63 protein-coding genes and 2 pseudogenes (1 of these 65 cut by a window edge) are annotated in these 115,343 nt (G+C 47.6%); 36 read left to right on the forward strand and 29 right to left on the reverse strand.

Translation table 11 applies throughout. The features are described 5' to 3' along the window. Positions 1-1,434 carry the 5' portion of a hypothetical protein gene (locus T500_RS0102150; RefSeq protein WP_028906752.1) on the reverse strand. The gene continues 891 nt to the left of window position 1, outside the view, so the window shows 1,434 of its 2,325 coding nt (coding positions 1-1,434); it begins with the start codon at positions 1,432-1,434; its stop codon lies off the left edge, out of view. 170 nt (positions 1,435-1,604) lie between these two features. Between T500_RS0102150 and T500_RS0102155 the strand changes: the two genes are divergently transcribed. Further along, positions 1,605-2,933 carry an LruC domain-containing protein gene (locus tag T500_RS0102155; RefSeq protein WP_028906753.1) on the forward strand — a complete coding sequence of 443 codons (1,329 nt, stop codon included), beginning with the start codon at positions 1,605-1,607 and terminating at the stop codon, positions 2,931-2,933. A 93-nt stretch (positions 2,934-3,026) separates the two neighbouring features. On the opposite strand, the gene T500_RS0102160 is transcribed toward T500_RS0102155, so the two are convergent. Further along, positions 3,027-5,363, reverse strand: a complete 2,337-nt coding sequence (locus T500_RS0102160; RefSeq protein ID WP_155267396.1) for a DUF4842 domain-containing protein — start codon at positions 5,361-5,363, stop codon at positions 3,027-3,029. A 296-nt stretch (positions 5,364-5,659) separates the two neighbouring features. On the opposite strand from T500_RS0102160, the gene T500_RS0102165 reads away from it, so the two are divergent. Genes T500_RS0102165 through T500_RS0102175 form a run of 3 tightly spaced genes read left to right on the forward strand, consistent with a single transcriptional unit; the run spans position 5,660 to position 10,365 of the window. Then, positions 5,660-8,002: a beta-glucosidase gene (locus T500_RS0102165; protein WP_036908238.1), complete on the forward strand. Its 2,343-nt coding sequence runs from the start codon at positions 5,660-5,662 to the stop codon at positions 8,000-8,002. Beyond that, a complete protein-coding gene (locus T500_RS0102170; RefSeq protein ID WP_028906756.1) occupies positions 8,002-9,108 on the forward strand; it encodes an alpha/beta hydrolase in 1,107 nt (368 codons plus the stop codon). The genes T500_RS0102165 and T500_RS0102170 overlap by 1 nt, the downstream gene beginning before the upstream one ends. A 15-nt stretch (positions 9,109-9,123) precedes the next feature. Then, positions 9,124-10,365 (forward strand): esterase, encoded by a 1,242-nt coding sequence (locus T500_RS0102175; protein ID WP_028906757.1) that lies wholly within the window; start codon positions 9,124-9,126, stop codon positions 10,363-10,365. A gap of 39 nt (positions 10,366-10,404) precedes the next feature. Here the strand turns inward: T500_RS0102175 and T500_RS0102180 are convergent, their stop codons facing one another. From T500_RS0102180 to T500_RS0102190, 3 genes are read right to left on the reverse strand one after another with little or no spacing between them, the layout of a single operon-like run. Further along, positions 10,405-10,854: an MgtC/SapB family protein gene (locus T500_RS0102180; RefSeq protein WP_028906758.1), complete on the reverse strand. Its 450-nt coding sequence runs from the start codon at positions 10,852-10,854 to the stop codon at positions 10,405-10,407. Between the two features lie 2 nt (positions 10,855-10,856). Further along, positions 10,857-11,987 (reverse strand): hypothetical protein, encoded by a 1,131-nt coding sequence (locus T500_RS0102185; protein WP_028906759.1) that lies wholly within the window; start codon positions 11,985-11,987, stop codon positions 10,857-10,859. A 52-nt stretch (positions 11,988-12,039) separates the two neighbouring features. Further along, the gene (locus T500_RS0102190; protein WP_028906760.1) at positions 12,040-13,932 is read right to left on the reverse strand and encodes an AAA domain-containing protein; all 1,893 of its coding nucleotides are present in this window, start codon (positions 13,930-13,932) and stop codon (positions 12,040-12,042) included. A 76-nt stretch (positions 13,933-14,008) separates the two neighbouring features. Here T500_RS0102190 and T500_RS0102195 point away from each other — a divergent pair, with 76 nt between their 5' ends. The 15 genes and pseudogenes from T500_RS0102195 to T500_RS0102265 all read left to right on the forward strand — a co-directional run bounded on the left by T500_RS0102195 (position 14,009) and on the right by T500_RS0102265 (position 41,298). After that, complete coding sequence (locus T500_RS0102195) at positions 14,009-14,821, forward strand: bifunctional hydroxymethylpyrimidine kinase/phosphomethylpyrimidine kinase (RefSeq protein WP_013064698.1); 813 nt, start codon at positions 14,009-14,011, stop codon at positions 14,819-14,821. Next, positions 14,818-16,182, forward strand: coding sequence for an RluA family pseudouridine synthase (locus T500_RS0102200; RefSeq protein WP_080694754.1), 1,365 nt, complete (start codon positions 14,818-14,820; stop codon positions 16,180-16,182). The genes T500_RS0102195 and T500_RS0102200 overlap by 4 nt, the downstream gene beginning before the upstream one ends. An 84-nt stretch (positions 16,183-16,266) precedes the next feature. Next, positions 16,267-18,732 (forward strand): M1 family aminopeptidase, encoded by a 2,466-nt coding sequence (locus T500_RS0102205; RefSeq protein ID WP_028906762.1) that lies wholly within the window; start codon positions 16,267-16,269, stop codon positions 18,730-18,732. Positions 18,733-18,862: 130 nt separating this feature from the next. Then, entirely contained in the window at positions 18,863-22,573 is a 3,711-nt protein-coding gene (gene purL, locus T500_RS0102210) for a phosphoribosylformylglycinamidine synthase (protein ID WP_028906763.1), read from the forward strand. After that, entirely contained in the window at positions 22,573-23,121 is a 549-nt protein-coding gene (locus T500_RS0102215; RefSeq protein WP_028906764.1) for a chromate transporter, read from the forward strand. Before purL ends, T500_RS0102215 begins: the two co-directional genes overlap by 1 nt. 16 nt (positions 23,122-23,137) lie before the next feature. Further along, positions 23,138-23,713 (forward strand): chromate transporter, encoded by a 576-nt coding sequence (locus tag T500_RS0102220; RefSeq protein WP_028906765.1) that lies wholly within the window; start codon positions 23,138-23,140, stop codon positions 23,711-23,713. Between the two features lie 72 nt (positions 23,714-23,785). Further along, entirely contained in the window at positions 23,786-24,811 is a 1,026-nt protein-coding gene (locus T500_RS0102225; protein WP_028906766.1) for a LacI family DNA-binding transcriptional regulator, read from the forward strand. A gap of 23 nt (positions 24,812-24,834) precedes the next feature. Next, a complete protein-coding gene (locus T500_RS0102230) occupies positions 24,835-26,136 on the forward strand; it encodes an MFS transporter (protein ID WP_028906767.1) in 1,302 nt (433 codons plus the stop codon). Next, on the forward strand, positions 26,133-29,054 hold the full coding sequence (locus T500_RS0102235) for a two-component regulator propeller domain-containing protein (RefSeq protein ID WP_028906768.1): 2,922 nt from the start codon (positions 26,133-26,135) through the stop codon (positions 29,052-29,054). Before T500_RS0102230 ends, T500_RS0102235 begins: the two co-directional genes overlap by 4 nt. A gap of 184 nt (positions 29,055-29,238) precedes the next feature. Then, positions 29,239-32,454 (forward strand): SusC/RagA family TonB-linked outer membrane protein, encoded by a 3,216-nt coding sequence (locus tag T500_RS0102240; RefSeq protein WP_051611831.1) that lies wholly within the window; start codon positions 29,239-29,241, stop codon positions 32,452-32,454. 37 nt (positions 32,455-32,491) lie between these two features. Beyond that, positions 32,492-34,237, forward strand: a complete 1,746-nt coding sequence (locus T500_RS14950; RefSeq protein ID WP_036908290.1) for a RagB/SusD family nutrient uptake outer membrane protein — start codon at positions 32,492-32,494, stop codon at positions 34,235-34,237. A gap of 45 nt (positions 34,238-34,282) precedes the next feature. After that, positions 34,283-35,737: pseudogene (locus T500_RS14955) on the forward strand (hypothetical protein); the annotation flags it as partial. Positions 35,738-36,272: 535 nt separating this feature from the next. After that, a complete protein-coding gene (locus T500_RS14960; protein ID WP_080694756.1) occupies positions 36,273-38,090 on the forward strand; it encodes a glycoside hydrolase family 43 protein in 1,818 nt (605 codons plus the stop codon). 4 nt (positions 38,091-38,094) lie between these two features. Continuing rightward, positions 38,095-39,144: a family 43 glycosylhydrolase gene (locus T500_RS0102260; RefSeq protein WP_028906770.1), complete on the forward strand. Its 1,050-nt coding sequence runs from the start codon at positions 38,095-38,097 to the stop codon at positions 39,142-39,144. 102 nt (positions 39,145-39,246) lie between these two features. Further along, on the forward strand, positions 39,247-41,298 hold the full coding sequence (locus tag T500_RS0102265; protein WP_051611833.1) for a glycoside hydrolase 43 family protein: 2,052 nt from the start codon (positions 39,247-39,249) through the stop codon (positions 41,296-41,298). Positions 41,299-41,616: 318 nt separating this feature from the next. Here the strand turns inward: T500_RS0102265 and T500_RS0102270 are convergent, their stop codons facing one another. Beyond that, positions 41,617-42,477: a hypothetical protein gene (locus tag T500_RS0102270; protein ID WP_028906772.1), complete on the reverse strand. Its 861-nt coding sequence runs from the start codon at positions 42,475-42,477 to the stop codon at positions 41,617-41,619. Between the two features lie 138 nt (positions 42,478-42,615). Here T500_RS0102270 and T500_RS0102275 point away from each other — a divergent pair, with 138 nt between their 5' ends. Next, on the forward strand, positions 42,616-43,638 hold the full coding sequence (locus T500_RS0102275) for an arabinogalactan endo-beta-1,4-galactanase (protein ID WP_028906773.1): 1,023 nt from the start codon (positions 42,616-42,618) through the stop codon (positions 43,636-43,638). A gap of 10 nt (positions 43,639-43,648) precedes the next feature. On the opposite strand, the gene T500_RS0102280 is transcribed toward T500_RS0102275, so the two are convergent. The 5 genes from T500_RS0102280 to T500_RS0102305 form a co-directional block, all read right to left on the reverse strand. Beyond that, on the reverse strand, positions 43,649-45,169 hold the full coding sequence (locus T500_RS0102280) for a glycoside hydrolase family 30 protein (protein WP_028906774.1): 1,521 nt from the start codon (positions 45,167-45,169) through the stop codon (positions 43,649-43,651). 78 nt (positions 45,170-45,247) lie between these two features. Beyond that, positions 45,248-47,785, reverse strand: a complete 2,538-nt coding sequence (locus tag T500_RS0102290) for a glycosyl hydrolase family 95 catalytic domain-containing protein (RefSeq protein ID WP_028906775.1) — start codon at positions 47,783-47,785, stop codon at positions 45,248-45,250. Between the two features lie 22 nt (positions 47,786-47,807). After that, entirely contained in the window at positions 47,808-49,400 is a 1,593-nt protein-coding gene (locus T500_RS0102295) for a DUF5123 domain-containing protein (protein ID WP_051611834.1), read from the reverse strand. A gap of 22 nt (positions 49,401-49,422) precedes the next feature. Next, on the reverse strand, positions 49,423-51,492 hold the full coding sequence (locus tag T500_RS0102300) for a RagB/SusD family nutrient uptake outer membrane protein (protein WP_028906777.1): 2,070 nt from the start codon (positions 51,490-51,492) through the stop codon (positions 49,423-49,425). 30 nt (positions 51,493-51,522) lie between these two features. Further along, on the reverse strand, positions 51,523-54,732 hold the full coding sequence (locus tag T500_RS0102305) for a SusC/RagA family TonB-linked outer membrane protein (RefSeq protein ID WP_028906778.1): 3,210 nt from the start codon (positions 54,730-54,732) through the stop codon (positions 51,523-51,525). Positions 54,733-55,477: 745 nt separating this feature from the next. On the opposite strand from T500_RS0102305, the gene T500_RS0102310 reads away from it, so the two are divergent. From T500_RS0102310 to T500_RS0102360, 11 genes are all read left to right on the forward strand, one after another. Beyond that, positions 55,478-57,328: a two-component regulator propeller domain-containing protein gene (locus T500_RS0102310; protein WP_196243454.1), complete on the forward strand. Its 1,851-nt coding sequence runs from the start codon at positions 55,478-55,480 to the stop codon at positions 57,326-57,328. A 109-nt stretch (positions 57,329-57,437) separates the two neighbouring features. Next, on the forward strand, positions 57,438-58,736 hold the full coding sequence (locus tag T500_RS0102315; RefSeq protein ID WP_028906780.1) for a pectinesterase family protein: 1,299 nt from the start codon (positions 57,438-57,440) through the stop codon (positions 58,734-58,736). 219 nt (positions 58,737-58,955) lie between these two features. Beyond that, positions 58,956-60,032 (forward strand): sialidase family protein, encoded by a 1,077-nt coding sequence (locus T500_RS0102320; protein ID WP_051611835.1) that lies wholly within the window; start codon positions 58,956-58,958, stop codon positions 60,030-60,032. A 66-nt stretch (positions 60,033-60,098) separates the two neighbouring features. Continuing rightward, entirely contained in the window at positions 60,099-61,418 is a 1,320-nt protein-coding gene (axe7A, locus tag T500_RS0102325) for an acetyl esterase Axe7A (protein WP_316930766.1), read from the forward strand. Then, on the forward strand, positions 61,394-62,548 hold the full coding sequence (locus T500_RS0102330; protein WP_080694759.1) for a dienelactone hydrolase family protein: 1,155 nt from the start codon (positions 61,394-61,396) through the stop codon (positions 62,546-62,548). Before axe7A ends, T500_RS0102330 begins: the two co-directional genes overlap by 25 nt. Before the next feature lie 18 nt (positions 62,549-62,566). After that, positions 62,567-64,210 carry a glycoside hydrolase 43 family protein gene (locus tag T500_RS0102335; protein WP_036908244.1) on the forward strand — a complete coding sequence of 548 codons (1,644 nt, stop codon included), beginning with the start codon at positions 62,567-62,569 and terminating at the stop codon, positions 64,208-64,210. A 219-nt stretch (positions 64,211-64,429) separates the two neighbouring features. Then, positions 64,430-67,459 carry a SusC/RagA family TonB-linked outer membrane protein gene (locus T500_RS0102340; protein WP_028906785.1) on the forward strand — a complete coding sequence of 1,010 codons (3,030 nt, stop codon included), beginning with the start codon at positions 64,430-64,432 and terminating at the stop codon, positions 67,457-67,459. 19 nt (positions 67,460-67,478) lie between these two features. Beyond that, entirely contained in the window at positions 67,479-69,068 is a 1,590-nt protein-coding gene (locus tag T500_RS0102345; protein ID WP_028906786.1) for a RagB/SusD family nutrient uptake outer membrane protein, read from the forward strand. Positions 69,069-69,102: 34 nt separating this feature from the next. Then, positions 69,103-70,161: a SusE domain-containing protein gene (locus T500_RS16250; RefSeq protein WP_080694760.1), complete on the forward strand. Its 1,059-nt coding sequence runs from the start codon at positions 69,103-69,105 to the stop codon at positions 70,159-70,161. A 20-nt stretch (positions 70,162-70,181) separates the two neighbouring features. Beyond that, positions 70,182-71,555 carry a DUF5115 domain-containing protein gene (locus tag T500_RS14970; RefSeq protein ID WP_080694761.1) on the forward strand — a complete coding sequence of 458 codons (1,374 nt, stop codon included), beginning with the start codon at positions 70,182-70,184 and terminating at the stop codon, positions 71,553-71,555. A gap of 122 nt (positions 71,556-71,677) precedes the next feature. Beyond that, on the forward strand, positions 71,678-73,717 hold the full coding sequence (locus T500_RS0102360; protein ID WP_316930767.1) for an alpha-amylase family glycosyl hydrolase: 2,040 nt from the start codon (positions 71,678-71,680) through the stop codon (positions 73,715-73,717). Positions 73,718-73,721: 4 nt separating this feature from the next. Here the strand turns inward: T500_RS0102360 and T500_RS0102365 are convergent, their stop codons facing one another. The 12 genes from T500_RS0102365 to T500_RS0102420 form a co-directional block, all read right to left on the reverse strand. After that, positions 73,722-74,504, reverse strand: a complete 783-nt coding sequence (locus tag T500_RS0102365; RefSeq protein ID WP_028906788.1) for a glycosyltransferase family 2 protein — start codon at positions 74,502-74,504, stop codon at positions 73,722-73,724. A gap of 1 nt (position 74,505) precedes the next feature. Continuing rightward, entirely contained in the window at positions 74,506-75,084 is a 579-nt protein-coding gene (locus T500_RS0102370; RefSeq protein WP_028906789.1) for a serine acetyltransferase, read from the reverse strand. Next, entirely contained in the window at positions 75,081-76,355 is a 1,275-nt protein-coding gene (locus T500_RS0102375; protein ID WP_028906790.1) for a glycosyltransferase family 4 protein, read from the reverse strand. The genes T500_RS0102370 and T500_RS0102375 overlap by 4 nt, the downstream gene beginning before the upstream one ends. 424 nt (positions 76,356-76,779) lie before the next feature. Beyond that, a complete protein-coding gene (gene ispF, locus T500_RS0102380; RefSeq protein ID WP_028906791.1) occupies positions 76,780-77,259 on the reverse strand; it encodes a 2-C-methyl-D-erythritol 2,4-cyclodiphosphate synthase in 480 nt (159 codons plus the stop codon). 30 nt (positions 77,260-77,289) lie between these two features. Beyond that, positions 77,290-78,441 carry a type IX secretion system outer membrane channel protein PorV gene (gene porV / locus T500_RS0102385; RefSeq protein WP_028906792.1) on the reverse strand — a complete coding sequence of 384 codons (1,152 nt, stop codon included), beginning with the start codon at positions 78,439-78,441 and terminating at the stop codon, positions 77,290-77,292. Between the two features lie 4 nt (positions 78,442-78,445). Beyond that, a complete protein-coding gene (gene porU / locus T500_RS14975) occupies positions 78,446-81,586 on the reverse strand; it encodes a type IX secretion system sortase PorU (protein ID WP_036908247.1) in 3,141 nt (1,046 codons plus the stop codon). 36 nt (positions 81,587-81,622) lie between these two features. Next, positions 81,623-82,240 carry a fumarylacetoacetate hydrolase family protein gene (locus T500_RS0102395; protein ID WP_028906793.1) on the reverse strand — a complete coding sequence of 206 codons (618 nt, stop codon included), beginning with the start codon at positions 82,238-82,240 and terminating at the stop codon, positions 81,623-81,625. A gap of 210 nt (positions 82,241-82,450) precedes the next feature. Continuing rightward, positions 82,451-84,817 carry a beta-glucosidase family protein gene (locus tag T500_RS0102400; protein ID WP_028906794.1) on the reverse strand — a complete coding sequence of 789 codons (2,367 nt, stop codon included), beginning with the start codon at positions 84,815-84,817 and terminating at the stop codon, positions 82,451-82,453. 3 nt (positions 84,818-84,820) lie between these two features. Continuing rightward, positions 84,821-86,029 (reverse strand): esterase, encoded by a 1,209-nt coding sequence (locus T500_RS0102405; protein WP_028906795.1) that lies wholly within the window; start codon positions 86,027-86,029, stop codon positions 84,821-84,823. A 49-nt stretch (positions 86,030-86,078) separates the two neighbouring features. After that, the gene (locus tag T500_RS0102410) at positions 86,079-86,993 is read right to left on the reverse strand and encodes a hypothetical protein (RefSeq protein WP_028906796.1); all 915 of its coding nucleotides are present in this window, start codon (positions 86,991-86,993) and stop codon (positions 86,079-86,081) included. A gap of 49 nt (positions 86,994-87,042) precedes the next feature. Beyond that, positions 87,043-88,608: a RagB/SusD family nutrient uptake outer membrane protein gene (locus T500_RS0102415; protein ID WP_028906797.1), complete on the reverse strand. Its 1,566-nt coding sequence runs from the start codon at positions 88,606-88,608 to the stop codon at positions 87,043-87,045. 40 nt (positions 88,609-88,648) lie between these two features. Continuing rightward, positions 88,649-91,678 (reverse strand): SusC/RagA family TonB-linked outer membrane protein, encoded by a 3,030-nt coding sequence (locus T500_RS0102420; protein WP_028906798.1) that lies wholly within the window; start codon positions 91,676-91,678, stop codon positions 88,649-88,651. Positions 91,679-91,947: 269 nt separating this feature from the next. Between T500_RS0102420 and T500_RS14980 the strand changes: the two genes are divergently transcribed. From T500_RS14980 to T500_RS0102435, 3 genes are all read left to right on the forward strand, one after another. After that, the gene (locus T500_RS14980; protein WP_013063153.1) at positions 91,948-93,027 is read left to right on the forward strand and encodes a haloacid dehalogenase-like hydrolase; all 1,080 of its coding nucleotides are present in this window, start codon (positions 91,948-91,950) and stop codon (positions 93,025-93,027) included. 158 nt (positions 93,028-93,185) lie between these two features. Next, positions 93,186-97,199, forward strand: a complete 4,014-nt coding sequence (locus T500_RS0102430) for a two-component regulator propeller domain-containing protein (RefSeq protein ID WP_051611838.1) — start codon at positions 93,186-93,188, stop codon at positions 97,197-97,199. Between the two features lie 110 nt (positions 97,200-97,309). Beyond that, positions 97,310-99,241, forward strand: a complete 1,932-nt coding sequence (locus T500_RS0102435; protein WP_028906800.1) for an alpha-amylase family glycosyl hydrolase — start codon at positions 97,310-97,312, stop codon at positions 99,239-99,241. Between the two features lie 45 nt (positions 99,242-99,286). Here the strand turns inward: T500_RS0102435 and T500_RS0102440 are convergent, their stop codons facing one another. The 6 genes and pseudogenes from T500_RS0102440 to T500_RS0102460 form a co-directional block, all read right to left on the reverse strand. Next, entirely contained in the window at positions 99,287-100,738 is a 1,452-nt protein-coding gene (locus T500_RS0102440) for a family 43 glycosylhydrolase (protein WP_028906801.1), read from the reverse strand. A gap of 2 nt (positions 100,739-100,740) precedes the next feature. Next, a complete protein-coding gene (locus tag T500_RS17415; RefSeq protein ID WP_410543870.1) occupies positions 100,741-101,439 on the reverse strand; it encodes an acetylxylan esterase in 699 nt (232 codons plus the stop codon). Between the two features lie 471 nt (positions 101,440-101,910). Then, positions 101,911-102,837 (reverse strand): annotated as a pseudogene (locus tag T500_RS17420) (family 43 glycosylhydrolase); the annotation flags it as partial. 562 nt (positions 102,838-103,399) lie between these two features. Continuing rightward, positions 103,400-105,154, reverse strand: a complete 1,755-nt coding sequence (locus T500_RS0102450; protein WP_028906802.1) for a RagB/SusD family nutrient uptake outer membrane protein — start codon at positions 105,152-105,154, stop codon at positions 103,400-103,402. Between the two features lie 28 nt (positions 105,155-105,182). Next, entirely contained in the window at positions 105,183-108,290 is a 3,108-nt protein-coding gene (locus T500_RS0102455; protein WP_230580822.1) for a SusC/RagA family TonB-linked outer membrane protein, read from the reverse strand. 328 nt (positions 108,291-108,618) lie between these two features. Then, on the reverse strand, positions 108,619-110,886 hold the full coding sequence (locus tag T500_RS0102460; protein ID WP_028906804.1) for a SpoIIE family protein phosphatase: 2,268 nt from the start codon (positions 110,884-110,886) through the stop codon (positions 108,619-108,621). A gap of 187 nt (positions 110,887-111,073) precedes the next feature. On the opposite strand from T500_RS0102460, the gene T500_RS14990 reads away from it, so the two are divergent. Both T500_RS14990 and T500_RS0102470 read left to right on the forward strand, forming a co-directional pair. Then, complete coding sequence (locus tag T500_RS14990; RefSeq protein ID WP_080694762.1) at positions 111,074-113,251, forward strand: cellulase family glycosylhydrolase; 2,178 nt, start codon at positions 111,074-111,076, stop codon at positions 113,249-113,251. Positions 113,252-113,275: 24 nt separating this feature from the next. Next, entirely contained in the window at positions 113,276-115,291 is a 2,016-nt protein-coding gene (locus T500_RS0102470) for a bifunctional carbohydrate acetyl esterase/feruloyl esterase (protein ID WP_028906805.1), read from the forward strand. The last annotated feature ends 52 nt before the right edge of the window (positions 115,292-115,343 follow it).

The raw sequence follows: 115,343 nt of genomic DNA on the forward strand, positions 1-115,343 counted from the left end.
AAAGCCGCTATAGGCTTCTGTAATATCTGTGCGCTCGTAAGGCCAACGGGTTCCGGGGGGCACACAAATCTTATGAGGTGCTTCGCCCGTATTGGCAGTAAGCTCGTAAGTGGCTGTAGATGAGCGCACAAAAATGTTAATTTTGCTAAGGCTTGCCTCGCTTCTAGAGTTAAATGTGTAAATGATGGTTTGTGCTGCAAGACCCTCGGTGTGCGGAGTGGCATAGTCGAGACTGGAATTGCAGGTATTAATCAGCACATTATTTGCTGTACTTGGCACAAACAGACTGTGAATAGGCTGATTGCTTTGGTTGAACCACACTTCGTATTCGCCTCCTGCTGCAAGTGGTGTAAGCTTTGCATAGTAGCGGTGGGTGGGGTCGGCCGAGTATGCGCTTTCTGTGCCATCGGCATTCTTTATAATCTTATATTCGTCAACAATTCTTGCATCGAATACCAAGTCGTTATAGTCGAAGTCTCTTCTGTTTGATGAGCTACCTAAGTCCTCGCAGAATACCCACTTGTGCACTAATACATGCTGTTTGGTGTAAACCTCGGTACTGCTTGTATTTTGATTAATGTTGCCGCCAGTAGAGCTGCCAGAACCAACAGCAGTAGCAGGGCTGATTCTTACAATCCAATCGTTATATATCCAGTCGCGGGCAACGTCCATGTTTTTATTAGCCTCTTGTCCGGCTGGGTGCGATGCACAGAAGTCGAAGCCTACGTAATAGTATCCGGCCAGCGATGCATCTATATCTGCTCCAGCAATGATAAAGTATTCAAAGTGGTCTTTGCTATCTAAGGTGTTATGATATCCAAACTGGTTGTTGGCCGATGCGCTGGTACCCATATTAAGCATCAGGGTAGTACCAATATATTGCTGATGGGTTTCATCATCGGTAGAAACAGTGGTGTTGGTGCCATTGTTAAAGTTGTTTACATGCTCGTAATAATTACTATTACCACTGGTGTTATAGGCAATAATTTTGTTCATCTTTGTATGTATATCACCAGTGTTCTGGCCGTAGCCATCATAGTACGAGTTGTTGCTCTGGTGTACTTGGTGTACCCAGTAGTTGTTCCAATTAATGGTAATAGCATTTGTTTGGTTTTCGCGTTTTACGCTAAATGCTGTCAATACTTTCGCTGCTTCGTCGGAAGTAACATTAACGGGACGTTGCCAGTTTTGATACCACAAGTTTCCATTAACGCTGGCAGCACGCGTAGTGGCTGTTACGCTTGCAAGACTTGCTTCGGCAAATCCCCAGTCCTGGTTGGGATTGGGAGTTCCGTAGAATTTTTCAAAATTCTCGGCAAATATAGCCTTCTTTGCTTCTTCCGGGCTGCTGTAGTTTTCCATGTCGTTTTGGCAACTGGTATTAAATACCATGCCAACCAGAGCCAATGCTCCTGTTATCAAATACTTCTTCATATCGCAGACTTTAATAAATTGTTACGTAACTGTTTCGATTTTCGGTGCAAAGATACCATTTTTTTCGATTGTTTGTATCTGTTTGATGGTTAAAATCTGTAAATATTACAGAAATATGCACTGTTGATAGAGATATTTTTGTAATTTTGGCCACAAAAACAGATAGTATTATGCGTAAAAGTCTGATTATTACACTTATAGCAGGTGCGATGGCAATGCTTGGAGTAGCCTCATGCAGCAAGAATGTTTACGATGAGGAAACCCATCGCCAGCTGATAAAATATTTCTCGGCAGTGGATAGTGTCGACCAGCAGCATATGTGGATGCTTTCTGAGTTTAAAAGCTATCGCTACCAGGTGCCGTCGGGCAACTACCAGCAGCTGCGTATCTATTCGGCCAACCCACTCACCAGTAGTAAGGCCGAACTGATGCACCAGATATTCGTTTCGGGCAATCAGTCGGGTGTGCTCTCGGTTGATGTGCCTTACCAGATTACTACGCTTTATGCAGCAATTGTTGATGCCAGCGGCAATCTTACGGTTACATCGTTCCCCGCATCGCAGGCATCTACTGAAACATTTGATTTTACAAGTGCAACTACGGGTAAGGCTGTAACATCTGCCCTTCAAACCTATACTTATTTGTTTGAAGAGAATTACCCAGAGCCGGGCGATTATGATTACAACGATGTGGTTTTGCGTGTGTCGCAGCAGCGTACCGCTGTTAACCAGATAACAGTAACTGTAACACTCTCGGCTGTTGGCGCTGCTAAGCAGATTGCCGGCTGTATCCGACTGGTGGGTTATTCGTACGATACTGTCGATTCGGTTTATACCACCACGGGTGTAACATTTAATGATGGCATTAACGACCAGACACTCTATCCGTTTGGCGACATTTTTAGCGATAAAACGGTGGCTCACTCGCTGCTGATGAAGGGACGCAACCAGGAGGCTGTGCTTAACCTGTTTTGCGATGCCCACTGGGCTATGGCGTTTAACCTCGACGCCGATTATGGACTATTTACCCGTAAGAAATATAACGTCATAGATCCTAATAGCGATAGCTATAATACCGATATTTATCAAACCCGTGCTACCCGTACACTTAGCTATGTGGTAACGTTTAAGAACGATGATTATACCATAAGTCGCCTGGATAACTTTACGCTTAACGATATCGACCCATTTATTATTACATATTATAATGGTGGCAACTGGGAAACGCATGTTGAGCAGTTTAAGTCGGCTAAGGTGCTTGCCAATTATTCGGTAGCATCATTTAAGGATCTGCCTTGGGCATTGATGGTGCCTACTGGCGATTTCCGTTACCCCCTTGAAGGCAATGAGATGGGCTATAGAAAGCGTGTGGAATCGGGTGCAGTAGCCATGATAGGTGCTTACACTACCACAGGGCATAGTTTTGGCGAGTGGGCCGAGGACCACACACGGTTCCTCGATTGGTATCTCTATCTTACCAATGCATCAATGGTATATTGATTATCTCATACAAATGACAAAAAGGTGGAGGGGCGTTCACATCGCGTGGACACCCCTCCTTTTTCAATTTGACTTATAATAGAGTTTGAAAAATTATTCGCCGTAAACCGTGCCCGAATTGGGGGTCTGGTACCAACCGCTCTGGCCTGCTTTAAGCGTAAGGTCTGACTGCTTTCCCCAGGCGGTAAAACCTGAATATGCATTGTTTACTACTACGCGCTCTTTTGGCCACTTCCATTTGGCGGGGATGGCGATACCCAGAGGTACTTTGCCTAACCCCTCGGAGTTACTTGATGTAACCACGGTAATATAATCGTTAACAGCGTTTGTGCTAACTGTCGGGTCGGAGTTAACCTTAAATGGACAAATCTTGAAATCTGCTGTCTGGAAATCGAATCCGGATGGCTTGTCGATAGTAGTTTCTACTGCGTTCATATCTACACCGCGACTGGTATTTACCATCACGCCGTGAGTTGCTCCGAAAGCCTCGTGTACCTCGGCTTTATTGTTCCACGACAATTGGGTGTTGCCCAACCATACGTAGTTGTCGTATTCGCAACCAGCAGCCACCAACGTTACAATCAACTTGCTTGAGTTGGTCTCACTCTCTCTAACCTGAATAACCACGTCGTTCAGGTCAAAGTCGCATCTGGTCTTATTATCCTCAAAGGCATAAGTCCAAGTCTGGTTTTCTGTAACAGGCGTTACAACTGGAGGATTGGAAGTCCATGAAGCACCACAATTGGTAGAATTATAGGTAGGATTCAGCTGGCTGAAATTAACTTTTGTAGTACCCTCGTTAAACTGATAAGTTGGCTGTACACCACTATTGCCCGCACCAAGGTCAACAATGTTGTTGTAGGCTAAAGTGATGTTACCTGTAGTTTCAAGCGATTTGAGATGTCCAGCTACAGTAGTTGTGCCACCTAAGCGAACGTAGTTATTTGTACCAGTGGCCTTGAATCCCTGGAATGTGCCATCGCCCTGAGCCGCCCAATCACTGCCATCCTTTACATTGAATCCTGCATTTCCATTCATATTGACTATAAAGTTGTCAAAGTCGGCAGTGTTGGTCTCAGTGTAACTACCATTCATCAGGTTAAACTCGCCATCGTACATATGGGCATTACCCTTAACCAGCAGCTGGCAGTAGTTGTAGAATGTAGTATTCTTGGCGCTGAAAGTCATCGAACCGGTGGTGTAATGACCATTGTTAATCCAATAGATTTTTTGTTGTGTAACTTTTGTTTCTCCAGATACAGTTACTTTGCCGCTGTTGTAGAAGTGGCACGACGAGTTCATTGTCATCGATGGTGCGGTTATTTCTGCATTGTCGCCCATATTAATAAAGTATGAGGTGTTGGCATCACCAGGCGAATAAGTCATGGCTCCGCTAAAGTTAAACTTACCCTCGTTGTAAACTGTGCAGAAATTACCTATGTCGTATTTCTCTGTATTGGTGGCATTGATGGTACCGCGATTGAATATTTTTATGCCCTGATTGGCGGCAATACTGTTACGCTGGTCGTTAAGAGTTGCACCAGCGGCTACAGATATAGAGCCTGCCTGCTCACCATAGTTGCTCTCCAAAGTTACATTTCCTTTAAGGATATATAGGTTAAAATGGGTGGCACCAACGCGTCGGATGGTAACGTCACCATTAACGTTAACATACACATTATAAGGATATGCTACATTTGCAGAACCATTCCATCCTGCATTCTGGTAGTTTCCGCCTAACTCTACAACGCCGGTTCGGGTTACTTTCAAATTGTAACCCTCTACAATCTTATTGGCATAAATGGCATATAAATCCCACATGGTTGTTCCTCCATATGTTTGGCCTTTGTAAAGCGTTTCAAGGTCGGCAACCTCATCAGCATTTGTTGGGACAGATGTGGGGAAAGCCGCAGTTAAATCCGAACTGCTTGGGAAAGTAAAAGCACTGTATGTGTCACCATTAACGGTAATGCTTCTTGTGCGGGCATTGGCAGTGGTGCTGTAGTTGTAATTGGCATTTATCTGGCCGTTCTCTACGTCAACATACTTATAAATCATATTGCCATTGCTCTCTTTCACACCAACAAACACCGACTCCAGGTGTGCGGGAATGCTAAACTCGCTAAGTGTGGTAGTTGTACCAGTTGTCTGGCCGCTTGCCAAAACACTTCCATAACCATCGGATTGGGGGTTGTTTGAGAATACGTATACAGTTGCTTCGTCGCTGAGGCCCTGAATATTAAAGGTGGCTGTAGCTGTGGATGTCATCACCCAGTCCTGATTTTCGGGGATGTAGAAACCAAGCGTTTGCTGGGCATTGTCGAGTGATACTTGCTGCTCCTGTACTTCAACGTTGAACTCCTGCATGCACGAGGTCATAGCGAAGCCCATAGTTAGGGCTGCAAGGCCATTCAAAAGGTACTTTTTCATACTCTACTATTAGCTAAATTCTAAGTCAAATAAATTTTCCGGCTGCAAAGGTACATACTTTATTTGTAGCAGCCAAATATTTTTGCGAATATTATACATTTTGAACAAATCAGAACGGTTTTGAACAAATAAGAAAACACCGTAACTGATTTGAACATAGGTGAAAAACAAAAGTACGCAATCGAAAGCAACATTCTGAAAGATTGTTTACCTTTGCACTCGCAAGTTTCAAAATAACTTCGTATATTTGCACCCAGAAACCAAATTCATAATAACTAAAAAATATAATTTAAACAATGAAAATTTCGTTTCATAACATTTGTTTGGTTGTAATGGCTGTGGCTGCCATGTGCGGCTACAGCCTTGATGCAACAGCCCAGCAGTTAAAGGCTGAAAACATTGATGAGATTGTAAAAGCAATGACCCTCGAAGAAAAGTGCCACATGGTACTGGGGCGCGGCATGCATTTTAACGATGAGGCCAAATTTCCTGGTACAGCCGGTAGTACATTCTCGGTGGCTCGTCTGGGTATCCCTGAAACCTATTGTGCCGACTCTCAGCAAGGTTTGCGTATGAATGCCACCCGTGCTTGGGATCATAACGATTACTATCCAACTGATTTTGTAGCTTCGATGACGCTGGCCTCTACCTGGGACCGCGAGGCTGCCTTTAAGGTTGGTCAGGGCATCGGTAACGAGGTGCGCGAGTTCGGACTCGACTGGATTCTGTCGCCTGCCATGAATCTTATCCGTAACCCACTGTGCGGACGTAACCATGAGTATTACTCAGAGGATCCTTATCTCTCAGGCACCATCGCTGCAGGCTATGTACGTGGTGTGCAGAGCGAGGGAACTGCAGCTTGTCCTAAGCATTTTGTGGCCAACAACCAGGAAACTAACCGCAATAACAATATTTCGCAGGTGTCGCAGCGTGCGCTCCGTGAGATTTATTTGAAGGCTTTTGAAATAATGGTTAAGGAGAGTAATCCTTGGACTATTATGACCTCTTATAATAAACTGAATGGTCCATACGCCGTACAGAACCGTGAACTGCTGACAACCATTGTTCGCGACGAGTGGGGCTGGAAAGGTATGTTTGTGAGCGACTGGAATGCGGGCGACGATGCCGTAGCTGCCATGCTGGCTGGTAACGATATGCTGCAGCCTGGTCAGGACAAGCAGTATCAGGCTATCCTTGAGGCTGCTAAGAGTGGAAAACTGCCTATGGAGGTGCTCGATGCCAATGTAAAGCGCATTCTGGAATATGTAATAAAGACCCATAACTTCAAAGGTTACAAGTATAATAATGAGCCCGATCTGAAAGCACATGCCCAAACGGTTCGCCAGGTCGGTGCCGATGGTATAGTGCTGCTTAAGAATAGTGGCATTCTGCCATTGATGGGCAAACGTGTGGCCTTGTTCGGTTGCACATCTTACGATTGGATTTCGGGTGGTTCTGGTTTTGGTGGTACCTCTGTAGGTCACTACACTGTATCGCTCGTAGAGGGTATGCGTTCGGCAGGCTACGAGGTTTACAAACCGCTGATTCGTACCTATACCCAGCATATTGCAGCTGAGGAGAAGCGTTTGTTCCCCAACGGTCGCCCACCATTCTCGCTTATGCCACCTGCACGTGCCGATGAAAAGCAGTTTACTGCCGATGAACTTAATGCTGCCATCGAAGGTTCGGATGTAGCCATCATCTCTTTGGGTCGTAAGAGTGGTGAGGCTGCCGATCGCAGCGAGGCCGACTTCTACCTAAAAGAGGGCGAGGCCAAGCTTATCAAGGCTGTTAGCGAGGCTTATCATGCAAAGGGCAAGCAGGTAGTTGTATTGCTCGATATCTGTAGCCCTATCGATGTAGCCTCTTGGCAGAGTCAGGTTGATGCATTGGTTTGCACCTGGCAGGGCGGTCAGGAGAGTGGATTTGCTGTGGCCGATGTACTGAGCGGTACAGTGAATCCCAGCGGTAAGCTGCCTATGACTTTCCAGATTAAATATGGCGATGCTTATGCCGATAAGAATTTCCCCAGTAATGTTGATGATAAAACCTTAGGAGCTATGTTTATGTGGGGTTATAATAAGGATCAAGCTCCTAAGGAGCGTAAGCCACAGGCCAATATTGATTATACCAACTACGAGGAGGATATCTACGTAGGCTATCGTTACTTTGATAGCTTTGGTAAGCCTGTGGCTTATCCCTTCGGATTCGGACTGAGCTACACCACCTTTGCTTATGAGAATATGAGTGTAAGCGAGGCAAATGGCGTTTACACCGTTAAGGTTGATGTAAAGAACACTGGTAAGAAGGCTGGACGCAATGTGGTGGAGCTCTTTGTGGCAGCGCCAAACAGCAAGAAACTTAACAAGCCCGAAAAGGAACTGCGCAACTATGCCAAGACAGGTTTGTTGCAGCCAGGACAGACTGAGACTATTACCATGCAGGTAAAGGTTGAGGACTTAGCCTCGTTCAACGAGAAAGCTTCTGCCTGGAAAACCGATGCTGGTCGATACTATTTCCTGATTTGTTCTTCGGCTAATGATGTTGAGGCAAAGGCATCTGCAAATGTAAAGGCTTGGACTAAGAAAGTAAACAACGTGATGAAACCCAATGTAAAACTTAACTTGTTAAAACGATAATGAAACATTTCTTTTCAATAATGACGCTGACATTCTGCGCTGTGCCTATGATGGCACAGTGGCAGATGCAGCCAACACCTAACGATACACTACAACCTGTTCGCAACTTGGGTAACGGTAATGTGGCTTTCAGTATCTATGCTCCTAACGCCAAGCAGGTTGGTTTTGGCGGTGATGCCATGCCTTGGGGCAAACCCTTGCAGTTTACTAAGGCCGATAATGGCGTTTGGACGGCAGTTGTAAGCGATTTGAAGGATGGTGTATATCGCTATAATTTTACCGTCGATGGCGTGAAAGTGCAGGATCCTAAAGGCGTACTTTCTGCAGAGACTTCAGCTTTGGCGAATATTGGCGATGGCAAGCAGTTCTATGATATGCGTACCGACATTCCTCATGGTGCCATTGCCCAGCGCTATTATTATAGTAAGGTATTAAAAACTATGCGTCGACTGCATGTGTGGACACCAGCTGGTTACGAAAAGAGTGCTGAAAAGTTACCTGTGCTTTATCTGATTCATGGCGGTGGCGATAATGATGCCTCGTGGCCAGGTGTTGGTTGTGCAGGTAATATTCTCGACAACCTGATGGCCGAGGGTAAGATGAAGCCTATGTTGGTAGTAATGCCCAACGGCTCTATCCCAGTAAAGAACATGATGGACGAGGTGCCCTTGTTTGAGCAGGACCTTGTTGGTAGCATCATTCCTTTTATCGAAGATAACTATCGTGTAGTTGCCGATAAGGGCCACCGTGCGATGGCCGGTCTGTCGATGGGTGGCATGGAAACGATGGAAACCATTCTTAACGATAACGATAAGTTTGCATATTTCTGGGTGTTGAGCGCAGGTTGGTTCCCTGCCCAGAAAGAGCAGTTCGATGGTTATCGCCAGCGTCTTAACAAGGCAGCCGATGGTATCAGAAAAAATGTGTGCCAGCTTGTGTTTACACAGGGCGATCCAGAGGATATCGCCTATCAGAATGGTCTTGCCACACTTAAACTTTTCGACGCTGCCAACGTCAAATACGAGTACTATACCGCTCCTGGTGGTCATACTTGGTACACATGGCGCAAAAACTTACACCAATTAGCACAACGTATTTTTAAATAGCATTATAACAATCGTATGAACAAAAAAATCATGACTTTAGCGCTGGCAGCCATGTGCTGTGTTGGCGCCCAGGCACAGGAGAAACTCTTTAACAGTGCCAGTGTTCAATCACCCGTCGTAAACAAAGACGGAACCGTAACATTCAATCTCTTTGCACCTAAAGCCGTAAAGGTTGAGGTAACAGGCGACTTCCTGCCAACTCAGCAGATCGACATCCCTGGCTATGGCAAGTACGATGCCCCAGGTGTAGCCGAACTGAAGGAGGGCAAGAATGGGGTGTGGAGCTTTACCACCGATAAGCTGGCTCCTGAGATGTACAGCTATACCTTTAATATCGATGGTATGACTGGTGTGAAGGATCCTGCTAATATCTACGTAAATCGCGACATCGTATCGTTTACAAATATCTTTATTGTAAGCGACCAGAAAGGCGATAAGGGCGATTTGTATAAGGTAAACGAGGTGCCTCACGGAAACCTGAGCAAGGTTTGGTATAACAGTCCTACGCTGAAGATGCAGCGCCGTATGACTATCTATACCCCTGCAGGCTATGATAAGGGTGGTAAGTATCCTGTGTTGTATCTGTTGCATGGTGCAGGTGGCGATGAGAATGCCTGGAGCGAGCTCGGTCGTGCCGCACAGATTCTCGATAACCTGATTGCTACAGGTAAGGCTAAGCCAATGATTGTAGTTATGCCTAATGGTAATCCTAACTGTCAGGCTGCTCCTGGTGAGTGGTCGTGGGGTATGTACACACCAGGTTTTCGCGACGGAGGTACAGGTCCTACAGCTCCTGCCGCAGCATCAATCCCTGAGAGTTTTATGGATATCGTAAACTATGTTGATGCCAACTATCGCACTCTGAAGGATCGTTCTCACCGAGCTATTTGTGGTCTGTCGATGGGTGGTGGTCACACTTTCCACGTAAGTTTGCTCTATCCTAACAAGTTCGATTACTTCGGACTCTTCTCTGCAGGTCTGCACTTGGAGAATGGCACATACGAGGCATCGTTTGCTAAGCAGATTGAGAATAGTAAAACCTTCGCACAGCAGAGTGCTAAGCTGTTCGGTAGCAAGCCGAAACTCTACTGGATGGGTATGGGTAAGACTGATTTCCTGTATCAGAGCACAGTCGACCTGCGTAACTACTGGGATAGCAAGGGCTACAAGTATGAGTATGTTGAGACCGATGGTGGTCATATCTGGCGCAACTGGCGTATCTATCTCACCATGTTCGCCCAGAAGATTTTCAAGTAATAGCAAAAAGAACCCTCACCGATTGGCGAGGGTTCTTCTTTATTTCTTATGCTTATCTATTTTTCGAAGTACAAAGTTAAAGGCCTCTAAACCAACCAGTACTAAAACGGTGGATGCTATGGAGAGTACATACATACCGCCTCCACAAGCCAGACCGATGGCGGCTGTAACCCACAAACCTGCTGCGGTGGTTAAACCACGAACCACATTCTCGCTTTTATGGAAGATGATGGTGCCGGCACCAATAAAACCGATACCCGATACAACCTGGGCAGCTACACGCGATACATCCCAACGGTGTTCAGGCGTAGTCATAACACCATCGAATCCGTAAGCCGATACTATCATAAATACTGCCGAGCCTAATGCCACTAAGAAGTGGGTGCGCAAACCTGCCTCTTTGGCTCGGTATTCGCGTTCCAGTCCGATAGCACCTCCAAGGAGTGCGGCTACGAATATACGTAATATAAACTCCCAAGTCATGTCCATAACTATATCTTTTTACGATAACAACGATGTCGTCTGTGAATAGTGGTATCTAGATACTGCCACTGCGAGAGTACACCCTCGTTGGTCTCCATCTGTGGACCTGTTTCTGCCCATTTAAAGCCATAGCGCTGGAACTGGCGAATCAGGTCGTCGAAAATCAGGGCGTTGGCACCTTTGCCGCGATACTCGGGTAGTACGCCTATCAGTAGTAGGTCGACAGTATCGGTGTTATGCCATTTCAGTGTTTTCAGCAATTCCCACCAGCCAAAGGGCAGGAATCGACCATCGCGAGTGCGCTGGAGGGTACGTGAGAATGAGGGGAAGGTTACACCAAATCCCACCATTTTATCGCCGTCCATAATTCCTGTAACCAGGTTCAGATCGGCAATCTTAATGTAATCGTTCACCAGTTTGTCTATCTGGTGTTGTGAAAGTTCCGAGAATCCGTACAAATCCTTGTAGGTTGCGTTCAACAGATGGAATACCTCGCGGCCCCAGCCATCGCTTACCAGTTCCTTGCGGGTAAACTTGTGCACCCTCAAGCCATAGCGATTACGTACCATATCAGTAATCTTGGCAAACTTGACAGGCACCACTTCGGGTACTTTTACCTTGCATTCTACATAGTCGTTGTCCTTGATAAATCCCCCCTTCTGTTCCATGTGCTGAGGATAGTAGGGGTAGTTGTAATTAACGTACATGGTAGATAACTGGTCGAATCCATCTATAAGCATGCCCTCACGGTCGGTATCGATAAAGCCTAACGGACCGGCTATCTCTGTCATGCTTTTAGCTTTGCCCCAGTCTTCTACTGCTTTCAGGAGTGCTGTGCTCACTTCGGGGTCGTCAATAAAATCAAACCAGCCGAAGCGTACCTGGCGGCATCCCCAGCGCTCATTGGCGCGATGGTTAATGATGGCAGCCACGCGTCCTGCAATCTCACCATTCTTGTATGCTAAAAAATATTCTGCTTCACAGCATTCAAATGATGGGTTCTTATCGCGGCGAAGCGTTGACATCTCATCGGCATAGAGATAGGGTACGGCACTGTCGCATCCCCTGTACAGGTCGTAATAGAACTGTACGAACTGCTTAAGCTCACGCTTGGTTTCAACCCTTTTTATCTTTATCATAGGTGCAAAAGTAATACAAAAAAACGAAACTCGCAAACATTTATGAAGTTTTTTACAGTGCCTCTATGTAATCGTAGAGCTTCTTGTAGAAAGGATGACGGGTCAGTGTCGAGGCGTCGCCAAGTATGATTAATTTCATTCTAGCGCGAGTGATGGCCACGTTCATACGGCGCAAATCGCGCAGGAAACCTATCTGTCCTTCGTCGTTGGCACGTACCAGCGAAATCATAATAATGTCGCGTTCCTGTCCTTGGAATCCATCTACAGTATTCATACTGATAAGACCTTTGAAAGGTTTGAAGAATTCGCGTTTTTTCAGTTGCTGGCGCAGATACTGTACTTGGGCGCGATAGGGCGAAATTACACCCACATCTATGCGCTCTTCAAGTATGCGTTCCTTGCCAATCTTTTCAAAATACTGTTGCAAGGCCAGCATGGTTAATTCTGCCTCAGCCTTATTGATACGTCCGAAAGTTTCGCCCACAAACTCTTCTTTGAAAGTGATGCCGCTCTCTTCGGGGAAATCAAATTGTGAGGTGTCTATCCAGGTCATCGGTATATCCAGGTCCAGAATGCTGCGGTATTTAACATCTGGTGCACTTTCCACCTGGTTGTTGTAAAACCAGTCGCTCGAGAATCGCATAATCTCTTCGTTCATGCGGTATTGCATTTTCAGCAGCGTCACCACTTCAGGCTTGTTCTCAGCAATGCGCTCCATCAGCGTTTTTCCTAATCCTGCCTTTAAGGCTTCGTAGCATTTAACGGTGGGTGGAAGCTGACAGTGGTCGCCAGCCAGTATTACTCTCGATACACGTCGCATAGGTATCCAGCAGGCGGCTTCGAGCGCTTGGGCTGCTTCGTCAATAAATAAGGTGCCGAATTTCTGACCATCAAGCACTTTATTGGCCGAGCCTACCAAGGTGCAGGCGATAACACGTGCCTCGCTGAACAGATCGTTCTTGATACGCATTTCCAGTTCGGTGGCACGCTCTTTCAGGCGCTCCACCTTTTGGTGAAATTTCTGGTCGCCTCTTTTGCGATTGGCTCGAACCTCGCGGATGGCCTTTCTTAATGCCCAAAGCATCTCGTAGTCGGGGTGGGCCTCAAAACGGCGCTCATAGGTAAACGATAGCATCTTATCGTTCACGCGGGTGGGATTACCTATTCTCAATACGTTTACGCCGCGATCGACCAATTTCTCTGATATCCAGTCGACTGCCATATTGCTCTGTGCACAAACCAAAACCTGGTTCTCACGCATCAGGGTTTCGTAAATGGCTTCTACCAGCGTGGTGGTCTTACCTGTGCCTGGAGGTCCGTGTACTATGGCTACATCCTTGGCTCTAAGAACCTTGTTTACAGCATCCTCCTGTGTGGCATTCAGGTATGTGAAGTGTAGTGGACTGAAGTTGAATGTCTCTGCCTTCTGCCTGTTATAAAAAAGGTCGCGTAGATAACCTAATCGTCCTTTGGCGCTCATTACTCTGTCAAGCGCATCAAACATCATCTTATAGCTGGTCTCGTCGAAGAAGAGTTGTATACCTAACTTTTCGGCATTCTGTATCTCCACCAGTCCCATACCGTCGGGCACAGCCACAACCATTCTGTCGCCATCTACATAGCTCACACAGGCTGTCATCTTAAAATAGCTGATTTTTCCCTCGGTATCCACGCTAAAGAATACTACGGGCTTACCATATTCAAAATTATGTTCTATCTCTTCGTCGGCTTGTCTTAAGACCTCTATTACGCGTTGGTTCAGCGAGTTGTAATAAGTTTTGCTAACGGTGAGTGGAAACCAAACGTCACCACGTTTTATCTTCCGCTGCAGGCCCATTTGTTCTGTCTGCTGGCGGAATTCTTCTTTCTCGGCCTCATACTCCATTTGTAGCAGTTGCCGTTGTTTCTGTAGTGCCAATATCGGCGAATCAAGTTGTTTTTCCATAAACGTGTGCAAAGTTAGCAAAAAAATAGGAAAGTATTATCGACTTATCTTAAAAAATAGTAACTTTGCAGCCGAAATGAAACAGATATTGCTTATTAACGATGTTGTGGGCTATGGAAAGGTTGGCATGGGAGCCATGTTACCTATCCTCTCTTACTTAGGCATCCCTACGTATAGCTTGCCTACTGCCCTTGTGTCTAATACACTCGACTACGGAAAGTTTAATATCCAGGATACCACCGATTACATCCGTGGTACTCTGCCTGTGTGGAAAGAACTTGGCTTTGGTTTTGATGCCATCTGTACAGGACTGATGTTCAGCGATGAGCAGGCCAAACTGGTGGCTGGCTACTGCAAAGAGCAGGGCGAACAAGGCACAACGGTATTCGTTGACCCGATTCTGGGTGATGGTGGACGATTGTATAATGGCATGACGGAACGTCAGGTGGAGCTGATGCGCGAGATGGTATCGGTTGCGCATCTCTGTTTTCCTAACTATACCGAGGCTTGCTACCTGACCAATACACCAATCAAAATGGAAGGTATTAGCTGGGAAGAGGCTGGCGATTTGTTGGACGAGTTGCGCAAGATAGGCACCAAGTCGGCTCTGATAACAAGCTGTAAGGTAGACGGACGCAATGCGGTGGTGGGCTATAATCACTACGATGATAGCTACTTCCACCTAGAGTATCACGAAATTCCTGGTTTGTTCCATGGTACTGGCGATATCTTCTCGGCTGTATTGATTGGTCATCTACTGAATGGCGAGAGCTTGAAGACAAGTACCCGTACAGCGATGGATACTGTATTCCGAATGATTGAGCGTTACAAGGATACCGATGATAAAAATCGTGGTATTCCAGTAGAGAAATGTCTCGATCTCTTATGATCATCCATCCTCTTCATACTAACATTCCCAAACCAGAACGGTTCACTTGGCCTTTCTGCTATGAACCTCATCCGCTGTGTTTATTGGCATGCGACGAGGTGAAGCAGGAGATTGAAAGGATAGGTCCGAAAGAGGGTAAGATGTTTGGGGTCCTGGTTGTGGAAGTTAATGGCAGCTTAGGTTTCCTAGCTGCTTATTCTGGATTGTTAGAAGGGCGGAACGACTGGCCCTATTTTGTGCCGCCGGTTTTTGATGCCCAGCAGCCTGATGGCTATTTTAAGCAGAAAGAGCGCGAGATATCTGCGCTTAACCAACACTCATCATCTGAAACTCAAAACCTGCACAAAGAGATGTCGCAGAATTTACAACTGTGGCTATTTCAACAATACAGAATCTTAAACGCCCATGGCGAAATTAAAGATCTGGTGGAGATATGGCGCGACTATCACCAGAACCCCAAAATACAAAAGAAATTTCCCTTACCACCAGGTGGCACAGGTGATTGCTGTGCACCAAAACTGATGCAGTATGCTTATCTGCAACATTTAAAACCCGTATGCATGGCAGAATTCTGGTGGGGACCTTCGCCTAAAAGCGAAGTGCGTTACCATGGTGAGTTTTATCCTGCCTGCAGAGGTAAGTGTAAACCTGTGCTTACTTGGATGTTGCAAGGTTTGGAAGTGGATCCCGATCCGGAAACCTCAGGCTTTTTGCATCAAGGCATCGAAATCGTCTATGAGGACGAGGCGATTGCGGCTGTTTATAAGCCATCAGGTATGCTGAGTGTACCAGGTAAGACTGATGATTACTCGGTCGCTACATGGGCTAAGGAACGATGGGCTGCATCTATGTTGCCTCACCGTCTGGATTTGATGACCTCTGGCATTATGTTGGTTGCCAAAACAACCGTGTCTTATCATCATTTGCAGGATCAGTTTGCTGCTCGTACTATTAAAAAGAAATACTTGGCTGTTGTTGAGGGCGAAATACAACAACCTCATGGTGTGATCGATCTGCCACTGAGTAGTGATCCAATGAATCGCCCTTGTCAGATAGTTGACTATGAGCACGGCAAACGTGCCATTACCGAATATCGTGTATTAGACCGTCTGCAATCCCCTACCACTCATCATCCAATAACCCTTCTTGCCCTTTATCCTCATACGGGGCGTACGCATCAATTGAGAATGCACTGTGCGCATCAAGAAGGGTTAGGGTGTCCGATTTTGGGTGATGAACTCTATGGTCATAAGGCAGATCGACTTTATCTTCAGGCAGAATCGATAGCTTTTGTGCATCCGACTACTGGTAAGCGTTTGCATCTTTTTTGCCCGCAAGACAAAAAAATATGGCCAATATGACAGATGTTTGCGGATAATTAGCTATTTTTGCAGGCAAATTAAAAAATTAAATGTATGAAAGCGATAAAATTTATATGTTTGTGCATGCTAAGTTTCTTTACACTTGGTGTGTATGCTCAGGCGGATAGTCGCGTGGGTAATATCAGCGGTATCCTGTACCAGCTGACGTTTAATGTGTCAGAGAATCCTCAGGTAAAGGTAACAGGTAAGGCTACAATTACCTTCGATACCAGAACCAAGCAGGACGTGGTACTCGATTTTCAGGGAACACCAGGTAATGTAATTGTATATAAAGCCAACAAAGGTAAAGGTAAGCAGGCCAGCGTAAAGGTTCAGAATAACCAGATTATTATTCCAGGTAAGCTGTTTAAGCCAGGAACTAATAAGGTGTCACTCGACTTTACCAGTCAGGATAAAGCCTTTGTTCGTAGTGGTAGTGTGCTGTATACTCAGGTGCAGGCCGACGAAGGCCGTGCCCTTTTTCCCTGTTTCGATGTAGAGGGCTTGCGTGCTCAGTATCAGACTACCATCAATGCCCCTGCTGGTTGGAAAGCTATTACTGTGGATATGTCAGAGAAGATGGCACCATCGCACTACGCTTTTGCAGTTGGTAAATTCAACGAGAAATCGTCTACAGTAGATGGTCGTACTTTACGCGTGTTCTACACAGAGACCGATCCTGCCAAGGTGGCCCAGATAGATGATGTATTTAAAGAGGTTACTAAGGCCATGAAGTGGATGGAGGGTTACACTGGTATAGCTAACCCTTATGATAAAGAAGGTGTGGTTTATATCCTGCCCAGTTTCCAGTTGGGCGGTTTGGAGCGTCGTGGTGCAGTAGCCCTGAGCGAGAAGACCATCTTTTTAGGTAAGAAGCCTTCGAAGGAGGATTTGATGAAACGTACCGAATTGATTGCCCACGAAACGTCTCATATATGGTTCGGTAATATCACTGCTATCGATGAGCCTTGGGCTAAGGAGGTGCTGGCCAACTTTATGGCATCGAAGATTACCAGCAGTCAGTATAAGAAGAATGAGTTTGAGATAAACTTCATGAATACCTATATGCGCAATGCGATGAATTTGGATAGGACTGAAGTTTCTCATCCCATTGCTGGTGAGTATGGCGATCCGCATGACCCTGTATGGATGTACGACCATATCAACTATTGCAAGGCACCAGTAATGATGCGTATGCTTGAAGATGAGATGGGAGCCGAGGCCATGCAGAAAGGTCTGCAACAGTGCATTAAGGATCACTATCTGGGACATATCAGCTGGAATCAGATTGTCGAAACACTCGACAAGCAGGCTCCTGGTGCTGGCGTACGTCAATTCTGTGATGTATGGGTAAATCAGAAAGGAATGCCAATTATCACAACCTCTTTTAAGAATGGTGATGTGATTGTATCGCAGACCGATCCTTATGGACGAGGATTGTGCTGGCGCCAGAAGTTTGAGCTGAAGGTGATTAGCAACTTAGGACAGTCGCAGACTATCAAGGTTGATATGCAGCAGCCAACCATGACCTTCAAGCAGAAGAGTGGTGCAGCTCCTGGTTATATTATTCCTAACCAGGATGGTCGCGGTTATGGTCGCTTTACACTCGATGATAACTATGTGAAGATTCTGCCCATGCGTCTCATCACAACACGCAATGACTTGCACCGCTATACCTTGCTGAATCTGATTCACGATAATTACCTGCAGGGTAAGTTGGCGCCATCGCACTTTGGCGAGCTGTTCCGTTTCTTGGGGCGTGAGAAGAATCCGATGATTATGGAAACAGCCATCGACCAGATGCATAAGATTGCTTCAGACTTGACCATGCAGCAGCGTTATACACTCGAGTTGGTAATTATGGATCTGCTGGGTGAGAATAAAACCAAGGAGTGCCGCCAGTTGGTATGGCGTAAGTTGGGCACCAGTGCTATCTCGCCTGAGGTACTGAATAAGTTACAGACTATTCTGGATCGCCATAACGAAAGCGTTTTGGATGAACACGACTATATGGAGATTGCCTATCGCTTGGCTATCACCCGTCCAGATCGTCGTCAGCAGATTCTGGAAAAGGAGCGCGCTCGCCTCACTACCGATGAATTGCGACAGGAGTTCGATTTCGTAAGTCGTGCTACCGATCCTATTGCCAGCAATCGTGTAGAAGTATTCAAGAGTCTGCTGAAGCCCGAGAACCGTCAGAATGAGGCTTGGGTACTAAATACCCTGCGATTGTTGAACTCGGATGTGTATGAGCCACAGAGCAATGTTTACATTGTTGAGGGTTTGAAAGCACTGCCTGAGATACAGAAGACTACCAGTTTGCCTTTCCCAAGTCGCTGGACCAAAACGCTGATAGCATCGCATAAGAGTGCTGAGGCTAAGACAGAGGTTCAGAAGTTCTTGAATAGCTCTGCCGACTTCCCTGCCAATCTGAAGAACTATGTATATGAGTCGGCCTGGGTGCTGATGAATCAGATCCCATACGTGGATAAGACAGTAAAGGTAGCGCCTGCTTCGGCTAAGAAGACTGCCACCAAGAAAAGAAAGTAATAATAGAAAGAGCCCCTCCTGATTGAATGGAGGGGCTTTTAATTTAAGTTTTAGGTAAATATATTTGTGATTTCAAATTAAAAATAGTACCTTTGCACGCAAATTAAAATATATATAAAATAAGTAAGGTATGATACGCTTCTTTCAGACCCCACAGAAATCGGTGATTGCCACGGAGGTTGATCACGTACTGAGTGAACAGGAAATCAAGGAATTAAACTGGCTTTATGGCGGTGCCACGCTATTAGATGCAGAGCAGCTTGAGGGCTACTATGTTGGTCCACGCCGTGAGATGGTAACACCATGGAGTACAAATGCCGTTGAGATTACACAGAATATGGGCCTCAGCGGCATTTCTCGTATAGAGGAATATATTGTCGTAGACTCTAAAGATGCCGAGCACGACGAGATGTTGCAGCGTATGTATAATGGCCTGAACCAGGACATTTTTACTATTAATATTAAGCCGGAGCCAATTAAGTATGTGGATAATCTGGAGGAATATAACGAGCAGGAAGGTCTGGCTCTTAGCCCTGAGGAGATTGAATATCTGCACGGACTGGAGAAGAAGAACGGACGTCCATTGACCGATTCTGAGATCTTTGGTTTTGCACAGATCAACTCCGAGCACTGCCGTCATAAGATCTTTGGCGGTACCTTTATCATTGATGGTAAGGAAATGGAGTCTAGCCTATTCGCAATGATTAAGAAGACTACACAGGAGAATCCTAACAAGATTCTTTCGGCTTATAAGGATAATGTGGCTTTTGCACAGGGTCCTGTAGTAGAGCAGTTTGCTCCAAAGGATCAGAGCACCAGCGACTACTTCCAGGTAAAAGACATCGAGAGTGTTATCTCGCTGAAGGCAGAGACACACAACTTCCCTACAACAGTAGAGCCATTCAATGGTGCCGCTACAGGTACTGGTGGTGAAATCCGCGACCGTATGGGTGGTGGTGTTGGTTCATGGCCTATCGCTGGTACAGCTGTTTACATGACAGCTTATCCTCGTCTGACTGATGATGACAAGCTGACTCGCGATTGGGAGAGCATTCTGCCCGTTCGCCAGTGGCTGTATCAGACTCCTGAGCAGATTCTAATCAAGGCTTCTAATGGTGCTTCTGACTTCGGAAATAAGTTCGGTCAACCACTGATTTGTGGTTCTGTACTTACCTTCGAGCACCAGGAGGCAAATGATACTAAGTATGCTTACGATAAGGTTATCATGCTGGCTGGTGGTGTTGGTTATGGCACTAAGCGCGACTGCTTGAAGAAAGAACCTCAGAAGGGTAATAAAGTTGTAGTCGTAGGTGGTGATAACTACCGTATCGGTCTTGGTGGTGGTTCTGTATCATCAGTTGATACAGGTCGCTATAGCAACGGTATCGAGTTGAACGCCGTTCAGCGTGCTAACCCTGAGATGCAGAAGCGTGCCTACAATCTGGTTCGTGCCCTTTGTGAGGAGGATGTGAACCCCGTTGTTTCAATACACGACCATGGTTCAGCCGGTCACCTCAACTGTCTTTCTGAGCTCGTTGAGGAGTGCGGTGGTGAGATTGATATGACCAAGTTGCCTATCGGCGATAAGACTCTGAGTTCTAAGGAGATCATTGCTAACGAGAGTCAGGAGCGTATGGGACTGCTCATTGACGAGAAGCATATCGAACATGTACGTAAGATTGCTGAGCGCGAGCGTGCTCCGCTGTATGTAGTAGGTGAGACTACCGGCGATGCTCACTTCTCGTTCAAGCAGGGCGATGGTGTGAAGCCATTCGATTTGGATGTGGCTCAGATGTTCGGTCACTCACCAAAGACTATTATGAAGGATAATACTGTAGAGCGTCACTATGCTGACGTAACCTACAGTCAGGATAAGATTAACGAGTATCTCGACCGCGTGCTCCAGCTTGAGGCTGTGGCTTGTAAGGACTGGTTGACTAACAAGGTCGATCGCTCGGTAACAGGTAAGATTGCACGTCAGCAGTGTCAGGGCGAGATTCAGTTGCCTCTGAGCGATTGTGGTGTTGTAGCCCTCGACTATCGTGGTGTTAAGGGTATCGCCACAGCACTTGGTCATGCACCTCAGGCTGGTCTGGCTGATCCTGCTGCTGGTTCTGTACTCTCTGTAGCTGAGGCTCTTACAAATATTGTTTGGGCTCCATTGGCCGAGGGTATGGATTCACTCTCACTCTCAGCTAACTGGATGTGGCCTTGCCGCTCTCAGGAGGGTGAGGATGCCCGTCTGTATGCTGGTGTAAAGGCTCTGAGCGACTTCTGTTGCGACCTGCACATCAACGTACCAACAGGTAAGGACTCGCTGTCACTCTCTCAGCAGTATCCTAATGGCGAGAAGATTATCTCTCCTGGAACAGTGATTGTATCAGCTGGTGGTGAGGTTTCTGACATTAAGAAAGTTGTATCGCCTGTATTGGTTAACGATAAGAATGCATCACTCTATCATATCGACTTCTCGTTCGACGAGCAGCGCCTTGGTGGTTCGGCCTTTGCCCAGAGCTTAGGTAAGGTAGGCGACGATGTTCCTACTGTTAAGAATGCCGAGTACTTTGCCGATGCCTTCATGGCCGTTCAGGAGATGATTAATCGTGGTTGGATTCTTGCTGGTCACGATATCTCTGCCGGTGGTTTGATTACCACTCTGCTTGAGATGTGCTTTGCCAACACTAAGGGTGGTATGCACATCAACCTGCACGACATTTGTGCCGATGGCGATGTTGTTAAGACTCTCTTCGCTGAGAACCCAGGTGTAGTTATCGAGGTAAGCGATGACTACAAGCAGGAGTTCAAGGATTTCATGGAGGAGCAGGGCGTTGGTTATGCTAAGATTGGTTATCCTGTTGAGGATGTCCGCACCATCGTTGTGAAGGCTGGTGATGTAGAGCAGACATTCGACATTGATGCTCTCCGTGATACATGGTATAAGACTTCTTACTTACTCGATCGCAAGCAGAGTTTCAATGGTAAGGCTGCTGAGCGTTTCGCTAACTATAAGAAGCAGCCTATCGAAATGCAGTTTAATAAGGACTTCACTGGTAAGTTGGATCAGTATGGTATCTCAGCCGATCGTCGTCAGGCTTCAGGCATTAAGGCTGCCATCATCCGTGAGAAGGGTACCAACGGTGAACGTGAGATGGCTTACTGCTTGTATCTGGCTGGTTTTGATGTAAAGGATGTGATGATGACCGACCTGATTTCTGGGCGCGAGACACTCGAGGACATCAATATGATTGTATTCTGTGGTGGTTTCTCTAACTCCGATGTACTTGGTTCGGCTAAGGGTTGGGCTGGTGCCTTCCTCTTCAATCCTAAGGCTAAGGAGGCACTCGATAAGTTCTATGCCCGTGAGGATACCCTTTCATTAGGTATCTGTAACGGTTGTCAGCTGATGGTTGAACTCGGTCTGACGGGTGCAAAGGGTGCTAAGATGCTGCACAACGACTCTCATAAGTTCGAGAGTGAGTTCATCTCATTGAGCATTCCTCAGAACAATAGCGTGATGTTCGGCTCATTGAGTGGCAACAAGCTCGGTTTGTGGGTTGCTCATGGCGAGGGTAAGTTCTCATTGCCCGAGGCTGAGAGTGCTTACAACGTGATTGCCAAGTACAACTATGCTGGCTATCCCGCTAATCCTAACGGATCCGACTATAATGTAGCTGGTATCTGCTCAGCCGATGGTCGTCATCTCTGCATGATGCCTCACTTGGAGCGAGCCGTATTCCCATGGCAGAACGCTTGGTATCCTGCCGATCGTCGTCAGGACGAGGTTACTCCATGGATTGAGGCCTTCGTCAATGCACGTAAATGGGTGGAGGCTCACAAGTAATGAATATATATTGGGATTCTTTTAAGACCTTCTTTCACATTGGCATATTCACCCTCGGTGGTGGATATGCCATGATACCTTTGATAGAGGAAGAGGTTGTGAACAAGAAGCAGTGGGTGACCAAGGACGAGATGCTTGACTTGATAGCTATCGCCCAGAGTTGTCCTGGCGTGTTTGCCATCAACATAGCAACCTTTATTGGTTATAAGCTGCGCAAAACACGTGGTGCCATCTGTACCACGCTTGGTACGGCTTTGCCTTCGTTCCTGATTATTCTGGCGATTGCCATGTTCTTCAGCCAGTTTAAGGATAATAAGGTGGTGGCAGCCATGTTTCGTGGCATCCGTCCGGCTGTGGTGGCTCTGATAGCTGTACCTACATTTAATTTGGGTAAACGTGCTAAACTCAACTGGTACACCATCTGGATTCCTATCGTCTGCGCCCTGGCCATCTGGGCTTTAGGTGTTTCACCTATTTATATTATTATGATAGCTGCTGTTGGAGGCTATATCTACGGCAGAATAAATAAGACATCGTGTAATTCGTGAAATTCGTGCTTGAAATATGATTTTCGTTAGTTTATTTATCACATTTTTCGAGATAGGTCTTTTTGGCTTTGGTGGAGGTTATGGTATGCTTTCACTCATTCAGCACGAAACGGTCGAGGCACATCATTGGCTCTCAACATCAGAATTTACCGATATCGTCGCCATCTCTCAGATGACGCCTGGTCCAATTGGTATTAACTCGGCCACTTACTGTGGCTATACCGCCATCCATAATGCGGGGTATGGTCATCTAGTTTCTATTCTGGGGTCTGCTACAGCAACCTTTGCTTTGGTGTTGCCATCGCTTATCCTGATGATACTTATCAGTAAGATGTTTATGAAGTACATGAACACACCGCTGGTACAGTCGATATTTACAGGTTTACGCCCTGCTGTTGTTGGTTTGCTGGCTGCTGCCACCCTGTTGCTTTGCAACACCGAGAACTTCTCTACGCCTATTGAGAATCCTTGGCAGTTTGGTATCAGTTGTGCCCTTTTTGTAGCTACTGCTTTTGGTACAGGCTATCTTAAAATCAATCCTATCCGCATGATCTGCTATGCTGCATTCGCGGGGTTATTGTTGCTGTACTAATATTTTTTTTGATAATTTTGGATGCTTTTCGCAAAGATTTATTATCTTTGCACGCGGAATAATTGGAAACCGATGGAAGAAAAGGCGCCAATGACAATGAAGGATATTGCACGGGAGTTTGGTATTTCCGTGGCTACCGTGTCGCGTGCACTCAAGGATTCGCCCCGTATCAGCGAAGAACGTCGCAGGGCTATCCAACAGTTTGCACGCGAACATAACTTCTATCCCAATGCCATTGGCGAGGCTCTTCGCCATAGTCGTGTTATGCCCCAGCGTGTTATTGGTGTAATCGTACCAGAGTTCACGCATTATTATTTTTCATCTATCCTTACAGGTATCGAGGAGGCTGCTGCAGCCCGTGGCTATCGCATTATGGTGGCTCTCAGTGGTGAGCAGTATGAGCGCGAGGCACAGATATGTGATAACTTCCATCGCTTTAAGGTGTGCGGTGTTATTGTGTCGCAAGCTAAAGATACTAAGAACTACGACCACTATCAGAAGTTGATTGATGCTGGTGTGCCCATTGTGTTCTACGATAGAATATGTACGGGTGTAAACGCCAGTCGTGTGGTGGTAGATGACTATATGGGTGCCATGAACGCCGTTAATTACCTGATAGAGTCGGGCTGCAAGCGTATTGCTTTCTATGGTGGTCCGTTACAGCTCGAGATATCCAAGAATCGTTTTAATGGTTATAAGGATGCCTTGTTGAGTCATGGTATACAGATAGATGAGAGTATTGTTCAGGTTTGCGATAACCGTGCAGAAGCTGAGGAGCTTACGCCTAAACTGATGGCGATGGTAAATCCCCCGGATGGCTATTTTGCAGTAAATGACGATACGGCCATCGGAGTACTCTATACTGTAAAACATGCAGGATTCAGAGTGCCCGAGGATGTGCAGATATGTGGCTTTACTAATGGCCAGCGTGCTGTGGCTTGCGACCCGATGCTGACTACTGTCGAACAGCGCGGTCATCGTGTGGGCGAGGAGGCGGCTACCATTCTGATGGATAAGGTCGAAGGCCTGTCGCCGCTCGAGAAGATTGAGAAACGCGTGGTTAAAACCCGTCTCGTTGTACGAGGAACAACCAAATAATTGAGAACTAAGAATTAAGAGATATGAAACAAAAACCTGATTTGTCTTTTTGGAAATTGTGGAATCTGAGTTTCGGATTCTTTGGCGTGCAGATTGCTTATGCCCTGCAGAGTGCTAATATTTCACGTATCTTCCGCACGTTAGGTGCCGATCCTCACTCTCTGAGTTTCTTCTGGATATTACCCCCACTGATGGGTATTCTGGTGCAGCCTATCGTGGGTACGCTGAGTGATAGAACCTGGACTCGTTTCGGCCGTCGTATACCTTATCTGTTTATTGGTGCCCTGACGGCTGTGGCTGTGATGTGCCTGCTGCCAAATGCTGGTTCGCTAGGTCTTAGCATCTCGATGGTAATGATATTTGGTTTGCTCATGCTGATGTTGCTCGATACTAGTATCAATATGGCCATGCAGCCATTTAAGATGATGGTGGGCGATATGGTAAACGAAGAGCAAAAGGGTAAAGCTTACTCTATCCAGTCGTTCCTGTGTAATGCGGGTAGTGTAGTGGGCTTCCTGTTCCCGTTTGTATTTGCCTGGATTGGCCTGAAGAATGTGGCTCCCGAAGGCGTTGTGCCCGATACGGTTATCTGGTCGTTCTATATTGGTGCAGCTATCCTTATCCTGTGCGTTATTTATACTACGCTCAAAGTTAAGGAGTGGTCGCCCGAGGAGTATGCCGAATACAATCCTGTATCTACCGAGAAAGAAGACTCGGGCAACTGGTTCGTATTGCTCAAGAATGCACCCTCTGCATTCTGGCGTATCGGCCTGGTTCAGTTCTTCAGTTGGGCTGCTTTCCTTTATATGTGGACATATGTGGTTGATGCTGTGTCGCTTACGGTGTGGAATACTGCCGATTCTGCCAGCGAAGCCTATCAGGTGGCTGGTAACTGGACGGGTGTGCTCTATGCCATTCAGGCCATGGGCTCGGTAGCTTGGGCTGCTCTCATTCCACGCTTCAAGAGTATTAAATTGGCTTATGCTGTCAGCATGGCGCTGGGAGGTTTAGGCTTTGCACTTATTCCATTCTGTCCTGGTCAATACCTGCAGATTATACCATTCCTGCTTATCGGTTGTGCTTGGGCAGCCCAGCTGGCATGTCCGTTCACATTGGTTACCAATGCTCTGCAGGGCTATGGTCATATGGGTGCTTATCTCGGACTCTTCAACGGAACCATTTGTGTGCCTCAGATTGTAGCAGCCTTGTTGGGTGGCTCTATCCTCACACTTGTTGGTAGCAACCAGGCCTATATGATGATAGTATCAGGTGTCCTGTTGTTTGCCGGAGCCTGTGCCGTGTTCAATATTAAGACTAAAAAGTGAATCGATTAACGGCGATTATACTTTCTTGTATGTTGTCGCTGACCATGTTGGCCAGCGGCAACATATTAACTGAGCGATATAATCTGTCGTATATCAACCTCGAGAATGGGTTGCCGCACAACAATGTCAGTTCGCTCTATACCGATTCTAATGGTTTTTTGTGGATTGCAACGTATGGTGGCGGATTAGTGCGTTATGATGGTTATGGTATGATGTCGCCGATGCTCGGTCTGAAGAGTTTGTCGTGCAAATCGATTGCCGAAGACCGCTTTAAACGCTTATGGGTTACTTTCGACGAAGGAACCAATGTCATCGATCTGCGTACCATGCTTACCACCGTTCCAAAATCTCCTAAGGCCGATATAGCTGCATTATTGTCCCAATCGGGTGTGAAATCCTATTGCGATGCTCTTGGACGTATATGGCTGATAACCGATAAGCGTGTCAATCTCATTACTTTTGCCGAAGATGGTAGTGTAAATCATATTGCCTCATATCAGTATCGAGGTAATACCCCCGAGATATGCATTTGTGATGTTGAGGGTAATGGTAAACCTTGGGTAGGTATCGATTATGGTATCTATCGAATGGTTGAGAAGGATGGCAAATTGGTAAGAGAAGAGATATCCACCTTGCTCCATCCCTTGTATGGTCTTTATATTACCGATATCCTGAAGCGAGGTAATACTGTTTGGCTCACCACTAACCATGGTCTCTTCCGCTACGATCCATATCTGCAGCGATTGGATCAGACGCCCATTCAGCATCTCTCGCACGAGTTCCTGTCGAGTCTCGCTCTGATGCCAGATAATACGCTGTTGGTGGGTTCGCTATGCGGTGTGAACATCTACGACGATAAGTCGGGCACCTTTACGGCTTGGACACAGGCTAGCACACCGCCATTAAAGAACGATTTTGTTCATTGTCTGTTGGTAAACGATGGTCTGATATACGTTGGTACCGAGGCTGGTGGGGTTATTCGATTGGTTCCCAGACAGTTGCTGCTGCAGAATAGTGTGCATTCGCAGGATCCAGGTTCGCTATCACCCAATCCGGTTAATGCTATGTATGCTGCCCCTGATGGTACGCTGTGGGTGGGTACTGTTGAAGGTGGACTGAACCGCAGGGTCAAGGGCGAGCGTAGTTTTATTCATTATACCAAGACCAACTCGGCCTTGCCACATAATAGTGTATCAACATTAACTGCCGATGCTTACGGTCGATTATGGATTGGTACTTGGGGTGGGGGCGTTTGTTGGATTGATATGAAGAATCCTCAAACCATTGTCCGTCTTGAGCTGCCTGCCGAACAGGCTCGGTTAACGAATTATATCGGCGCCATGGCTTACGATGCCATAAACGGTGGCATGTGGATTGGTAGTAACGATGGATTGTTCTTCTATAGTTTTAAAAACAAACAGTTGATAGAACCATTTGAAGAGTGCCAATTGGTGCGAGGTTGTATTGGGTCGATCGTAACGCGCGATGGTCACTTGTGGATGGGTTGTATGCAAGGTGTTGTAATCGTTGATTTGAAGTCAGAGAAGAACGGGCAGTTTGCAACCCGTAATATCCGCCATCTGTTGGCCGATCCTACATCAAAAATCGTTGATAAGATATCCTCGTTCTGCGAAACCAGCGATGGTACGCTGTGGTTGGGCAGTAACGGTTACGGACTCTATAAACGTGTACAGGATGAGAATGGTGATGAGCGTTTTGAAGTGCTGACCCAGGAAAATGGTCTGGTGTATAATGGTGTTAAAGGTATTGTTGAGGATCGTAATGGGCGCCTGTGGATTACCACCCAGAATGGTTTGTCGGTTTATGATCCTAAATTGCAGGCATTTACCAACTACTCACAGTACGACGGTCTTATTAGTCCGCATTTCTATTGGAACTCTGCTGTGAAGGATGCTGCAGGTAATATTTGTCTGGGTAGTGAGGCTGGTTTGATTGAGATGTTGGATGATAATTCCGATACACATTACCATGGTCATCTTACGTTTACGCATCTGATGGTTGATAATCAGGAAGCTATCGCAGGTAGCGATTATCTTTCAGAGGATATCTCGGTGGCTAACACCATATGGCTGAAAGAGGGCCATCGCTCCTTCTCTATCGATTTCTCGGCACTCGACTATGGGTATGAGATGCAGGGCGTGTATAGTTACCGTATGAAAGGACTCGATAACGATTGGGAAGTATTGAAACCTGGCCAGCATTCTGTGCGATATAGTGCTTTGCCTGCAGGTAATTATACCTTTGAAGTAAAATACAAGTCGGTACAGATGGCAGGCGAGGGCGACACTATCTCAATCGAGGTGGTGGTGAAACCCTACTTCTGGCGCAGCTGGTGGTTCCGTTTGCTTTTAAGCATTCAGGTTGTAGTACTCATGGTGTACTTATATAATAGGTGGGCTACTATTGTCAAGCGTCGTGAGGCCGAGCAGCTCATTACTCCTATCCGTAAGGTGTTGGAAGAATCCGACGACCCGCGTCAGTTGCAGTCACGTATTCAGAATATCTTAGATAATCAGGAACGCTACAAGCAGAGTGTTACAAAGAGCGTTGAGGCTGATAAGGAAGAACAACTTAAGAGCACACGCCCCTTTATGGAGCGAGTGATGGAAATTATGGAAACACACTATATGGACTCGGAATTTGGCGTGCAGGAATTTTGCGATGCTCTGGGCATGAGTCGAAGTGTGGCTAGTAAACATCTTAACGCCGAAGCCGGACTGCCTGTCGGACAGTTCATCCGTAATTATCGCTTGAATATGGCTAAGGAGATGTTGTCGTCTAAAACTACAAACCGTAACATTACCGAGATAGCCTATGCTGTAGGCTTTAATGATCCCAAATACTTTACTCGTTGCTTCACCAAGATGTATGGTGTCAACCCCAGTTCTTGGTCTTGATTTAGCTCAAGGATAGGCCTTGACATATCTCAAGAAGTGGAAAATATGTATGCTGGAGGACAAAAATCGTTTTGTCCACCTTATTAATCGTTTTGTCCACCATCGCATTGTTATATATCAGTATCTTTGCGCCAGATTATTTCAAATTTTAACTAATTCAAATTAAAACTTAAAACAATTAGCAATGAGAAAACATGTATTATTCTCTGCGATGCTTGCGTTAGGTATGCTGGGCGGCCTGTCGGCTTATCCGGTGCCTGCCATGGCATTAGTGGCACAGCAAACTATTAAGGTTAGCGGCCAGGTTGTAGACCAAGAGGGAGAACCACTCATTGGTGCTACAGTGAAGTTGAAGGGGGCACAGAATGGTGTCATTACTGACTTCGACGGAAAGTTTACCATCGACGCACCCGCCAATGGTACACTCGTGGTAAGCTACGTAGGTTACAAAGATCGTGAAATAGCTGTACGCGGACGCGCGATCATTGAAACTATTGAAATGGAAAGCGACGCTATGTTGCTCGATCAGGTGGTAGTGGTAGGTTATGGTGTACAGAAAAAAGCCGACCTTACTGGTTCTGTATCAATTGTGAATGCCGACGAGTTGAAGCGAGTTTCACACTCTAACATTTCTTCAATGCTCGAGGGTAAGGTTGCTGGTGTACAGATTACCTCCGATGGTCAGCCTGGTGCCGACCCAACGGTGCGTATTCGTGGTATCGGTAGCTTTGGTAGCACTGCACCTCTGTACGTTGTCGATGGTGTGCCTGTAGGTACCAGTATTCGTGATTTCTCTCCAAATGATATCGAGACCATTCAGGTACTCAAGGATGCTTCTGCTGGTGCTATCTATGGTAGCCGTGCTGCTAACGGTGTGGTAATCATCACCACTAAAGGCGGTAAGAAGGAGCAGCCATTGAAGGTTGACTATAAGGGCTACTTCGGTGTAGATAAGATTCAGACTGGTGTTTACGATCTGACCAATGCCGAACAGTATAGCCGCTATTTGGGTATTGCTGCCGAGAATGCAGGTATTCCTGTTCCCGGTGGTTACAGTTTGGGCGCCGATGGTTACTATCACTTCCGCGATAATACCGATACCGACTGGCTGGCTGAGGCTTTCAAGACTGGTATCCGTCAGAATCATAGTGTGAACCTGAGCGGTGGTGGCGTTAATAATACCTATAATATAAGTCTTGATTACTATAATCAAAAGGGTACCCTCGAGGGTGCCGGACCAAACTTCGAGCGTTATACCGCCCGCGTTAACAATACCATGGATACCAAGTTCGTGAAGTTCCGCACCAGTTTGGTTTACTCTCATTCCGATCAGGATAATCTGGCAGTATCAAATGCCAACGAGTATGTACAGGGCTTGTATGGTAACTTAGGTAACGTACTTGGTGGTGTGCTTAACATGCAGCCAACCATCAAAGCTTACGATGCTTCTACATGGGTACTCGACGATGTGGTAGGCTCTGCAAGTGGCTATAAGTACGATGCTTACGGCTATGGTGTTTACTACGATACCGTACATGGTGATATCTCGGCCATGAACCCACTGCTGGTAAATAAGATGCTCACACGTAATACCATCGTTGATCGTTTTGTAGGTACTGCATCTGCTGATGTTGATCTCCTGTCGATGATTGGTATTAAGAGCAAGAACCATCAGCTTACCTATAAGATCAACCTGTCATATAGCACCACATCTTGCAATGATAAGACCTGGATTCCTGCATGGATTCAGAGTAACCGTGTATATCTGGCAAAGGAGAACGAGCGTCTTACCAAGGCTCATCGCAAGTACACCGATGCCCTGATTGAGAATACACTTACTTACGATGGTACCATCGGTCTGCACCATGCCAATATCGTAGTAGGTCAGACCTATCAGGAGGAGAATACCCAGACACAGTCGGCTACTGGTGTTAACTTGTCGCAGCCTTACTTCCTGCAGCTGCAGAATGCCAGCTCTTGGAGTGCTGAAAGCTATGAGTACAAGCATACTTTGGCTTCTTATCTGGCTCGTTTGAACTACGACTTCGATGGCAAGTACCTCATTTCTGGTATCGTACGTCGCGATGGTAGCTCTCGTTTGTCAAAGGATATCCGTTGGGACACCTTTACATCAGTATCTCTCGGTTGGCGTTTCGATAAGGAAAAGTTCTTCCCCATCAATCGCGACATCGTGAATATGTTCAAGCTCCGTGCCAGCTATGGTGAACTGGGTTACGAGGCTGCTGTAGGCGACTATGCTATCGAGGCAACCATGGCCCGTAACAACATGACCTATAGCTTCGGCAACCAGCCTGTTACTGGTTCGGCTGTTTCTACTTTCGTAAACGAGAACCTGACATGGGAGAAGAGAAAGACCATGAACGTAGGTCTTGATCTGGCTTTCTTCAACAACCGCATCGAGTTCACTGCCGAGTGGTACAAGAATAAGTCAGAGGATCTGCTTTATAACGTGCCTGTTCCTGCCAATGCAGGTGTGGCTAACACTTCAGTAACCATGAATGCCGCTTCAATGGAGAACAGCGGATTCGAGTTCTCACTCACCTATCGTAACCGCGATCATGCTCTGAAGCACGAAATCAGTGCTAACCTGAGCACCTTGAAGAATAAGGTTACATCACTTGGTTTCGGTACTGAGAAGTATATCACTGGTTCTTATATCACCGAGGTTGGTCAGGAAGTTGGTAAGTTCTATGGTTGGGATTACCAGGGTATTATCCGTACCCAAGAGCAGCTCGATCAGCTGAACGCACTTGCACAGGCTCAGGGTCTGGAAGAGTATCAGCCAGGTGCCCATGTAGGTGATTGCTACTATCGCGATGTAAATGGCGACGGCCAGATTAATGCCGACGACCAGACTGTTCTGGGTAGCGGTCTGCCAAAGGTTAACTTTGGTCTGAGTGCACACCTCGAGTACAAGATTTTCGATTTGAGTATCTCAACTTATGGTGCCCTTGGTTACCATGTAACCGATTATCTCTATAACACGCTGAATTCAAGCTACGGCTACGGTAATAAGAGTGTTGATATTCTTGCTGCTAACCAGTGGGATGGTGGTACCTACGTATCAAATATCCCCCGCACTTACCTCTCTAACAGTGCAACCTTGGCTTGGAACGACCTGTTCAGCTGCCGCCAGATTCAGAATGCCGCTTACTGGAAGATTGCTAACGTAGAGCTTGGCTGCAACCTGCCTAACAAGTGGTTCGCCAACTACGTAACTGGTGTACGTGTATATGTTTCGGCCCAGAACCTCTTCACCTTCACAGGTTATAAGGGTTACAATGTCGATTATGCCGGTGGTACCTTCACTCCTGGATACAACTACTGTTCGTACCCAACTGCCAGAAGCTTTATGGCTGGTTTGAATTTCACTTTCTAAGATGAGCATTGATATAATAATTGATAAATTGAAGTATATGAAACTACATAAAATTTCATTGGCTGTACTGGTAGGTCTTGGCACTCTCGCTTCGTGCGATAGCAAGTTGGATGTGTCGAACCCTAACCAGCAAACCACAGCCACATTCGGCAACGATGTCGAATCATTAGAGGAGAATGTGATTGCTGCCTACAACCACATCCGTATGGAGGGCACCTATGCCCGTGTGGGCTATACACTCGACGTTTGTCGTGGTGACGAAGTTTGGAACTCATCGCAGGTATGGTACATGCCTTTCGATGACCTGAATGCTCCGTTCACCGACGAGATTGGTCAGTGGTCATGGCGTGACTGGTATTACACCATCAACGTATGTAACTACACTATCACTCGTTGTGGCGAGGATAACTCAGTTCTTTCTGAGACTATGAAGCGTATCAAGGGACAGATGCTGTTCCTGCGCGGTCTGGCTTACTATAACCTGACTGGTTACTATCAGAATCCTATTCTGATTACCGATTATAATACCTATTCTACACTCGATGGTCTTTATGGTACTAACAGCACCTACGATGAGGCTTGGGATCAGGTAGAGAAGGACTTTGCCGAGGCTATGACCCTGCTGCCCAGTCGCGATGCAGGTGGTCAGTGGGCACTGGGTCGTGCTACCAACGGTGCTGCTGCCGGCTATTATGCACGTGCACTGATGATGCGTCATAAGTACAGCGAGGCTCTTGCCGTACTGAAAGATATCATTGGCGGAAAGTATGGCCACTATGAGCTGATGAAGAACTATGGTGATAACTTCCGCGAGGGCTCTGCTTATGAGAACAATGCTGAGAGCCTGTTCGAGATTCAGTATCTGGATTACGGCTCACAGGGTACCGACGACGAGTGGACACCTGTAAACACCAGTCCTAACGCTACTCAGGGTCATGCCGTTGAGAGTAACTTTGGTCCTGGCGACATGGGTGGATGGGCCGACCTTTCTGCCTCTCCATGGCTCTATCAGCTCTTTAAGTCTGAGAAGACCACCAGTGGCTCGCTCGATCCACGCCTGTATTGGACTATCGGTACTTACGAGCCCGAGTGGGATGGCTTTGAGTATGGTAACGTTTGCTATACCGTGCCTATGACTGCCGATGCCCCCGTGGTAACCAATAACAACAATGGTGGACTGCCTATTGCTAAGAATACCAACCTGCGTACAGGTCTTTACGATAAGGTGGTAACAGGTCTGCACTGCGGTATCAACCTGCGCATGATGCGTTACTCTGATGTACTGCTGCGTGCTGCAGAGTGCGAAAACGAGGTAAATGGTCCTACACAGCAAGCTATCGACTGGATTAATCAGGTTCGTAACCGTGCCGGTCTGGCCGATCTGAAACTTGCCGATTTCTCAGGGAATGCTGATAAGTTGTTCGAGCAGATTGCCAACGTGGAGCGTCCAAAGGAGTTTGGTTGTGAGTTCGGCCGTGGTTTCGACCTTGTTCGTTGGGGCTTCTTCTATAGCGCTGATCGCCTCCAGCAGATTAAGGAACATGGTACCTTCCGTCGTACTAACGACAAGACTCGTGTGAAGGAGGCTGTTAGCTACTCAGAAGTAGGTGTCGATCCTGAACTCAAGAGTTCGTACGACAGCTGGATTCAGGGTCATGAGTTCTTCCCTATCTATCAGGGAACACTGAACGATAACCCAAATCTGCAGGGTAACTCGGCCAATAAGAGCGAGAGCAATGCCGATAAGCTCTATGGTCCTGTTCATCCAGTAGTGAAACTCTAGTGAAAGGTAAAAGTAAAAAGGTAAAAAAGTAAAAACTATAAGATTATGAAATACAATAAAATAGCAACAGTCATCTGTTCGGCTGCCTTGAGTTTGCTCACGCTGACAGGTTGCGAAGGTGGTGATTTATTCAGCATCAATGCACCAGATTGGCTTTCGTCGAAGGCTGACTCTATTGCTGCCGAAAAGGCCAAGAATCAGGGCGATGACGTGATCGAAGGTATGGAGGAAGATGTGTACACCATTGGTGCTACAGACTACTCTACAGGCTGGTGGGCCCAGTTCTCAAAGTACTACCAGATACCCGAAGGCGGTAAGTGGATTGCCCAGTTCAACTTGAACATCAATCCCAGTGCCTCTAACACCTATAAGAACTTTGCCATGATTATCACCAACGACGAGGATCGTGGTGCTGCCAACTATAAGGAATACGGTGCTATCCGTTACGACTATCAGCCAAGCGGAAACTCTGAGTGGGGTGATTATATCGACCGTAGTCTGGCATCGAGCGACTTGGAGTTTGCTACCGATACCGACACAGGTGTTGATAAGTTAGGTGGTAAGGTAACGCTCACCATCGACCGTACCAATGGCGGTTTGGTGGTTACCATGACCAATGGTGTGGTTACAAAGACCTATAACCAAACCTCAGCGCTGACTAACCTGAATGCTGATGCTTCTAATGGTACCATCCGTGCATTCTTAGTTCCCGAGGGTTCTTATATCAGCTTCCTTGGTTCTACCATCGAGCCTATCGGTGGTTTCACCTCAAAGGAGGATAAGCAGCCACTCTCGATGACACTGAATGGTGTGCCCAAGAAGGTGCTGCAGGGTACTGAGGCTGCCGATGCATTTGCTAATGTTACTGCTACAGTTCAGTTCGAGCAGGGTGTTTCTAAGGAGGTTTCTGCCAAGGATATTACTTTCCAGGCTATTCCTGACATGAACACATTGGGTAAGAAGACACTTGTAGCAGTATTTGCAAAGACTTATAAGGGCGAGTCTGCTACACCTGTTATCGCTACTGCCGAGTTCAATGTGGTCGATAAGATGTACACCTCTCTTGGTGCTACCGATAACTCTACCGCATGGTGGGGCGCACACTCTGAGAATATCAAGGTTGGTCCTAAGGAAACATTCGTTAGTACCTTCACCAACTACACCAGTGGTGCCAACAACTGGAATAACTTTGTGGTTGTGCTCTGCAAGGCCGACAACACCGAGTATGCTGTTGTACGTGCCGACAACTATGGTTGGGGTGATGGTTATGCTGCAAGCACACAGGTATGCGACAATGGCGGCGACTGGAGTGCTTGGCTTGCTGCTATGGATGGTGCTAAGGTAACTACATACGTTACCAATAATGGCGACGGAACGGCTGATGTGAAAGCCGTGATAGAGGGTAACGATGGTAATACCTATAAGCAGGAGTACAATGGCATCAATACCGTTGATCCTAACGACTTCTACTTCCGTTTCACTGTGGATGGCTGTCACCTCGAGTTTGATGAGGTTGTTGGCGAGGAGGATAACTCTACTGCATGGTGGGCAGCTCACTCTGCCAACTGGACAGTACCTGTAGGAAAGACCTATTCGGTACGCTTCAAGCACTTTACCAATGGCGCAGCCAACTGGAATACGGTAGATGTGGTTCTCACCCGTCAGGACAATACAGAGTATGCTGTGCTCCGTTCCGACAACTATGGTTGGGGTGATAGCTATGCTGCTTGCACACCAAGTGGTGGTCAGACCGACTGGGCTGCTTGGCTTGCCGCTGTTGACGATGCTTACGTTACAGCATCAGTAACCAATAATGGTTCAACAGCCGATGTGAAGTTGGTATTTGAGGGTAACGATGGCGAGACCTATCGTCAAAGCTATACCGGACTGCCTATCGAGGGCAGCAACTTCCGCTTCCGCTTCACCATCGAAGGTGGACATATTGTATTTGAGTAACAGCTGATTCTATCAGCAAATAAAGAGCCGGCTCTGCCGATGATCAGGGCCGGCTCTATATCATTTAAAACCAAAGATAATGAAGAGATTGTTTCTTTACATCATAGCTGTTTTGCTGCCGATGACATCGTTTGCCTACCAGTTGAGCCGTGTGAGTGTTCACGACCCTAGTGTGGTATGGGATCCCGCCAGCAAGTACTACTACATTTTTGGCTCACATCGTGCTGTGGCCAAGAGTGCCGACCTGATGAAATGGGTTGAAGTGAAGAAGGGTAAACTTGACGACAATAGCTTGGTAGGTGTTCCTTGGAAGACGGCCTCGAGTGATAACGACTACAGTAAGAACGCCTTTACCACCCCTCAGGTAACCAAGGTTAAGAAAGGTGGGGTAGAGGTGGCTCTCCCTAATTTCGACGCTCAGGCCTGGGCAAAGCGCGGAAATAACAGTTATAACATCAGTGGCAATCTTTGGGCGCCCGATGTTATCTGGAATCCAGCCATGCAGAAGTGGTGTATGTACATGAGCGTTAATGGCGATGGCTGGTTCTCCAGCATCGTACTGCTTACAGCCGACGACATCGAGGGGCCTTATCAGTATCAGGCACCTGTAGTTATCAGTGGTTTTAAAAGTGGCACTTCGTATAAGGATACCGATCTGGAACTGGTTATTGGCGAGCAGAGTTCCTTGCCCGATCGCTACAATGTAGGTAGTAGTTGGGGCAACCGCTGGCCAAATAATATCGATCCTTGTGTGTTCTACGACGAGGATGGCAAGCTATGGATGAGCTATGGTTCATGGAGCGGTGGCATCTGGATGTTGGAACTTGATGAAAACACCGGTCTTCGCGACTATGACGTAACCTATACCCTTACGGGTTCGGGCGATGGTATCACACAGGATCCCTACTTTGGTAAGAAGATTGCTGGTGGTTATTACGTGTCGGGCGAGGCAAGCTATATCGAGTATATCGGTGGCTATTATTTCCTTTTTGTAACCTATGGCGGATTGGCTGCTGGAGGCAATGCAAACGACTACAATAATGGTGGCTACCAGATGCGTGTGTTCCGTTCAGAAACACCCGATGGTCCTTATAAGGATTCAAACAATGTCAATGCCGTGTATAACAGCTATCAACTTAACTTTGGTCCAAAGGCAGCCAGCAATCGAGGTGTTAATATCTTTGGGGCATATACCGATTGGGGTAATCAAGCCAAGGGCAACTACGGCGAACGCAGCCAAGGTCACAACAGTATCATTGCTGCCGAGGATGGTCGTACCTATCTGGTTTACCATACCCGTTTCCAGAACTGGGGCGAGAGTCATCAGGTGCGTGTTCATCAGGTGTTCCAGAATAAGGATGGCTGGTTGGTGGTTGCACCTTTCGAGTATACTGGCGAAACGGTGACAAGTGCCGATATTGCCACTACCCAGCAGGTGAGCACCGACAAGATCCCTGGTACCTATAAACTGCTTGTTCATAAGTACAAGCTCGATCATACGAGCAAGGAAGCAGCTGAACCTGTTGAGGTAACACTTACTGCCGACAAGAAGATAACGGGCGGCCTTACTGGTACATGGGCTGTTACCGAGGGAACATCGTACATGAATATGGTTATTGGCGGTATTGCCTATAGAGGTGTGCTGGTGGAGCAGACACTTGAGTCGTCAGATACCAAGACTATAGCTTTTACAGGCCTGGCCTATAAGGCAAATGGTACTGATGGTGTCACGGTGTGGGCTTATCAAACCGAGGCTTCTTCTACAGGCATTGCCCACATTGAAGTAGACAGCAATCCTATCACAGCGCCCACCTACGACCTGAGCGGTCGCCGATTAAACAATCCACAACGTAAAGGAATCTATATCCGCAACGGTAAAAAATACATAGTAAAATAAGAATATGAGAAAAACAGTTGTCTCGTTGATGCTGTTAGTCCTGAGTGCAAACCTGGCGGTTTACGGACAGCAGCACCCCAAGCAGCGTATGCCTTTTGTTACAGACACACCCATGGTGCACGACCCTGTGATGGCCTACGAGAATGGTACTTATTATATCTTTGCCACAGGCATGGGCATCCAGAAAATGACATCCGCCGACCGTAAGAACTGGACGGTGCATACAGAGCCGGTGATGTCGGTTATCCCTAAGTGGACACACGATTCTGTGCCAGGTTTCCAGCAGCATGTCTGGGCACCCGATGTTATCAAATGGCATGGCAAATGGTGGTTGGCTTATAGTTGCTCTACCTTTGGCAAGAACGGCTCGACCATCGGATTGCTTTCTACCCAGAAGTTGGCTTCTGGCTTATGGAACGACGAAGGCTGTATCGTAACCTCGCGCGAAGGTCGCGACAAATGGAACGCCATCGATCCTAACTTCGTGATCGACGACCAGGATCAGCCTTGGCTGGTATGGGGCTCTTTCTGGGACGGTATTCAGCTGGCGCGTCTCGATACCACCATGCATATTGCTAAGGGCGTAAAACCTCGTACCATCGCCCGTAGGTTTAACTTGGATAGTAAGGCCAGCAAGAATGCACTGCCCATCAATCCCAATCCGCCTAAGAATCCAACGTCCGACTTTGCCGGACCAAATGCCATCGAAGCTCCATTTATCTTCAAACATGCAGGATATTATTATCTGTTTGTGTCGTGGGATTATTGTTGTCAGGGTAGCAAGAGTAATTATCGTGTAGCGGTAGGTCGTAGCAAAACCATCGATGGTCCGTATCTCGACCGTAATGGCATTGATATGCGCTATGGTGGCGGCAACCTCTTTATCGAGGGTGATAAAAAGGCATTCGAGGCTGCAGGTCATTGTGCAGCTTACCATATCGATGGTCAGGATATCTTCATCTGTCATGGCTATAGCATTGCGCATCAGGGTGCATCCATTCTTATTCAGCGTCCTATCAGTTGGACGTCAGACGGATGGCCGACTTTGAATTAAAAAAGAAAAGTGATAAAGCGGAAAGTTATGTTCACCATAGTTAGTTATAAGTTAGTTAGAAATATTGTTTTTTGCAGTAATGTTTGGTTAAAGGCGATACTGATGCTTTTCGCTTTTCACTTTTCGTTTAGTCCTGCATTCGCCCAGTCGTGGACGGCCGATAACGGTAACGGCACATTTACCAACCCGCTTTTCTACGATGAGTTTTCCGACCCCGACATTCTGCGTGTGGGCGACGACTACTATCTGGCAGGCACCACCATGCATACCGTGCCAGGCTTGGTAATTCTGCACTCTAAGGATTTGGTTAACTGGGAGAATATCTCGTATTGCTTTGATCGTTTCGACTTCGCCGACGATGCATTCTCTCTTAAAAACCACAAGGAGATTTACGGTCAGGGTGTATGGGCGCCTGCCATCCGTTATGCCAACGGGCAGTTTTATGTGTTTACCAACATCAACGGTAAAGGTTTGCAGTGTTACACCTCGAAGGATATCCGTGGACCTTGGCAGCATCATAACATGCAGGGCAACATCTACGATCTCTCCGTGCTCTTCGACGACGACGGTAAGATCTATGCCATCCATAAATATGGCGAAGTACACTGTACTGAATTGAAGCCCGATATGAGTGGTCCTGTTGAGGGAACCGATCGTGTGATTATCCCCGAGGGCAATGCCATCGGCGAAGGGCATCATGTGTATAAGATTAATGGTATGTATTATATCATATCTACCGATTATATGCCTAATGGCCGTACCCTCTGTAGTCGTTCCAAAAGCATCTGGGGACCTTACGAAACCGTTACTATTACCGCCGACGAAACCTTTGGCTATCATGCCGCCCCCCTTACACAGGTGCCGCAAGGTGTAAAGTATCGCATTGGCGAGGATGGCACCAAGTTCGGCATTCCTCAGGTTGATAAAGATGCTACTGCCTGTACTAACATCCACCAGGGTGGTATTGTGCAGGATCAGAGCGGCCAGTGGTGGGCGCTGTTAATGATGGACTTTCATAGTATTGGTCGCACCGTTTGCCTCTCGCCTATCACCTGGAAGGATGGCTGGCCCATGATAGGTCTCGAAGGCAACCTAGGTCGTGCTCCCCGTACCTGGTTCAAACCCAACATAAATACCGATATAAAGCCCCACGCTCCATATCAGCGAAACGAAGATTTTAATGCCGCATCGCTTGGCCGCGTATGGCAGTGGAACCATAACCCCGATGATAGTAAGTGGAGCTTGAAGAAGGGCCGCTTGCGCCTGCAGTCGATGCCTGCCGAACAACTGATGTGGGCACGAAACACACTCACTCAGCGTGTCATCGGTCCAACATCTGTCGCCACCGTCGAGCTCTTTACCAAGGGTATGAAAGATGGCGATGTGGCTGGTCTTGGCAATATCAACGTGCCCTGCTCGTGGATCGGTGTCGTAAAAGGTGGTAACACCCTTACGCTCCGTTGCTTCGAACAAGCTACCAACGATACTATCAATCAAGAGCTGAAAGCTGAAAAGTTATGGCTCCGCATGGTGGGCGATTATGATAACAATCAGGCCCATTACGAGTATTCGCTCGATGGTAACACCTATCAGCAGTTGGGCCGCGAAATGCCCCTTAGCTATCAGCTTATCTCGTTTCAGGGCTCGCGTCATGCTCTTTTTGCCTTTAATCATAAAGGTAAACAGGGTGGTTATGCCGAGTTCGACAACTTTAAGGTGGTAGAGCCACAGGCCGATCGCAGTCAGAATATCCCATACGGCAAGTTGTTCCGTATCATCAACTTAGCCACAGGCAAGCCTGCCATCGCCCAGAAACATGGTTTGCTTTACGATACCAACGAGTCCGACCAGAGTATGCAAACGCGTTTCCGTATCATCGATAAAGGACAGGGAAAGGTTATTTTGCAATGCCAAGACGGTCGCTATGTATGGTGTTCGGGTTTTGGTATCCCAGGCGATGTGCGCCTGACTACCGATGAATCGAAAGCCGAGGTGTTCCTTTGGCAGGACTATCTCAACCACGAGTTTATGCTCCTTTCCATGCGTACCCACCGCTATATCGGTAAAAGTCCCACCACAGGCAGTCCTTATTCGATGGACTACGCAGGTGCCGACCCTGCCCGTCGAAATGGTGCCGTATTTCGTTGGGAGTAGTTTTATGTTCTTCGACAAGCGAAGCGGCAAGCCGATTACCCATAATGGGAACGCCATATTCCCAGGTTGGGAACAAAACATTCCCAGGTTGGGAATGAAACGTTCCCAAGTTGGGAAAATATAATGTGCTTTTGGTGGCGAAGGCTGAAGCCTTTGCTGCCATTTTTTTTAAACTTTTGCGAAAAAATCTCTCATCTCTCCCTCAATCTCTCAAAACCCGTATAAACACAGGGCTTTTGAACGATGAGAGATTTTTCGCATCCCTCCCTCATCTCTCATGAATCTCTCCCTGCAACATGAGAGTTTTTTCGAAAAAAACTATTCTGTGATGAGTGCTTGCACCTGGGCGGGGGTTAGTTTGCCTGAGCTGATAAACTCCTGCATGATGTCGTTGAGCTTGTTTTCAACCTCTTTGGTGATGGTGTAATCCCATGTCAAAGCCTCTTCGATGCTAACACGTACACCGCCCTTATTCTGGCTGTTGTCCAAGCAATAGAGCGTGATGTCGGGATGCTCTTTCAGCAGATAGGCAATACGCCCCTTAAAGAGGGGATAACAATACACATAGTAATAACGACTCATGGCACGGTTCGATCTGATGAGTCGGTTAATCATGTTTGTGAATCCTGTTATAGGATCGTTATGCACAAACACGATGCTGGCTTTAAAACCGCGGTCTTGTACCATTTTTAAGCGCGATTCGAACGATGGAATGCTGATAAAAGCACCATCGTACACCAGTCCTGCACTGTTAACCAACTCCTTTAGTTGGGGATTGTTTCTCAAAGCAGTAGATTTGCCTGCTGCTGTAGAACCCATCATAAAAAAGATGGTTTTGTTGCCTTCGGTCTCGGCACGGTCGAGCAGTCTGGCGAGTACCAGACTATCAATCTGTCGGCTGGCCATGATATAATCGGTAACATTCAGTCCGTTGTAACCAATGTGTTTCAACTCCTCGCGAACAATGTCGGGGTCGAGAATATTACCACTCTTATTCAGGTACGAGTTTGCCAACGAATCGAGATGACTGCCCACCCATTTGTAAGCCGCATCGCCTGTGATAACCAGCTGTGTTGAGTCGGCTTTCTCGTTGGTATTGCTAATAAGGTTTGCCGCTAATGTCGCTGTCTGCCAGAGCATCAGCAGGGCAATAAAAAATGTTCTATAGATAGCTCGCATAGTGAATATTCTATTTTTCCCGGCTGCAAATATACAACATTATTTTAAAACAATGAATAATTATGTTTATTTTTGCAGTAAAAGCTTGGTTTTATATCGAAAAAGTTATATTTTTGCAAAGAATAAATAAACTAAAAGATGAAACTACTACTTGTATCGATGGTTATGGCACTTGTTTCGCAAAGTGCTTTTGCTCAGAATGATTTTGTGAAAGGAGCCGATGTGGGATTTCTCACTGGTCAGGAAAAGCATGGCGTGAAATTTCACGACCGTGAAGGTAAGGAACGCGAATGTCTGGAACTGCTGAAGAACGACTATCAGATGAAGGCCATCCGCATGCGAGTGTGGGTGAGCCCACGTGGCGGCATGAACGATAAGCACGAGTTGCTGGCTATGGCCAAGCGTGCCAAAGCTCTTGGTATGGACCTGATGGTAGACTTTCATTACAGCGACTCGTGGGCTGACCCTGCCAAGCAGCCTATCCCCGAGGCTTGGAAAAACCATAACTACAAGCAGATGAAGAAGGATGTGCGCGAACATACCATCGATGTGCTCTCGCTGCTCAAGGCCAATGGTATTGAGCCACGTTGGGTGCAGGTGGGTAACGAAACAGCCAACGGACTACTTTGGCCTATGGGGCATATCGAGCAGAATCCCAAGCGGTATGCGGGCTTTATCCGTGCTGGTTACGATGCTGTAAAGAAGGTATTTCCTCGTGCCATCGTCATCGTGCATCTGGACCGCGGCCATCTGCAGAGTCTCTATGATTATAATCTCGACATCGTAAAGAAGTATGGTGGCAAGTTCGATATGATAGGCATGTCGCTCTATCCCTACTGGGCCATGCAGGATCATCCTGAACTTAATCCCGATGGCATCATTACCGACTGTATGGCTAACATCCGCCATTGCAGCGAAAAATACGGCTGCGATGTGATGATAGTTGAAACAGGTTTTGAGGTTGATGAGCAGCATCCTGAAAAGATGGACGAGGGTCGCCGCCAGCTAACCCGTGTGATTCGCGAGGCACGCACCCAAACCAATGGTCGTTGCCGTGGTGTGTTCTACTGGGAACCCCAGTGCCTGCCTGGTGGCTATAAGCTCGGCGCCTTTAACAGTAACGCCGCGCCTACAGCCATCATGGAGGCATTTGTAGAATAAAAACGTAAAGTTATTCGGCTACAAAAGTGGTGATACTACGGGGAGGCAATGATTGCTTCCCTGTTGTTTTGCCTACAGGTTTCAGCGTTTCGCCCGATACATCCGAGGTGCGATACATCTGCCACTGGGTAGACTGCTGGGTTGACAGGTGCAGATTAAAGTCCTGCATCTGATTGCTGTAATTGATAACAACAGCTACCCACTTACCATCGGTATTGCGATAAGCCGAACACATCACACCATATGGATTGAACTCGGCTGATGAGCTAACCTCGTAGCGTGTAGCACCAGGACGAATAAATCGGCTGTAGTTGCCCAATGCCCACATCAGTCGCGAATCTACGGCATAGCCGCTCTTCATGTGGTCGGCAGTGTAAACACGAATCAGTCCGTCTTTGTAATCCTCACCTACCGAACGCCACCACGACCAGCTCTCGGCATCGGCAAACACCAGGTCGTGATGTATCACGCGAGCCACGTAAAGGGCTGTTTTCATTGTAAAGTCGTAGCCACCGCCACCACCGATCTCTTCATCGTTGCCCATGATGCAAAGCTCTGTTTGCCAGAACTTCAAACCGTATTTGGCGATGGTGTCGCGTAGCTGTTCGCGTATCTCTCGCATATAAGGCACAGGAGTGTTGGTCCAATAGCTGTGTCCTACTATCTGGCGGGGCACGTTAGGCAGATTACCTAAGTAGGTATTGGTGCTGTCTTTAGTAAAGAATGTGCGTATCTGGTAGCCACGCTCCCAGTTGGTTTGGTGGGTAGCCAACAGGCAACGCAGGTCGCTCGATTCATCCATAATAATCTGTGTGTTCAGCTTCTGCTGCTTGAAAACCTTGCTGGTTTCGCGAACCAGTCGAGCTATCTCGCGATTGGTGGCTGGTGAACCTTCCTGCTTGGGCCCCAGCCAGTTCCAATGACCATCGGGCTCGTTAACAGGACATAGGTAATCAAAATGGATACCATCGTGTGCCTCAACTCCCTTAACTGCCGTAGCCATAAAGCGCGCAAAGTCGTCGTAACAGTCGTCCTTCAGGTTAATGGTGCCGCCACGCCCCGTATTGGTAGCCAGACCATTCTTGGTGAAATAAACAGGGGCCGAATTAAGGAATGCTAGGAAGTAGGGCACGCCACGCTGCTTGGCCATCTTCAGAAACTTGCGCTGACCGGCCTGCTTAGTCCAGTCGTAAGTGCCATCCTTGGTCAGGAAACACTCCGTACGGGTGCCAGGCTGTATCTGCGAGGCCTCGCCTTGTTCGGCGCTGCCTGCACCTAAGTTAAAACGCCAGATCGACAGGCCGATGCCCTTGGGCTTGCCCTGTGCATCGTTTTCGAGCGAAAAAAGCCAGTCGGCTATCTTCTCCTGCTCGGTTTGGTTCTCCCATAGGCCGATGAATTGCATCGACCAAGCATCAGAGGCGCCAAAGTGGCGGATTGTCTGACGCTTCTGGCTGACCTCAATCGTAAAGTCAGCCCCACAACACATTGTAGTAGCTGTTGCGAATAATAGTAGTAAGTAGTATCTCATCATGTGTGCAAAGATACAACTTTTTGTGGAAATCCGCCAAAAAGTTGTATCTAAAAAAGGTGAAAAACTAATATTGAATTAACGTGATAGAGTATATACGTTATCAGCCTGGGTGCTGATATCGTACAGATATGTTGATAGAAGTTTGTTTTTCAGCAGTTTCGAGGCATCTTTTACCAGTGGTGTGGGCATGTCGTATACCTGCATGAGCTGGTTGGTGTTGGCGCCCTTTGATTTCTTTAATCCCTTACCTTTGAGTGGAGCAGCTGAGCGTATGCGCAGATTGCCACCCAGTGTAGAACGGATGGTAAGTGATACCACGCGACCCTTTTCCCACTTCATGTGCTCGATGATAAAACCACCACGCGTTTTCAATCCTGAAACCTCGCCGTCAGACCAAACATCAGGTAATGCCGGCAATAGGTTAATGGCACCGTCGTGGCTCTGTACCAGCATTTCGGCAATGCCGGCGCAGCAGCCAAAATTGCCATCAATCTGGAAAGGAGGATGCGCATCGAACATATTTGCATAGGTACCGCCGTCCTGATCCTTGATGGTTACTTTGGGCGATTTCAACTTCAGCTGATTCTGAATCAGTTTGTAAGCGTGGTTACCATCCAAAAGTCGGGCCCACAAACAAACTTTCCATCCCATTGACCAGCCTCGCGAAGCATCGCCACGCCCAATGAGCGACTTCTGAACGGCAGCTGTGGCAACAGGGTTGTTATAAGGAGATACCTGACGACCTGGGTAGAGGCACCAAAGGTGCGACACATGACGATGGTTACTCACCTCGCGGTCCCAGTCTTCGAGCCACTCTTGCAATTGTCCGTATTTGCCTACCATCATGGGGGGTAGTTGGCTTCGAACCTGGTCCAGACTATCTGCGAAACTCTGATCGATACCTAATGTATGAGCTGCTAAACGGGTGTTATACAGCAGGTCGTAAATCATCTGATTATCCATGGATACGCCTGCAAAAACAGAGGGCGACTGGTCGTTGTTGAATATCGGGTCGTGATATTTACCCAAACCAGGATTATTCTCAGGAGAGTGTGAGGGCGAGGCTATCAAATATCCTGTCTTGGGGTCGCGTACCAAGAAGTCGAGATAGAACCGACAAGCCTCAGCCATCACTGGATATGCTTCATGTTTTAAGTAATTCTTGTCGCCCGTATACAGATAGTGCTCCCAGAGATGCGAGCAGAACCATGCGTTACATGTGGGCCAGATGGAGCACGAATGGTAATCTACGGCTCCAGTAGAGCGCCACAAGTCGGTGTTATGATGTAGCGTCCAGCCGCGGGCACCATACATCTCGCTAGCCGAACGGCGTCCTGTAACACTTACATCCTTAACCATCTGCAAAAATGGCTCATGACATTCTGAAAGGTTCGTTACCTCAGCGGGCCAATAGTTCATTTCTACATTAATATTAGTAGTGTACTTCGAGTCCCAGGCAGGATACTGGTCGGCATCAGGATTCCAGATACCCTGCAGATTGGCTGGCTGACTACCCTGTTGCGATGAAGCGATGAGCAGATAACGACCAAACTGGAAATAAGTTGCTACCAAGCTGAGATCGTTTGTAGTTGAGAACTCGCTGATTCGTACATCAGTGGGTTTCTTCTCCTGCTCAGGATTGTGCCCCAAATCAAGACTAACACGGTTGAACTGCTCCTGATAGCGAGCCACATGATGAGCCAACGACTTCTCAAATGGCTCGTGTTTATCAAGATAGCTGTTCAGAATAGTCATTGCTTTTGCATCGGCATCGGCCGTGATGTTGTCGTATCGAACAAAGTTCGTAGCCGAACTAACTACTACCAGTGCTTCGGTAGCACCATTTACCATAATAGTACCATTGGTACCTACCACTTTTCCACCAACTGGAATCACTTTGATATATGATACACAGTGGAGACCATTGGGAACGTTCTCTTCTTTTGGTGCAGTGGGATGACTGAAGATGCGTAGCATGTCGTTACCTACCTGACTGACATCGGCCAAGGCACGCTGCTTCTTTAACGGACCAACAAACGATGCACTGAACTGCAGTTTACCAGCATGGGTAGCTTTCAGTCTGATGAGTGTTACATTATCGGTTAATGAGGTGATGACCTGACGCTCGTAACCAATGCCGTCGGCCTGATAGGTAGTAGTTGCTACTGCCTCGTTCAGGCTAAGCTCTCGACGATAGGCGTTAACCTTTTGCTGAGGGAAAGTAAGAACTAGATTACCTACCGACTCGTAGATCATGCCATGACCAGTGATGCTTCTATCTGCTGTGATATTGTGCATTGACAAGTACTGGGCTTGCTGATAATCGCCACGATTAAGTGCTGCTCGGATGTCGGAAAGCACTCCAAGCGCTTTAGGATTAACATTGTTATAGGGCGAACCACTCCAGAAGGTGTCTTCGTTCAGCTGGATAGTATCGCTCTCAACACCACCATAAACCATAGCGCCTAAACGTCCATTTCCCAATGGCAAAGCCTCAACCCAATGCTTGGCTGGGAGATTGTACCACAATACGTGTTTTTTTGAAAAGGATGGCAGTGCCCATAATGCCATGAGCACTACCACCGTCATCCTGAATAACAAACCTTTTTTCATATAATTAACAATTAACTAACGCTTACCACCAACGAGGATCGCCGGCTACCTTTTTACCTTTGAAGATTACACCTTTCTTAAGGTGGAAGTTACCATTCTGTGGGTCTTCAAACAGATCTTCGGTCGATAGCTCCAAACGGATAGCGTTTGTGAACTTCTTGCTATTCTCTGGGAAATCGGCTGTGAGATAACAACCTGAGAAATCGAGCCAGCCAGAATAGTCGCCATAACCAGAGTTCATCTTCTGTTCACCATTAGGTCCACAGAATATCATATTGGTAACCTGAGCCTCTTTTGGTGTTTTTGTTGCCAGAATCCACTTTTGCAGTTTGGTGGTATAGTTGCAGAAGATGCAACGGTCAACCTTAAACATGCCTGCTTGTGCACGCAGGTCCATCATCTGGTCGCCAATCTCCATAAGTGTTGAGTTGGTGATAGATATGGTGCCGATGCTTTTTGCACTACCAATATTAATCATGCCATAGCCCGATGTACCCACGTTATTTATAACACAATTGTTGATGTTGATACTATTAACCTCAGCACTACCATTGCTTACAAACACAAGTGAGCGTGGAATGTTACGAATGATACAGCCTTCGAAGTTGATATTGCCGAAGCCATCGGCACGACGCATGTCGAACCAGAAAGCATTCTTCATTTCATCATCGATATCAACATACTGGAAGTTGATATTCTCAGTTCTGCTGTTGATACTAAATGCTGGCATCTTTAATTCTGGTCGAACACCGTTAACCATCTTACCCGAGAAGTAGATGTTCTTGATGGTCTCAGGAAGTGATACTTTTCCAACCTCGTATGTATTTCCACCATTAAATACCAGTGTTACGGTCTCATCGGTAGCGGCTGCAAGCAACTCGTTAACATCATCGCCAACTGCCACATCAATGGTCTGACCTGTTGCAGAACCCAGCGTCTTGAACTTATAGGTGCCGCGTAAGAATGTGTCGTTGTATATCTGTGCGATATAGTTAGTGCCCGGATTCAGACCGTCAATCATACTGTTACCTGCTTTCTGCATGTCGGCAGTAATATTCAGGCTTGATATCCATGTGGTATCCTTTTCACCAATGGTACCCAACTTAATGTTTGTAGCTGTCTTTTCAGGATCCCAGTTCAACTGCACATCCTTGATACCTGGTGTAACTGTGGTAAAGATTTGTTCGGCAGGTGTCTTGAAGCTTACACCATACCACCCCGACTCATCGCCAGTTGTCTCGTCTATAGCCTTTAAACGGACTGAATAGGTAGTTGTACCATACAAGTCTTCTATCAGCTTGTGGTACTCGTTCTGTACCATTACCTTACCTGTACTATAGGGTGTTAAGGTGTCGGCCTTGATAACCTCGGTCCTGACGATTTCGTTAAACTCCAGACTATCGAGACTAAATTCCAATACGTATTGGGTAGCACTGGTAACACCATTAAAGCTTAGTACCACCGAGGTTGGTTCGGTTTCAACCAACGATAGGTTGGTGGTACGGAACAGGTGACTGTAGCTCTCATCTACAGGCCACTGGTTTGCATCTTCGCTGCACGCAGCAAGGCCAATAGCAGCACATGCTATGCAGGCAATCTTATTAATTGTTCTCATATAACAGTTTTTTTTGAGTGGATTAGTTAATACTGTGGTCGTAACCATAAGAATTCTTAAGATATCCGTTCGACTTATAGATGTCGTCGTAGTAGATAGAGTACAGATGTCGATAGTTACATACACCATTTCCCATGGTGTAGGTCTGCAGTTTTTCCTGAATCTGCGAACCATACTGCAACTGGCTGAGCAGGGCGCTATAGTCGTAGTTGGCGCGCAAACCAGAGGCACAAAGCAGAATTCTAACCGAGCGGTTCACAACATCAGTCTCGCTGTTATCCTTACGCAGCCAGTTAAGCTCCTTGTAAAGGTCGGGATTGGGATTGGCATTGAGTTGACGATAGAAATTGATGCTCGAAATATCAACCTCAGGATAGCCACTGATGCCCTTCGAAATCATCTTATAATAAACCTTCTCAGGGAAGTCCTTAGGCTCGTATGTTTTATCAAAGATCTTTACCGTCTGAGTGCCATCGTACATCTTAACAAGAGCCTCTTTCATCTCCTCAATCTTCTGGTCGAGTAATCCCCAACGAACCAGATCGAGTTTACGAATGCCTTCGCAGCCAAACTCCCAGGCACGCTCGTTTACAATGGCATTAAAGAAATCGCTATCGTAGTTTTTGATTTCTGCCGATCCTGCACCGAAGGCACGTTCACGAACCAGCTCCAGAGCTTCGCGAGCCGACATCTTGGCAATCGTGTTCTTTGTGTCTTCGCCCTCTCCTAACTGATAACGTGCTTCGGCAAACATCAGCAGTACATCGGGATAACGCATCAGAATCCAGTTAATACCAGTGCTGGGACGGCCGCTGGCTGTTTGAGCCAGAGCCTTATAGGCATCGTTTGTCCAGAAATAGCTCCATTTACCAAAGTGAACGTTTAGCATATCGTTACGTCCACTCATGGTTTCGGTCAGTTTGTTGTTCTCCTTGGTAAACTTGGGGAAGTAGCATGCATAGTCACGACGGGTGTCGGATGGGGTGAATGAGTAGAAGTAATAGCCGTTAGAGTTTACATACGATGAACCCCAACCAGTGGCACCAAACAAGTTTCCATCCATCTCACGTCCCATCAAAGTACCAATATCACCACTATAACCCATACCATTGGCTACCTCGAACATGTTTTCGTTATAGGCATTGTAATCCAGATGACAAACCGTTTTCCAGATGTCGCCATAATCAGGATCGAGATGATGAGGATTCTGTTCGTCGCCGATAATCTCAGCACACTGCTGCTCGGCAATGGCATAGTAGTCGCGCCAGTTCTTAGGACGTCCTACATAGAAACCGTTCATCTCGCCCATACCTGGAACCGTTGAAGGATAGTGCTCTACATTCGAGTCGTCGGCAAACTGATTACCGTCGCGTACACTCCAACCACCTGCAAATAAGGCGATACGTGCCAACAAACCTTTGGCAAAGCCTTTGGTAATACGTTCGCAGTTGTAGTCAGACACCTCACCAAGCCAAGGCAAATAGTCGATGGCCTCCTGCATGTCGCGTACCAGATATGAATAGATTTCGTCGCGGTCGGTCTTGCCGGCATATACATTCGAGAGGTCACTGGCCGATGTTCCCTCCTTGTAAGGAATGTCGCCCCAGCGGCGTACGAGTTCAAAATAGCTAAGTGAACGCAAAACAAGAGCTTCGCCCAAGTAGCGTTGCATGGCTTTATTGCCACTCTTGAAAGCCTCAGAGTTGCGGATTCCCTCAACGGCAGTTGAGGCACGCTCGGCCATCTTGAAGATATACTGCCACTGGATGGTGTGGTTATACCAATCGCTATAAAAATTGGCTGCACCAGTATCGGATGTCAACTCCTTCGAGGGGTCGTTGTTATAACCGCTGGCCAACTCGATATCGCTGACACCCTGCCAGTTTACCGACATTTTCTGTCCATATACGTAAGTTCCTGCCAAATCGCTGTAAACACCCATGATGGCAGCACGAGCCATACCCTCGTTCTCATAGATCACCTGACTGGTTTGCTGCGAAGGTGATTCGGTGTCTAGGTAGTCGGAGCAACCAGTAGTAAGAGCACAGAGTGCGCCTGCAGCGAGCATATATTTTAATGTTCTGTATTTCATAATCATTATTCTTTGTTTGATATTACATTTTTAGAATGTTACATTAAGACCGAACACCCAAGAGCGTGACTTAGGATAGGCCGAACGGTCGTAACCCATCACCATATTGTTTGATGAGATGTTTACCTCAGGGTCCTGTCCGCTATATTTTGTCCAGCAGAAAAGGTTGGTGCCTGTGGCATAAACTCTCAGACGCTTGATACCTGCATGCTTCAGCAACTGCTGAGGCAGTGAATAGCCAAGTGTGAGTGTACCCAGACGCAGGAACGAACCATCCTCAACAGCCCAGTCGGTAGTAATACTGTTGTTCATCAGTGGGTGCCACATGGTCTTGCCCTGATTCAACTCCTGTAATTTTGCAGGATCGGCATGTTCGCCATTATAGATGTTAAAGCCTGTAACAGGGTCGATAACGGTGAATCGGTTGGCCAACGACATCTCGGTACTCATATTCTGATAACGTTTTGAGAGATCGTAAGAGGTGTTATCAATCTTGTTCACATTCAGTACATCGTTACCATACGACCAGTTGAAGAGTGCTGTGAGGTCTAAACCCTTCCAACCCATGTTGATACCAAAACCACCTGTGTGCTTGGGCTGTGCGCGACCAATCACCTTTCGGTCGTGGTCGGCATCTACCTTGCCATCACCATCCAGGTCTTTTAACTTCAAATGGCCAGGACCGAACCAAGCGCCTGAACGCGACAATACACCTGTTACATCTACAACGCCTTCGTTAAGCACCCAGCGCTGAGTGGTTTCGTTGAAGGTGAAGTCGTCGAAACTATAATAGCCATCACAAACATAGCCATACATCAGTCCTACCTCATCGCCCACAAACACACGATAGTTATCGCTACCAGTGCTAGGGAACGAACCGCCCGAAAGTATCATCTCGTCATTCTCGGTTCCATACAAGTGGTCAACTTTGTTCTTGTTGAACGAGATGTTGAAGTTGGCGCCCAGGTAGAAGTCCTTGGTGTCGATGATATTTGCATTAACAGTGAACTCGATACCGCGGTTGGTGGTCTGACCTAAGTTCTGATACTGGGTGTTGTAACCAGAGTTTGAGGGCAGCTGTACCGACATAATCAGGTCTTTAGTTACATCGTTGTACCAATCAACCGATACGTCGAGTTTCTTCTTAAGTATAGTAAAGTCGATACCTACGTTAGTAGAGTGCTTGGTTTCCCAAGTAAGTTTGTCGTTACGCAACACGGTTGAGGGCTGCAGACTGCTCTGACCGGTCTCATTCTGGAAATACAGGTTGCGAACAGCTGTTACAGGGCTGTAGGTCTGGCGCCAGTAGCTACCAACACGGGCATTACCCGATACACCATGGCTCAAGCGGAGCTTCAGATTGTCGAGCCAATCACGTGTTCCTGCCATAAATTTCTCGTCGGTAATGCGCCAAGCAGCTGCCACTGCAGGGAATACACCCCATTTATTTCCAGGCGAGAATACGTTGGTACCATCGGCACGCAGTGTAAAGGTAAAGTAGTACTTGCCTCCATACACATAGTTAGCACGGCCAAAGTACGACAACGTACGACCAGGCTCGTTGATAGTGGTATAGGTGGGTTCCGATGTACCATTGTTCCACATCGCAAGGATATTATCCACGGTATAGTCGAGTGGGAAGTAGTCGGCTTCGATATTCATGCGGTCCGACTCAGAGTTGTTACCTTCGAAACCAACCATGGCATCAGTGTGGTGTTTGCCAAAATCCTTTTTGAAGTTCAGCATGGTACGGAAAGTCCAGTTGTTGCCCTCCTGATACTGGCGCTTAGCCACAGGCATACCTGAACGGCCGTTTGCCTCACCAGTATTGGCCAAGAAGATGTTGTCCTGACGGTTGTAGCTAAAGCCGTACGTACCTTCTGTGCGCCACTGCAACCACTTGGTAATATCCCATGTAAGTGCCAGGTTGTACGAGTTATTAAAGTTCTTCTGCTTTTTGTACTCGTTGGCAATATTATAGAATGGATCCTGCAGATAGCTGATATTTTCGTACGAGAGGTCGTCGCCGCCTAAGTCGTCGATGCCAAGGTCAATCAAGGTCTTAACAGGTGGATATTTCACACAGTCGCGCAGTTTGTTGCCATACGATACACTCGGACCATCAATAATACGATAGGTCATCTTGGCATTAAAGTCAAGACGTAATTTATCCGAGAACTTCTTGCTTATCTTAGTGTTCAGTGCATCGCGCTTGAACTTAGAGCCTTCCATAATATAACTCTCATCATCGCGTGTATAGCTGAGGCTGTAGATAAGATCTTTGGAGCCACCATTGATATTCACATTGTAGGTCTGCTTGATACCTGTACGGTCGAACAGTTTCTTCTGCCAGTCGGTTCCCTGGCGAGATTTGTATATGTCGATGTCTTCCCAACGGCCGTATCGGTCAAAGAAACTGGCCTTATCGGCATTGTCAAGCTCGCGCTGTAGGTACACATACTCGTATGGCGACAGCACCTCGGTCTCGTTATAGAAGTTGTTCAAACCCATCGAAGCATTAAAGGTTACCTCGGTTTTACCTGCACGACCACTCTTGGTGGTAACCAGTACAACACCATTGGCACCCTTGGCACCGTAGATTGCCGTAGATGAGGCATCCTTCAAAACGTCGATACTTTCGATATCTGTTACAGGGATATCACTGATGCTACCAGCTTGGAAACCATCTATAATATAAAGAGGTTCGTTATTCTGGGTGATTGAACCACCACCACGTACGCGGATGGTAACATCGGCATCGGGCGATCCCTGAGTTGTTACAACGTTAACACCTGCCACACGACCTGTAATTGCCGAAGCAGCATTGGTAGTCTGGATATTCTTGAGCGTTTTTTCGCCTACCGACGATATTGAACCTGTTAAGTCACGGCGTCGAGCCATTCCATAACCTACAGCTACCACTTCTACTTCGCTCAACGTAGTGGCATCTTCTTCGAGTGTAACATTAATAGGTTTACCTGCTGTTACACGTAAGGTCTTCGTCTTCATTCCTATATAGGAAATCACAATCTGACGTCCTTTGGGCGACAGTTTCAACGTAAAGTTACCTTCGTAATTAGTTACAGTTGCATTCCTGGAATTACCAGCCTCGGTAATGGTAGCACCGATAACAGGTTCGCCATTGGAATCTTTTACAATACCTTTTACCTGTCCGCCCTGGGCAAAAGCCATCAATTGGGCTAACAGTAAAATCACAGAAAAGAGAGTTCGTTTAAACATACTTTTTTTGAATTAGTTATTAAAATTTGATTGATTTGAAAATATCTTAGTAGTCATAATTGGCGGCAAAATTATACATAATATGTATGCAATAGGATGAAGGAAGTACGTTTTACGGTTAAAAAAGTCCTATTTCGGCAGATTTAGAACTAAAATACACTTTTCTGATTTATTTTTCGTACTTTTGTATCGGCAAAATAACAGTTTTAACATGAGAAGATACATTATACTACTAACGACATGCTGCTTGGTGGCTGTATCGTCTTTTGCAGCCCAAGGCCATAAAACCAAGATTCAACACTTTGGTGAGGAAGATGGCTTTTCGGAAGCACTTGTCGTACACATGATACAAGATAGCAACGGTTATATATGGTTGGCTACTTGGGATGGTTTGCGCCGATACGATGGGTATCGGTTCGAAACCTTCAAAGCACGTCCAGGCGACTCTTCGCCACTGGAGTCTAATCGTTTTAATTATATAGAGGAGACGTCAGATCATCAAATTATATGTTGGTCGAACGATAAATATTATCTTTTCAATCCAGCGATGTCGCAATTCACCTTATATAATAAAAAGGTGAAACCTCATCTGTTTCATCCTACAGCCCAAGTTAAAGCAAAGATACAAAGCTTGAAAGAATATCAGAATATAGAATTCAATATATTGTTGGAAGACCAGCAAAATGGCATCTGGGTAAACTCTCATCGTGGTTTAGAGCGTATCTCGGATATACCAGCACCCATTATGACTTTAAAAGATAGTCCGCATGAAGAAGTGGTTAGTGCTATTTATGCTGACGAAAAAGGCTATTTGTGGGTGGCTGATAAGAGTGGCTATATTCGCATCATTAACAAGAATAAGCAAACACAATATCTTGCGTCGAATGGTGTTCTTTCAAGTCGTCGTACACCTTTCGGGCATGCTGCCTATAGCATTTTTAAAGATAGTAAGGGGAAGATATGGATAGGCACCAAACCTGATGGACTTTTTAAACTTACCCCTAATCAAGTAGGATATCATGTGGAGCATTTCTTTACTGATCCCAAGGATCCTTTCTCTATCAACTGTAATTCGGTATATGACATAGCTGAGGATGTACAGAGCAGAATAGTTATTGCAACCTATGGTGGCGGATTGAACATTGCCGAACAGCTGCCAAACGGACAAACCCGTTTCGTGCATTGTGGTAATTTATTAAAACAGTTTCCTCAGAAGGAGCTTAGGAGTAGATGCTTGAGTGTGTTGCCTGATGGTACACTGTTGTTAGGTACTAACGACGGACTGTACACGGCATCATTGAACAATCCCTACGAAAAAATGGCATTTTATATCAACAACCGTCGACCTAGCGATGCACATAGTATCAGTAATAATTATGTTACCGAAATATTAAAAACAAAATCTGGTCGAATCTATATCACTACCTCTGGTGGTGGTACCGATGCGGTCCTTTCTCGTCAACTTCTCTGTGACACGATACACTTTCAGCATTTTTCTGTTGCTGAGGGTATATCTTCGGACATGAATCAGACTTTGACCGAAGACAAAAACGGGAATGTTTGGATTGTGTCAGCAGGGTCGTTAAGCATGTTAAACCCCCAAACAGGATTAGCCACTAACTATTGGAATCTGTTTCCGGATGCTGGCGAGTTGTTTACTGAGGCAACACCTGCAGTTCTGCCAAATGGAACGCTCGTATTCAGTACCACTTTAGGTATATTACCCATCAATCCTAACGAAATGAAGAAAAGTAATTTCGTACCTCGAATTGTGTTTAATTGTGCTCAAGAAGTATTTCTGTCGCCCGATGAGAAAGATTTTAGTATCCGCTTTGCTGCATTAGATTACAATAAAAACGAAGAGATTGTATATGCATATAAACTGGATGGCATTGACAGCGAATGGCGATATACCCGAAGTAATGAACTGAATTATGTACGATTGGCACCTGGCGATTACACACTCCATATTAAATCAACCAATGGCGATGGCGTATGGACTGATAACGAGCAGACGATTATTCTGCACCGTTCTGCATATTTTAATGAGACACCTTGGGCCTGGATGTTATATGGGTTACTCATTACATGCTTTGTAATTGGTGGATTATCGGCCATCAGATACGTACGAAGATTAAAGCGTGAGCTGAAAAATGTACAACTTACCAGCAAGGAACAGATAGAATTGTTGGGTGAACGCATCAAAGAGTTGCTCCCTATCACCGAAGAGGTAAAGGAGATAACCGAGGAGAGTGAAACGTTGAGTCCAGATGACCGTATGTTTGCTTCGCGTGTCAAGGAGTATGTGGAGAAAAATATCGATAATGCTGATCTATCAGTAATCGATATTGCACAGGCCATGTATGTGAGCCGTACTGTGCTGTTTGTACGTATGAAGCACATATTCAATAGTTCGCCTAATAACTATGTGCTTAATACCCGTATTAACTATGCTAAGAAACTGTTACTTACTACCGATATGCGTGTGTCGGATGTTGCCTATAAGAGTGGTTTTTCCGACCCCAAATACTTTAGTCGCTGCTTTAAGAAACTAACAGGAGTTTTACCGAAGGATTTTTCCGAGGGTAAAAAATAATCCCGAAAACGAGGAAAAATATACGCCATGCAGTTTTTAGGACTTTTGTCGACCTAAAATATTGTATGGCTTTCTATCTTTGCGCCATCAAAATCTTTAAAAACAAAAAATGAAACGTACTAAAACAATTTTATTATCGCTACTGGTAAGTGTAGTAGGCTATGGCCAGAATAATACCAATAAGGTGTTCGATATGGTTGTTGCCTCTGATGGCAGTGGTAATTACACTAGCGTACAGGCTGCTATAAATGCTGCTCCCGAGCATTCTACGCGCCCGTATCTTATTTTTATTAAGAATGGTGTATATGATGAGCTGGTGGATATTCCCGCTGAAAAGACTTATATACATCTTATTGGACAAGATGCAAAAAGTACCATCATCCGTCATACCATGCATTGTGGCGGTAAGGATAGCCAACAATTTGAGTACTCGGTTAACAATCCCCAATCAGAAAATTATAAACATCATGCGGTGATGGATAACTGGGGTAGTAACTTCTATATGGAGAATATAACTCTTGAGAATAGTTGGGGAACACGCCAACAGGCTGGTCCACAAGCATTGGCCATCAGAACGTTTGCCGATAGGATGGCATTCTACAACTGCAGATTTCTGTCGTTTCAAGATACATGGTTTACAACCACCAACGATACCGATCGCCATTATATTAAGGACTGCTATCTGGAGGGTGCCGTTGACTACATCTATGGTAGTGGCGATATTCTTGCTGAAGAAACTACCTTTTACAATGTGCGTAGCGGATCGATTATTACCGCACCATGCCACACCAAAGCACGTTATGGTTATGCGTTCTTAAACTGTATTGTGGATGGAAATCAGAAGGCAGCCGATGGAAAACTGAAATTAGGTCGTCCTTGGCATAACAATCCTGTAAACGTGTGGATTAACACCAAGATGCTTATTCCTGTTGCCCCTGAAGGTTGGACTGATATGGGTACCATTCCTTATCTTTTTGCTGAATACCGTAGCCATGATAATCAAGGAAAATTAATAAATACAGGGAAGCGTAAAACCGTCTATACATATACCGACCGCAACACGGGAAACAAGTATTCGGGCAGTAGTCAGACTACAATCACAGCATCCGAAGCTGCCAAGTACAACTATCAGAATATGATTATGGCAGCCGATGGCTGGAATCCCCGCAGTTATATGGAATCATTACCTGCTCCTGAAAAACTTTATTATAAAAAAGGCGTACTGCATTGGAAATCGGTAAAAGGAGCAAAAGGATATCTGGTAACAAACGATAAGAATGAAGTGGTTGGAATCGTGAAAGATAACCATCTAATAATAACACAGAAGCATAGTCAGTTATATACGGTTAGTACTATTAATCATTATGGTCACATCGGTAATAAAACGGAGATTCATATAGGATTATAGTTAGATTAGTTAATTGAAGTAAGTAAGATGTCTTCCTGTTGTTGTGAAATAGCAGGAAGTTTTTTCTAAAGAAGAAACAAATAAGGATAAAACTATTGCAATTTGAAAATAATCGTGTATCTTTGCACTCAATCAAACTACTAAAAGATGAAAAATAAAGTTCAATTTGTTATTGCATTTTTACTGTTTTGCAGTAGTTATACTGCAGCACAGATACAAATGCCATATATCCCCAATGGTATTATCGATACCGCTCTGCACGAAACTGTAGGGTTAAAACCGGCTGCTAACGTAAAGACCGTAACGGTATTTAAGGCTACTGAGCAGTCCGACCACTATGCTAACGGTGTAGTATTGGCTGCGTTTAAGGGCGAGCTTTATTGCATGTGGCAAAGCTCGCCAAAGGATGAGGATAGCGACGATACCCGTGTGCTTTATAGCATCAGTAGCGATGAAGGCAATACTTGGAGCAAGCCCATGGTGCTGTCTGCACCTGGCATGGATTGCTATTGCACATCAGGCGGTTGGCTGGTTAACGGCGACACCCTTATAGCTTTTATTGATACTTGGCAGAAAGGACTTTCGCCACGAGGTGGAAAGACTTGTTATATAACCAGTACCGATGGATTCTCGTGGAGCCCCATGCAACCTGTAAGAATGGCAGACGGCAGCGAGATGAACGGTGTACTGGAACAAGATCCTTATCGCTTGCCAGATGGACGTTTAGTGGGAGCCACTCACTTTATGCCAGGATTGCATATCTGTCCTGTATATACTGATGACCCATGTGGTATTAGTGGCTGGCGAAAAGGGAATTTCGAATCAGAAGATATTAGTAAAACTTCGCGCGAAATTGAACCCAGTCAGTATTTGCGTCCCGACGGCACTTTCGTGATGCTATTCCGCGATCAAAGCAGTAGCTTCCGCAAACTGGTATCTGAAAGCAAGGATAGGGGAGTAACTTGGACAAAGCCAACGCTGACAACATTCCCTGATGGACGTACCAAACAGTGTGCGGGCAATCTGCCCGATGGCACCTCGTATATGGTTAGCTGTCCTGCTCCTGCCAAACGTCGCTGGCCGCTCGTGCTGCATTTGAGTAACGATGGCATAAAGTTCGATAAGGCCATCTTGTTGCGTAGTGGCTCACTAAACGATTTGCCACCACGGCGCTATGAGGGAAAATATAAAACCTTGGGATATAGCTACCCCAAGGCCATTGCATATCATCAAAACTTATATATTGGATATTCAACTAATAAAGAAGATGTAGAATGTACTATCGTTACCCTTTAGGGCTTTACGTGACGGTAACATTTTTTTGTTGTCTTTGTAGTCGATTTTTTGAATTAATAAAAATAATTGTTTAACTTTGCACCCAAACAAACTACAGAAATGAAGAAATTACTATTTACATTGTTTTTTGTGTTAGGCAGTATGGCTACTGCTTTGGCCGAGAATTATCCCTATCGTGCTGATTATTTGTGGCTTACGGTGCCCAATCATGCCGATTGGCTCTATAAGACTGGTGAGCGTGCTAAGGTCGAAGTGTCGTTCAGCCTATATGGCATGCCACAGAATGTAGAGGTGACTTATGAGATTGGGCCTGATATGATGCCTGCTACGTCATCAGGAAAGGTAGCACTTAAGAATGGTCGTGCCGTGATTGATATGGGCACGATGAAGAAACCAGGTTTTCTTGATTTGCGGCTGAGTGTTGATGGCAAGTATCAGCACCACGTAAAGGTAGGCTTCTCGCCTGAGCAACTGAAACCCTATACCAAGAATCCTCAGGACTTTGATGCTTTCTGGAAAGCAAACCTTAATGAGGCTCGCAAAACGCCTGTCTCGGTAAGTTGTAATAAGGTAGATAAGTATACTACCAACGAGTTTGATTGCTATCTTCTGAAAATCATGACCGATCGTCGTCACAGCGTCTATGGCTATCTTACCAAGCCCAAGATGGCAGGCAAGTACCCCGTTGTGCTCTGTCCTCCAGGCGCTGGCATCAAAACCATCAAGGAGCCTATGCGTAGTACTTTCTACGCCAAGAACGGTTTTATCCGTCTGGAGATGGAAATTCACGGCCTGAACCCAGAGATGAGCGACGAGCAGTTTAAGGAGATAACCACGGCTTTTGATTACGAAAACGGATATCTTACTAATGGGCTCGACGATCGCGATAACTACTACATGAAGCATGTTTATGTGGCATGTGTGCGTGCTATCGACTACCTGACATCACTCCCCGATTGGGATGGCAAGAATGTTTTTGTTCAAGGCGGTAGTCAGGGTGGTGCCCTTTCGCTCGTTACGGCAGGTCTCGATCCTCGTGTAACAGCCTGTGTTGCCAACCATCCAGCTTTAAGTGATATGGCCGGCTACTTGGATAACCGTGCTGGTGGCTATCCTCATTTTAACCGATTGAAGAATATGTTCACTCCCGAAAAGGTTAACACTATGGCTTATTACGATGTAGTAAACTTTGCCCGTCGTATTACCTGTCCGGTTTATATCACTTGGGGATATAATGATAATGTGTGTCCGCCAACTACCAGCTATATTGTCTGGAATCTGATAACAGCACCCAAAGATGCACTCATTACCCCCATCAATGAGCATTGGACAACTGAAAATACTAATTTTAATCAAATGGTATGGCTCAAAAAACAAATGCATTAATTATTGTATTGCTTATGTTCTGCTGCCCCAATGTGTCGGCGCAGAAACGTGCTAAGTACGAGTTTATGCGTAATCTGCCTGTGTATGCCGACTCGCTAATTGCCCATTTCGATTATCCCTTGGCTTGGGAAAATAGTGGCATTAAGAAGTTTGCAAAATGGAAGAAAGTGGCGCGCCAAAAAGTGTTCGACTGCATGCTGATGCCACCGCCACCACCTGTCGATGGTTATCAGACTAAGGTGCTGTTCGAGGAACAGCGCGATGGCTATAAAGCTCAGAAGATTGAGATCCGCTTGTCGCAATATTACACCGTACCAGCTTATGTATTGATTCCCGATGGTAAAGGCCCGTTCCCAGCCATCAACCTGTTGCACGATCATGGTGCCCATTTGTTTATTGGTAAGGAGAAGATGATACGTCCGCTATCCTGCGAGGATAAAGCGGTAGTGAAAGATGCCGAGGAATGGTTGGCTGGTTACGAAGGCCAGTTCTTTGGCGATTATCTGGCCAAGCAGGGCTATGTGGTATTCTCGGCAGATGCCCCGATGTGGGGCGAACGTGGACAGAAAGAAGGACCGCGCCGCGACCGATACGATATGATAGCAGGCAATATGATGCTGTATGGCATCGACCTTTCGGCCTGGATGACCTACGACGATATCGCTGGTACCGAGTTCTTAGCCCAGATGCCTGAGGTAGATGCCTCGAGGATTGGTTGTACGGGCTGGTCGATGGGTGCCTATCGTGCCTGGATGCTGGCTGCCCTGAGCGATCGCATCAAGGTGAGTGCCTCGGTATGTTGGATGGTTACAGCCGATGAGCAGTTGTCGTTTAAGTACGATCGCACCGAGAATGGTGGTTTTGCCAACTGCTTCCCTGGTCTGCGCCGCTGGATGGATTATCCCCATGTGGCCAGTATCGCTTGCCCTAAGCCCATGCTCTTTATCAATGGTAAACAGGATAAACTGTTTCCTGTGCCTGGTGTCGAAAAGGCCTTTGCCATCATGCACAACACCTGGAATAGTCAGGGAGCCGACGATAAATTGGAAACTGAACTTTGGGATATCCCCCATAGCTGCGGTCTGAAAGCCCAACAGCGTGTGCTCGAATTCTTCAAGAAACACTTATAAAAAGGAAACTACTTAAATATGAAAAGAACGATTTTAATGGCAGTTGTCTGCCTGCCTCTTTTAGCTTCGGCTCAGTATGTGTCGAAGGTGTGGTGCCCCGAAAATGGCGATGGCACCTACACCAATCCTGTGATTAATGCTGATTATAGCGACCCCGATGTGTGCGTGGGTGCCAGCGGCGAGGATTATTACATGACGGCTTCGTCATTTCAGTGCGTGCCTGGTCTGCCCATCCTGCACTCCAAGGATTTGGTAAACTGGGAGATTATCAATTATGCATTAGGCAATCTGTATGAGGGCGATGAGGCTTTGCTCGAGCATTTTAGTTCGCCTCGTCATGGTGCTGGCGTTTGGGCACCCAGTATCCGCTATCATGCCGGCTGGTACTATATCTATTGGGGCGATCCCGATTTTGGCGTATATATGGTAAAAACACAGGATCCTGCTGGCAAATGGTCTGCTCCACTTTGCGTTATCAAAGGCCAGGGCTATATCGATACCACACCGCTTTGGGACGAGGATGGTCGCTGCTATCTGGTTAACGGATGGGCAAACAGTCGCTCTAAATTTGCATCGGTCCTAACAGTTCGTGAGATGTCGGCTGATGGAACCCGCGCCATCGGCGAGCCTGTCATCGTGTTCGATGGCAACGGCACCGAGAATCGTACTTGCGAGGGTCCTAAGTTCTATAAACGTGATGGCTGGTACTGGATTATGTGTCCTGCTGGTGGCGTGCCTACAGGCTTCCAACTGGCTATGCGTAGCAAGAGTCCCTATGGTCCTTACGAACATAAGATTGTGTTAGCGCAGGGAAAGACAGCCATCAATGGTCCTCATCAAGGCGGATGGGTACATACCAAATACGGCGAGGATTGGTTCCTGCATTTCCAGGATAAGGAGGCTTATGGTCGCGTGGTTCACTTGAATCCCGTTGATTGGAGCACCGGTTGGCCCATCATGGGTAAGAAGGGCGAGCCTGTAACTACCTATAAGAAACCAAAGAGCAGTTCAACGTTGGTGATTAATCCTGTTGAAAGCGACGAGTTTAATAGTAACAAGCTAGGCCTGCAGTGGCAATGGCATGCCAACTACGACGAGAAATTTGGTATGCCAACCGCTTTTGGTACCTATCGTATCTATAATTATAAGCTCTCCGAAAACTTCGTGAACTTCTGGGAGGTGCCCAATCTGTTGCTCCAAAAAACGCCTGCCGATAAGTTTACGGCTACCACCAAGATACGCTTTACCTCGAAGGTCGAAGGACAGATGGGAGGCCTCATTATGATGGGACTCGACTATTCGGCGTTGGTAGTAAAGCGTGTTGGTAAGCAGTTCCAACTGCTACAAATTACCTGTAAGGCTGCCGATAAAGGTAATCCACAAACAGAACAGTTGATTGCAACCCTGAAACCTACAGCCGAGGATAAAATCGATTACAAACCAGGCATTCACATGGATATCTATTTCCGCCTGAGTGTAGATAGCTCGAAGTTGAAGTTCGCCTATAGTCTGGATGGCAAGAAGTTCAAACCCTGTGGCACTGAGTTCCAGATGCGCGAGGGAAAATGGATTGGCGCTAAGTTCGGTTATGTATCTGTAGATTATAATATTAAATCCGATCGTGGCAATCTGGATGCCGATTGGATCAGAGTAACACCATAAGTTGCTTATATATAATAAGGTATGGGCTTGTATCTATAAGATGCAGGCCCTTTCTGTTTATGCAAACGTTTGCATCGCGAAAATAACAAAATTAAACAAAAAAAAGAATAACGTATTGAAATCTAATATATCTTTGCACCGATAAAACTGTAAATTCAAGCTCCATAAAAGCTTAAGACGATATAACATTAACAAATTAACTCTAATTTAAATGTAATGATGAAGCAGGTAAACATTCAATTCCCGATGAGGATGCTTGGCCTTATTTTAGGGCTGTTCCTATCGGTAAGTGCCTTTGCTCAGATTGACGTAAAAGGCCATGTGAAAGATGCTACAGGCGAACCCATTATCGGCGCAACAGTACGTGTTGACGGCACACAGACCGCTACAGTATCTGATTTCGACGGTAACTTCGTACTGAAGGCAGAACAGGGTGCAAACATTACCGTGAGCTACATTGGCTATCAGAGCCAGACGGTAAAGGCAGCTCCCAGTTTGGTGATTACTCTCCAGGACGATGCTGCTGTACTTAATGAGGTAGTGGTTATCGGATATGGTGCAGTAAAGAAGAGCGACCTGACTGGTTCGGTTACAGCTTTGAAGCCCGATACAAAGAACAAGGGTTTGGTTGTTAACGCCCAGGAAATGATGCAGGGTAAGATTGCTGGTGTTAATGTAACCAGCGATGGTGGTACCCCTGGTGGTGGCTCTACCATCCGTATTCGTGGTGGTTCGTCGCTGAACGCATCAAACAGCCCTCTGATTGTTATCGATGGCGTGCCAATGGATAACAACGGTGTGAAGGGTCTTGCTAACCCCCTCTCGATGGTAAACCCACAGGATATCGAGTCGTTCAACGTGCTGAAGGATGCTTCGGCAACTGCTATTTATGGTAGCCGTGGTTCTAATGGTGTTATCATTATCACCACTAAGAAGGGCCGCAAGGGTAGCGCACCTCAGGTAAGCTACTCGGGAAGCGTAACCATGAGTATGAAGAAGAAGACTGTTGATGTACTTGACGGCGATCAGTATCGTGCATTGGTTAAGCAGATCTATGCTGGCAACTCTCGTGAGGCTGAGGCTCTGGCTGCTCTTGGTGATGCTAATACCGACTGGCAGAAGGAGATTTACCGCACTGCGTGGAGCCACGATCATAATGTAACCGTAGCTGGCGCCTTGAAGAATATTCCTTACCGCGTATCATTGGGTTACACCGATCAGCAGGGTATCTTGAAGACATCTGACTTTAAGCGTTACACTGCTGCACTGAACCTGAACCCATCACTGTTTGACGATCACCTGACATTGAACTTGAATGCCAAGGGCATGTGGGCTAAGTCGCAGTATGCTGATGGCGGTGCTATTGGTGCTGCTGTTGCTTTCGACCCAACCAAGCCTGTTCATGACGACAGTGCTACCAACTTTGGTGGTTACTGGGAGTGGCAGGTTCCTGGCTCATCACTCAACGATCCTTCATGGGCAACAACAACAAACCGTAATGCTACCAGCAACCCAGTGGCTCTGCTGGAGCTGAAGGACGACCGTGCTATCAGCCGCTCGTTTATCGGTAATGCCGAGGCTGACTATAAGATTCATGGTTTCGAGGATCTTCGCCTCCACCTTACTTTAGGTGCTGATATCTCAGAGGGTAAGCAGTGGACAGATGTTGAGAATTCTTCTCCTGCAGCTATCTATTACGGCTCACATGGTTGGGATCGCATTACCAAGCGTAACCTCACCCTTTCGGCTTATGCTCAGTATTACAAGGATTTTGCAAAGATTCATCATGTAGATGTGATGGGAGGTTACGAGTGGCAGCACTTCTGGCGCTCACAGCGTAACAACTACTGGGGAGCATATCCCAGCACAAATGCTGAGAAGCCCGGACAGTATCACGATTGGTCGATGTACAACTATAAGACCGAGAACTATCTGGTTTCATTCTTCGGACGTGCAAATTATACTCTGATGGATCGTTATATGTTCACAGCTACTGTACGTGACGATGGCTCTTCACGTTTCCAGGATCACTGGGCACTCTTCCCATCAGCAGCTTTCGCATATAAGATTAACGAGGAGAAGTTCTTTAAGGATATCAACTGGCTCTCTGACCTGAAGCTTCGTCTGAGCTATGGTAAGACCGGTCAGCAGGATGGTATTGGCGATTACAACTACTTTGCTATTTATGCCATGAATACTGGTGTTGGTAGCTACTACGATATCAGTGGCGATGGTTCAATGGCTCGTCCAGATGCTTACGACCCATCACTGAAGTGGGAAACAACTGATACCTATAACATCGGTTTGGACTTTGGCGTTCTGAATCAGCGAATCACTTTCAGCATCGATGCTTATCTGCGTAAGACTACCGACCTGCTGAACAGCGCTAACGTAGCTGCTGGTTCTAACTTCAAGAACACCGTTATGACCAACATCGGATCGATGGAGAATAAGGGTGTCGAGGTTACCATCGGTGCTAAGCCTATTCAGGCTAAGGATTGGTACTGGACCGTTGACTACAACTTTACCTACAATAAGAACAAGATTACCGAGCTAGTAGGTGGCGATGATAAGAGCTACTTCGTTCCAACAGGTGGTATCGGTGGTGGTACTGGTGTAACAGCCCAGGCTCACGCTGTAGGTCATCCTAAGAGTTCGTTCTATGTTTATCAGCAGGTTTACGATAATGCCGGCAAACCTATCGAGGGACAGGTAGTTGACCGTAATGGTGATGGAACTATTACCGAGGCCGATAAGTACTACTATAAGAGTCCTGATGCTCCTGTAACTATGGGCTTGAGCTCACGTCTGGAGTACAAGAACTTCGATTTCGGATTCACACTCCGTGCCAGCATTGGTAACTACGTATTCAACAACCTGATGTCGGGTAATGTTAACCTGAGTGCCGGCGAGCTTTACTCAAGCGGTAACAACTTCTTCGGTAACCGTCCTGTTGCTGCACTCGACTACAACTGGCAGACCTATGATCTGGAAGCTAAACTGTCTGACCACTGGGTACAGAACGGTTCGTTCCTGAAGTGCGACAATATCACACTGGGTTACAGCTTCGAGAACCTCCTCCCAATGGGTAGCTACAAGGGCGTTAGCGGTCGTGTATATGCTACTGCTTCTAATGTATTCTGCATCACGAAGTACAAGGGTATCGACCCAGAAGTGTTCGGTGGTATCGACAACAACCTCTACCCCCGTCCTATCTCATTCATCCTTGGTTTGAATCTGAACTTCTAACATTATAAATAAGGTAACAATGAAAACATATATCAAAAATATCATTCCGGCAGCTGCCTTACTCGTAGCAGTAGGATTCAGCTCTTGTACGAAGGATCTGGACGTGACACCTATCGACCCGAACCTGAATACAGAGATTCAGCCGGAGGCACTCTTTAACAAGTGCTATGCAAATATCGCTGTAGCCGGTAACGGTGGTGCTAACGGCGATTGCGACGTCGACGGTATCGATGGTGGTACCTCAGGATATGTTCGCCAGCTGTGGAACGCTCAGGAGTTAACTACCGATGAGGCTATCTGCGGATGGGGTGATGAGGGTATTTCTAGCTTCTGCTATAATACTTATGATGCCAGCCATCCTATGCTGCGTGGTTTCTACTATCGTTTGTATACTGGTATTTCTTTCTGTAACCAGTATCTGCAGGAGTTCGGCGACTATAATACCGCTATGACAGCTGAGATTCGTTTTGTACGTGCGCTCAACTACTTCTATCTGATGGATGGTTGGGGTAATGTTCCTTTCGTAACCTCGATCTCTTCTGAGAAGCCTGTACAGTATTCCCGTCAGGAAGTGTACAACTTCGTTGAGAGTGAGTTGCTGGATATTGAGCCACTGCTGAATGCTGCTACAGCAAAGAAGTCGACCGATGCTGGTTATGGCCGTGTTGACAAGGCTGCTGCCTGGTTGCTGTTGGCCCGTCTGTACCTGAATGCAGAGGTTTACACTGGCACCGCTCAGTGGCAGAAGGCAGCCGACTATGCCAAGAAGGTGATGGATTCAAGTTATAAGCTGAATACCACTGGTGTTGGCAAGTGGAGTGCTTATCAGATGCTGTTTATGGGCGACAACGGTGAGACCAGCGCTGCTTACGAGGCTGTATTCCCAATCCTGCAGGATGGTGTTCGCACTACCTCTTGGGGTACTTCTCTCTTCATGATCGCTTCTACTCACGATGCCGACATGTCTGACGTTAATGGTACAACCGAGGCTTGGGGTGGTAACCGCACTCGTCCTCAGCTCATCCAGAAGTTCTTCCCTGGTAACGATGCACCTGAAGCTGCTCCTAGTGATGTAGTAAAGGCTGCTGGCGACGATCGCGCTATCTTCGACACCAGAGGTCGTGAACTCGAAAATACCGACCCCAGCAACTTTAAGAATGGTTATGCTGTGGCTAAGTATAATAACTATACCACTAATGGCGCAGCAACCAGCAGTGCTCAGTTCCCCGATGCCGACTTCTTCCTGATGCGTTCAGCTGAGGCCTATCTGACTTATGCTGAGGCTCTGGCTCGCTTGAACGGTGGAGCTACTACAGCCGAGGCAGCAAGTGCTATTAACACACTGCGTCTCCGTGCTAATGCCGACACTAAGGCTAACTACTCATTAGATGAGATTTGCGATGAGTGGTGCCGTGAGTTCTACTTCGAGGGTCGTCGTCGTATGGACCTCGTTCGCTTTGGCAAGTTTGGTGGTAGCAGCGATTATGTATGGCAGTGGAAGGGCGGTGCCATCAATGGCCGCAACTTCGAAGCTACGAAGAACCTCTTTGCTATCCCAACAACGGATCTGACAGCTAATCCAAATCTGACTCAGAATCCTGGCTATTGATTAATTGATAATGAATAATTAAGAATTGATAATTATGAAAACAATATTGAAGTCAACACTACTGCTGCTTTGCAGCGTGGGCCTGTTCACCGCTTGTAGCGATGACAACGACTCCAACCCAACGCTGGGTCAGCCTACAACATTTGTGCTGAATACTCCTGGCTATGCCAGCATACCTGTAAATTTGGAAACTTCAACAGAGCTGCCTTTCACATGGTCATCGCCTGATTACGGATGTCCTGTTGAAGCCGAATTCCAGTTAGAGGCTTCTATCAATGGTAGTTTCACCGTATCAACTGCCGAGGCTGAGGAGAACGAGAGTCTGGTTCCTGATTACGTTGCACTGCCTGCTACCTTTACAGGTGGTTCTGGTTCAATGGATGCTGCCAAACTGGCTGCAGCTGTCAACACCATGGGTAACTGGGGTGATGATGCACCTGAGACTGTAACGCTTACAGTTCGTGCTTCGGCTACTACCAAGGGTGCAGCTACTATCTACTCTAATACAGTTAATATTATTGTTGTTCCTGCTGACGAGATTGCTCCTGCATTCCCAATGTATATTTACGAGATTGGTAATGAGAGTGGTTGGGGTACAGCTCATGCACTCTGCAGTCCTAACCAGGATGGTATCTATAAGGGCTTCTACTACCTCGATGGTGAGTTCAAGTTCAAACCAAACGAGAATGACTGGAACGGTGACTGGGAGAACGATGGCGATGGTAAGATTGCCGACAATGGTGGTTCTAATATGCCAGGCGTTGATGCTGGATTCTATCTGATTACAGTTAATCTGAATGAAATGACCTATAGCACTACACCTATTACCAACATCAGTATTATCGGTGGCTTCAACGATTGGGCTGGCGATGTAGAGATGACCTACAATGTAGAAGGTGGCTACTGGGAGTGCACAACAGGCGAAGTATCTGGCGAGTACAAGTTCCGTGCTAACCACGATTGGGCTATCAACTGGGGTGGAACTGAGGACAACCTGACACAGGATGGTGCAAACCTGAATAGCGACGGCGGTACTCACACCTACAAGCTTTATCTCTCTTGTGAGAACAAACATCATGTAGTTATCGAGTAACTTAATAACGACGTAGAATTATGAAAAAGATATTATCATTAATGGGTATGGCCTTGCTGATGGCAAGTTGTACCGACGATTATAAAGATTGGGCAGAGCCGTTCAGCAATGCACCCGAGGATCCGTATAGCATCAGCTTTACTGCCTCGCCTGCAAGTCCTATCGACTTTGCTACCATCAGCGGTGATAAGGTGCTGCTGTTCAACTCAACAATCGAAGGTCCTGAGGGTGCTGCAGCTACTGAGTATGAAGTAGTACTGAGCGACGAGTCTGGCGAAAACCAGACACCTGTTGAGGTAGACGCCGAAGGCTATGCTAATGTCGAGGAGCTCGAGGCTGCAGTTTATGGTCTTTACGGTCGCCGTCCTGTTGCTCGTACCATTCCTATGGAGGTTGGTGTTGCTATCAATGTCAAGGGGGCTTCTATTGTTAAGACAGCCTCTACTACATTAACCGCTACTCCTAATGCTCCAGTGATTGAGGAGGCTTATTACATTACAGGTACACCTAATAGTTGGAATAACAGCGATACATCGCTCGAACTCTCTAATGGTGGTGACGATGTTTACGAGAATCCTGTTTTCAAAGTGCTGATTCCTGCTACTGGAAGCGATATTAGCTTCAAAGTAACACCAAAGTCGGGTCTCGGTGGCGATTGGAGCAAGTGTCTCACTGCATCTGATACCGAGGGTAAGTTTGCTACAAATAATGCAGGCACCGACTTGAAGATTCCTCATGTTGAAGGAGCTAAGTTCTATCGCGTAGAGTTTAATATGCTCGACCAGACCTGGAAGTACGAGGCACTGAGCTTCGGAGAGTATTTCTACGAGATTGGTAACGAAAGTGGTTGGGGAACCTCTCATGCACTCTTTGGTGGTGCTGGCAATGGTAAGTACCTGGGCTACTACTATTTGGACGGTGAGTTCAAGTTCAAGCCAAATGCCGACAACTGGGACAATGATTTGGAGTATGTAAGTGGCGACTCTATGAGCGGAACACTGCAGTCAACAGGTGGTCCTAACTGTCCTGATCCAGGTGCAGGCTTCTATCAGATCAACCTCGATGCTGGCGCTATGAACTATAGTCTTACCAAGGTTGATGTCATCAGTATCATCGGCGACTTCAATGGTTGGGGTGCTGATGTGGATATGACCTACAACAAGGAAGCTGGCTGTTGGGAGGCTACTGCCGAGGTTAACACCAATGGATTCAAGTTCCGCATGAACCACGATTGGGCAATCAGTTGGGGTGGTGCTAATGGCAATGGTAAGCTTTACGATAACCTGACTCAGAACGATGGTGCCAATATCATCGTCGATGCTGCAGGTACCTATAAGTTCCAGCTCTATCTTAGCTGCGAGGGTCAGAATAAGGTTGTTATTACCAAACAGTAAGCACGATTTCGTGCAACCGATTGCATAAGATAACGTGCATAAAATGAGCCGCTTGGAGAATAACCAAGCGGCTTTTTTCATATCTTTGCAGCAAAATCAATAATACAGATAACTAAAAGAGCATGATGAGAAGACTTTACGCCACATGGATATTTTGTTTGGTAGCTGTTGCTGCCATGGCTCAGGGCTGGCCCAAGGATTATAGCGGTGTAATGCTGCAGGGATTCTTCTGGGATAGTTATAACGACTCGCAGTGGACTCGTTTGGAGAAACAGGCTGATGATCTGGCTCCCTATTTTTCACTGGTGTGGATACCCCAGAGCGGAAACTGTGGCGGACAGTCGATGGGCTACGACGATCTGTATTGGTTTACCAATTATAACAGCTCGTTTGGTAACGAGGCTGAATTGCGCTCAATGATTAAAACCTTTAAGGCAAAAGGTATCGGTACCATTGCCGATGTGGTGATTAACCATCGTCGTAATGTGTCATCATGGACCGATTTCCCTGCTGAGACCTATAATGGTGTAACTTATCAGCTTACGTATAACGATATCTGTAGCGACGATGAGGCTGCTAAGAATGGTCATCAGGTTGGTCCTAATAAAGATACTGGCGAAGGTTGGGATGGCATGCGCGATTTGGATCACATGAGTGAGAATGTGCAAACCAACGTAAAAGCTTATCTCAAGTTCCTGCTCAACGATCTGGGGTACACAGGTTTCCGTTACGATATGGTAAAAGGCTATGCCGGCATGTACACCAAGATGTATAACGAGGACAGCAAACCCTCCTTCTCTGTAGGTGAATGTTGGGATGCCAGTAAGGTGATACAGGACTGGATTGATGCGGCTGGTAAGACAAGTGCTGCGTTCGATTTCCAGTTCCGTTATACCGTTCGTAATGCCATCAATAACAACGACTGGACCATGCTGGATAAGGATAATGGTTCTTATACGAAGGATAAGGTAGAATACCGCAACTATCCGCTCATTAGCAAAAAATATGAGAATGCAAATTATAGTAGGTATGCTGTTACATTCGTTGAGAATCACGATACCGAGAAGCGTGCTAATGCCGCTCAGGATCCTATCAAGAAGGATACCTTGGCTGCCAATGCCTATTTGTTGGCTATGCCTGGCACACCTTGTGTATTCCTGACGCATTGGAAAGCCTATAAACAGGATATTAAGTCGATGATTGATGTACGCAAGTTGGCTGGCATCACTAATACCAGCAGCTATAGCAATCTGCGTAGTAACAAAGATTATTATGTAAACAGCATCGAGGTGGACGGCAAAGATCGTTTGTTGGTGATTGTAGGTAATAACACTAAGGGCTATGAGCCAAAAGCCAATGAGTGGCAAGAGGTGCTCTCGGGTTATAAATATAAGTATTTCTTATCAAGATCACTGGAAACGGCTTTTGCTGACAAGGCATCGGGTGAGTACGACGAGGCCTTTAAGGTAAAGCTGATAGCTGTTTCGGCCGATGATAATGCTCAGTTAGTTTATACTCTCGATGGTTCTGAGCCTACAGCCAACAGCGCCAAGGTGGCCAATGGTACCAGCATTGATATTACTGCCGACTGCACGTTGAAGGTGGCCCTGTTGGTGGGCAGCACCGTGAAGGGCGTGACTACTCGTAACTATACATTTAATACATTCGAGAAGCAGGAGATAACCATCTATGTAAATGCTGAAAAAGTAAACTGGAGTACCATTAACTTCTGGAGTTGGGGCGGCGATGGTAGTCATGCACCTGCGAGCGGCAATTGGCCTGGTGATAAGGTGAGTGCAACAACCACCATCGATGGTAAGAAATGGTTCAGCAAGAAGTTCACCATCAATAGTAGCGACGATGCCATCAGTTTCGTATTCAGCACAGGTTCGGGCAGTCCGCAAACAGTGGATGTAACAGATATTTCGCAGACCAGCTATTTCGAGATTTCATCAGATAAGGATGGCGAAAAGTATAAGGTAAACAATGTTACTGGCAGCTACACAGGCATTCGGGCTATTAGTACTGAGAAGCTGGGTGAGGTGAAGATTTACACACTTGATGGTCGATTGGTTAAGACGGCTAAGAAGGGTAGCGATGCCCTCAGCGGACTGGCCAAGGGCATCTATATTGTTAATAAGCAGAAGTTCATAGTAAGATAGTTAGTTAGTATTTGAGAAACGCGCGGACGGCAAACCAACAGTGTAGTAGCAAGGTTTGCACGCGTCCGTAATGATGCTCCATCACTCGATATCGCTCCAATAGCGATTCGCGGTGGTGGAGTGTTGTTTGTCCCTCCTGGGTGTAGTAGGCCACTACCATATGCAGGTTCAGTAAGGGTACATTCTCCTTGGCGGCTGCTTTCATCACACGGATACACCAGTCAACATCGGCCGAGTAGCGGTATTGCATGTCGTAAGGTGTGGCAATGGCGAAGTCGGCACGGGCATAAAAAGCCTGATGACATACCAGCATGCCCTGGCGGAACGATTTCCATGTAAGGTGCTCGGGTGGTGCCAGTCGACGGTGGTGCAGAAAGTGCCCCTCGCCATCCACAATATCGGTATCGCCGTAAAGCACGGCAGGTGTGCCGCCGCTGGCGGTAACCTGCTGTACTATACGACTGGCTGTATTGAGCGAGGGGAGAAAATCGCCGGCATTCAGAAAACATACGTAATCGCCTGTGAGGCATCTCAGACCTTTGTTCATAGCATCGTAGATACCCTTGTCGGGCTCTGATGTTACTTGAATCTGATGGCCGTTTTCGGCTGCATTCGATTGGGCAATGTAGTCGTTCACCAGTTTCAGCGTATCGTCTGTCGATGCACCATCAATAATCAGGTGCTCTATGTTGGGATAATCCTGCTCAAGCACACTGTCGAGTGTACGTTTCAGCACCTTGGCTGCATTATAGGTAATGGTAACGTATGTAATCCGTATCTCACTCATATTATAATTCAATCTTACAGTTCTGTCCGTCTTTCTTAACGATGTAGGTGGGATTGCCGATAACGGTGCAGTTGTCGGGTACGTTCTTGGATACCACGGCGCCGGCACCGATGGTTACATGGTTGCCGATGGTGATGCCGCCAAAAACGGTGGCGCCGGTAAATATCTTCACATCATCACCGATGATGGGACGCTGCATCTTGCCGTCGTTGCCTAATGTTACCAGCTGCAGACAATAGAAATTGCTACCTATACGCTCAGCATTCAGGTAGGTGGCGTAGTTGTGCTCAAAGTGGGCACCAGGTCCGATGCTTGGGCACCAGATGTGGAGCGTAGGATCGGGGGGAAGCATCCATTTGATGAATACCGATACATACTCGCCCAAGCGGTAATAAAACAGGTTGCGGAATACCTTCTGACGGGTGCATACTTTGATAAAGGCACCTATGCCACTGCCATCGGCAGAGTACTTCTCTAAATCGGGGGCTATCTTACTGCGATTCGCCATATATAATATGATATGTGGAATCATGCGCAGGGTTGAGGCCGAGAGTATCACGGCTTGAGTCAATGGATTCATATCTTGTAATGCTTGTAGGCCATAGCCTGATTATACACTTCGATATATCTCGAGGCCACACTGCGCTGCGAGTAGTTCATGTTGACCTGATGTACGGCTTGCTGAGAGAGTTGCGCATAGTCGGTGTTATTGAGTACCCAGTTGATACCTGTAGCCAGATCGTCGGCGTCGCGGAAACGGGCCACATAGCCGTTTTTCTGATGGTCGATCATCTCGGGGATACCGCCCACCCTGAATCCTACGCAGGGTACTCCGCAGGCCATGGCTTCCATGATGGTGTTAGGCAGATTGTCTTCAAGCGATGGCAGCACAAACACGTCGGCTGCATTGTAAACATCCACAATGCGTTTCTCATCGTTTACATAGCCTAACGGATAAACGGGCAGTGCCAACTGGGGAGCTACATCCTCCGAGTGTCCGCCTAAGATGGCTATCACCGTGTTTTCGCGTGCTTCTGGATGCTGTTCTGCTAAGCGGTTGATGGCATCGGTAAAGTAGGCCATGCCCTTGCGGTCGTCGGTAACACGTTGCGACACAAACAGTATGATGCGCTTATCGGTTGGCAGCTCCAAACGCTGACGGGCCTGCTGCTTATCTTCGGGGTGGTAGATGTGCGTATCAATTGGGTTGGGTACGCTGCAGATATGCTGCCCCTGTAACAGCGCACTCTTCTTGGCCTCGCCTTCTAACCACTTACTGCAGGCCACAAACGATATGTGATGCTCACTCAGTATCTTTTGTTTCTGGTTCCAGATTGCGGTCGAAAGGTCGTTCGCTGAGCCGCCACCAGGCAACAGCTGACATTGTTTGCAAGTGGTTTTAAAGTAACCGCATCCACGGGTATAATGGCAGATACCAGTGGCTGGCCAGATGTCGTGCATGGTCCATACCACAGGTTTGCCGCTACGCAGAATCTTACGGATGCTGTTGAGCGACAGCATGCCCTGATTAATCCAGTGCAAGTGGATGATATCGGCCTCTTGGAATTCGCGCATGTTGGTGATGTCGGTTCCTGCATTGGCGATGTCGATTTCAAACAGGTGCTGCTTGCTAAAGTGCAGATGGCAGAATACCACCAGTCGCTCCCACAGGAAATGCCAACGCTTCATAGGCGACTTGGTGAGTTGGGCTACCGTCAGGGTATCCGATTCCTTATCGCGTACCAGCATCTTGGCTTTTACACCACTATTATTAAGAGCTTTCATCAGGCGGTTGGCTGCTACGGCAGCCCCGCCTGTACGTTCGCTTGTATTTACTATGAGTATTTTCATGCCTTTAATTTTCTCGCCACAAAGGTACAATAAGTTTTTGTTAAAACCAAGTGAAAATACGTAAATATATGTTGTGTTCGTGCACAAAGATTGATATAAATCAAGATTAACGTGTAATTATACACTTAAAACGCAGAAAAACTTGTGAGATTCGAAAAAACGTCGTACCTTTGCACCCGTCAAAAGGTTAATAGATTAGATTGTTTTAGGTTAGTAGTAATATTTATAGTTTTAGGTTTTTAGTTATTGGTAAAAGAAAGTTTTCAACAGTGGGATAACTGGAGGTCGCTGTGAAGCTCCCTTTTAAACTTTCAAATTTTTGGCCCTTGTGGGCTGAAAATTTCTTTTTTATACGAAAAGGATTTTTAGTTAAACATAGGCTTTTGTGATGCCACAGCTCGTGAGGGTTGTGGCATCACTCTTTTTATGCCTTTTCAATCAGCACCACAGCATAAGCCGAGATACCTTCTTCGCGACCTGTAAAGCCGAGTTTCTCGGTGGTGGTAGCTTTGATTGAGATATCATCCTCGTCGCAACCAATCACCTGCGCCATGCAGGCTTTCATCTCGGGTATGTGTGGGTTCATCTTGGGACGCTCGGCGCAGATGGTGGCATCAATGTTCACCAGCTTATAGCCTTTGGTAGCTATCAGCTCGATGGTCTTCTTCAAGATAACCTTACTATCCATACCGTCTGTAAACTCAGCAGTGTCTGGGAAGTGGTAGCCGATGTCACGCATATTGGCTGCACCCAATAGCGCATCGCACACTGCATGCAACAGCACGTCGGCATCGCTGTGACCTAACAATCCCTTACTATGTTCTAACTTAATACCGCCCATCCAAAGGTCGCGGCCCTCTACTAACTGATGGACATCAAAGCCCATACCAACTCTAATCTTCATAACTATTAATTATCAATTGTCAATTATCAACTATCTGCGGAACAGATCTTTTATTCCGTCCATATCAAATGTCAACGAGAAACGTAGCGTCTGGTCGAGTGGATTGCTACGTGCTGTCGAAATCACGTAGCCCACATCCAGCGAGAAAACGTTCATCTTAAAGCCGCCACCCACGGTAAAATACTTCAGGTTACCTTTCGACTCGGCCTGATGGTGGTAGCCGGCGCGCAGCGAAAACTGATCGTGGTACACGTACTCAGCACCTACGCTCCATTGTATCTCCTTCAACTCTTCGCTCAATCCGCCAGGGGCATCGCCAAAACTCTTGAAGATACCGCTGATGGCACTGATGTCGCTATACTCGCGGCGCACGCGGTCCTGGTAGTCGCTGTTCGATTCGCCCTCTTCCTGTCGGGGCACGGTGGGCACCAGTAGTTTGTTGGCATCGGCGGCTATCGAAAAGCGGTTGTACTCGTCGATGGGCACCATGAGCGAGGCACCAAGGCGCAGGTTGGCGGGCAGGAACTGACTCTCGTCGTCGCCGTAGTAACTAATCTTACTACCTATGTTCGACATGTTCAATCCAATGCCCAACTGGCACTCTCTGCTGCCCAGCATCACGTAGTTGTTATAGTACATCGCCAGGTCGGCAGCAAAGGCCGAGGCGGGTTTCGAGTCTTCGCTATAGTCGTAGCGCAGGTCGCTGTATATCCAGCGGATAGCGGCAGCCAACGAGAACTTCTCGCTCAGCATCATCGAATAAGCCACATCAAACGACATCTCGTAGGGTTTTACCGTCATGCCATCGTTGGCAAATACCTCGCCAAGTGAGAAATAGCGCAGCGAACCGCTGATGGCCGAATAGTCGCCAATGCGGTAGTATCCAGCCAGATAGGCCAGGTCGATATCATTTACCAACTGGCGCAGCCATGGGGTATAGTTCAAGGCTATACCGGCTCGACTGATGCAGAAAGGGTATTTGGCGGGGTTCCAATACTGTGAGTTCACATCGGGATCGGTGGCCACACCCACATCACCCATACCGGCGCCACGGGCATCGGGGGCTATCGTCTGCGATATCACGGCATGCTCTACGGGGTTGAACATCGCGTTCTTCTCGTCCTGAGCCGAAGCGTGTAAAGGTAGAAGGGTAAGAAGGTAAATAAAGAATTTTTTCTTCATATGTTTACTTTTTAATTATCAATTTTACTGTTTGGCTATCGCCGTCGTTCAGGGTAAGGCGGCATAGGTACAGGCCTGTGTGCAGTCGGCTGCCACCTGCTACGTTCAGATTCCAGTCTATCGTCACGGTGTCGTTAGTAGCCTTTACGGTATCGGTCTGTCGCCAAAGCTGTCTGCCGCCCAGGTCAAACACGTCCAGTGTTACCTTCAGTTCGCTACCAGGACGGTCGTGGGTAATTACGAACTGGGTATTGGTGCTGGCAGGATTCTGTGTACAGGTAACGTTGAATTCGCCCGAACCCGCATCTTCGTTCACCTCGAATAGCAGTTCGGTGGTGGTCGAGTTGTTCAGAATGTCCCAGGCTCTGAACAGCAGCTTGTGGGTGCCAATGCTCAGTTGGGGTATGCTAAAGCCGATGCTACCGCTGCGGTAGTCGCCAAAGTCGTACTCAAAATAGTTGTTCAGGTTGTAAGTCTGGTTCATATCGCCGTCGATGATCAACTCCAGGTCGTGACCGATGCTGCTGCCCGAGGCGTTGATACCGCTGTCGTCGTAGAGTTCGGCTATAAAGTAAGGTGTGGTGTTTACCTTGCCGCCGTTCTTAAAGGATTTAGAGTTCAGGTAGCAGTAAACCGACGGACCGATGGAATCTGTCAATGCTGTGCTGCTGCCAATCAGTTCAAAGCTCTCGTTCTCGCCGTGGGCTGAGCGTGTCTTATCGGCATTAATGGCATAGAGCGTCATCAAACCACTGCCGTCGGTATAGCTGATATCCTTGGGGATGGCAAAGGTGAAGTGGAAAACGCCTTCGGATACGTTCTCCGAACCGCGATACAGGTAGTTGGTGCGGTCCTGATACACAAACGCCTTGTCGGCTCCAGTGCTCGATCGGTCGTTCAGTCTGCAGGTGATGGTTTCTTCGGCATCGCGTACCGACAGGGTCACGATACCGTTAAAGTCTGTATCGGTCTCGTTGTTCTGTTCTACGTGGCCGGTTATCTTTACGATAGAACCCGCTGCCAGTTTTATGCCCTTGGTGGCTGGCAGATTGTTGATGCTATCTACCACCATCTTCTGTTTGGGCGTGTTCAGCTGTAAGGCTGGGTCGCCTAACAGGGTGTATTGCAGTTTGTTGCAGGTCAGGTCGCTGCTTTTCTCTACCAATTCGCACTTGGCCAGACGTATGGCCTCGCCGATGGCCATGCCTGGGGTAAGCACATGCTTAGTAAAAGCCAGGTTCATCACCTCGTTATAGGTGGCATAAACGGTGCGGGTGGTGCCAAAAAAGGCAATGCCGCCGCCTTTGCTGTTCAGCATTACGGTCTCGCCGATGTTCTCTTCCTGTCCGTCGAAGGGCATGATATCGCACGAGGCTGTCATCCACAGCGGCAGATAGTTGCTCTGTTGGGCCTCAAAGTCGGTCAGTTTCATCACCAGCTCATGACTCATGGCATAGGCGGCACCATGACCGCAGTAGTTCATCATCAGCGCGCCGTTCTGCAGTTGCTGCTTAATCAGTCGGGTTACGTCGGGGTAGCTATAGCCGGTGCTCGACGAGGTGCGCTGGTAGGCATCCCAGTAAATCTTGTCTACATTATAATTGGGGTAGGTGCTTTCTATCATCGTGGACACCTTGTCGGCGGTCTTCATGTGCGAGTTGTCGTTGCCGTCGTCGCCCATCATGCAAATCTCGTTCTGCCAGGGGCCGGCATACTCGTTCTGGCTGTAGCTGATAATTTTATCCACTAGTGTCTTGGCCTCGTCTGGGGTGCGGGCGGGCAAGCGGCCCACGGCTACATCGGGCTTACCTGCATAGGTGGTGCTGTTGCCGTTGGTGGTTTGTATCACCTCCTCATCATCCAACAGACAGAAGAAATCGTCGCTGACGTAGCAGTTTACCTGACTGAACGAGTTCTCGCTCTCGTAGCACAGCAGATAGTCGTCGGTATTGTAGCCGCTCCACTCGCTGGTGAGCATGCGGTTGTCCCAAGCGCCATCGCCAAATAGCAGCAGGTAGCGTGGTTTGTCGTTAGGTGTGGTGGCACGGTCGTACAGCATTTTCAGATAGCGGCGGTAGGCGGTGGCATCAGGGGTGCCGCTACTGAACTCGTTATACAGCTCGTCGGCTGGTACGATGGTTACGCGCAGTCCGTCGTGCTGCTCATGGTGGGCTTTCAGGCGTTCGGCCTGTGCCAACAGGTGTTGACTGGTGGGGATGATAATCACCATATCGGTGGCGGCATCGGCATGGTGATCCTGATTGGTGATGCGATACACGTAGGTGGGCTCGCCGATGGTGATGGGGGCAGGCTCTGCGTGCTGCAGGTCGATGTAGTCCAATCGCAGGTTGCCGCCAGCGGTCTGGGTAATGCTGATGGTGTTCTCGGCCTTCAGGTTCTGCAGGTCGTACTGCCACAGCTGCTCGTCGGCTTTGGTATAGCTGTCTAACGTTATCTTTTTGCTGATGGTGGCTATCACCGAATCGTTTACGCTGATGGTTGCCTCGTAGTCGGCATCGGCTGTAAGGGCTATGCCTATGCGCCCTGTGCTGCCTGTGGCCTTCAGCTTGTAAGTCTGTGGTGTGCCGATGGTGTAGAGTGTTTTATCAAACAGGTTGCGCCCGCCGTGGTACCAGGCATAGTTATCCACCTCGTACAACTGGTGATAATCGTGGTTGGCGGGGTAGTGCAGGCCAACTAAGGTGGCGCTGTCGGTAGTCAGCGGCTCGTCCTCACTCTCGGTCAGGAAATAATAGCCGTAATCAGCATAAGGGTTACGCGTGCGCGCAAGCGATTCCTTATTATACCAGTTAACCGGCCCCACGCCATAGAATACCCGCTTACCGTTCATGGTGCAGGTGGGCAGTTCTTTCAGGTCGTCGTTAGCCGTTAGGTAATCGCCTGTCAGGCGTTCGGGTTGCAGCGCACCTCCATAGCCGTATATTTTTACATGGCTGGCATCGCTAAGCCCTGCCTTTTTAATAAGTGCATCCGTTAGTTCGTAAAAACCACTCTCGGCTACGCTGATTTTTGCCCAGTTACCCTCGCGGAGCACCGAGTGTTCCGCATACCGCCCTTGTGCCTTGGCCGTGGTGCCTAAGGCTATCAGGAGCAGCACTGAAAGTAACGTGCTGATGGTCTTCACTATATGTATTAACGTAAAGAGCTGTGTTTTATTGCGTTACTTGCAATAAAAGTCCAGCACTTTTCGCTCCTCGAGCCATCCTTCCAGATGGTCGTTAATCTTTACGGGACCTACGCCAGCGGGAGTGCCGGTGTAGAGTATGTCGCCTGTTTTTAGGGTAAAGAACTTCGATATGTAGGCTATTATTTCATCGATCTTATACAGCATATTGCTGGTGCAACCCTCCTGAACGGTCTTTCCGTTCATATCCAGATGGAAGTGCAAGGCCTGCAGATCCATGAACTTTTCTTTAGGCACCCACTCGCCTATGGCTGCCGAACCGTCGAACCCCTTACAGATGGTCCAGGGCTGTCCGGCCTCGCTAGCCTTGCGCTGCAGGTCGCGTGCCGTAAAGTCGATACCTACGGTCACAGCGTCGTAGTAACGATGGGCAAAACGCTCGGGGATGTTCTTGCCTAAACGGCAGATACGTACCACCACCTCGGTCTCGTAATCGATACGACCCAGGTGGTCGGGGATAAAGAATGGCTTACCCTGATTCAGTATCGCCGAATCGGCCTTCGTAAATATCACAGGCTCGTCAGGGCGCTTCAGCGTCCCATGCAGTTCCTGGTTATGTGCGGCATAGTTCATGCCAATTGCAAATATCTTCATATCGGTGGCAAAATTACAAATAAGCGAGCGAAATACAAAATAAAATGCGTTTTTTTTCTACCCAAACGCTAAAGGTGCTTTACTATGATACTAACTTCCTTTTTGTGTTATACTTTCAGGCAGATAGTATGATACTAAATAAAAGCCGCCGATGAGATCGGGTGGAGCGATTCATCGGCGGCGGGGGGAGTTAGAAATTTGATTAGGTTTTTATCTCTTCAGGAGGTTGAGCTGGGTTTGGGGAGCCAGCACGTTGTTAACCTTGGTCTGCTGAGCCTTGACAGTGGCCTTGAGTGTGGCCTTGATGTCCTGCGATGAGGCGCCTACCAGGAACTGGTATTCGCCGGCGGCTACTACCCAGGCTGAGGCTGATTCGTCGAACGAAGCCAGGTCGGCAGCCTGTACGGTCATGGTTACTGTCTCGCTCTCGCCTGGAGCCAGCTGCTTGGTCTTAGCAAAGGCCTTGAGCTCCTTGACGGGTTTGTTGGCAGCCTGGTTGTCGGGAGCTGAGATGTAGAGTTCAACCACTTCCTTGCCCTCGTGCTTACCGGTGTTCTTAACCGTTACGCTCACCTCGTAGGCATGATCCTTCTCGCTAATCTTGGCATCGCTATACTCGAAAGTGGTGTAGCTCAAGCCAAAACCGAATGGATAGCTAACGGGCACATCGAACGAGTCGAAATAACGATAGCCCACGTAGATGTCCTCCTCGTAATCGGTATAATCGACATTCTTCACATTGGCGCTCTTTGAGCCCTGATTGGTCATGTCGATACGTGGATCCTGATCGATGGGGAAGTTCTTTGAGCTGTAGGCATCAGTAAAGTTTACAGGCCATGTCATGGTGAACTTACCACTTGGCGACTGCTTACCACTGAGCACATCAACTACGCTATTACCGCCTTCCTGACCAGCCTGCCAAGCACACAGAATGGCATCTGGCAGAGTGTTCCAACTGGCTGTCTCAATCACACCACCGATATTGAGCAGTACCACTACCTGCTTGCCGGCCTTGTGGTAAACATCGCACACCTGAGTGATGAGCTGGCGCTCTGAGTCGCTCAGGTTGAAGTCGGCAGCCTTGCGATCCATAAACTCACCAGAGATACGGCCCAAGGTGATAACGGCGATATCCGAAGCAGCGGCCTGTTTTGTGAGCTCGTCGGCACTGAACTGCTTTTCGGCAGGCAATGGACGGGGCATGAAGCGCATCAGCATGGCGTTCTTGGGATCTTTCTTGGCAGCAGCTGCAATCTCTGCCTCTACCTTGGCCTTGCACTCGGCAGCGTAGGCTGCATAGGCGTTCTTCAACTCATCCGAAACGGTATAGCCGCCATTCTTCAGTCCGTCGAGCAGCGATACCACATAAGCATGGTTCACATTACCCGAACCAGTACCACCGGCAATAAAATCATATGAGGTGTTACCATACAGGGCAACATTCTTTACCGTCTTGGCAAAAGGCAGGGCGCCACCGTTCTTCATCAATACCATACCTTCGGCAGCACTCTGACGAGTAACGGCAGCGTGAGCCTCCAGGTCGGGTTTGTTGCTATACTTATAGCCCTGGAAACGAGGACTCTTCTCAACCAGGTTCAGAATGCGCTGTACGCTGCGGTCGAGGTCGGCCTCGTTCAGCTTGCCGCTCTTCACACCTGCAACGATGCTATCAAACTGCTCGGCCTTACCAGGCTGTAGCATATCGTTGCCGGCCCACATCTGCTTGGCACCATCCTTACCGCCAAACCAGTCGGTCATCACGGTACCCTCGTAGCCCCACTCATCGCGCAGAATGGTGGTAACCAGGTCCTTACTCTCCGAGGTGTAAACACCATTGATATAGTTGTATGAGGTCATCACCGTCCAAGGCTTACTCTCCTTGATGGCAATCTCGAAGCCCTTCAGATAGATTTCGCGCAGGGCACGCTGAGAGATATGGGCATCGTTGTTCATGCGGTTGGTTTCCTGATTGTTGGCCGCAAAGTGCTTGATGCTGGTACCTACATCGTTCTTCTGCACACCGGTGATATAGGCAGCAGCAGTCTTACCAGCCACCACGGGATCTTCAGAGTAGTACTCGAAGTTGCGACCGCACAATGGGTTACGCATGATGTTCAGGGCAGGGGCCAGCAGCACGTCGGCACCATACTCTTTTACCTCCTCGCCGATGGCTTGTCCCACCTGCTCGATGAGCTGGGTGTTCCAGGTCGAGGCCAGCAGGGTTCCGATGGGGAAGTGGGTGCAGTAGTAGGTGGCTGAATCATTGTCACGCTTGGCATCGATACGCAGTCCGGCAGGACCGTCGGCCAATACCACAGCGGGAATGCCTAAAGAGTCGAGAGGGTAGGTAGTACCGGCGGCACCAGGTACTAAGCTACGGGTAGCACCAATCACAGCATCGTTGCCCGAGAAGCCTGCCATACCAGTACCGATGACAAAGTGTGCCTTGTCTTCGAGTGTGAGCTTGCTCATCACCTCCTCCTGGTTGATGGTGTTCTTGGGGCCTTGCTTATCGGCTGTGGCGCAGCCAGCTACTAGTGCAGCTGCTGCCACGGCCATAATAACGTTTTTCTTCATATACTATTTCTTAAACAATAATGGGGTGAACTCTGAGAGGTAGATACGCCAGTTGCGCCAGATGTGACCACCCTCGGTCTCGAGGTAGGTGTACTTGTGGTGCTTAGAGTCGAGATAAGCACGCAGGTCGTTGTTGTTCTTGATGAGGAAGTCGGTCTTGCCGATACCAATCCAGAACAGCTTGGGGTTCTTGGCAAACAGCTTGTCGATCTTAGCATTGCGGTCGGCATAGATATTGGGGAAGCCACCGTTGGGCTGCTGCTGATCGACAGCGGCTGAGAACAGACCTACGTAACCGAACATATCAGGATTGTTGATAGAGATGAAGAGGCTGTGGAAACCACCCATCGACAGACCGGCGATGGCGCGGTGAGCCTTATCCTTCTTGACACGATAGGTCTTCTCTACAAACTTAACTACATCGGGGAAAGCAGTCTCGAAGCTACCTTCCATGGTCTTTGGCAGCATCATGGTTGGCACCTTGAATCCCTCGCTGGTCTCGCCAGGACAAGCCTCCTGCGAGATGTTACCGTTGGTCATCACCACCAGCATAGGCTCGGCCTTGCCCTGGGCAATCAGGTTGTCGAGAATCTGGGCAGCACGACCCAGCTCGCTCCAGGCATTCTCGTCGCCACCGATACCGTGCAGCAGGTAGAGTACAGGATACGCCTTACCGCTGGTTTCGTAGCCGGCAGGGGTGTAAACGGTGAGACGACGGGTGAGGCCGGCAGTAGGACTCTCGTACCACACCTTACTAACGGTGCCATGAGCCACCTTGTTGACCTTGTAGAGGTCGGCACGCTGGTCGCCACCAATCAGCAGTACGCTGAACAGGTTGTTGATGTCGCGGATGTTATATACATTCAGCGGGTCGATAATCTTTACACCATCCACAATCATATTATAGGTATAAAGCTCGGGCTTCAGGGGTTCGGTCGTGAAACTCCAAATACCCTTTTCGTTCTTCACCAAATCCACCACGTTGGGAGCGTCGTAGGTGTTACCGCCAAATTCTACCTTTTTCGGGGCTAGGAAATCGCCGGTAATCTGCACCTTCTGTGCCTCGGGGGCGATGAGGTTGAATGTCACACTGTTGTCGGCATGTACATCGGGCGAAGCCACCTGTGGGCCCTGGCCCCAGCTCAGGTTCTGCTGAGCTTGGGCTGCCATACCCATCAGGCAGAGGGCAGCCATAAGCATTAGTTTCTTCATTATTATTATTTAATTTAGCTATTCACGCTGCAAATATACGATTTTTTTCTTACTTTACAAGTGAAATGAACATAAAATTGAATGCACCGCTACCGGTAGTACCTGCAGCATCGATGGTTTCGAGGCCTGTGCCCTTAAATGAGAACAGGGTCTCACCCTCGGCGCTCTTAGCGGTGGTTATCTCCACGCTACCGCCTGTCAGATACTGCATTGTGCCGCCATTATCCAGATAGCTGGTGCCGCCTGCCATACCGTAATCGGGTATTGAGTAGCCGGCGCTTATCTGCATGGCATCATGCGCATCGCCAACGATGGTATAGGTGCCAGCCAGGTCGGCTGCCTGCTTGTTGTTGCCATTGATGGCATCGAACAGGGCTACCTGCTGACCATTAGGATCCTTGACGGTAATGGTATATTTGGTAACGTCTGGATAAACGGTGTTCTGGAAGGTGGTCCAGTCCATGATGGCAACCTCGCTCGTTGCGATGTTCATGGTATAGCCGCTGGGCTCAGGATCATCCTCGCCAACGATGAAGGTCAGCTCGCCTTTGAAGTAAGGCTTGTACTGCTTGCCGTCGCTGGTCTTCACCAGTCCGCTGATAAAGTAGCAACCGTTCACGGCGCTCACGTCGATGCTACCCTCGCTGATGGTTGCACCATTGATAGTACCAGCATAAGTACCACCTGTAGTGAGGGTGGCTACAGGCTGATAGGTTCCCTCGCCAAGAATCCACTCCTTGCTGCCAAAGCTGAGGCTGAGGCTGTTGCCTGCAGCATCGGTAAACTGGGTGTTCAGCGCCTTGATGCCCTTACCCAACTTGGTGGTAGGCTGTACGCTGCCGTTATTGAAGGTGCAGAAGGTGATGTTGTTGAACTCGCCCTGCAGGTCTTCGATTGATTTATTGTCGCAAGCCGTAAAGCCAATCACAGCCAACAACATGATGATATATCTAAACTTTTTCATAATTTTCAATTTTTACATTTTCTCATTCTTACATTTTTACATTGTAGAATTACCATCCCGTGTTCTGAGTCATATTAGGGTTGAGTTCGATTTCCTTCAGAGGGATTGGCAGTAGGTTGTGCTTCTCCTGGAAACCATACTTGTCGTTCTTGAAGAGCCACTGTACACCCTCGGTACCGAAGGCTGGTATTTCCTTACCCTGCTGACCCAGTGCCGACGCTGCATCGCCCCAGCGAACCAGATCCTGGAAACGTACGCTCTCGTTGCAGAGCTCCAGGCGCTTCTCGGTCTTGATGTCGTTCAGCGTTACGCTGGTCAGCGGTGTCTCCTTGGCGCGGATACGAATCTGATTGATGTAGTCGAGTGCCTTGCTGCTGTTGCCTGCCTGCAGATGAGCCTCGGCGGCCAACAGCAGAACCTCGGCGTAGCGCATAATCTTCAGATTGGTGAACTGAACACCCTGGAAGAATGACTGATCGACAACACAGTCCTCCTTCAGCGACTGGTTCTTCCACATAAAGTAACCCTCGCAGCCATATACCAGGGCGCCCGTCTGAATGCTAACGCCAAAGTTCTTCAGCTGCTCGTAGGTCATCATAGTTTTGTTCAGACGGTAGCCGTTGGCACCTTCCCAAGCCACGAACGCATCGTAGAGCGACTTGCGTGGGTTCATGAATCCGTAGGTACCCTGGGCAATCACGGTAGCAGCCTGTCCGCTGTAGTTCATCTTGTCGGTACGCCAGCCCTGCATCAACAGGTACATATCAAACTGGTTCCACATCTGCTCGGTATCGTTACGCTTCTGCAGTTCGAATACCGACTCGCAGTTGTTGTTGGCTGCTGCATGGAACTGCGCATCATACTCGCCCTGATAGAGAGCGTATTTGCCCGAGTTGATCACATTGTCGAGCATGGCGGCAGCCTCGCTGTTCTTTCCTTCGAAGAGATAAGCCTTGCCTAAGAAAGCCTGAGCCGTTTCCTTGGTGATGCGGATGCTACCCTCGGCATCGTTCACGTCGCTCTTCGAGGGCAGGGTACCGCTGTTGATGGCCTCGTTCAGGTCGTTCTCGATGAGTGCCCACATATCGGAAGGATCGCTATTGGCTAAGCGATACTCACCAGGCTCCAACAGGTGGTCCACAACAGGAGCTGTGCCAAACAGGGTTACCAGTTCGAACGAAGCCCATGCACGGAACACCTTAGCCTCGTTGATGGCACGTTTCATGATAGGGGTCTCACCTTGTACCTTGTCGATAATCAGGTTGGCTTTGTAGATGACGCCATAGAGACCCGAGTAGAGGCTCTGAACCATACCGTGATCGGTGCCGAAGGTGTATTCGTTCAGTTTTTCCATCTCGGCGTTGTCGCCACGCGAACCGCCACCTGTCCAGACATCGTCGGCCAGACTGTTCTTGGTCATAAACCAGTTGTAGTGAAGGCCGCGCATCTGCAGATAGAGCGATGAGGTGGCCTGCATGGTGTTCTCGTCGTTGGTGTAGAAGTCTTCCATGCTTCCCAGGTTGCCGTGCTTGGCAATGTCGAGCTCGCTGTCGCAGCTGCTAAAGCCGAGCGATGAAACAGCCAACATGGCGATATATATAATATTCTTTTTCATAATGATTTCAATTTTTCAATTCTTTAATTCTTTAACTCTCTTAGAATTCAATGTTCAGTCCCAGTACCACTTTCTTTGAGGTGGGGTAGCCGCCCTTGTCGATACCCATACCCGAGGTAGAGTTGGTAGCAGCCTCAGGATCGAAGCCAGGATACTTAGAGAAGGTGAAGAAGTCGTCGAGCGAAGCGTAGATACGGGCATGGCTCAAGGCTACTTTATTAATGAGGTTCTTAGGCAGGGTGTAACCCAGCTGAATCTGCTTGATCTTGAAGAAACTGCCATCGTAAACCAGCGCACTCGATGTGGCATACTTATCCATGTCGTTAGCGCCAGCACGGGGTACGGTGCCGTTAGGATTATCTACGGTCCAACGGTTGTCGTAGAACACCTCCTTCAAGCGGTTCGAAGCAGCGTAGTCGGGACGGTTGATACAGTTGAAAATCTTGTTACCGTGCGAACCGGTTCCGAATACGGTCAGGTCGATGCCCTTATAGGCAGCTGTGAGGGTGAGACCGTAGGTGAAGTCGGGGATGGCATCGCCGATGCAGGTCAGGTCGCCATCCGATACTTTTCCGTCGCCATCCAGATCCTCGAACAGTGGGTTACCTGTCTCCTTGTCGATGCCGGCAAACTTGTAGCCGCGGAAGTAGTAAACGGGATAGCCCTTCTCGAAGTAGGTGATGGTGTAGGTGTGGAAGCTGCTACCGCTCAAACGGGTGATAGAAGGATCGATATAGGTCACCTTATTGCTCAGGGTAGAGAGGTTGGCACGGATGCTGTAGTTGAAGTCGCCGATATGGTCGCGCCAGCCCAGCTCAAACTCAAAGCCCTTGTTCTCAACGTTACCGGCATTCATGGGCGAGGTGCTGCCACCGATGATGAGCGATGGTGTGGTGCCCCATACCAGCAGGTCCTTGGTCTTCTTGATAAAGTAGTCGATACCGAAGGTCATGCGACCGCCCATCAGGATTCCGTCGAAACCAAAGTTCAGCTGTTCTGATGTCTCCCACTTCAGGTCGTCGTTACCCATGGTTGATGGGGCTGCGGCCTGGGTGTAGTTGATACCCGAAGAGAATGGATAGAGTCCGCCCAGTGCCATATCGGTGCTGTAGCTGTAGCCGCCCAATGCCGAGAGACTACCGTTCTGACCCCAGCTGGCACGGAACTTCAAACTATCGAAAGCTTTTTTCAGTGGTGCAAAGAACTTCTCCTCGCTGATGGTCCAACCTACAGATACGGCAGGGAAGTAGCCCCAACGGGTTTTCTTTGAGAGCTTCGACAAGTCGGCAGCATCTGCGCGCAGCGAAGCCTGCAGCAGGTAACGGCCCATGAAATCATACGACAGACGACCGAAGTATGAGTACTTGGTGCTCTCGTTGGTTTCGCCGCTTACACCCTTGGTGGCCGATGCGTTGGCATAGTTCAGATAGTAGAACAATGGGTCGTTCTTCTTCAAGGCATCTTCGCCATTGGCTGTCAGCGAACCGTTCACATTGTCGCTTGATGACTTCTGGAACGACATACCTACCATGGCTGTAACGGTATGACCACCAAACTGTTTCATATAGTTGGCAAAGTTCTCCCACTGATAGTAGATAGAGGTAGATGAGCCTGCGCTGAAGTCGAGGTAGTCGCGGCTCTGTACACCGTTACCATAGAATGGCAGACTGGTGCTGCTGCTACGTGTACCAGCCAGGCGATAACCGAAACGAGAGGTAACAGTGAGGCCTTTTAATGGTGTGAAATCGCCATAGATAGAACCGTTGATGTTGAATCCCTGGTTCTTTGACAGACCGTTGTCGCGCATAATCATGGGATGATACTGCTCACCGGCATAGAACTTAGATACGGCATAGTAGTTGCCATTCTCGTCCTGCAACAGCTGCTTGCCGTTGGCCTGGGCGTTTACCATCTGGTAAGGCAGGTTCTCAGCGGTGTAGGTGTCGGGAGTCAGTGGGTCGAGCATCAGGATAGATGTCAGCAGCGAGCCGTACTCGCTGTTGGTAGATACCGAGCGAACGTCGTATTTCTCAATCTGGTTGGTAGTACCTACCTTCAACCAGTCTTTAATCTTATATTCGGCGTTGATGGTGGCTGTGAGTCGTTTGTACACATCAGTGTCGCCTTTAACGATACCATTATTATTAAGGTACGCGAGCGAGAGGAAGTAGTTGCCACGGTCGTTACCACCGGTAAACGAGAGGGCGTGCTTCTGCATGTGACCATGATTGAAAGCCACATCAGTCCAAGCTGTGTTGGTCACACCGTCCCAGTTCTTCAGCATATAGTCTTTCGTAAAAATGTTACCCTCGTCCATATACTGGATATACTGCTCGGCGTTCAGCATCTTAGGGATGCGGGCCAGACTCTCGTCGGTAAACATGAAGTCGTAAGAGATTTTTCCTTGTCCGGGCTTACCTTTCTTAGTGGTGATGAGTACCACACCGTTACCAGCTTCGGCACCGTAGATAGCGGCCGAGGCTGCATCCTTCAGGATTTCCATCGAGGCGATGGTGCTGGGGTCGATACCACTGATATCACTCAGGCGCACACCATCAACAACGAACAATGGCTCTGAGCTTGAATTAGAGGAATAACCGCGCACGCGGATGGTTGGTGATGAACCAGGAGCAGCACTCGACTGGATAATCTGTACACCCGAGGTCTTACCCTGCAGGGCTTGTTGAGCGTTGGCGATGGTGCGGTTCTCCATATCCTCGGGCTTTACCTGAGAGATGGCACCTGTTACGCTACTCTTCTTCTGTACACCATAACCTACTACAACCACCTCGTCGAGCACCTTGTTGTCGGGCTGCAGACGGATAGTCATGCCATTCTTGGCAGGCTTTTCCTGTGTTTCGTAGCCAATGTAAGAGATGGTGATAATCTGTCCAGCCTTTACATTTACCACGAAGTTACCATCAAAATCAGTGATGGTAGCATTCTTTGGATTACTCTTTTCGGCTACGGTTGCTCCGATAACGGGTTCGCCGTTTTCGTCGATTACATTGCCCTTCAGTCCTTGGGCGAAAGATGTTACTGACATCATCAGTGCCATCAACATCAACATAATACTACTCTTCTTCATTGAGTTTTAATTGTTTTGAGTTAATTGTTAGGAATATTATTTGGTTTTGAAAATCTCGGCTGCAAAGGTAACGTGAATTATTAAATAGTGTTTTTTTATTCTGTTTTTCGTTTTTCGCGCTTGTTCAAATCTATATAGGTGTTGTTCGATTTGTTTAAAACTTGTCGATTTTGTTCATATTTCCGTATTTTTCTTTTGCATTATTAAATATGTTTTGTACTTTTGCAACAACAAACTAATCTTATGATAAGATGATAAAGAAATTAACCGTTTTGATGTTTGCCGCTTTGTTATCGTTCAGCGGCGCAAGTGCAATTACTTCGTGCAGTAATGATGATGTAGAAGCTACTGTACAAAAATCGTATTTTGAGTCCTGGAACAAGTGTGAGGCACTGACTGCCTTGCAGGAGTATGTTGAGGATGTGACTAACCCGAAATCGCCGAACTATATCAGCGAGGAAGACCGTATTGCCACCTTTGATATGGACGGCACCTTTGTGGGTGAGCTTTATCCTACTTATTTTGAGTATAATCTGCTGGAGTACCGTGTGCTCGACGATGCTGACTACCGCGACAAAGCTCCCGAGGATGTGCGTACAGCAGCCCAGAACATCCGAGACTTTGTGCGTAACGGCACGGCGTTGCCCGACCATTTCGATATGATTCATGCCAAAGCCGCTGCCAAAGCTTATGCTGGTATGACGCTGGCCGAGTTTGATGCCTACGTAAAAGCCTATGCTGCTAAGACTGCTAACGGTTTTACAGGTATGACCTATGGTCAGAGCTTCTATCGTCCCATGCTCGAGGTGTTCGAGTATCTGAGGGAGCATGGCTTTACCTATTATGTGGTATCGGGTTCCGATCGTTTTATCTGTCGTGCATTGGTAGAGTCAATCGGTATTGCACCAAACAGGGTGATAGGTATGGATGTAAGACTGGTGTCTAGCAGTCAGGGCGACGTGGCAGGTGTGAACTATACCATGGGCAAAGAAGAGAACTTGGTGCGTACCGATGAGTTGATTATCAAGAATCTGAAGACCAATAAGGTGCTGCAGATATCACAGGAGATTGGTAAGGTGCCCGTACTGTCGTTTGGCAATAGCGGTGGCGACAGCGCCATGCATAACTACTGCTTGAGCAATAGCAAACACCGTGCTGCCGCCTTTATGCTGGTGGCTGATGATGAGGCTCGCGACCATGCTAACCGCGAAAAGGCACTATCGCTGGCACAGAAGTGGCGCGATAGCGGCTACCATGTGATTTCTATGCGCGACGACTTTAAAACCATCTACGGACCAGAGGTAGTGAAGGTGCCTTTCACCTTCGAATAAGCCCTACGCGGGTTGTCCGATTTGTTTAAAAGTTGTCGTGTATGTTCAAATAATGGTGATAATTGCTGAATTATCTGGAGTTTTTGTTATCTTTGCAAGCAAATAACTACAAAAAGATGACTAATAGAAAACCTGTTTTCGCAATTATAGTTTGTGCAATGCTTGCTATGTTGATGCTGGGCTGCCAGCGCCGGGGAACCGACGGAACGTCGCTGGATAAGGACGAGGAGCATGATCTGGTGGTGGCCAATGAACTGTCGAACAGTCGTGTGCAGTGCATTGCCGAAGATGCCGATGGCTACTTGTGGATTGGCACCTTTCGTGGCTTGAACCGTTACGATGGGCACGAATATCACCAATACTTCTGTACATTCGATTCATTGGGGCTGCCCGATAATCAGATACAGAGTCTGCTTTGCGATCAGCAAGGCCGGCTGTGGGTGGCTACTGTCAACGGGGTGTGCCGATACACCCGACAGGACAATTTTGAATCGATACCGATGCAAACCAGTAACCGGAATGCACGGAAACTATTGATGGACAGTAAGGGGCGCATTTTTGCGTATAACGGTATGGAGCTACTGATGTACGACGAGCAGCAACATATCTTCCTGTCGAAGTTTAATCGAACCATCACCAATCAGTCGTGGGGCGACTGTTTTATTGATGGCGCCGATAATATCCTGATGGTGGGCTCCGACAATCTGCTGGTTATCAATGGCGAGACATTTAAACAGAAAGCCGAGGTGAAAGCCGGTCAGCAGTTGGGATTCTATTTCTTCGAACTGCTGCCCAACGGGTTGCTGCTGTGTTCGGGCAATGGCACGTTGGTGCTTTACGATACCAAGTCGCAGCAGCTGATTCCGCTCAGTAGCGAGATGCATGATAGGCTGACGGCTCACAACAGTGTGCTGCAGGCTGCCTGCCTGTTGGACAACAATACCATCCTGCTCAGTACATCGCGTAACGGACTCTTCGAACTGAACCTGCTCACGCATACGCTGAAGGGGCAGGCCGACGCTAACTTTACCTTGCCGGTGCCCGATGCCTATGTCACCAAGATTTTCCAGGACTCCAGAAAGAATATCTGGTTGGGTACGTATGATAAGGGCCTTTTTGTCGACTACTACTATAAGGAGAAGTTTGGCGGTAGCGATAACTACCTGAATCGAGTGATTGAGAATTCGTCGGTGTTGGCTGTTGCTATCGATAAGCAGGCCAATCTGTGGATATCTACGCTGCTGAAGGGCGTGTTTGTGTATCATTCTGCCACCCAGAAAGCCGAGCATATAGAGATTGCTGGTCTGCCGGCAGGCGAGAAGAAGAATGCCATCACAAATATTTTCTGCGATCGCGACGGACAACTCTGGCTGTCAACCACGAATAGTGTCATGAAATGCCAGTATGATGGTAGTAAACTTAATATCCTGAATCAGTGGCAATTGCCGCCGACAATGAGCTTCGAGCAAACCGACGACGGCACCGTATGGGCAGCAACCAGCACTACTTATATCTTTGCCTTTAAGCCAGGTAGCTCTGAGCCAGAAGCCAAACAGGCGTTTAATGTCGACTTTACTTTTATCCCATCAATCCTAAAATTAAAGGATGGCTCGGTGCTGATATCAGCTTTCTACCAGTCGATTATGAAGATGAATCCAAAAACGGGTAAGCTGAGCGCCGTGGATATTCCCAGCATGCAGCGTTGTATCCGTCGTAGTGTGTATATTCCTACCGATATGCATCAGGATGCTAAAGGCAATATCTGGATTGGTACCGTGAGCAATGGTTTGCTGTGCTATCATCCCCAGACTAACGAGGTGCGCCGTATTGCAGGTCTCTCCTGTTCTGACGTTGCCAGTATCGAGGAAGATCGGCAAGGAAACCTTTGGATAAGTACCATGAAGGGTCTGAACCGTCTGGATGCCAAGACAGGGGGAATGACTGCGCTTTATAAGGCCGACGGTCTGGCTGGTGATGAGTTTGCCGATCGTGCTTCGTGCCAGTTGCCAAATGGCAGTCTGGTGTTCGGTAGTACCGATGGTATCACCATGTTTAATCCTGCTGATATCGATACACTTAGAAATATCCCTCTGAAGTTCTGTCATCTGAAGATTCACAATCAGATGATACGTCCCACAGAGGGGGCTCCCATCGAGTCGATGCTTGATAACTGTAAGGAGATACGTTTGAAGCACAGTGAGAATAGCTTTAGCATCTCGTACACCGCTCTCGACTTTGGCGAATACGAGCGCGTACATTACTATTATAAGCTGGAAGGATTTGATAACGATTGGATTGATGCGGGTAGCAGGCATGCTGCCGGCTATGCCAATCTGCCTTCGGGACATTATACGTTCCGAGTACGTATCTCCGACAGTGCCAGTGATGAGGCTAGCAGCGATGAGCGTCAGATCAGTGTGATAGTAGAACCTGCACCGATGTTCTCGTGGTGGGCTTGGCTCATCTATCTGATAGTTGGCGTATTGATAGCCTTGTATCTTTACCAGAGTGCCCGTCGAGTGGTGGCTGCTCGTCGTGCTGCCCGAAAGGCTGAGATGGAGAAGGAGCAGGAGTTGCGTACCAACCAGATGAACATGAGCTTCTTTGCGAATATCGCACATGAATTCCGTACGCCGTTAACGATGATTGCCGGTCCTGTGGCACAGTTGGCTAAGAGCGACAACGTTGGGGGCGAGGAACGTAACTTACTGAACATTGCCCAGCGTAGCATCCAGCGTATGTTCAAACTGGTGAACCAGCTGATGGACTTTAATAAATTGGAGAACGATACCCTGCGACTGAGCGTAGAGCAGATAGATGTGGTGAAACAGATGAACGACATCTGCGATACCTTTGAGTTTAATGCCAAGGAAAAAGGCTTGACGCTGAACCGCTTTGGTATGGAAGACCAACTGATGGCTTGGACTGATGGCGATAAACTGGAGAAGATTGTCAGCAATCTATTGTCGAACGCCTTAAAGTTTACCCCTCGGGGCGGCAGGATAGATGTGCAGTTGGATGTGGTTGATGATAATGTGAAGATAACCATCGCCGACACGGGTAAGGGAATCCCTGAGGAGCACAAAGAGAATATCTTTAAACGTTTCTATCAGTTGGATAACCAGACGAAAGCCATCGTCAACTATGGTACGGGTATCGGACTTTATTATTCGCGTCGATTGGCCGAATTGCACCATGGCACTCTGACTGCGGGTAATCGTGAAAGCCTACGGGTAGGCGAGCAAAGCTCGGGAAATGGTGGTGCTGTGTTTACCTTGGTTTATCCTATGAATAAAGAGGCATACACCGACGCAGAGTGCAGACCGCTGGAAGGCGATAATACGTTGGCAGTAGGGGCCCAATTGTCTACTACCACCTATCACCCTTCGCCTGTCACCTGTCATCAGAATGATGATGACCGCCCCACAATCCTTGTTGTTGACGATGATACCGAAATCATCAACTACATGCGGATGCTGTTCTCGCACGACTATCGATTGATTACTTGTCTCGATGCTGATACGGCACTCGAAGAGATGAGAGCCGCTGAACCGAATATTGTTCTGAGTGATGTGGCTATGCCTGGTAAGGATGGTTATCAGCTCTGTCAGGAAATCAAGCAGGATATACAGCTGAGTCATATCCCTGTTATTCTGGTAACAGCCAAGGTAACAGCCGAGAATCAGGTTGAGGGCTTGAATGTAGGTGCCGATGCCTATGTTACCAAGCCTTTCGAGCCCGCTGTGCTCTCGGCACTCATCCAGTCGCAGCTGAAGAACCGCGACCGTGTGCGCAAATTGCTGACGAATGCCACTACCACTGAGGATGAAGGTGTGGATAACGTTCTGTCGGAGCAGGATAAGCGCTTTATGGAGGAACTCTACAAGCTGATGGAGGAAGAACTTTCGAATTCAGAACTCGATGTAACCCGTATCACCAAGATGCTCTATATCTCGCGTACCAAACTCTATTATAAGATAAAGGGTTTGACTGGCGAGACGCCCAGCAGTTTCTTCCGTACCTATAAGCTGAACCGTGCTGCCGAACTGTTGAAGGGTGGTAAGCATACGGTAGCCGAAATTGCTGATATGACGGGCTTCAGTACCCAGAGTCATTTCTCGGTAGTATTCAAGAAACAGTTTGGCGTTACCCCTACCGAGTACAAGGGGTAGGGGTTGTGCAATCGTTTGCCACAGCTATGTTATGGGATTTCTTTTCTGATGCGAACAACGTATCAGAAAAATCCCTATCTTTGCAACATGAGAATAAACTAAGAACAAAAATGAAACGGATTTTATTAGTAACCGCCATTCTGATGGCAAACGTTTTAACGATGAGTGCAGCAAAGAAACAAGTGATTGACCGTATCGAACCCACCGATTGGTATGTAGGCTTGAAGAATCCTCAGGTACAGCTGATGGTGTACGGACAAGGTATCCGCGATGTTGCAAGTGTAACAACCGATTATCCAGGTGCAGTCATCGACAGTATCGTCCGACTTGATTCGCCCAACTACTTGTTGGTTTACATGAATCTGCGTGATGCACAGCCAGGCACGATGGTGTTGAACTTTGGTAAGACCAAGGTGCAGTATCAACTTAAACAGCGTGAGATGAGTGGTGACAAGCGTATGGGCTTTACCAATGCCGATGTGCTCTACATGTTGATGCCCGACCGTTTTGCACAGGGGGCCAACCATCCTTCAAAGATTAAGGGTATGCGCAACTATGTTGAGGATCGCACCAAGCCTAGTCTGCGTCATGGTGGCGACCTGAATGGTATCCGCGAACATCTCGACTACTTTAAGGAGTTGGGTGTAACAGCACTTTGGTTTACTCCTGTACTCGAGAATGATTCGCCCGACACCAAGAACGATTTCGCAACCTATCACGGCTATGCTACCACCAATTATTATAAGGTGGACCCTCGCTTCGGTTCTAACGAGGATTACAAGCGTCTTTGTGATGAGGCTCACCAGAAGGGCTTGAAGATTGTGATGGATATGATTTTTAACCACAGCGGTTTTGAGCATCCCTGGACCAAGGATATGCCAACCAAAGACTGGTTGAATACCCCCGAATGGCTGAACGAGAAACAGAGCGGGCGCGATCCGATGACTGGTTTTACTGCTAATGCCGATGGTTCAGCGCCCGCTAAGAGCGCTTATCTGCAAACATCGTATAAACTCACCCCAGTAGTTGATCCCTATGCTTCGGAGATTGATTTGAAAGAGACCGTAGAAGGTTGGTTTGTGCCCTCTATGCCTGATCTCAACCAGCATAACCCTCATCTGATGCGTTATCTCATCCAGAACTCTATCTGGTGGATTGAGACCGTGGGTATCGATGGCATCCGCATGGATACCTATCCTTATGCCTATGCCGATGCCATGGCACAGTGGCTGAAGGAACTCAACGAGGAGTATCCAAACTTTAATACCGTTGGCGAAACTTGGGTAACCGAACCCGCCTACACTGCTGCTTGGCAGATGGATTCAAAACTCTCGGAAAAGAACAGCTATCTCAAGACTGTGATGGACTTCTCGTTCTTCGACAAGTTGACTCAGGCCAGATACGAGGAGACTGATGGCTGGTGGAAGGGATTTAATCGCATCTATAACTCGTTTGTTTATGATTATCTCTATCCAAACCCATCGAGTGTGATGGCCTTTATCGAGAACCACGATACCGACCGCTACCTGGGCAATGGCAAAGATACCCTCGCCCTGAAGCAGGCGCTGGCGCTGTTGCTTACTGTAAATCGTATTCCTCAGTTGTATTATGGTACTGAAGTGTTGATGAACGGTACAAAGGAGAAAACGGATGGTAATGTACGTAAGGATTTCCCTGGCGGATTCCCCGGCGATACACATAACTGCTTTACAAAGGAAGGTCGTACGCAGAGCGAACAGGCTATGTTTACCTGGCTCTCTCGTCTGCTGCACTGGCGTCAGGGTAACGATGTGATTATCAAGGGTAAGCAGATTCAGTTCACACCGTTTAATGGTATCTACGTGATTGCCCGTCAGTATCAGGGTAAAACAGCGCTCACCATCCTGAATGGTACATCGAAACCAGCAACACTTGAAGTTGAGCGTTATGCCGAAGTTATCGGGAAGACATCAAAGGCTAAGGATATCCTGACTAATCGCTATTATGATTTATCGAAGAATATGGAGCTAAAGTCGCGTCAGTCGCTGATTCTTGAATTCTAAAATAGTAAATCCCCTCCCTCGAAGCGAAGGAGGGGATTTTTGTGTTTAGCGCTTTTTGAAATTCCACTTACAGTTGTCTGTATTGAAATCGTATTTAGCGAGTGTAGGTGTTGAGTCGCCAGCAGAGTACAGGCAGAATTCCTTGTTCGCACCCTCCTGACCAGGAATGGCCTTAGGCATGATACGGTATGTACCGTCTGTCAGCTGCTCAATACGCCAGAGCTGCTCGTCGGCACCAGTGTAAGTGGCAACGGTTGTTACTTCCTTATTGGCAGTAGCTGCCAGAGCACGCTCGGTTCCTTCGATAGTAATCTTGAAATAAGGATTGCTCAGATAACCGCCGGCAGAGTCAACTGGAGTAATAGTCCAGCGCTGGTGAGGACGGTTCATGTAGTCGCAGATGCGAGCAGGGATGTCGCCCTTTGGCCATGTGTCGATTACCTCAGCGAGGGTCTGGTTGGCGATAGGCTTCACTGGCTGCTCCATCTGGTTGCGGTTGAACCAACCCTGGCGCTCCTGCTTCATACGTATAAAGTCAACGGTGAGTTCCAGTGCATAACCACGGCGCTCCGACTCAATCCAGAAGTTACCGCCCTTGAAGTTGTCGCCGGCAACTGGCCAGCCGTTCTTCCAAACGATAGGACGTACGGCCAATACCGAACGACCGCTCTGCTCGAAATCAGCCTCCCAGTGGAACGACATCACCTCAACGCCTTCGTCAACGATGAAACGTCCGAAGTGACCGGCACCGCAGGCGCGGTCTTCGGCTGCAATCACCATCTTTCCACCGCCATGGTACATGTCACGACCAACATTGTCGAGATAAGGACCTTCTACGCTACGTGAGCGACCTACTACAATATTATAGGTAGAGTTCACGCCGTCGCAGCAAGTGCCGTGGGTACCCAACAGATAGTACCAGCCATCGCGGTACATCAGGTCGCTGGCCTCGCAGTCGATAGCGATATCCTTCTCCTTGTTACCCTTCTTACGGAAACCAGTCTTGGGGTCGAGCTCAATCAGTCGGATGGTTCCGAAATAGGTTCCGTAGCTTACCCACAGGCGACCAGTAGTAGGATCTAACAGCAATCCTGGGTCGATGGCGTCCTGATCTTCCATACCGTCAGAGGCACAAACCTCTACGGCCTCACTCCACTTGAAGTCGGGCGATTTTGGATCGAGAGTCTTGTTCCACATGGTGAGGATACGACCAGCGTGTCCGCCGCCTAAACCACCACCTGTTGCACCATAGATGCAGAGGTAACGGTCGCCAATCTTCAGTACGTCGGGGGCTGCGCCGCCACCAGGACGGTCGGCTCCGCTATGCCAGTTCCAGCCGTCGTCGGTAATGATACCGCCGCCACCAGTGCCAAAGGTGTAATATTTGCCATCACACTCAGCGAGTGTCGAGGGGTCGTGAATATAAGGAGCGCCAATCTGCGCATTAGCGGCTGCTGTTACAGCAAGTGCCGCCAGAAGTGTATGTAGTCTTTTCATTTTTATTGTGCTTTGATTGTATAGTTAGTTACAGGATTACCTTTCTCGTCGAGGAAGCGAACGCAGAAGTCGCTCATACCTGGGCCGTTGATAACGGCACCGCGCAGAATGTTACGTCCTTTCTTCAGAGTCAGACGTGGCGACATAGCGTCGTCCTTTACCATACGGCGGTCGCCAGAGAGCAGCAGTGCTTCCTCGCCATTGAGCCACCACATTGAGGCTGAGTTAGAACCTACGGCCAAGCGTACGTTCTCGATATCCTCGTCGCAGTCGATGATGGTTACTGCCCAGAAGAGTACGCCGTAAACCTGCTGTCCCCATTTCTCTGCAAAACGGAACAGTTTTACGTTCATGTTCTCACTGTCGAGAGCGTGCCAGGTCAGCGTCTGCTTAACGGTTGTTACCTTTGGCTCTGCAGGCTCCTGCTGTCCGAAACCATGGCCGAAACCAAGAGCAACCTCTACCTTCTTGTATTCTGCCTTTACCTTTTGACCGTTCTTTGGAACGATAGTCTGCTGGCCCTTGAAATACGTTGTGTTAAAGTGCTCGCGCAGATATGAGTCGGTGAATACGGTGTTGCCGCTATTTGGTTTGTCGATAGGCTCTAGGAGCAACCAACGACGGATGAATCCCTCATTATCGGGCTGAGCCGAAGGTGTTGTAACAGCTGAGAAGTACTTAGGACGGTTCTTGAACTGAATCCAGTCTACGCTTACTCCAGCATCGCCCTCACAGGTAATTACCAAGTCGGTAACACCCTTAGGCATGTACTCTAATGGGGCTGTCAGTGTGAGCCACTGGTTACTGAAGTCGCGACGGAACATAGCTGGTGCGCCAGCAGGACTCTCGGGCTTCACGGTCATGTCGATCTTGGCGATAATCTTACCATTGGCGGCCTTCTCACGTACATAGAGTGTGGTGTTGCCGGCAGCCTTGGCATTTACAATCAGATAACCCTCGGTCAGACAGTCGAAGTTTACATCGTTATACTTAATCCAGCTGCCCTTTACGGGGAGTGTAGCCTGGAAGCTACGGAAAGTATTCACGGTGTCGATCAGCGATGTTGTAACATCGTTGCTGGCCTCGCTATAGCGGTCGATCTCAATCTTTTCGGTAGCCTCATTGATACCTGCACCACGCATGGTTGGCTTCACCTCCTGAATAGTACCATCGGGGTTGAAGTATAGCTTCTCGATACATACCGAGCGACGCTTGTCGTCACGTGGTGAGAAATCGTTGTGGTGATAGAACAGGTACCATTGGCCTTTGTAGTTGATAATACTGTGATGGTTGGTCCAGCAGCCGTTGGCATGCTCGGCCATAATCAAGCCTTTGTACTCGTAGGGACCCATTGGGTTCTTACTCATAGCATAACCGAGTACTTCGGTATTCTCTCTTACATAAGGATAGGTCAGATAATAGTTGCCGTTATATTCGAAAGCGAATGGACCTTCGGCCTGACGGCTTGGCAGTCCCTTCAGACAGTTTACGCCTTTCATTTCAAACTCACGCTCGCCAAACTTTACCTTTTCTGTTGGTGTGTCGTCAGCCAGCTCCTTCATGTTAGGCTTGAGTTTTGCGCAGCGGCCAGCACCCCAGAAAATGTAAGCATTACCGTCCGAAGCCTGGAGCACGCAGGGGTCGATACCGCTGATGCCTTTGATGGGCTCTGGCTCAGGAATGAATGGTCCCTCAGGATTGTCGGCAATGGCTACGCCGATGCCAAATCCAAATCCTTTACCCTCAGCAGGGGCAGATGGGAAGTAGAAATAGTACTTGCCATTTCTGTACACACAGTCGGGCGCCCACATCGAGTAGGAGTTAGGACGTACCCAGGGCACTTTGTTCTGGGTTACAATCACACCGTGGTCTGTCCAATCGGTCAGATTCTCGGATGAGAACACGTGGTAGTCTTCCATGCAGAACCAGTCCTGTCGCTGACCAGCGGGTGGCATGATGTCGTGCGATGGATAGAGATACACTTTGTTGTTGAATACGCGAGCCGTCGGGTCTGCCGAGAATTGGTCGCGGATTACCGGATTCTGTGCCAACGTTACCAGAGGCACAGACATCAGTAAAGAAATACAAATTTTCTTCATTGGCAATGGTTTGTTATTTATTATAGATAATGTATAGTAATACGTTCAGTTGTATTCATCAGATTTCAGTTATTTGAGTCTTTTCTTAGAGAAACGTTTAATCTATGATTACCTTTTTTTATATATATGTTACAAATGCAAAACAGAATGTAACATTCCTCTTCGTAAAGATGCCGCGTTGTCACAACGCAGCATCTTACAAATAAAACCAAAACAAGTCTTTTTTAGTATTAATCTGTATAGTCGTATGGTCAGATTCTTACGATTGGTAAGAGAAGCTTTGGGATAGATGGTAAAAGGTTTATGGTTGACTATCACTGATGCCACTTTAATCGTAACACGCTGCAAATATACGATAAAAAACGACTATCTTACTTTATTTCTTGTAACAAATTCTTTTTGTTTTATATCATTCCTGTTAATTTCTTTTAATATGCGGGCAAATGTTGCTTTTTATCATAAAAAAGGTGCCGCGTCTTCGCGACGCAGCACCTCCGAAATACCAAAACAATGTGTCTAATACTAACTACTATATTTCATTTATTAAACATCCGATTTGATTTTAATTGTTTGCCCAACCACGTACCTGGTGCATCTGATCGTTGATTTCGATAACGGTCTGTGGAATTGGCCAGTACTCATTCTTACCAGCTACGAACTGGAGTTTGATACCAGCGTCGGCGAATGGATGATGGATCTTGTAATAGAGCTTGTGAGGCTTGGTCTTTGGAGCAGAGCCATCAGAAGGATTCCAGTACTCATCCCACTGCAGAGGAATGTTGTCGAGCACCTTGTCATAGCACTGCTTTGCAATGCCCCAGCGTACGATGTCGAACCAACGGCAACCCTCGAACCAGAGCTCATACTGCTTCTCGTCCTGAATGGTCTGCAGGTCAACTGATGAAGAGATGGTCTTAGAACCGGCGCGCTGCTGGATCTTGTTCACATACTTCAGAGCCTCTGAGCTGTTGCCAGATGCCAAGCAAGCCTCGGCATAGAGCAGGTAAGCCTCGCCCAGACGTGCCAGGCACAGGTTGGTGTTGTTACAGTTGTCACCTACAGAGAGGTCAACATCCTTAGGATGACACATCATCTTCACCTCCATGACATCACTGCGAGAGAAAGAACCGGCACTCTTGGTGATACCGCGATTCTCGTCAAGTTCCTTCTCGGCACGAGTTGAGAGTTTTCCGCCTGCTTCTACGTCGTCAGCCCATGGGCAAAGTGTTGCATCGTAGAAGAACTCGTCAGAGGTGAGGAATGTTGCCTTACGACGATAGCTGTCGCCATCATTAGCAAGCATCTTGTGAGCGAAATCCTGGTTGATAGAGCCACCGCCCCAACCACCGGTTGCGCAGATTTGTGGATTCTTACCACCGCCTACGATATCGTCACCACGCCAGTTGAGTACGTTGGCAACCATCCAACGGCCGCGCTGAATGCTACCGCCCCATACACCACCGATAGCAGTGTTAGTGGTATAGTTGAACTCGAAGATCTTCTCCTCGCAACCGTCACCCTCGATGTGGAAGAGGTCGCGGAAACGGTTACCGGGAACCAGTGCATAGTTAGAAGACTCTACCAGTGGCTTCAGCAGACTGGCTGCCTTAGCGTTATCACCAGCGAACAGGGCAGATTTTCCACCTACGAACTGAGCAAATCCCTTTGTTACGCGCCAAGCACCTTCCTTGTCGGTCTGTCCCTTGCGCTCAGGCAGATCGTTTGCTGCTTCTTCGCATTCCTTGACACACCAGTCGAAAATCTCTTTCTGAGAAATGTCGTTAGATGGCTTGTCGGTAGTGATCAGGTGGTCAACCAATGGTGGCTGATAGTAAACCTGTGCAGCCAGCATGTGAGCCCATGCACGCATTACTCTTGCCTCGGCAACAGCCTGTTTCTTAGTAGGTGTGTCAGCGAGTTCGCCACCAAAGTAGTTGATAACCAGGTTGGCAGAGTAGATGGCCTTATAGATGTGGTTGTAAAGGGTGCTGACTGGACCGAAACTGGCATCGTAGCGGAATTCGTTCAACTCACGGAATCCAGTATGGTCGGCCATGTCGCCACCTGCTGCGAATACATCGTCAGATGCATAGTTGATACCTGTGATATAGGCACTCCAGATACCTTCATTACCTCCAATTTCTCCAATGTATGTTGCATACATGGCTGTCACGGCAGACTCTGCATCGGCATCTGTTTTATAGAAGTTACCTGTGCTGCTGGTTGCTTTCTGCTCAATTTCGAGCAAGTCCTGATCGCACGAAGTGCACATCATGCCAGCAGAAAGCAGAGCAACTGAAAATAATATCTTTTTCATATTTATATTCGATTTTTATTGATTGGAATTAGAATGTAACACTTAAACCAAGAACCAGTTTGCGCATGTTAGGATAGTTACCCTTGTCAAGACCTGGGCAGTTGTACTCCTGTGTGCAAGTTTCTGGATCGAGACCAGGATACTTGGTGAATGTGAAGAAGTCGTCAAGAGATACGTAAGCACGTACGTTCTGCATATAAACCTTCTTTGTCAGGTTCTGAGGCAGGGTGTAACCCAGCTGAATCTGCTTGAGCTTGAAGAATGAACCGTTATATACCATAGCTGATGACTGGTAGAACTTGGCAACACCGTAAACACTCTTTGCCTCGGGGAACTTCTTTGACTTGAAGTCATCATAAACACCCTTTGCGATGTTGTTGTAACCTGTACGATACAGACCATAGTAGATATCGTTACCGGCCTGTCCTGCACCGAATACGGTCAGGTCGAAGCCCTTATATTCTGCATTGATAGTCAGACCGAAGGTAACGTCGGGAAGACCAGAACCGATGTTGGTCATGTCGCTATCAGTTGGGTCGTTGGTAAGGCCGCCATCTTTGGTATAGTACTGAGCGGTACCATCAGCAGCACGACCGGCATACTTATAACCGCGCATGTACCATACTGGCTGACCCTGCTCGAAGTAGCAGCGGATAGCACCAGGAGACGCTCCTTCAACGGTGGCACCAGAGATACGCTCGATAGAAGGATCAAGGTAGGTTGCTTTGTTCTTCAGTGTAGCGAAGTTACCAGAGATACTGTATCTGAAGTCACCGATGTTGTCCTTCCAAGTAAACTCAACCTCAAGACCGCTATTCTCAATCTCACCAGCGTTGATAGTCATGTCAGTGTAACCAGACTCAGGCATTACAGGAGCTTTAACGAGCAGGTCCTTAGTGGTCTTCTTATACCAGTCGATACCGAGAGACAGACGATCGTTGAAGAAACGGAAGTCAGCACCCAGGTCAATCTGTCTTGATTTCTCCCAAGTCAGGTCGGGGTTGGCAATACCATTAGGCATAGAGCCGTATGTAGCAGCGTTTGTAGCACCATACTGATACCACTGGCCATTCAGACCAATACCAGCTGTATATGAGTAGTTACCCAATACGTTTACGTTACCGTTAGTACCCCATGATGCACGGATCTTACCGAAAGACATGATGCTTGGGTCGATGTTGTCCTTAAAGAACTTCTCGTTAGAGAATGTCCAACCTGCTGAACCAGAGAAGAAGTAACCCCAACGGTTATCCTTTGACAGTTTAGAAGAGTCGAATGCATCAGCACGGAAGTTACCCTGCAAGCTGTAACGGTTGTCATAGCTATAGAGAATACGTCCGAAGTAAGAGAGTGCACGTGTCATGTTAGGCATGCCGCTGAATCCCTTAACAGTATCATCGTTACCGTTTACACAGTTCAAATATCTGTAGTTAGGCTCATAAGCAGTCAGAATATCTGGACCAGAAGCATTGGCGCTAACACCGTTAGAGTTGTACTGGCGGAATGACATACCGGCCATGGCGCCTACATTGTGCTTACCGAAGTCCTGGTTGTAGTTGATGAAGTTTTCCCACTGATACCAGGTAGAGTTGTTGCTTGCACCGTTGATGGTGTAGTTGTCACCCTTGGTCTGACCATTCAGGTAGTAAGGATACTGCCAGTCAGAGCTATTGTTGAATGACAAACGATAACCTAAGCGAGAGGTGAAGGTTACCTGCTTGATAGGAGTGATGTTCATGAATACAGTACCATTCACGTTTACACCCTCGTTTCTGCCCTCGGCACGGTCGCGCTGTGAGAATGGGTTGGCACCTGCCAGACGTGTGTTGAAGTATGAAGTGGCATAGTAGCCATTCTCATCACCAAACAGAGTATATTTTGAGTTGCCAGCCTGAATTGCATCGTAATATGAAGCATATTCACCCAGCATCTGGTTGCGAGAAGTCCAATACAAGGGAGTCAATGGGTCGATCAAAAGCAGCATTTCGAATGAAGAACCATAACCATTCTCTGATACGCCACGTGAAGACCACTTCTCGATAGCAGTGTTTGTACCAATCTGCAACCAATCCTTAATCTTATAGTCAGCATTGATCTGAGCTGTCAAACGCTCATATCTATCCTTGTTGCCCTTTACGATACCATCCTGGTTTACATAGCTGGTGCTCAGGAAGTAAGAACCACGGTCGTTACCACCCTGGAAAGTCAGTGTGTGCTGCTGTGCCCATGTGTCCTCGAAATATTCCTTCATCCAATCAGTATCGGTGTTGGGATTCCAACCATATTGGTTTATGGCATCTTGCATGTCCAGATCGAGCTGACGGTACATCTTACCATCTTTCTCGACCTCACCTAACTGCATGTCCATCCAATCCTTGAACTGACCTGCATTCAAGAGCTTACCAACGTGACCGAGGTTCTGGTTTGTGAACTTGACCTCGTAAGTGATTGAACCCTGACCCTTGCTCTTGGCACCACTCTTGGTGGTGATGAGTACAACACCATTACCAGCCTCAGCACCGTAGATGGCAGCCGAAGCAGCGTCCTTCAGCACCTCCATTGACTCAATCATTGAAGGATCGAGGTACTGGATGCTTGATACCTGCAGACCATCGACGATCAGCAGAGGACCGATGTTGCTAGAGTTAGAAGAGTAACCACGTACGCGGATAGAAGCACCTTGACCAGGCTTACCTGAACTGTTCAGAATCTGTACACCAGCGGCCTTACCCTGCAGAGCAGCAGCAGCGTCGGTGGTTGAACGGTGCTTCAGGTCCTCGGCCTTTACTGATGCTACAGAACCGGTCAAGTCTGACTTCTTCTGTACACCGTAACCGATTACTACGACGTCGTTCAGGGTCTGTGCATCTTCTTTAAGAGTAACAGAGAGATTGTTTTTGCCAGCTACCTTAATGCTTTCGGTAGTGTAGCCAATGTAACTGATAACCAGTGTGGCATTGTTGTCGGCCTGGATACTGAAGTTACCATCGAAGTCTGTAATGACACCCGACTTTGATCCCTGTACTTTTACACTAGCACCAATGATCGGGTCGCCAGATACATCTTTCACCGTTCCCTTGATCAAGCTCTGAGCCAGCGCTCCCAGTGGGAACAAACAGAGCAGGAACAGTGCCATTAACGGCTTTTGGATTGATTTAAAATTCCACATAATTAATTTAATTAGTTAGATAATTGAATATGTTATTTGGCTGAATTCGTACTTTTAGGTTTCAATTTTCGGTTGCAAATATATTATAAATTTAACTCAATTAGTTTATTTTTTGTAACGTAGAGTTTGTAAAATTGCCAAATTGTTCAAAAATGTAACATTTGGTAAAGTTCTGGTTACTTTTTAAAAATATACCCTTATTAAACGTTTACCATTTTTAAACTTCTAATAACATTAAAAGGTGCTGCGTTGTGTTGCGCAGCACCTCCTGGATATAGTTTTGTTAACTGTTTGTCTATTGTATTTCAGTTGCCTCGGCATCTTCGATGATTACATCGGGCTCGTCGTAGAACTCAGGTTCGTCGTAAACCTTTGGCTCTTCGAATACTTGTGGCTCAGGTGTGGGCTCCGTAGTTATTGCTGGCTCTGGCTGCTGTGGAACTGCAGTCGTTTCTACTTCGGACTCCATCTCAGGCTCTAAGTTTTCGTCGGGTTTCTGTTCTAATTTGGTGGCACCTTTGAATCGGATAGCCAGCAAGGCCATATCGTCGCGCTGCTCGAAGTCGCCGGCAAAGCGGTGAACAGCGTCCAGCATGTTCTCGATAAATGGTTTGGGGCGAGAATCCAACTTCATGGCCTGCAGTGCCGATCCTAACATGCGTTTCTCGTTAAACACGCGGTGCTCAGCATTCTTTACCTTAATAAGTCCTTCTGTATTCAGGAATATCATGGTACCAGGCAGCATCGTAATCTCCTGAGCCTCATAGGCATAGTTGGGTTCTTCGCCTATGGCCACATTCTGCTCTACAGGCAGGTGGTGTAGCTCGTTGCTTACCAATAGTGGGGCTGCATGACTGGCATTGCAGAAGAACAACTTACCATTATAAATGTCGAGTACACCAATAAACAAACGTATGTCGATGCCCTTGTTTTCTTTCTGTGCCAAGGCATTGTTGATGGCCGACATGATTTTGTCTGGTTGCGATTCAAAGGTGACAGCTGTACGGAACTGGGCTTTGACGATGGTAGTGAGCAGCGATGCCTTGACACCTTCTAAGCCGGATTCTCCCACGCAGAAGAACAGTTTTCCGTCGCGTACACAGTAATCCATGACGCCGCTGCCTTCCATCTGCCCCATCTTTACGGCACTCCACAAGTCGAACGATTTGTATTTTGGCAGTAGTCGTGGTGTGATCACACGTTGAATATTCTGGGCTATACGGAATTCTGAGGCCTCACGCTCTTTCACTGCTGTGTCGGCCTCCATACGATCGTAGTCGTATTTCAGATCCTCGTAGGCAGCCTGTAGCTGATGTGCCATACGGCGACGGATGAGTGCATAGCCTAACAAACAGAGTATGACAATGGCAATACCGAAAGCAATCATAAACTGATACTTGCGATTTTTCTTGGCTTCCTGCTCTGTCATCTTCTCTACGGTCTTTACAATCACAGCCTGCTCTTCCAGTTCTATCTTCTTCGACTTGGCAATAGCCTTGCCTAATGCATTAGTGATATTCAAAGAAACCTGGATGGCCGAGTCGCGTCGCCCTGCTTGCAGGTTAGTGCGGTATTTCTTCAGTACCAGGTTCTCGATGTTCTCCAACGAGTAATTCTGCGGCGTTTCGCCCATCATCGCATCCAGACTACGATAGTGTTCGGCAGCCTCATCCCAGCGGTTAGCGGCTGTCAGATAGTCGTTAGCGTCGATACGTCCCTTAGGTGTGTTACTGTAACGGGTACTCTGGAACTTTTCGTAGGCTTTGGCAGCTTCTTCGGTTTGACCTAAACCTAGTAGGGCAAGCGCCTGGTAGATATCGTAGCGGGCCAGCTGTCGGTCGATAAAGTCGGCATCAGCATCAGGTCGCTGTTCGTATTCGCTCAGTATCTGTCCAAAGCGGGTGGTCCATGTCAGGGCCTCCTGCCATTTCTTGGCATATATATAATTATAGGTAATATTGATGAGACCGGTGATACCATCTTTATAGACCACATCGTTGTGGAACGTCTCTATGTTTTCCTTATGCCGCTGGTAAGCCTTATTAAAACCATCGCTATTACCATTGGCTGTGCCTAAGCCCTCCTGACAGCAACCTATATATATAAGTATGTTCAGGTAGTCGCTGGTACTGTCGCAGTGCAGTTCTTCCAGTTTGTTGGCTACAGGTACGGTGAGGTCTAATCCCTCTTGATAGTCACCTCTTACGGATAGCATGTTAGCCAGACGACTGGCCGACTTGGCATAGTAAGCCATCTCGTCGCTGCTGGTTGCGTTTTCAGCAGCATCGAGCGATGCTTTCCAATAGAACTCAGCCAGGCGCTGTCGTTTCATCTTGTCGCAGGCATAGCCTCGCCAATAGTATGCTTTGGTGGGGGTGATGCTGCCGGTGGTTTCTAAACTGTCAACCACCTTCAGCAGTTCAGGGTAGTTCTTGGTCTTCTGAGTGTTCTCAATCAATTTGTCGGCTTCACTCATCTGTCCGTTCTGCTCCTCATTGTTGCAGGCTGCCATCAGAATGCCTGCCATCACCATCAGGAATATCCAAATTTTTGTCTGTCTCATATACGGTTCCAAGTAATTGATGTTTCTGGATGCAAAGATACAAAAGAATTTTAAATAAACTCAAAAACAAGGCAAAAAAGTGCTTGTTAGGGGACGATGATACGCACACAAAAGTAAATGTAACTCTTTGAAAAAGGTCTTTTCTGAAAACTGCGTACCTTTGCACCCAGAATAAACTGAAACATTGATGAAACGTATATTTACTCTGATTACAATTCTATGTGCGCTTGGCGCAGGAGCTCAGGGAGTCAAGCCATTGCCCTCGCTCCATACTGAGGGAAGATGGCTTGTTGACAAACATGGAAACCAAGTGGTACTCCATGGTGTGATGGATACGCCCAGTAATTATTTTAATGGTGGACGCTGGGAAGGTTCCAAGGCACTTGGTTGGTGGGACCACTATAATGATACAGGCGTTACCAACTGTCTGGCTTATTTTGAAAAACTATTCAAAGGCATGGAGAAGGCTAAGTGCGATGTGTTCCGTTTGCACATGGATCCTGCTTGGACCAACGATCCTGCCGATGGTTATGTTTATGCAGGCTCAGTAGGACAGGCTTCCGATGCGTCGGGCGAGGCAGACATCAAGAATTTTAATCCCGAGCGCTATCAGAAATACCTGCCACAGCTATATCTGAAGTTGGCCGAGATGGCTATGAAATATGGTATGTACGTAGTAGTACGCCCTCCCGGTGTATGTCCTCATGACTTGAAGGTGGGTGATTATTATAATCAGTATCTGCTGTATATATGGGATGTGTTCTCTCAGCAGAAATTTGTGAAGGATCATGCCGGTCAGATTAGTATTGAGTTGGCCAACGAACCTGTTAACTTGAGAAATGCCCAGAATCAGGACGATCCCAAAGCGCTCCATGACTATTTCCAGCCTATCGTCAATAAGATCCGCGAAAACGGCTTTACGGGGATTATATGGGCGCCTGGTACTGGATGGCAGGCCAACTATACCAGTTATGCTACTTATCCTATCGAGGGTGATAACATCGGTTATGCTGTTCATGACTATACCGGATGGTATGGCTGCAGCGATGCCAATCCCGATCCGCAGAACAAGATTGAGCAGTTCCATAAGCAGGTTCCGGTAGTTGATACCAACCCGATTATTATTACCGAGGTTGACTGGAGTCCTGAGAACCCCTCGGCTCAAGGTCATTATAATGAGCATAACGAGTGGGTACAGCCTAACTATGGTACATGGTCAACAGGCTCAACCTCTAAATGGGGTAAGGCTTACAAGGCTATGCTCGACTATTATGGTAATATCTCGATGACGCTGTCAGGAACAGGTTGTTTGTTTGATATCGATAAACTGCTCTCTACGGGCAACGTCTATCCGGCTTTTAATGGACTCGAAGAGGCTTGTGGTAAGGCTTGTATGGATTGGTATGCCGAGTATTATAATGTGAACTATCCCCATGCCGACGATGAGGCTGAGACGGGCGATTTCTATACGATTGAGTCACTGAAGGCTGATCAGGAATCATTTGATTTGATGATTGGCGATAAGACCAAGTTCTCGCTGAAGGTCCTCTATCGCGATGGTCATACGAAGGATATCTCTGATGTGGCCACCTATGAAGTCGATCAGCCCTCGGTGGTTGAAGTTAAGAATGGTTCTATACATGCATTGGCCAATGGCGAAGCCCAGGTACAGGTCTCATATACCGATGTGCAGGGTACCCTTTGGAAAAAGACATTTGTGGTTAAGGTTAGCGGTCTTGATTTAGGCGCCCTGACAGCTTTGACCAGTCTTTCGGATATAACCACCCAGCCTTTTGCTATCGTGAATAAGGAGAGTCAGAAGATGTTTTATGGTTCTGAAAATCAGAATCTTGACACGGGCGATCCTCTGGGCGTCATCAATAACAAGAGTATCAGCGGTTATATGTTTAAGGCCGAGGCTATTTCTGGTCGTGATGGTTGTTATCTGTTGCGCTTGATGACGTTGAACGGTAGCGAATACAGCGTTTATGGCAAGCCAGGCTATCTTAATTCTCAGCCAACTACAGGCTGGTGTAGCTTTATTCTCGGTTTGAACGACCAGAATGGCGAAGATGTCAAAGATGGCGCTGTGTGGGAAATAAAATATGAGAGTGGCAAGGGCTTTACATTGAAGAATATGGCTACGGGCAAATACCTGAAGGATGCTGCCCCAGCCAAATACGATGCGCCAGCCTATTTCGATTTCTTGAAATCCAGCATTACAGCGGGTATTCATAAGGTAGAGCGTTCTGTGGATAACGATGCTGTTTATACGCTTCAGGGCATCAAGATAGCAACCCTTCAGCAGTGGGATGCGCTGCCTCGTGGCATCTACATCGTTGGTGGAAAGAAAAAACTTAAATAATAACTTTATATCAACTCAATTAAAATGTATCAATCAACTTTAAAAACTTTCCTGTTGGCATCGGCATTGCTCATTTTGCCCGCCAGCATGTCGGCCCAGAAACGTAAGGCCGCTCCTAAGACGGCTGCTACCGAACAGGTTGGCAAGCCCGATCCTAATTTCTACATTTTCCTGTGTTTCGGCCAGTCAAACATGGAGGGTAATGCCCGTCCCGAGGCTCAGGATTTGACTAGTCCTGGTCCACGCTTCCTCCTGATGCCCGCTGTCGATTTCCCCGAAAAGGGTCGTAAGATGGGTGAGTGGTGCGAGGCTTCGGCTCCTCTCTGTCGTCCAAACACTGGTCTGACTCCCGCCGACTGGTTCGGTCGTACCCTCGTGGCTTCACTGCCTGAGAATATTAAGATTGGTGTCATCCACGTGGCTATCGGTGGTATCGATATCAAGGGCTTCCTGCCTGATAGCATCCAGAACTACCTGAAGGTAGCCCCAAACTGGATGAAGGGTATGCTGGCTGCCTACGATAACAACCCCTACGAGCGTCTGGTTACATTGGCTAAGAAAGCTCAGAAAGATGGTGTTATTAAGGGTATCCTGATGCACCAGGGCGAGACCAATACCGGCGATCCAAAGTGGGCAGGTATGGTTAAGCAGGTTTACGACAACCTGTGTGGCGATCTGAACCTGAAGCCCGAGGAGGTAAACCTCTATGCCGGAAACATTGTTCAGGCCGATGGTAAGGGTGTATGTATCGGTTGTAAGAAGCAGATTGATGAGTTGCCTCTTACCCTGCACACCTCACAGGTCATCTCTTCGGATGGCTGTACCAATGGTCCCGACCGTCTGCACTTCGATGCCGCTGGCTATCGCGAGTTAGGTTGCCGTTATGGCGAGGCTGTTGCCCGTCACTTGGGTTACGAGCCCAAGCGCCCCTATATCGAGATGCCTAAGCAGATTGAGGTTCCTGCCGATGCTTTTATTGCTGAGACAACCGTTCCTGGTAACGAGTTCCCCAAGGTAGATAAGGAAGGTCGTGCTTATTTCCGCATCGCAGCTCCCGAGGCCCGCAAGGTGGTGCTCGACATCTGCAACAAGAAATACGACATGCAGCGCGATGGTAAGGGCAATTTCATGGCTGTTACCGATCCCCTGCCCGTTGGTTTCCACTATTATTTCATGAATATCAATGGTGTAAACTTCATCGATCCTTCAACCGAGACCTTCTTCGGCTGTAACCGTGAGGCCGGTGGTATCGAGATACCCGAGGGTGCTGAGGGCGACTACTACCGTCCACAGCAGGGTGTGCCCGCTGGTCAGGTTCGTAGCATCTATTACTACAGCAACGAGCAGAAGACTTGGCGCCACGCTATGGTTTATACCCCAGCCGAGTACGAGCTGGCTAAGAATGCCAAGAAGCGTTACCCTGTGCTATACCTGCAGCATGGTATGGGCGAGGACGAGACTGGCTGGAGCAAGCAGGGTCACATGCAGCACATCATGGATAACGCCATTGCCAAGGGCGAGGCTGTGCCTATGATTGTGGTCATGGAGAGTGGCGATATCAAGGCTCCATTCGGTGGTGGTAACAATCAGGCTGGTCGCAGCACCTATGGTGCTTCGTTCTATCCTGTACTGCTGAACGACCTTATTCCTTATATCGATAACAACTACCGCACTAAGAGCGATCGCGAGAACCGTGCTATGGCAGGTTTGTCATGGGGTGGTCATCAGACCTTCGATGTTGTACTGACCAATCTCGATAAGTTTGCTTGGCTCGGAACCTTCAGCGGTGCTATCTTCGGTCTCGATGTCAAGACTGCCTACGATGGTGTGTTTGCCAACGCCGATGAGTTCAATAAGAAGATACATTATATGTATATGAACTGGGGCGAGGAAGACTTCATCAAGAGCGGCGATATCGTTAAGCAGCTGCGTGAGTTGGGTATCAAGGTAGATTCAAACGAGTCGAAGGGTACTGCCCACGAGTGGCTCACCTGGCGCCGTGGTCTCAACGAGTTTATCCCACATCTGTTCAAAAAATAGCCAATTTCCCCAAACCTAACATCGCGCCCCTCCCGAGTCACATCGAGAGGGG

This window comes from Xylanibacter ruminicola Ga6B6 (assembly GCF_000687715.1).
GTDB lineage: Bacteria > Bacteroidota > Bacteroidia > Bacteroidales > Bacteroidaceae > Prevotella > Prevotella ruminicola_B.

What these genes read in the sequence shown, in the direction of transcription:
- T500_RS0102345 (WP_028906786.1), top strand. Translation starts at nt 67,479, where the DNA reads ATGAAAACATATATCAAAAATATCATTCCGGCAGCTGCCTTACTCGTA.
- T500_RS14980 (WP_013063153.1), top strand. Translation starts at nt 91,948, where the DNA reads ATGATAAAGAAATTAACCGTTTTGATGTTTGCCGCTTTGTTATCGTTC.
- T500_RS0102435 (WP_028906800.1), top strand. Translation starts at nt 97,310, where the DNA reads ATGAAACGGATTTTATTAGTAACCGCCATTCTGATGGCAAACGTTTTA.
- T500_RS0102370 (WP_028906789.1), bottom strand. Translation starts at nt 75,084, where the DNA reads ATGAATCCATTGACTCAAGCCGTGATACTCTCGGCCTCAACCCTGCGC.
- T500_RS0102315 (WP_028906780.1), top strand. Translation starts at nt 57,438, where the DNA reads ATGAAACGTACTAAAACAATTTTATTATCGCTACTGGTAAGTGTAGTA.
- T500_RS0102230 (WP_028906767.1), top strand. Translation starts at nt 24,835, where the DNA reads ATGAAACAAAAACCTGATTTGTCTTTTTGGAAATTGTGGAATCTGAGT.
- T500_RS0102155 (WP_028906753.1), top strand. Translation starts at nt 1,605, where the DNA reads ATGCGTAAAAGTCTGATTATTACACTTATAGCAGGTGCGATGGCAATG.
- T500_RS0102225 (WP_028906766.1), top strand. Translation starts at nt 23,786, where the DNA reads ATGGAAGAAAAGGCGCCAATGACAATGAAGGATATTGCACGGGAGTTT.
- T500_RS16250 (WP_080694760.1), top strand. Translation starts at nt 69,103, where the DNA reads ATGAAAACAATATTGAAGTCAACACTACTGCTGCTTTGCAGCGTGGGC.
- T500_RS0102405 (WP_028906795.1), bottom strand. Translation starts at nt 86,029, where the DNA reads ATGAAGAAACTAATGCTTATGGCTGCCCTCTGCCTGATGGGTATGGCA.
- ispF (WP_028906791.1), bottom strand. Translation starts at nt 77,259, where the DNA reads ATGAAGATTAGAGTTGGTATGGGCTTTGATGTCCATCAGTTAGTAGAG.
- T500_RS0102415 (WP_028906797.1), bottom strand. Translation starts at nt 88,608, where the DNA reads ATGAAAAAGAATATTATATATATCGCCATGTTGGCTGTTTCATCGCTC.
- T500_RS0102270 (WP_028906772.1), bottom strand. Translation starts at nt 42,477, where the DNA reads ATGCGAGCTATCTATAGAACATTTTTTATTGCCCTGCTGATGCTCTGG.
- T500_RS0102320 (WP_051611835.1), top strand. Translation starts at nt 58,956, where the DNA reads ATGCCATATATCCCCAATGGTATTATCGATACCGCTCTGCACGAAACT.
- T500_RS0102300 (WP_028906777.1), bottom strand. Translation starts at nt 51,492, where the DNA reads ATGAAATACAGAACATTAAAATATATGCTCGCTGCAGGCGCACTCTGT.
- T500_RS0102165 (WP_036908238.1), top strand. Translation starts at nt 5,660, where the DNA reads ATGAAAATTTCGTTTCATAACATTTGTTTGGTTGTAATGGCTGTGGCT.
- T500_RS0102470 (WP_028906805.1), top strand. Translation starts at nt 113,276, where the DNA reads ATGTATCAATCAACTTTAAAAACTTTCCTGTTGGCATCGGCATTGCTC.
- T500_RS0102340 (WP_028906785.1), top strand. Translation starts at nt 64,430, where the DNA reads ATGAAGCAGGTAAACATTCAATTCCCGATGAGGATGCTTGGCCTTATT.
- T500_RS14960 (WP_080694756.1), top strand. Translation starts at nt 36,273, where the DNA reads ATGAAGAGATTGTTTCTTTACATCATAGCTGTTTTGCTGCCGATGACA.
- T500_RS0102455 (WP_230580822.1), bottom strand. Translation starts at nt 108,290, where the DNA reads ATGGCACTGTTCCTGCTCTGTTTGTTCCCACTGGGAGCGCTGGCTCAG.
- T500_RS0102190 (WP_028906760.1), bottom strand. Translation starts at nt 13,932, where the DNA reads ATGGAAAAACAACTTGATTCGCCGATATTGGCACTACAGAAACAACGG.
- T500_RS0102240 (WP_051611831.1), top strand. Translation starts at nt 29,239, where the DNA reads ATGAGAAAACATGTATTATTCTCTGCGATGCTTGCGTTAGGTATGCTG.
- T500_RS0102420 (WP_028906798.1), bottom strand. Translation starts at nt 91,678, where the DNA reads ATGTTGATGTTGATGGCACTGATGATGTCAGTAACATCTTTCGCCCAA.
- T500_RS0102375 (WP_028906790.1), bottom strand. Translation starts at nt 76,355, where the DNA reads ATGAAAATACTCATAGTAAATACAAGCGAACGTACAGGCGGGGCTGCC.
- T500_RS0102175 (WP_028906757.1), top strand. Translation starts at nt 9,124, where the DNA reads ATGAACAAAAAAATCATGACTTTAGCGCTGGCAGCCATGTGCTGTGTT.
- T500_RS0102260 (WP_028906770.1), top strand. Translation starts at nt 38,095, where the DNA reads ATGAGAAAAACAGTTGTCTCGTTGATGCTGTTAGTCCTGAGTGCAAAC.
- T500_RS0102200 (WP_080694754.1), top strand. Translation starts at nt 14,818, where the DNA reads ATGATCATCCATCCTCTTCATACTAACATTCCCAAACCAGAACGGTTC.
- T500_RS0102410 (WP_028906796.1), bottom strand. Translation starts at nt 86,993, where the DNA reads ATGAAAAAGTTTAGATATATCATCATGTTGTTGGCTGTGATTGGCTTT.
- T500_RS0102460 (WP_028906804.1), bottom strand. Translation starts at nt 110,886, where the DNA reads ATGAGACAGACAAAAATTTGGATATTCCTGATGGTGATGGCAGGCATT.
- T500_RS0102360 (WP_316930767.1), top strand. Translation starts at nt 71,678, where the DNA reads ATGATGAGAAGACTTTACGCCACATGGATATTTTGTTTGGTAGCTGTT.
- purL (WP_028906763.1), top strand. Translation starts at nt 18,863, where the DNA reads ATGATACGCTTCTTTCAGACCCCACAGAAATCGGTGATTGCCACGGAG.
- T500_RS0102310 (WP_196243454.1), top strand. Translation starts at nt 55,478, where the DNA reads ATGACTTTAAAAGATAGTCCGCATGAAGAAGTGGTTAGTGCTATTTAT.
- T500_RS0102450 (WP_028906802.1), bottom strand. Translation starts at nt 105,154, where the DNA reads ATGAAAAAGATATTATTTTCAGTTGCTCTGCTTTCTGCTGGCATGATG.
- T500_RS14950 (WP_036908290.1), top strand. Translation starts at nt 32,492, where the DNA reads ATGAAACTACATAAAATTTCATTGGCTGTACTGGTAGGTCTTGGCACT.
- T500_RS0102265 (WP_051611833.1), top strand. Translation starts at nt 39,247, where the DNA reads ATGCTTTTCGCTTTTCACTTTTCGTTTAGTCCTGCATTCGCCCAGTCG.
- T500_RS14970 (WP_080694761.1), top strand. Translation starts at nt 70,182, where the DNA reads ATGAAAAAGATATTATCATTAATGGGTATGGCCTTGCTGATGGCAAGT.
- T500_RS0102440 (WP_028906801.1), bottom strand. Translation starts at nt 100,738, where the DNA reads ATGAAAAGACTACATACACTTCTGGCGGCACTTGCTGTAACAGCAGCC.
- T500_RS0102215 (WP_028906764.1), top strand. Translation starts at nt 22,573, where the DNA reads ATGAATATATATTGGGATTCTTTTAAGACCTTCTTTCACATTGGCATA.
- T500_RS0102275 (WP_028906773.1), top strand. Translation starts at nt 42,616, where the DNA reads ATGAAACTACTACTTGTATCGATGGTTATGGCACTTGTTTCGCAAAGT.
- T500_RS0102305 (WP_028906778.1), bottom strand. Translation starts at nt 54,732, where the DNA reads ATGTTTAAACGAACTCTCTTTTCTGTGATTTTACTGTTAGCCCAATTG.
- porV (WP_028906792.1), bottom strand. Translation starts at nt 78,441, where the DNA reads ATGAAGAAAAAATTCTTTATTTACCTTCTTACCCTTCTACCTTTACAC.
- T500_RS0102295 (WP_051611834.1), bottom strand. Translation starts at nt 49,400, where the DNA reads ATGAGAACAATTAATAAGATTGCCTGCATAGCATGTGCTGCTATTGGC.
- T500_RS0102430 (WP_051611838.1), top strand. Translation starts at nt 93,186, where the DNA reads ATGCTTGCTATGTTGATGCTGGGCTGCCAGCGCCGGGGAACCGACGGA.
- T500_RS0102290 (WP_028906775.1), bottom strand. Translation starts at nt 47,785, where the DNA reads ATGAAAAAAGGTTTGTTATTCAGGATGACGGTGGTAGTGCTCATGGCA.
- T500_RS0102195 (WP_013064698.1), top strand. Translation starts at nt 14,009, where the DNA reads ATGAAACAGATATTGCTTATTAACGATGTTGTGGGCTATGGAAAGGTT.
- T500_RS0102185 (WP_028906759.1), bottom strand. Translation starts at nt 11,987, where the DNA reads ATGATAAAGATAAAAAGGGTTGAAACCAAGCGTGAGCTTAAGCAGTTC.
- T500_RS0102180 (WP_028906758.1), bottom strand. Translation starts at nt 10,854, where the DNA reads ATGGACATGACTTGGGAGTTTATATTACGTATATTCGTAGCCGCACTC.
- T500_RS0102220 (WP_028906765.1), top strand. Translation starts at nt 23,138, where the DNA reads ATGATTTTCGTTAGTTTATTTATCACATTTTTCGAGATAGGTCTTTTT.
- T500_RS0102395 (WP_028906793.1), bottom strand. Translation starts at nt 82,240, where the DNA reads ATGAAGATATTTGCAATTGGCATGAACTATGCCGCACATAACCAGGAA.
- T500_RS0102170 (WP_028906756.1), top strand. Translation starts at nt 8,002, where the DNA reads ATGAAACATTTCTTTTCAATAATGACGCTGACATTCTGCGCTGTGCCT.
- T500_RS0102365 (WP_028906788.1), bottom strand. Translation starts at nt 74,504, where the DNA reads ATGAGTGAGATACGGATTACATACGTTACCATTACCTATAATGCAGCC.
- T500_RS0102205 (WP_028906762.1), top strand. Translation starts at nt 16,267, where the DNA reads ATGCTAAGTTTCTTTACACTTGGTGTGTATGCTCAGGCGGATAGTCGC.
- T500_RS0102400 (WP_028906794.1), bottom strand. Translation starts at nt 84,817, where the DNA reads ATGAAGAAAAACGTTATTATGGCCGTGGCAGCAGCTGCACTAGTAGCT.
- T500_RS0102280 (WP_028906774.1), bottom strand. Translation starts at nt 45,169, where the DNA reads ATGAGATACTACTTACTACTATTATTCGCAACAGCTACTACAATGTGT.
- T500_RS0102330 (WP_080694759.1), top strand. Translation starts at nt 61,394, where the DNA reads ATGGCTCAAAAAACAAATGCATTAATTATTGTATTGCTTATGTTCTGC.
- T500_RS0102335 (WP_036908244.1), top strand. Translation starts at nt 62,567, where the DNA reads ATGAAAAGAACGATTTTAATGGCAGTTGTCTGCCTGCCTCTTTTAGCT.
- T500_RS14990 (WP_080694762.1), top strand. Translation starts at nt 111,074, where the DNA reads ATGAAACGTATATTTACTCTGATTACAATTCTATGTGCGCTTGGCGCA.
- T500_RS0102160 (WP_155267396.1), bottom strand. Translation starts at nt 5,363, where the DNA reads ATGAAAAAGTACCTTTTGAATGGCCTTGCAGCCCTAACTATGGGCTTC.